The sequence below is a fragment of the Pseudomonas sp. ES1 genome (assembly GCF_050586605.1).
GTDB classification, from domain to species: domain Bacteria; phylum Pseudomonadota; class Gammaproteobacteria; order Pseudomonadales; family Pseudomonadaceae; genus Aquipseudomonas; species Aquipseudomonas sichuanensis.
In genome coordinates, this window is the sequence record NZ_JBOBDM010000013.1 from 1 (window position 1) to 97,945 (window position 97,945).

A 97,945-nucleotide genomic window follows, 5' to 3' on the forward strand; every position below is an offset into this window, starting at 1 on the left:
GCGCAGCAGCCCCAACTTCTCCAGGCTTACGCCAGGCTCTTGCTCACCACCTCATACACATCACTGGACAGCGCGCCCGAAGCCAGAATTCGCTCCAGCTCACCCTTCATCAGCGCCTGACGTTTATCGTCATACTTGCGCCAGCGGGTCAGCGGCGCCAATTGGCGCGAAGCGATCTGCGGGTTCAGTGCATTGAGCTCGATCACCAGGTCCGCCAGGAAGCGATAGCCCGAACCGTCAGCGGCATGGAAGTTGACCAGGTTCTGCCCGGCGAAAGCACCGACCAATGCCCGCACCTTGTTCGGGTTCTTCAAGGTGAAGGCCGGGTGCTGCATCAGTGCCTTGACCCGCGCCAGCCCGCCCGGCAAGGCACTTGCCGCCTGCACGCTGAACCACTGATCCATGACCAGCGGATTGTCCTTGAAGTGCTCGGCGAAGGTTTCCAGGGCCTTGGCCCGCTCAGCCTCGAACGGCGAGTTGACCAGCACTGCCAAGGCGGTGAGGCGCTCGGTCATGTTGTCGCACTGATCGAACTGCTCCAGGGTCGCTTCCACAACCTGCGGCTTGCCGCTCAACATCAGGTACGACAGCGCAATGTTCTGCAGGCTGCGGCGCGCGAAGTGCTCGGCAGAGGCGACGTAAGGGGTCTTGCGCGACACTTCGCGGTTGGCCTGGTAACGGGCCCACAGGGCGTCGAACAACTGCGCGGCGATCTGCTGGCGGGCAAACTCGCGGGCCGCGTGGATGGCGTCCACATCGGCCACCTGGCTGATCTCGGTGAGGTAGGCCTCGCCCGGCAGCGAGAGCATCTCGGCGACCATGGCAGGGTCCAGCGACTCATTGCCGACCACGGTACCCAGTGCGCTGATCAGGCGCTGGTCAAGCGTGAGCGCTTCGCCACGCTGTTGCTGGCCGATCAGTTCCTGCAGCACCTGTACCGCCAACTGCTGCCCCGCTTCCCAGCGGTTGAAGCCGTCGCTGTCGTGCTGCATGAGGAACATCAGCTGGTCGCGGTCGTAGGGGAAGCTCAGCTTGACCGGGGCGCTGAAGCCACGCAGCAACGAGGGCAGCGGCTGGCTGGCGATACCTTCGAAGGTGAAGGTCTGCTCGGCTTCGGTCACCGACAGCACGCGGCTGGTGCCGCAGGCGGCGCTTTCGCCGGCCAGGCGCAGCGGCAGGTCATTGCCTTCGGCGTCCAGCAGGCCCAGTGCCACCGGGATCACGAACGGCAGTTTCTCGACCTTGTCCGGGGTCGGCGGGCAGCTCTGGCGGAAGGTCAGACTGTAGCGCTGCGCAGCGGCATCGTAAGCCTCGCTGACTTCCAGGCGCGGGGTGCCGGCCTGGCTGTACCAGCGCTTGAACTGGCTCAGGTCGACGCCGTTGGCGTCTTCCATGGCCTTGATGAAGTCGTCGGTGGTCACCGCCTGGCCGTCATGGCGCTCGAAGTACAGGTCGCTGCCTTTGCGGAAGCCCTCGGCCCCCAGCAGGGTGTGGACCATGCCGACCACCTCGGCGCCCTTCTCGTACACCGTCAGGGTGTAGAAGTTGGAGATCTCGATGAAGCTGTCCGGGCGGATCGGGTGGGCCATGGGGCCGGCGTCTTCGGCGAACTGATGGGTGCGCAGGTAGGCGACGTCCTCGATGCGCTTGACCGTGCGCGAGTTCATGTCGGCGCTGAACTCGGCATCGCGGTACACCGTGAAGCCTTCCTTGAGCGACAGCTGGAACCAGTCGCGGCAGGTCACGCGGTTGCCCGACCAGTTGTGGAAGTACTCATGGGCGACCACGCCTTCGACGCGCTGGTGGGCGGCGTCGGTGGCGGTTTCGGCACGGGCCAGCACACAGCTGGAGTTGAAGATGTTCAGGCCCTTGTTTTCCATGGCGCCCATGTTGAAGTCGTTGACCGCGACGATCATGAAGATGTCCAGGTCGTATTCACGGCCGTAGACCTCTTCGTCCCAGCGCATGGACTTCTTCAGGCTGACCATGGCGTGGTCGCACTTGTCGAGGTTCTCTTCCTCGACATAGATACGCAGGGTCACGTCACGCCCGGACTGACGAGTGAATTCACTCTCGACACACCACAGGTCACCCGCCACCAGGGCGAACAGGTACGCCGGCTTCTTGAACGGGTCTTCCCAGGTGGCCCAGTGGCGGCCGTCTTCGGCCGGCCCGCTGCCGATCGGGTTGCCGTTGGACAGCAGCACCGGGTAGCGATGCTGTTCGGCGATCACCGTGGTGGTGAACACGCTCATCACGTCCGGGCGGTCGAGGTAGTAGGTGATCTTGCGGAAGCCCTCGGCCTCGCACTGGGTGCAGAACATCTTGCCGGACTTGTACAGGCCTTCCAGCGCGGTGTTGCTTTCCGGGTGGATCTTCACGCTGGTGTCGAGGGTGAAGCGCTCGGTTTTCGGCTGCAGGGTCAGGCTGCTGTCGTCGAGTTGGTAGTCGCCCGCTTGCAGTTCCTGGTCATCCAGCGAGGCGCGCAGCAACTCCAGCTGCTGGCCGTCGAGCACCAGTGGCGGCAAGCCCGCGCCACGCGCGGGGTTGCGCTGCATGACCAGTTGCGCGTGCACCAGCGTGTGGTCCTCGAACAGCTCGAAGGTCAGGTGCGTCTCGTCGATCAGGTACTCGGGGGCCTGATAGTCCTTGAGGTAGATCACTTGCGGTTGTTCGGTACGCATGGTGACGATCCTTTACTGGAGCACGGCCAGTTGATAGGCCGTGTACTTGCGAATGTTGATCACGCCGGTGTCGAAGATCAGGTACTGGCCCTTGATGCCCAGCAGCGTGCCTTCCACGACCGGGTCCTTGTCGAGGTTGAAGCTGACGATCTTTTTCGGGTAAGCCTCGACCGGGTAGCGCATCTGCACCACCTCGGCGTCGGGCAGCGGCTGGATGGCCTGCAGGCCAAAGCGCTCCTGCAGCCCACGGATACCGTCGGCGCAGGCGTCGAAAATCTGTTCGCGGATGGCCACCAGGTCGAGCACCTCGGCATCGCCCTTGAGCAATGCACGCCAGTTGGTGCGGTCCGGCACCTGGCTGCGCAGGATATCTTCGACCAGCCCGGACTGTTGCCGGGTGGCCACGCGCATGATCGGCAGCGCCTGGCTGGCGCCCTGGTCGAGCCAGCGGGTGGGCAGCTGGGTGGCACGGGTGATGCCGACCTTGATGCCCGACGAGTTGGCCAGGTACACCACGTGGTCGGTCATGCAGAACTGCTCGCCCCAAGACGGCTCACGGCAGGTGCCGGCGTCGTAGTGGCAGCGTTCCGGGGCCATGATGCACACGTCGCACTGGGCCAGCTTGGTCATGCAGGGGTAGCAGTAACCCTGGCTGAAGCTGGTCTTGGTGCGCTTGCCGCAGTGGGTGCAGTGGATGGCGCCGAGGTACTCCAGGCGGATCGACTGGCCGATCAGCGGGTTCACCGGCACCTGGGTGTCGTCCAGGCGGAAACTGTATTGAACGACCGGTGCTTCCAGACGCACCGCCATCTTGCTCAAAGAGCCACGAGCGAGTTCGATCAATGTACCGAGTCCGACTTGAACAGGATGTTGGCGATCGGCGCGGACTTCGATGCGCACTCTTGCGGGCCCATGTAGCCGGTGCGCTGGTCTTCGGGCAGGTTCTGGATTTCCCAGGCGATCACGGCCTGCAGCGACAGTTCTTTCTGCTCGGCGGTGAGCTTGCGGCCATCGGACCATTTGCCGATTTCGACGGCCGTTTTCAGGCTTTCGTAGATCTCGGGGGTGATGTTTTCGATCATTTGCGCGAACGTGGACATGGTGTCTCCTCAGTCAGGCGGACAGTTTACGCCGGGCGAGCCATCCACCCAAGAGCCCCGTCAGGCAACCGATGAGCAACCCGCCCACGTGGGCGGCGTTGGCGATCTGGCCAAAGCCGAGCTGCCCCACCACACCGCTCAGGCACACCAGCAGCCAGATCAGCATCATCGCCAGCACGCCCCGGGGCAGGCTGAATTGCGGGTTGGGCGCCAGCTTCTGGTACAGCCAGACATGCCCGAGCAAGCCGTACAGCACGCCGGACAAGCCGCCGAACAGGCTCGGCCCGCTGGTGAAGTGCTGGGCCAGGTTGGACACCAGGCTGAACAGCAGGGTCAAAGACAGCAGCATCCACGGGCCCTGGCGCAGTTCGATGCGCTTGCCCAGCTCCCAGTACCACATCCCGTTCATCGCCAGGTGCAGCACGCCGAAGTGCAGCAGCATGGGCGACACCAGGCGCCACCACTGGCCTTCGCCGAGCGCCTGCAGCAGCGGGGTGAAATACAGGTACTCGCCCTGCACCTGGAACGGCAGGAAGGTGAACCAGGCGATGGTGGTCAGGTTGTCGCCCAGGCCGGTCAGGCCGGCGACCACCAGGCACAGGAACAGCACGCTGGCGGTGACCTTGCAGGCGATGGCCTGTTCTTTCAAGGACGGCGCAGGCGCAGGCAAGCTACCTTGCGCTGGCTCCGGGATGGCTTGCAGATCGGCATTGCCGTCGGGGTAGCGCGTGTACAGCTCGCGAACATCCTCGGCAATCGCCGGCGGCACCCACAGCACCTGCTCCCCGCCCTCCTCGACCACCCGGTGCGGCACCTGCAGGCGCCGCAGCAGGGCGACGAAACCGCTGAGGTCGACCGCCAGCGGCAGGCGCAGCACTTCGATCACGTTCATTGATTGGCCTGTGGGCGTTCGACGTCGACCCAGACGAACTTGTGCGGGTCGATGCGGGTTTCGTCATCCAGCCGGTACGCGGCCAGCTTGCCGTACAGCACGGCACTGTAGTCCAGGCAGGCCAGGTTGCCGCGGATCGGCGCCGGGCGGCCGCTGCGCCAGTAGTGGCCAACGAACAGCAGCGGTTCGTCCTCGGTGTAGCGCAACAGGGCGTTCTTCTGGTGGTGGCTGAGCGGCGCACGCGCCACCTCGTCGGGCAACGCGTCGGGCTGGAAGACGATATCGCCGTAGGTCTGCGGGTCCTCTTCCCAGAACTTGGTGCGGAAGAAGGCGCGGGTCAGGCCATCGCCGCCGGTCAGCGTCAGGCCGTCCGGCAGGCGCATGTCGGTGCCGCGCAGCAGGCGATTGCACACGGTAGCGGCGAAGCTGCCGGACACTGCCGAGGCCTGTACGAAGTGCTCGTCGATGCAGCCGTTGGGGTATTGCTTGCGCAGCGGTTCGATCAACTGCGGATCCCAGCAGGCGTGCACCAGGCGGAAACGTCCGGCGTCGACGAACAGCGGCAGCTCGTAGAACCACTGGATGAAGTCGTGCCAGTCGCCGGGGTGCTGGGCGAACTGGGTGAGGGTTTCATCGATCAGCCGGGCATGCCGTGGCGTGTGCTCGCGCACGTAGGCCTTGCCACTGCCCGGCAGGGCCGGCGTGACCCAGCCCAGGGCGTTGTATTCGTGGTTGCCCATGATGCAGAAGGCCTGGCCGGCCTCGACCATGTCGTGGACGATGTGCAGCGCTTCGCGAATGCGCGGGCCGCGGTCGACGATATCGCCGAGGAACAGCGCCTGGCGCCGTGGGTGCCGCCAGACACCACCGATGCGTTTGTAACCGAGGGCGTCGAGCAGGCGCTCGAGGGTGAGCGCACAGCCGTGCACGTCACCGATGATGTCGAAACTGCGCGCCGGATCGAGCATCAGTCGTCCCTGCCCCCCAGGCGGCTGCCCCAGCCAAGCTTGGTGCGGCAGACCTCGTAGTAGTTGTGGTCGAGCGGATGGATCAGGCGCAGCTTCTGCGGCTTCTTGCTCACCGTGATGGTGTCGCCGGGGGCGCAGGTGAAGTGGTTCTGGCCATCACAGGAGACCTGCGGGTAGATCTGCAGGTCGTTGGACACCACGATCTTCAACTCGCTGTTGCCATCCACCACGATCGGCCGGCCCGACAGCGTGTGCGGGTACATCGGCACGATGACGATGGCGTCGAGCTTGGGGTGCATGATCGGCCCGCCGGCGGACAGCGCATAGGCCGTAGAACCGGTGGGGGTGGCGACGATCAGGCCGTCGGCCTTCTGGCTGCAGACGAACTGGCCGTCGATGTAGATCTCGAACTCGATCATCCGCGTCGATTTGCCCGGGTGCAGCACCACGTCGTTGAGCGCATCGCCCTGGCCGATGGCCTCGTGGTGGCGGCGCACCTCGGCCTGCAGCAGGAAGCGGTTCTCTACCAGGTAGTGGCCGTCGAGCACTTCGGCGACTTTCTGCTCCAGCTCATCGGGGCGGATATCGGTGAGGAAACCCAGGTTGCCGCGGTTGATGCCCAGCACCGGGATGTTGTGCCGGGCCAGGGCGCGGGCGGCGCCAAGCAGGCTGCCGTCGCCACCGACCACGATGACCAGGTCGCACACCTCGCCCAGCAGCTTGCGGGTGGAAGTTTGCAGGCCGTGGCCGGGCAGTACTTCGGCGATGGTGTCCTCGAGGATCACGTGCAGGTGGCGCTCGAGGAGGAATTTTTTCAGTCGGCGAATGGTGTCGAGCACCTGGGAGCTGCCAAGGCGTCCGATGATACCGATATTGCGAAATTGCTCCATGGTGCTCCTGCAAGGCTCTGCGGCGGGGTGACTATGCCGGGATTATGGGCGAAAGCACCGGGCAGCGGCAAACCGGCTATGCTCGCGGGATGATGCCCTTCGCCGACCTCGCCCCCCTGCCCCGCCAGTTGCGCCACCCCGCGGTGCGCGACCTGGCCTGGACGATCCTGTCGCCGCCCCTGCTGCAAGACACCCCGCAGCCACAGCGCCACCCGCTCCACGCCAGCGGCTGGGCCGACGACCCGGCGCGCCTGGCCGACTGGCTGCGCGCACTCGACCAGGCCCCGGCGCCGTTGCTCGAAGGGCTGGCACGCCTGAGCAGCCGTCGGCTGGGGCTGTATTACGAAGCGCTGTGGCAGTTCGCCTTGCGCCAGGCGCCGGGCATCGAGCTGCTGGCGGCCAACCTGGCGATCCGCGATGGCGGGCACACCCTGGGCGAGCTGGATATCCTGCTGCGCGACCGCGAAGGCGATCATCACCTGGAGCTGGCAATCAAGCTTTACCTGGGGCCCAGTACGGGTGAGGGCAGCGACCCGGCCGATTGGCTCGGGCCTGGCTGTCATGACCGGCTGGGACAGAAACTGGCGCACCTGGCGCACCACCAGTTGCCCATGTCGAGTGGCCCGCACAGTCGTCAGGTGCTCGACGCGCTGGGCGTGGATCAGGTGCAGGCACACCTGTGGCTGGCCGGTTATCTGTTCTATCCCTTGGCAGGCCCGCCAGCCCGACCGCCCGCCGGCAGCAACCCCGAACACCTGCGTGGCGGCTGGCTGCATCGGCGAGACTGGGCCAGCGACCCGGCGCAGCGCTGGCAGCCCCTGCCCCGCCATGCCTGGCTGGCACCGGCACACCTGGCGCCAGGGGACTGTTTGAGTGCAACGCAATTCCAGGCGTGGCTGGCGGGGCTGGACGCCCACGCCCCCGCGCAACTGCTGGCCAGAATGGCGCAGCAGGCAGACGGGGCCTGGGAAGAGGTCGAGCGGGTATTCCTGGTGGCCGACAGCTGGCCACACCTGCCTGGGTGATGAGCCCAGGCCCCTTCAGCGGCTGACCCGTGAAGAGGCTCGGCAGGCGCGAGGGAAGATCAGGAAGCCTCGGCCACAGGCTCAGGCGCCGGGCAATGTGCCTGGGCATCCTGCGGCCACAGCACCTTGCCCTTGCCATCCACTACCTGCTCCGCACCGCACGGCAGACGGTTGGTGTCGAACACCACGGTGCCGTCCAGGCGGTACAGGGCACGCAGGGTTCGCACGGCGTCGTCGCCATTGCCCTCGACCCGGTAGCCGAAGATCGCACCCCTTGCTTCGTCAACCTGCAGGTCTTGCCATTTGGCCGGCACCAGCAGCTTGCCGTCGAGGTCGTACAGCGCCCGCGAAGCGTCCGAAGTGCTGCCCTCGGAAGCCACCAGATGGTGCCCGTCCGCCGTCAGCTTGATCATCACGAACTGCTCAGGCTTGATCAGCACCTTGCCCTGCTCGTCCATCAGGCCCACGGTGGCGGCCTCGCTCGGCATGCCGAGGAACGTCACGGTCTTGCGCGGCGACTTCAGTTCGGTGAAGGCAAAGCGCTTGGGGGTGATCACGCCGATCTGCTGGTAGGTGGGCTGAACCAGCACTTTGCCCTGGTCCAGGTCGATGGTGCCGTAGGTCGCCAGGAAGGCATTCTGCAGCTTGCCGATATGGTTGAAGCCCGGGCGATGGCCGCTCATGCCCATCAGGCCGAGGCCTGCGTCACCGACCGAATCGTATTCGGGCTGGATCAGCCACTTGCCGTCGTGGCCGATCATGCCGGCCTTGCCACGATCTTCCTCGGTGCGTGGCACCTGCACCATGGCACCGATCTTGCCGAAGGTTTCGCAGCTCTGGTATTGCGCCTCGATGATCACCTTGCCTTGGTAGTCGAGGTAACCACAGGGTTTGTCGTAGCCATCACGGTATCCCACCAGGCCAGCGCCCGGGGTGCCCAGCCAGTATTTACCGAGCGGGATCACCAGATCGCCTGCGGCATTGGCCAGGCCGACCCCGGTTTGCCCTTCGCGGGAGACCACCAGGAAACCATCCGCCGCGCTGGTAATGGTGTCGAAATCAAGCTTGCGCAGCACCTTGGTCTGCAGGTTGTAGCCCCAGTTTTCACTGCCTTTCTGGGCGAGCACCCAGTTGCCGCGCTTGGCGAAATCGTCGCGCACGTACATCGAGTCGAACACCGCTTCGCTGACCTTCTCGCCCTTGGGCGTAAGGATGCCGCGCCGCTCATCCAGCTCAACGACGATGAAGTCATTCTCGCCACCGACATAGATGCTATCGAACGCGGCCGGCAGGACTTCCTTGCCCTGCTCGTCCATCACCCCGGACTTGCCATCGCGCACGAAACCGAACAGGCCCGGCGTCAAGGGGAAGACCTCATCGGTGAGCTCGGCGCGCAGCACCTGCTTGCCGTCGCCACTGGCCAGGTTCCAGTAGTCGCCTTTGCCAAAGATGAAGGCATTGGTGAAGGGCTGGGTGTAGATCAGGTCGTAGTCGTTGTCGGGGCCGACGCGAAAGGCGCCATTTTGATCCAGTACCGCGCACTGGTCGTTGACGCACAGCGGAATGGTCATCTGGGCAACCGGCGGCGTCTTGACGGCCGGGGCTTGCTCACAACCGGCAAGCAGCAGGGAAAGGGAAGCGAACAGCGCCGCCCGAGGGGCGGTAATCAGGGGTTTCATTGAACACATCATCCTTGTGCGATAGAAAACAGGCGCAGGCCCATGGCCACCACCTGGTTCGCTATGTCGGCTGCACTTGATAGATCTGAAGCAAGCCGTTTTTCACGCCAGCGATTAAAGTTGAGGGCAGGCGCCAATCAAGAGCGCCCTTCCAGACCTGATGACGAGGATCCACCATGGTTTCATCCACCCCCGCAGCCCATTACTCGCGGCTGTCGATCACCCTGCACTGGCTGATGCTGGTGCTGCTGGCCGCCGTCTACGCCTGCATCGAGCTGCGCGGCCTGTTCCCCAAGGGCAGCGCCGAACGCGATGTGATGAAGGATTTGCACTTCATGCTTGGCCTGAGCGTGTTCGTGCTGGTGTGGCTGCGCCTGGCCCTGCGCCTGTCGCGCCCCACCCCAGCGATCGTGCCCAAGCCACCGGCCTGGCAGACCGGGTTGTCGCACCTGGTGCACCTGCTGCTGTACCTGATGATGATCGGCCTGCCGCTGGCCGGCTGGGCGATCCTCAGCGCCGCCGACAAGCCGATCCCCTTCTATGGCCTGGAGCTGCCGGCCATCGTCGCGCCGGACCCGGACCTGGCCAAGTTCATCAAAGGCTGGCATGAACGCATCGGCAGCTGGGGCTACTGGCTGATCGGCCTGCACGCGCTGGCCGGGCTGTATCACCACTACGTGCGCCGCGACAACACCCTGCTGCGCATGCTGCCCTACAAGTAACCGCGTCGCCCCTGCAGGCCACCGCTGTGCAGGAACACCAGGCGGGTGCCGGGCCTGAAGCGCCCGGCCGCCACCTGGTCACGCAGGGCCAGCAGCGCCTTGCCGGTGTACAAGGCTTCCAGCGGTATGCCAGCCTGCTGTTCGCTATCGGCGACGAACGCCAGCAGCTCGTCGTCGATCCGGGCAAAGCCGCCTCGGCTGGCTTCATGCAGCGTGTATCCGTTCGGGCCCGCCAGGGCCGCCACGGTTTGCGGCACGCCATGATCCAGGGGCACGGCCAGGGCGCCATGCACCGCATGCCTGCCCTGCTCCGCCAGCACCAGCCCCGCCAGGGTGGTGCCGGTACCGGCGGCCAGCCACCAGGCGTCGTAATCCTGCCAACCCAGCGCGGCCAGTTGCGCCCGGCACTGCTCGACGATCAGCGCGCAGCCCTGGGCACCGGCGGGGCCGCCGCCGCCTTCGGGGATGCAGTGCCAGCCTGGATAACGGGCCTGCCAGGGCTGCCAGAAACCCGCCTGGTGCCGGTCTCGGTAACCGGCGTAACCCAGCCAGTGCAACTGCATGCCCAGCGCCCGAAGGTCGCGCACGGTCGGCGTGTCCTGCTCATGGCCACGCAGCAGCCCGGCGGTGGCGAAGCCGAAGCGCTTGCCGGCAGCGGCCAGGGCATGCAGGTGGTTGGAGTGGTTGCCGCCCAGGCTGATCAGGCCCGGTGATCCGGCCTGTCGGGCTTCGAGCAGGTGGTGGCGCAGCTTGAACCATTTGTTGCCGCTGATCAGTGGGTCGATCAGGTCAAGACGCAGGACGGCGGCCTCCAGACCGGCATGCTGGAGCCAGGGCAGGTCGAGGCGTTGCAGGGGGGCTTGGGGCAGGGAGAATTCGGGCATGGCGCGAGTTTATCAGTAGCCCGGACAAACGCATCGCGGGGCAAGCCCGCTCCCACGATAGCCCGTGGGAGCGGGCTTGCCCCGCGATTGCGATGGATCAGAGCTCGGCGGCCAACCTCGACCCCTGGTTGATCGCGCGCTTGGCATCCAGCTCTGCAGCCACGTCCGCGCCACCGATCAGGTGCACCGACTGCCCCGCTGCCAACAACCCTTCGTGCAACTCGCGCAGCGGGTCTTGCCCTGCGCAGACGACGATATTGTCCACCGCCAGCAACTGCGGCTCGCCTTCACCGACGCGCACATGCAAGCCGGCATCGTCCACGCTCAGGTACTCGACGCTGTTGAGCATCTGCACCTGCTTGTTCTTCAGCCCCGTGCGGTGGATCCAGCCGGTGGTCTTGCCCAGGCCGTCACCGACCTTGGTTTTCTTGCGCTGCAGCAGGTACACCTGGCGCGCCGGAGCATGCGGTTCGGCCTTGATACCGGCCACGCCGCCACGGGCCTGCAACTGGCCGTCGATGCCCCACTCCTTCCAGAACGCCTCGCGGTCCTGGCTGGTGGCCACGCCCTTGTGCACCAGGTACTCGGACACATCGAAACCGATACCGCCGGCGCCGATCACCGCCACCCGCTCGCCCACCGGCTTGCGCTCCAGCAGCACGTCCAGGTAACTGAGCACCTTGGCGTTGTCGATGCCGGGGATGGCCGGGGTGCGCGGTGCGATGCCGGTGGCCAGGATGATTTCGTCGAAACCGCCCTCGACCAGCGCTGCCACATCGACGCGCGTATCGAGCCGCAGGTCGACGCCGGTGCTCTTCACCTTGTTACGGAAGTAGCGCAGGGTCTCGAAGAACTCCTCCTTGCCCGGCACACGCTTGGCCACATTGAACTGCCCGCCGATTTCGCTGGCGGCATCGAACAGGGTCACCTGGTGGCCACGCTCGGCAGCCACGGTGGCGGCAGCCAGGCCGGCTGGGCCGGCGCCGACCACGGCGATGCGCTTGACGTTGAGCACTGGCAGGTAGTTGAGTTCGGTCTCGTGGCACGCACGCGGGTTGACCAGGCAGCTGGTCAGTTTGCCGCCGAAGGTGTGGTCCAGGCAGGCCTGGTTGCAGCCGATGCAGGTGTTGATCTCGTCGCCGCGGCCTTGGGCGGCCTTGTTGACGAAGTCCGGGTCGGCCAGGAACGGCCGGGCCATCGACACCATGTCGGCGTCGCCTTCGGCCAGCACGGCCTCGGCCACCTCAGGGGTGTTGATGCGGTTGGTGGTGATCAGCGGAATGCTCACCGCGCCGCGCAGCTTGGCGGTGACCTTGCTGAATGCCGCACGCGGCACTTTGGTGGCGATGGTCGGGATGCGCGCCTCGTGCCAGCCGATACCGGTGTTGATCAGGGTGGCGCCAGCCTGCTCGATGGCCTTGGCCAGCAGCACGATCTCTTCCCAGTTGCTGCCGCCCTCGACCAGGTCGAGCATCGACAGGCGGAAGATGATGATGAAGTTCGGCCCTACCGCCTCGCGGACCCGGCGCACGATCTCCACCGCCAGGCGCATGCGGTTCTCGTAGCTGCCGCCCCAGCGGTCAGTGCGGTGGTTGGTGTGGGCCGCCAGGAACTGGTTGATGAAGTAGCCTTCCGAACCCATGATTTCGACGCCGTCATAGCCGGCGCGCTGGGCCAGGCTTGCACAGGTGACGAAGTCGGCGATCTGCTTCTCGATGCCCTCCTCGTCCAGCTCCTTGGGCTTGAACGGGTTGATCGGCGCCTGGATGGCACTGGGCGCCACCTGCTTGGGGCTATAGGCATAGCGGCCGGCGTGAAGGATCTGCAGGCAGATCTTGCCACCGGCTGCATGCACGGCCTCGGTGACGATCCGGTGCTTGTCGGCCTCGGCTTCGGTGCTCAGCTTGGCCGCCCCGGAATACACCCCGCCCTCGTCGTTGGGGGCGATGCCGCCGGTGACCATCAGACCGACGCCACCGCGGGCACGCTCGGCGAAGTAGGCCGCCATGCGCTCGAAGCCGCCGGGGCGCTCTTCGAGGCCGGTGTGCATCGAGCCCATCAACGTGCGGTTGCGCAAGGTGGTGAAGCCCAGGTCGAGCGGGGCCAGCAGGTGCGGATAAGGGGTGTTGGCCATGGAAAAGCTCCACAGGTGGCGTGATCACGGAATGCGGGAACCTCGAAGGCGGGCCCCGTCGTTTGTCTGTGGCCGACATTAAACAGGCGTTTGAATGCGCTCAATGATCGAAACTGACAACTTATTGATCCTGCTGCACAGCAGGCTTACCCTAACCTCCTCTTTCCCCACTGCGCTGAACCGCTCCATGCGAAAACTGCTAGCCGGCGCCCTGGCGCTGGTCATCATCGCCGGCCTCTGCGGCTATGGCTTCTGGACCCTGCAACGCCCGGAAGGCCACTACCTGTCCGACCTGCGTATCGAGCTGGCCCTCAACCAGGGGGTGCCGGGCGAGCACGGCAACCTCCTGGGTGTGGAGCCGCTGCTGTACCCAGGCGATTACCAGAACCTTGCGCGCCTGCACCGCAAACTGTCGGCGTACCTGCAGCAGGCCCGCGACCAGGGCCTGGTGAATGCCCGTACCGTGGTGGTGCTGCCCGAGCATATCGGCACCTGGCTGTGGGCCCGTGGCGAGAAGAACGAGCTGTACCAGGCCACCCGCGACCGCGAGGCCTGGCAATGGCTGGAGTTGAGCAACCCGCTGCGCTACGGCCTGGCAATGCTGTCGGCCAGCGGCGACGACCGGCGCAGCGATGCGCGCCTGCGCATGAAGGCCGCGCAGATGGCCGCCGACTACCAGCAACTGTTCGGCGGCCTGGCGCGGGAGTTCGGGGTCACCCTGGTGGCCGGCTCGATCGTCCTGCCCGCCCCTTATGTGAAGAACGGCGTGCTGCATGCCGGCAGCGGCCCGCTGTTCAACAGCAGCCTGGTGTTCGCCGCTGACGGCAGCGTGCTGGGGCAACCGCAATACCAGCGCTACCCAGACAGCGAAACCCGCCGCTACATCCACCATGGCCGCCAGCAGCCGCTGCAGGTGCTGCAGACGCCCGCCGGGCGCCTGGGCGTGTTGGTCGGCAGTGACAGCTGGTACCCGGACAACTACCGGCTGCTGGCCGGGCAGTCGGTACAGTTGATCGCCAACCCGGCGTTTCTCAGTGGCAAGCAGCGCTGGCAACTGCCCTGGCGCGGCAACCGCCACCAGGCCGCGGCGGCCGAACTGCCGTTGCAGCGTGGCGAGGTCAGCGAGCAGGAGGCCTGGCAACGGCTGACCCAGGCGGCCAGCGACGGCGCCGCCAGCATGAGCGTGTTCATGCGCGGGCAGTTCTGGGAGCAGAGCGGTGGCGGCCAGGGCTTTGCCAGCGAGGCTGGCACCTTGTGGGCGGGCAGCGCCAGCCAGGGCGCCCGCCTGCTCAACCTGTGGCTGTAACGCCATGCCCCGTCAGCGCGTGCGCCTGGGTGAGTTGTCGGTAGGCTTCGTCCAGCCCCTGGCCGAAGCGCTCGGCCAGCTCGGCCACGATCCGCAGCCCCTGCTGCTGCGTTATGGGCTGGATAATCGGCGCCTGGCCGAACCCGGGGCGCGCCTGTCGATCCCGCGCTACATGCACCTGGGCCACGCCGCCATCGCCTTGAGCGCTGAGCCTGCCCTGGGTTTGCACATGGGCCAGCTCAGCCGCCTGGCCCAGGCCGGGTTGGCCGGCGTCACCGCTGCCCAGGCGCCGACCCTCGGCGAGGCCGCACGCACGCTGCTGCGCTTCGAACCGCTGTATGCCGCCAACTACCGTGGCCAGTCGAGCTTTCACGAAGACCCGCAAGGCGCCTGGCTGCGCTTCTACTCCATCAGCCCGTACAACGCCTACAACCGCTTCGTGGTCGACTCGCTGCTCGGCGGCTGGCTGGCGCAGCTGTCGAGCCTGGCCGGCAGGCCGATCCAGGCCGAGCGGCTGGAGATCGAGTTCGAAGCGCCGGCTTATGCCGATCAGTACCAGCGCCTGTGCAGCACCACCGTGCAGTTTGGCGCCGCGGCCAACCAGTTACGCCTGGGCCAGGCCACCCTGGCCCTGGCCAACCCGCAACACTGCCCGAGCACCTGGCAGCACCTGTTGCAGCTGTGCGAAACGGAACTGGCCCAGCGCACCCGGGTACGCAGCCTGGGCGAACGCATCACCCACTTGCTGGGGCCGCTGCTCAATGGTGGCCGCGAACCGGATCTGGAGGAAGTGGCGCAGCACCTGCAGATGCCCACCTGGACCCTGCGGCGCAAACTCGCCGAAGAAGGCACGCGCTATCGCAACCTGCTCAACGACACACGCCGCGACCTGGCCGAGACCTACATCCGCGACACCGAGCTAGCCTTCGGCGAAATCGCCTATCTGCTGGGGTTTGCATCGGCCGAAGCCTTCCAGCGCGCATTCAAGCGCTGGACGGGCGTAACGCCGGGGGAGTATCGCCGCCATCAGCGGCAGGTGGGTTAGAGCTCGGTGGCGTCGTCCGCCGGCTCAGGCACATCCAGTTCATAAGCCTGGAATTCGAGCAATTCTTCCTGGTAGTCGTCCATCTGCCTGCTTCCTCGTTCTTCATTCGTGGGATCCACCGCCACCCTAAGCGCTTCGGATGACGGAACTATTACAGCCCCATGAACGGTAAACGTAGCAGGCCTATAGGAAGTTAGCGACAGCTCACGGCGAAGCCGGTGCCGCCTCGCTCTGCGCAGGCTGATGCTGGACCTGGATCGGGGCCGCCTCGACAGGCGGTGCAACCGGTTGCGAACCGTGGCTGTCATCCACCACCGGGGCTGCTGGCGCTTCGTGAACGGGCACGGCGGGGGCTGGCTCAGGGGCAGCAGGCGCGCTGGCCTGGGCTGCGGCAGGCACGGCCACCGGGGCGCTTGCCGCCAGCGGCGCCGCATCTGGCTGGGTGGGTGCCAGCGGGGTTGGCGCAGGCTCGGGCAGCCCCAAGGCCGGCGCTGGTTGCTCCACTTTCGGCGGCTCGGCAGGGGTATCGGCCTTCTTCACCTTTTTCGGCTTTGGTAGGTAGCCCTCCACCAAGGCGAAATAACGTTCGTAGAACTGTGGCGCGGCCACTGTCTCGCTGGCCACCTTGACCATCGAGTCGTCGCTGGAGCCGATCGGCATCGACACCGAGCCCAGCACCCCGACCCCCAGGCTGGCAGAAGTGTTGGATTTTTTCAGGGTGTAGCGGTCCTGCAGGGCGTTGGCGAACATGGTCGAACGCTGCTTGTCGCTCATGTCCGGCACGCAGGTGATGTTGAAGCTGATCTGCATGTGGTTTTCGGCGTTCTGCTGAAAACTCTTGTTGCCGGCCACCTGGTTGGCATCGCTGCTGGTGATGATGTAGCCCTGGCTGAGCAGCGCACGCCGGGCAGCTTCGCAGGAGCCCGCTTCGCTGACCGGGAAACTGCGTGAGAAGGTGCCCGAGTCGTCGAAGTTCTCGTGCTCGTACACGGTAGCCTTCTTCGAGGAGCAACCGGATACGCCCGCCAGCACAAGGGCCAGCCCGAGCGCACCGTAGACGGATGATCTGGACATCGTGAATTCCGGGTAAATCGAACGGTGCCTATTGTGCAACACATCCACAAGCCACCGAAACCTTGAAAGGGCCAACATTGTGCAAGGTTCATGTAAAGGCGTGGATAACGCAGGCCAAAGCACCGGGAACCTTCTCGCGATCATTAGCGATTTTTCGCACGCCAGTCACAAGAACCTCCTAACCAGACAAGGAAATTCCCTCGCTAGACTCATTCGCCCGTTCGAATGCCCAAGGAAATCGCTGATGAAGAATCTGCCGGTCCGCCTGAAACTGTTGCTTAGCCTCTCCCCACTGGTCTTGCTGGCGGCCCTCCTCGTGCTGACCGCGATCTTCACCCTCGGCACCCTGACCCATCGGGCTGAACGCCTGGTCTCGGTCAACTACATTCTCGATAACCTCAACGACATCCGCGCGACACAGATGGCCTATGCGCTGAACGGTGAACACGCAGAGCTGGAAAACCTGCGCGAGGCCTACCGAAAAATGAACGGGCTGATCGACGAAAATCTGACGCAGATGCCCTACCCACAGGCGCAGGTCCATCTTGGCGCCACACGCAAGATCATGGGCAACTACATGGGCGACCTGCAACACAGCCTCGAAGCAGGTGCCGAGACATTGGCCGGCCCCACGGGCAAACAGCTCACCACACAAGTGCTGGCGGCCATCGAACACATCAACCAGCTCATCACCGAGCAGAATCAGGTCAGTGCCGCCGAACTCGGCCAACGCACGCGCCTCATGCTCGCCGTGTTCTGCGGCACACTGCTGCTGGCCTGCCTGGCAGCCTGGTTGCTGATCCGGCAGATCTGCGCCCCCCCTGCAACAGGCCCTGGACATGGCCCGACGCATTGGCGAAGGCGACCTGAGCACCAGTGACCTTGGCCCACGCCGCGATGAGTTCGGCCAACTGCTCCAGGCCCTTGAGCGCAGCAGCGCCAATTTGCGCGGTATCTTGTGCCGGATCGGCCAGGGCTCTGAGCAGCTTTCACAGGCCTCTGCGGCCCTGGCTTGCGTGATCGAACGCACCAGCAGCGGCGCCGCCAGCCAGCAGAACGAAACCCGCCAGGTGGCGGCGGCGATGAGCCAGATGGCCTGCGCCGTGCAGGAGGTGGCGCACAACAGTTCGCTGGCCAGCGAAGCTACCCGCCAGGCCACTGACAAGGCCGAACTCAGTCAGCAGGTGGTCAGCGATACCCAGCGTCAGGTTGCCCAACTGGCCAGTGACATCAGCAGCAGCACCGAGGCCGTGCAACAGCTGTACGCCTCTGCCGAGCAGATCAACTGCATCACGGCGGTTATCCGCTCGGTGGCCGAGCAAACCAACCTGCTGGCCCTGAACGCGGCCATCGAGGCCGCCCGCGCGGGCGAAGCCGGGCGCGGCTTCGCGGTGGTGGCCGACGAAGTGCGCGGTCTCGCCCTGCGTACCCAGCGCTCCACTGCCGAGATCGAAACACTGATCACTCGCCTGCAGGACGGTGCGCGCCAGGCGGTGGAATGTCTGCAAGGCAACCGCCGCGTGGCCAGCACCACCGTTGAGCTTGCCAATCAGGCGAGCGAGGCCCTGCAGGTCATCACGACCAGCGTTGATGATATCCAAGGCATGAACCAGCAGATTGCAGCCAGTACCGAGCAGCAAAGCACGGTGGTGGTGACCATTCGCCGTAATGTGGAACGGGTGCGCGATGTCGCCGGCCACTCACTCAATGCCAGCCGGCAAATCGAGGAGGCGTCTATCGAACTGGAGCGGGTGGGCGGTGAGCTGAAAGGGTTGATCGGCAATTTCAGGCTCTGAAACAGGCAACCTGCCGACCGCCAGAAATGAAAAAAGCGACCCGAAGGTCGCTTTTTTGTTGTTCCGAGCTCTTCAAGGGGCTCAGAACTTAAGATGGCGCAGCGGACGGGACTCGAACCCGCGACCCCCGGCGTGACAGGCCGGTATTCTAACCGACTGAACTACCGCTGCGTATCGCTCGGGCTTGCACCCGATTGAAACTGGGATCCAGGCTTTCAAGCGTCTAGGACGCGAAAGCCAGGCACAAAAAAAGCGATGCGAGATCGCCTTTTTTGTTTTGCTTCGAACTGTTCAAGGAGTTCAAAACACAAGATGGCGCAGCGGACGGGACTCGAACCCGCGACCCCCGGCGTGACAGGCCGGTATTCTAACCGACTGAACTACCGCTGCGTATCGTTCAGGTTTGCACCTGATTGAAACTGGGATCAGCCTCAGGCATATTTGCCTTCGACTTCAGACCGGTGCCAGGCACCCATCTGATACTGAAAAATGGCGCGGCGGACGGGACTCGAACCCGCGACCCCCGGCGTGACAGGCCGGTATTCTAACCGACTGAACTACCGCCGCGCAGTGTGGACTTGCGTCCTGTTCCTCTCTGACATTCGGCTTCGTTAGAAGCATCCTGTACCAGGAACGTTCTCAGGAAGTGGTGGGTGATGACGGGATCGAACCGCCGACCCTCTGCTTGTAAGGCAGATGCTCTCCCGGCTGAGCTAATCACCCCCGCGATGTTGCTTGTTGCGTTTGCTTCGCTGAGGCCGCGAAATTTACGCAGGTACCGATGCTAAGTCAATAGCCCCATTGAATTTTTTTTAAAAAAGATGAAAAAGCAGCTGCTAGCTTGAAGCTGCAAGCGGCAAGAAAAAAGCACGTCGCCTGCACACCCCTTTGAAACCCTGAAAACAACGAAAGGACCTCGCGGTCCCTTCTTGCAGCTTGAAGCTAATAGCTTGTCGCTCAGGTGTAGATCATCTTGCGGGTCATGCCGCCATCGACCACGAATTCCTGGCCGGTGACGAACCCCGCCTGGCGCGACAGCAACCATGCCACCAAGGCCGCCACGTCCTCCACCGTCCCTACCCTGCCCGCCGGATGCTGGGCATGGTCGGCCTCAGTCAGGGGCTCGGCTCGACGCTGCGACGGGTCACGGGCATCGATCCAGCCGGGGCTGACGGCATTGACGCGGATTTCCGGCCCCAGGCTCATCGCCAGGGCGTGGGTCAGTGCCATCAGCCCGCCTTTACTTGCCGCATAGGCTTCTGTATCCGGCTCGGACTGCCGGGCACGGGTAGAGGTCAGGTTGACGATGGCACCGCCATGGGCGCGCAGGTACGGTGCGCAATGCTTGGCCAGCAGCATCGGACCATTGAGGTTGACCGCCAGCACACGGTTCCACTGGCTGAGCGACAGGCTTTCCAGCGTCTGGTTGTGCGGATTGGCGATGGCCGCATTGCTCACCAGCGCATCCAGCCGGCCGAACTGCCCGAGCACTTCGGACACCCCGGCACTGACCTGGGCTTCGTCGGCAACATCCATGCTGATGAACCAGGCATTGTCGCCCAGCGCCTTGGCCACCCGGGCGCCACGCTGACGATCCAGGTCACTGAGGACGACTTGCCAACCTTCGCAGATCAGCCAGGCGGCGATGCCCAGGCCGATGCCGCGCGCGGCACCGGTAACCAGGGCCACCCGGCCGTTATGGCCAGGCTCGCCACCCTTCCAGTCGATCACAGCGCCGCCAGACCGCGGGCAAGATCGGCTTGCAGGTCAGCCACATCTTCCAGGCCGACGGCGACGCGGATCAGGCTGTCACGGATGCCCGCCGCTTCACGCTCCTGCGCCGACAAGCGGCCGTGGGAGGTGGTGGCCGGGTGGGCGATGGTGGTCTTGCTGTCGCCCAGGTTGGTGGTGATCGAGATCACCCGAGTAGCATCGATGAAGCGCCAGGCGCCCTCTTTGCCACCCTTGACCTCGAAGCTGACCACCGCGCCGAAACCGCTCATCTGGCGCTTGGCCAGCTCGTGCTGCGGATGGCTCGGCAGCCCGGCGTAGTGCACCTTCTCCACACCGTCCTGCTGTTCGAGCCACTCGGCCAGGCGCTGGGCGCTCTCGCAATGGGCACGCATGCGCAGCTTGAGCGTCTCCAGGCCCTTGGTGAAGATCCAGGCATTGAACGGGCTGAGGGTCGGCCCGGCGGTGCGCAGGAAGCCCACCACTTCTTTCATCTGCTCGCTGCGCCCAGCGACCACGCCGCCCATGCAACGGCCCTGGCCGTCGATGAACTTGGTGGCCGAATGGAACACGATGTCGGCGCCAAGCTTGAGCGGCTGCTGCAAGGCCGGGGTGCTGAAGCAGTTGTCCACCACCAGCATGGCACCACGGGCATGGGCGATCTCGGCCAGCGCGGTGATGTCCACCAGCTCGGCCAGCGGGTTGGACGGCGACTCGACGATCAACAGCTTGGTGTTGGCCTTGATGGCCTTCTCCCAACCGCTCAGATCGACCAGCGGCACATAGTCCACCTGCACGCCGAAGCGCTTGAAGTACTTTTCGAACAGGCTGATGGTCGAGCCGAACACGCTCTGCGACACCAGCATGTGGTCGCCGGCACTGCACAGCGACATCACCACGGCGAGAATCGCCGCCATGCCGGTGGAAGTACCCACGGCCTGTTCGGCACCTTCCATTGCCGCCAGGCGCTCTTCGAAGGCGCGCACGGACGGGTTGGTGTAGCGCGAATAGACGTTGCCCGGCGTCTCGCCGGCAAAACGCGCGGCGGCGTCGGCGGCCGTGCGGAAGACATAGCTGGAGGTCAGGAACAGCGCTTCGCTGTGCTCGCCCTCCGGTGTGCGGTGCTGACCGGCGCGAACCGCCAGGGTGTCGAAACCGACACCCTCGAGGTCACTGTCCAGTCGCCCGGCATCCCATTGATCCGTCATGCCGTCGCTCCCAAAGTCAGTTGTTGTACAGGTCGATGATCGCGCTGACTGCCTGGGTCTTCACCTTGGCCAGGTCGTTACGGGCCTGCTCGATGCGCTCGAGGTAGGCATCGTCGATGTCGCCGGTGACGTACTCACCGTTGAACACCGCGCAATCGAAGTGCTCGATCTTGATCTTGCCGCCACCGACCGATTCGATCAGGTCCGGCAGGTCCTGGTAAATCAGCCAGTCGGCGCCGATCAACTCGGCCACCTGTTCGGTGGTACGGTTGTGGGCGATCAGTTCGTGAGCGCTCGGCATATCGATGCCGTAGACGTTGGGGTAGCGCACCGCAGGGGCCGCGGAGCAGAAGTAGACGTTCTTGGCGCCGGCTTCGCGGGCCATCTGGATGATCTGCTTGCAGGTGGTGCCGCGCACGATCGAGTCGTCCACCAGCATCACGTTCTTGCCGCGGAATTCCAGCTCGATGGCGTTGAGCTTCTGGCGCACCGATTTCTTGCGCGCAGCCTGGCCGGGCATGATGAAGGTACGGCCGATGTAGCGGTTCTTGACGAAGCCTTCGCGGAACTTCACGCCCAGGTGGTTGGCCAGCTCCAGCGCGGCGGTGCGGCTGGTGTCCGGGATCGGGATGACCACGTCGATGTCATGGTCCGGGCGCTCGCGCTGGATCTTCTCGGCCAGTTTCTCGCCCATGCGCAGGCGCGCCTTGTACACCGAGACGCCGTCGATGATCGAGTCCGGGCGGGCCAGGTAGACGTGCTCGAAGATGCACGGCTGCAGCTTGGGGTTGTTCGCGCACTGCTGGGTGAACAGCTGGCCTTCTTCGGTGATGTACACCGCTTCGCCTGGCGCCAGGTCACGGATCAGGGTGAAGCCGAGCACGTCGAGGGCGACGCTTTCCGAGGCGATCATGTACTCGACGCCTTCGTCGGTGTGACGCTGGCCGAACACCACCGGACGGATGCCGTTGGGGTCACGGAAGCCGACGATGCCGTAGCCGGTGATCATCGCCACCACCGCGTAACCGCCGACGCAGCGGCTGTGCACGTGGGAAACCGCGGCGAACACGTCTTCCTGGGTAGGCTGCAGCTTGCCGCGCACCGCCAGTTCATGGGCGAACACGTTCAGCAGCACTTCGGAGTCGGAATTGGTGTTGACGTGGCGCAGGTCGGACTCGTAGATCTCCTTGGCCAGCTGCTCGACGTTGGTCAGGTTGCCGTTGTGCGCCAGGGTGATGCCGTACGGCGAGTTGACATAGAACGGCTGGGCCTCGGCCGAGGTGGAGCTGCCAGCGGTCGGGTAACGCACGTGACCGATACCGATGCTGCCGACCAGGCGCTGCATGTGGCGCTGCTGGAAGACGTCGCGCACCAGGCCATTATCCTTGCGCAGGAACAACCGGCCGTCATGGCTGGTCACGATACCGGCAGCGTCCTGGCCGCGGTGCTGGAGGACCGTAAGCGCGTCATACAGCGCCTGATTGACGTTCGACTTACCGACGATACCGACGATGCCACACATGCGACGCAACCCCTACTTTGATGAAACTTGAGTGAATAGCGCTCAGGGCTTTGCAGGCCCGAGCAGCTGTTCCTTGAACGGAAGGTCAACGGGTGCGCTGACCCCACTGGACATCCACTGGCCGGTGAACCCGAGAATCAGGTTTTTCGACCAGTCGGCTACCAATAGAAATTGTGGTATCAGGCGAGATTCCTGCCACCACGGATCCTGTTGTACCGGCCCCAGGCTGAGCAGCCCGACAGCCACCACCACCAGCAAGGCCCCACGCGCGGCGCCGAAGGCCGTGCCGAGGAAGCGATCGGTACCGGACAGCCCGGTCACGCGGATCAGCTCGCCGATGAGGAAATTGAGCATTGCCCCCACCAGCAAGGTGGCGACGAAAAGAATGGCGCAGCCGGCGATGGTGCGCATCGAGGGCGTCTGGATGTAGCTTTCGAGATAGACCGAAAGCGAGCCACCGAACATCCAGGCCAGCGCCCCGGCGACAATCCAGATGACCAGAGACAGAGCTTCCTTGACGAAGCCGCGCTTGAGACTGATCAGTGAGGAAATGGCGATGATCGCGATGATCGCCCAATCAACCCAGGTAAATGCCACGGTGCTGCCTGCCGACGTTTGAGGCGGCGCATTTTACCAGAGCGGAGGGCTTGGGGTAAGCGGAATGTCAGGTGTTTGAAGGGCTGCAGACTGACTCCAGGGACAGCTTTGCGCCTTGCCGTTCGGGCCGTAGCGCCTGCCGAGGCCCTATCGCCGGCAAGCCGGCTCCCACAGGGATCACATGACCTTCAGGACTAATGCCATACCTGTGGGAGCAGGCTTGCCAGCGATAAGGCCAGCACAGGCAACAGCAGACAGTTGCTCCCACAGGGATTGCACCCCGTGGGAGCGGCGGTACGCCGCTGCGACTTGCCCTGCGATGGTTTCAGCCGCGCTCGGGCTGGAAGCGCACCAGAATCCCCTTGAGATTCTGCTGGCGATTGATCACGTCACGCACGCGCTCGGCCTCGGCGCGCTCGATCAACGGCCCCACATACACCCGGTTCATGCCACCGGCTGAACGGATGTAGGCGTTGTAGCCCTGGCTACGCAGGGTGTTTTGCAGTTTTTCGGCACCGGCGCGGTTGGACAGGCTGGCCAGCTGGATCGACCAGCTCACCGGCAGGCCGTTGACGTCGATCTTGCCTGGCGCGGCCGGCTTGCTCGCCGCCGCCGTGGCTGCCGGAGCAGGTGCGGGCGCAGGCGCTGGACGGGTTTCAACCTTTGGCGTCGGCACCGGCGTCTGCGGCTTGGGCGCAACAGCCACCTGGGCCTGAGGCGCGGGCGCGATGGGCTGGCTTGGCGTGGTCACTGGCGCCGTCGATTCATCGATCACCACCGGCGCTGGATCAACCTGCTCCGGCAATGGTTGCGGCTCCGGCACCTGCACCGGCTCGACCTGCACCTGAGGCAGGCTCGGCATGGCTGGCGCCTGGGGCGCCTCGACGCGCACCTGACGCATCTCGTCCTCGCGGGTGAACAGCATCGGCAAGAAGATCACCGCCAGCGCCACCAGCACCAGCGCACCGACCATGCGCTGCTTCATCCCTTTATCCAGCACTGCCATCTACTCCATCCTCTGGGGCCTGCCGTTCAAGCCAGGCCAGGGCCTCGCCGACGCAGAAAAACGAACCGAACAGCAGGATCTGGTCATCCGCCGTCGCCTGGGCGCACTGCCCTTCCAGGGCAGCATCGACGCTGGGGTGAGACTTCACTGTCGCACCGAGGTTCGTCAAGGCCTTGGCCAGTTCCTCAGCCGGGCGGCTGCGCGGCGTATCCAGCGGCGCCACGGCCCAATGCCCGACCAAGCCCTGCAAGGGCTCGATCACACCCTGCAGATCCTTGTCGGCCAACAGCCCGAAAACAGCCAGGCGCCGGCCTTTCGGCGGGCGCGCCGCCAGGCGACGCGCCAAATACTCGGCCGCATGCGGGTTGTGGCCCACATCCAGCAGCAACTCAATGCGCTTGCCCTTGAATACCAGCGAGCGCCGATCCAGCCGACCGGTGATACGAGTGTCCAGCAGCGCCTGCTTCACCAGCGCCTCATCCCACGGCAGGTCCATCAGCGCAAAAGCCTGCAGGGCTAACGCTGCGTTCTCCATGGGCAGGTCGAGCAACGGCAGGTCGCGCAACTCAAGCTGCGTTCCGTCGGCCTTGCTGCCGCGCCAATGCCAGTGGTTGTCGGTACTGGCCAGGTCGAAGTCGCGCCCGCGCAGGAACAACGGGCAAGCCAGCTCGCTCGCCTTGTCCAGCAAGGGTTGCGGCGGATCCAGATCACCGCACAGGGCCGGTTTGCCCTGGCGGAAGATCCCGGCCTTCTCGAAGGCCACCAATTCGCGGGTGTCCCCCAGGTAGTCGACATGATCGACACCGATGCTGGTGACCAGCGAAATGTCGGCATCCACCACATTGACCGTATCCAGCCGGCCGCCCAGGCCCACCTCGAGCACAACGGCATCCAGTTGCGACTGGCTGAACAGCCAGAACGCCGCCAGGGTACCCATCTCGAAATAGGTCAGCGAGGTATCGCCGCGTGCCGCCTCGACGGCGACAAAAGCTTCGCACAGTTGCTCATCACTGGCTTCGACGCCATCGATGAGCACGCGTTCGTTGTAACGCAACAGGTGCGGCGAGCTGTAGACCCCGACCTTGAGCCCCAGGGCCCGCAGCAGCGAGGCCACGAAAGCACAGGTGGAGCCTTTGCCGTTGGTGCCGGTGACCGTCACCACGCGAGGCGCCAGCTTGCCCAACTGCAGGCGCGCCAGCACCCGCTGGGAACGCTCCAGGCCCATGTCGATGGCCGTAGGGTGCAACTGTTCGAGGTAGGCGAGCCACTCGCCCAGGTTGCGCTGGCTCATCACGCTACCGCAGCCGCCTCACGGGCTTCTGCCGGGGTAGCCTGGCCAGTCATCTGGGCCAGCAGGCGTGCCAGGCGCGGACGCAGTTCGTCACGGGAGATGATCAGGTCGATGGCGCCGTGCTCCAGCAGGAACTCGCTGCGCTGGAAGCCTTCTGGCAGTTTCTCGCGCACGGTCTGCTCGATGACTCGCGGGCCGGCGAAGCCGATCAGTGCCTTGGGCTCGCCGACGATCACGTCGCCGAGCATTGCCAGGCTGGCGGAAACACCGCCATAGACCGGGTCGGTCAGCACCGAGATGAACGGGATGCCTTCTTCACGCAGGCGCGCCAGCACCGCCGAGGTCTTGGCCATCTGCATCAGCGAGATCAGCGCTTCCTGCATGCGCGCACCACCGGAGGCGGAGAAGCACACCATCGGGCAGCGGTGCTCCAGGGCGTAGTTGGCAGCGCGCACGAAGCGTTCGCCGACGATGGCACCCATCGAACCACCCATGAAGGAGAATTCGAAGGCGCTGACCACGATCGGCATGCCCATCAGGGTACCGCTCATGGAGATCAGTGCGTCTTTCTCGCCGGTCTGCTTCTGGGCAGCGGTCAGGCGGTCCTTGTACTTCTTGCCGTCACGGAACTTCAGGCGGTCGACCGGCTCCAGGTCGGCGCCCAGTTCGGCACGGCCGTCCTGGTCGAGGAAGATGTCGATGCGCGCACGTGCGCCGATGCGCATGTGGTGGTTGCACTTGGGGCAGACATCGAGGGTCTTTTCCAGCTCCGGACGGTAAAGCACGGCCTCGCAGGACGGGCACTTGTGCCACAGCCCTTCGGGCACCGAGCTCTTCTTCACCTCGGAACGCATGATCGAAGGGATCAGTTTGTCTACCAACCAGTTGCTCATGCTTTCTTTCTCCAGTAATGGCGGGCGGGAGGCGTTGCCTGCCCCACCCTGCCCTTGAGCTCAAATTCTGCTTTGAAACGACGATGGGTCGGCCATGACTGCGCCATGTACCGCCCCACCTCCAATAATTACGCCGATGGCCTGAGCCGCTGCCTTGCAGGCGCGGCCTGGCAGCATCGGGCTGCGAAACCTATGGACGATGGCGCGCGGCCAGCCGTCACATCCGCCATCACGCCTGGCGCACTGCCTGCATGAAGGCCTCGATCTTCACGGCATCCTTGATGCCCTTGGCCTGCTCCACGCCACCACTGACATCCACCGCGTACGGGCGCACCTGGCGGATGGCCTGGGCGACATTGTCGGCCGACAGGCCGCCAGCCAGGATGATCGGTTTGCTCAGGTGTTGCGGTATCAAAGACCAGTCGAACGCTTCGCCGGTTCCCCCCGGGATGCCGGGCACATAAGCGTCCAGCAGGATGCCGCGGGCGCCGGCGTAGAGCTTGCAGGCCGCCTCGAGGTCATCGCCGGGGCGTACACGCAGGGCTTTGATCCAGGGGCGATGGTAACCCTCGCAATCAGCCGGGCTTTCATCGCCGTGGAACTGTAGCAGGTCCAGTTGAACGACTTCGAGGATCTCGTTCAGCTCGCAACGCGAGGCATTGACGAACAGGCCCACGGTCGTCACGAAGGGCGGCAAGGCCTCGACGATCGCCCGGGCCTTGCGCACGTCCACGGCCCGCGGGCTTTTTTCATAGAACACCAGGCCGATGGCATCGGCGCCGGCCTCGACAGCGGCGAGGGCGTCCTCGATGCGGGTAATCCCGCAAATCTTGCTGCGAACGTTGCTCATGGACAGCGAACCTTGAGTGATCGATGAAAGCGCCGATGGTAGCAAATGACCTTTGCTCCGTCAGTCCGACAACGCCTCGAAACCGGTGAGAAAGTGTGGGCCGATGTAACGCTGCGGCAGCTCGTACTCGGGCGGGTACTCTACCTTCACCAGGTACAACCCATAAGGGTGCGCGGTCACCCCCGCCGCGCGGCGATCACGCCCCTCGAGCACCTCGCGGGCCCACTCCACCGGGCGCTCGCCGGTACCGATGGCCATCAGCACGCCGGCGATGTTGCGCACCATGTGATGCAGGAAGGCGGTGGCACGCACATCGATCACGATCATCTGGCCATGGCGGGTAACGCGCAGGTGATGGATGTGCTTGACCGGCGACTTGGCCTGGCACTGGCTGGCGCGGAAGGCGCTGAAGTCATGGGTGCCGAGCAGGTACTGCGCGGCTTCGGCCATGCGCGTGACATCCAGCGGCCGATGGTTCCAGGTCACTTCCTCGGCGAGGTGGGCCGGACGGATCGGGTCGTTGTAGATGACATAGCGGTAGCGCCGCGCATTGGCTTTGAAGCGGGCATGGAAATCCGCAGGCATCGGCCTGGACCAGACCACGCTGATGTCGTGGGGCAGGTTGAAGTTGGTGCCCAGGGTCCAGGCGCGCTCATCGCGCACGGCCCGGGTATCGAAATGCACGATCTGCCCGCAACCATGCACCCCGGCGTCGGTACGCCCGGCACAGATCACGCTGATCGGTTCGTTGGCCACCTTCGACAGCGCCTGCTCGAGTGCTTGCTGGACGCTGGGCACACCACTGGCCTGGCGCTGCCAGCCGCGGTAGCGCGAACCTTTGTATTCCACGCCCAGGGCGATGCGGGTGAAACCTTCGGCCGCTGATTCGGCGGCGGCGTTGTCGATGATGTCCAAGAACGTGAAACCTGATGATGAAACGAAAAGGCGGGCAGTATAGCGGCAAACCGCATGGTGGCCGAAACGATCGCGGGGCAAGCCCGCCCCCACGACAGCCCTGCAATGAGGGGCACGTGGGAGCGGGATTGCCCCGCGATCGTTTCAGCGATCAAACCAGGCGCGAGAGCATCTCGTTGGCTTCCTGGCGCTGGTTCTCATCGCCATCCTTGGCCACTTCGTCGAGGATGTCGCGAGCGCCGTCATGGTCACCCATGTCGATGTAGGCACGCGCCAGGTCCAGCTTGGTGGCCACTTCGTCGGTACCCGAGAAGAAGTCGAAGTCCAGGTCATCCAGCGGTTCCGGCTCCTGGGCGGCGTCCTCGGCGGTGAAGCTTGGCGCGTTATCTGGCGCATCGAGGCTTTGCGACAGTTTGTCGAGCTCGGCGTTGACGTCGTCCAGTTCGGAAGCAAATTTCTGCGCCGCCGGCGAGTCGTCATCCAGCGACAGCGACAGGTCGAAGTCGTCCGGCAGCTCCAGTTCGGAAATCGGGTCGAACTCGGGCATGGCTTCGAAGGCCGCCAACTCGGCCGCCACATCCACCGCCGGCTCCTCGCTGCTGGCCGAGGCCTCTGGCTCAGCCACATCAAGGTCGAAATCGGCCAGGTCATCGAGGGCCTGCGGCTGCTCCGGGGCCTGAGCCTGGGCTTGGGCCAACAGGGCTTCAAAATCATCGTCGGCATCGGTTTCGCTGACGGCAGGCGCAGCATCGGCCTGTGGCAGCGCAGCAGCCGACACCGCCTCTTCCAGTGCAGTCAGATCGAGAGGGTCTTCTTCCGGCAGGTCATCACCCAGGCTCAAGTCGAAGGCACTGTCCAGGTCGTCTTCAGCAACCGGGGCCGGTTCAGGCTCAGGCTCAGGCTCAGGCTCCGGGAAGGCCTCGGCAACGGCCTCGGGCTCCACTGCCGGCTCAGGCTCGGCTTCGACGGCAGCCGGCGCCGGGTCCTGCAACAGATCCTGGACGTATTGTTCGTCCAGCTCGGCGGCCAGGGCTGCGGCACCGGCCGCCACCGCTGCGACGCCGAGCATGGCCGGGAAGCGCTCCTTGAGCGAGGCGACTTCGGCCTGGTTCTGCTCGCCTGGCGCCAGCTTGCGCTCCTGGCCAGCAAAGGCATCCTGGTCACCCTGACGGGCATACACTTCCATCAGCTTCAGGCGCAGGTCACTGCGCTGCGGCTCGGAAGCGACGGCGGCTTCCAGCAGGTCGGCGGCATGGTTCAGGCGACCACGGGCCAGGCTCTCATCAACCTCGGCGAACAGCGCGGCGCGCGGGTCCACTGCGGGGGCGGCAGGCGCTGGCGCAGGCGCAGGTATCTCGGCAGCCGTTGCCGCCGCCGCCGAGGCGGCGACTACTGCAGGCGACAGGGTGACGCTGGGCGCCGAGACGTCCAGGCCGGCGAAGCTGTCCGGCGGCAGGTCCAGGTCCGGGGCACGGTCACCCTCTTCCGACAGGGCGCGAGCCATGCGCAGGTGTTTTTCAGCTTCCTGCTGGGCTTTGCGCTTGCGCGCCAAAAGCAGCAGCAACAGCAACAGGGCGAGGAACGCCGAGCCGGCGATCAGCCCCAGCAGCAGCGGGTTGCCCATCAGTTGATCGAGCGCGCCCTGCTCTTGGGCAGCAGGGGCTTCGCTGGTCGCCGGTGTGGTTGGCGGCGCGGTATCGACCGCAGCAGGCGCTGGCGCCACCACGGGTTCGGCGGGCGTCAACTGGGCGTTGAGGGCTGGCTGCGCGGGGGCAGGTTCGCCTGGCTGTGCCTGCGGTGCCGCGCCTTGAGCTTCAAGGCGTGCCAGTTGGTCGTTTTTCAGTTCGATCAGCCGCTGCAGCTTGTCCAGCTGGCTCTGCAGATCGGCCATGCGGCTTTTGAGCTCGTCGTTGTCGCGACGGCTGGTATCCAGGCTTTCCTGGGCCACGGCAAGCTTGTCGTTCAGTGCCTTGGCCTGGCCAGCGGCGCCCTTGCCGCCGGGGGCAACCAGGCGCAGGTTGTCGCCCTGGGCGATACGCGCCGGAGCCTCGCCGGCCTGACCACGGCGGGTGGCGTCCAGCTGGCGGGCGCGCGGCCCCAGGCGTCGGCCTTCACGCCAGGCGGCGTACTGCTCGGCCACTTCACGGTTGGCTTCGCCCTGGGCAATGCTCTGTACCTGCTGCTGATCGGGCAGGCGCAGCACCTGCCCGGTCTTGAGCTGGTTGATGTTGTTGCCGATGAACGCATCCGGGTTCAACGCCTGGATCGCCAGCATGGTCTGCTGGACCGAACCGCCCTGGGTATTGCGCGCGGCGATCTGCCACAGCGTGTCACGGCGTTTGGTGGTGTAGCTGCCGGAGCTTTGCGCAGGGTTGATGTTGGCCTGGGACGGCTGGCTGCCCTGGGCCTTGGCCTGGTCGAGCAGCACGTTGTAGTCGCGCAGCAGACGCCCCTGCGGCCACATCACCTGGACCAGGAACTTGACCACCGGCTCCGGCAAGGCCTTGCTGGAGGTGACGCGCAGCACGCTGCGGCCATTGGGGTTGATCACGGGGGTGAAGGTCAGGTCTTCGAGGTAGGTCGGGTATGCCACCCCGGCCTTGGCGAACTCCTCCGGCGACGCCAGGCTTGGCGCCATCTCGGTTGCGGTGAGGTCACGCACGTCGAGCAGTTCGATCTCGGCATCCAGTGGCTGGTTCTGTGCCGACTTCAGGGTCAGCTCCCCCAACCCCAAGGCATTCGCCACGCCGGACGACAGCGCCGAGGCTGCCGCGATGGCCAGTACCAGTTTGCGAATTCGAAGCATGAACTCTTCCCTTGTAAGAACCGTCCCAAAAACCCTGTTGTGGTGCAGGACAAAATTGCTGGTCAGTATCTTTTACGCCATGTGTTTAATCAACAATTGCGCCACCTGCACGGCGTTGAGTGCCGCGCCTTTGCGCACATTGTCGGTGGTCAGCCAGAGGTTGAGCTGTTCATCCTCATCGATCCCGTGGCGTACACGACCAACATAGACCACGTCCTGGCCCACTGCGTCACCTACCGGCGTCGGATAATCGCCGGGTTCGACCAGTTCGATGCTCTCGGCCGCTTCGAGTGCGGTGTTCACAGCGCCCAGATCGACCGGGCGACGGCTCTGCACCGCCACACTGAAGCTATCGCCGAAAAACACCGGGACTTGAATGCAGGACACGGAAATCTTCAATTGAGGCAGGCCCAGCAGCTGGCGCAGCTCGCTGACCAGGCGCCGCTCCACGGCGGTGTGGCCGTGCTCGTCGGGTGCGCCGACCTGCGGTAACAGGTTGAAGGCCACCTGGCGGTCGAAGAAGCGCGGCTCCAGCGGGCGGGCGTTGAGCAGCTCGGCGGTTTGCCGGGCCAGCTCGCTGACCGCCTCCTTGCCTTGGGCCGAAACGGCCAGGCAAGCGTTGACCTGAACGCGCTCGATGTCGAGCAAGCCCTTGAGGGGCGCCAGCGCCACGGCCAGTGCCACCGCGCCTGCGCAGGGGCTGGTGATGAGGGCTGGCTGCGGCAGGTCGGCGATGCGCTCGGCGTTGGCTTCCGGCACCAGCGCCACGGCCCCGTCCAGCACGCCAGAGAGGTCGATCACGGTGCAGCCGGCTTGCTGTGCTTTGGGTGCGAAGCTGCGGCTGACGGCGGGGCTGGCGGCGAAGAACACCAGTTTCACTTGCTTGAAGTCGAAGCTGTCCACTTCACGGACTTTGAGCTTCTTGCCGGCGAACATGACGCTGCTGCCCGCCGATTCCATGCTGGCCAGCAGGTGCAGGGTGGCCACCGGGAAGGACAGTTCCTCGAGGATCTGCACGAGGGTTTCACCGACTGCGCCGGTGGCGCCTACTACGGCGATATCTACTGGGGTGGTCATGGCTGGGGTTCCTTCTTTGTTCAGCGGGTACGGCGGGGAGCGGCACTTTACTTGGATTGTGGGGTGGGAGATAGGTTTGGCTTCGGCTTCTGCTTTCAGAGTGTGGGTTTTGATAGATGTATGCGCATTCGTTGGCGATGGCGACGCTTAGTCACCTTTCCGCCCTTACGGCGGCCTACTTTTTTCTTGGAAAAAGTAGGCAAAACCGCTTGCTCCCATCATACGGCCCCTGCGCTGCGCTCCGGGGTCCCCTCGCTCCGGTGCCTTACGGGCCCGCGCGGCCTACGACTTGCTGCGCAAGTCTACATCTCGCGCCTTCGGCTAACGCCGAAGGGTGCTGCGCACCAGGGCCCTCCAGTCACCTCCACTCGGCCTCCTGAAGTCGCAATTTGTGTTGCCTGGACTATCGCGCGCTTAGAAGCAAGAGCAGATCAAGAGCAGATCAAGAGCAGATCAAGAGCAGATCAAGAGCAGATCAAGAGCAGATCAAGAGCAGTGATACGGCTATCTAGGTTTGGCTGTTGATTATGTGTTGTTTGTTCGGGCCCTATCGCCGGCAAGCCGGCTCCCACAGGTACAGCGCAAGTCTGAAAGTTTCGCTCTAACTTGTGGGAGCTGGCTTGCCAGCGATTGCAATCCTGAGTTCCCAACCCATCCAACTAGCGGCAGCTAACGCCAGCCCAGGCGCCGCCACTAACTTCGCGACTTCAGGAGGCTGAGCGTAGGCGTCTGGAGGGCCCTGGTGCGCAGCACCCTTCGGCGTTAGCCGAAGGCGCGAGATGTAGACTTGCGCAGCAAGTCGGAGGCCGCGCGGGCCCGGAAGACGCCGGAGCGAAGGGACCCGGAGCACAGCGGAGGGCCGTATGAATGGAGCGAGCGGTTTTTGGTTACTTTTTTCCAAGAAAAAAAGTAACCCGCCGTAAGGGCGGAAAGGTGACTACGCGTCGACATCACATATGAATGCGCATACAACTTTCAAAACCAACAAACCAACAAACTTACCCACAACTAACCCAGCCCCCATAAAAAAACCCGCACCACTCTCATGGCACGGGTTCTCTCAAACCACAAATCACCCCAGAACGATCAACGCTCCAGCAAAATCCGCAGCATGCGACGCAGCGGCTCGGCCGCGCCCCACAGCAGCTGGTCACCCACAGTGAAGGCCCCCAGATACTGCGACCCCATATTCAGCTTGCGCAGACGCCCAACCGGAATATTCAGCGTGCCAGTCACCTTGGTAGGGCTCAGCTCCTGCATGCTGATCTCACGCTGGTTCGGCACCAGCTTCACCCAAGGGTTGTGCTGGCTGATCATGCCTTCGATATCGGCCAGCGGCACATCCTTGTTCAGCTTGATGGTCAGCGCCTGGCTGTGGCAACGCATGGCGCCAATGCGCACGCAGATACCGTCGACCGGAATCGGGCTCTTGAAGCGGCCGAGGATCTTGTTGGTCTCGGCCTGGGCCTTCCACTCTTCGCGGCTCTGGCCGTTCGGCAGTTCCTTGTCGATCCACGGGATCAGGCTGCCAGCCAGCGGCACGCCAAAGTTCTCGGTCGGGTAGCCTTCGCCACGCATGGCTTCGGCAACCTTGCGATCGATGTCGAGGATGGCGCTGGCCGGGTTGGCCAGGTCATCGGCCACGGCCGCGTGGGTAGCGCCCATCTGCTTGATCAGCTCGCGCATGTTCTGCGCGCCGGCGCCCGAGGCCGCCTGGTAGGTCATGGCGCTCATCCACTCGACCAGGCCGGCTTCGAACAGGCCGCCCAGCCCCATCAGCATCAGGCTGACGGTGCAGTTGCCGCCGATGTAGTTCTTGGTACCGGCATCCAGCTGCTGGTCAATGACCTTGCGGTTGACCGGATCAAGGATGATCACGGCGTCGTCCTGCATGCGCAGCGACGAGGCGGCATCGATCCAGTAACCCTGCCAGCCCGCTTCACGCAGCTTGGGGAAGACTTCGTTGGTGTAGTCGCCGCCCTGGCAGGTCAGGATGACATCGAGGGTCTTGAGCTCTTCAATGTTGTAGGCGTCCTTCAGCGGGGCAGTTTCCTTGCCCACGTTAGGACCCTGGCCACCCACATTGGAGGTGGTGAAGAACACTGGCTCGATCAGGTCGAAGTCCTGCTCTTCGAGCATCCGCTGCATGAGCACGGAACCGACCATTCCACGCCAACCGATCAGACCTACACGTTTCATCGCAACTACACCTTTGCTAAAAGTGGGCCGCCACCAGGTTTTGGTGGCGGGCCAGAGAGATTACAGATTCCGCAGCGCTGCGACTACTGCGTCGCCCATTTCCTGCGTACCGACTTTGGTGCAACCGGCAGACCAGATGTCACCGGTGCGCAGGCCCTGGTCCAGGACCAGGCTGACCGCCTGCTCGATGGCCTCGGCCGCCGCCTGCTGGTTGAAGCTGTAGCGCAGCATCATCGACACCGAGAGGATGGTCGCCAGCGGGTTGGCGATGCCCTGGCCGGCGATGTCCGGCGCCGAACCGTGACACGGCTCGTACATGCCCTTGTTATTGGCATCCAGCGATGCCGAAGGCAGCATGCCGATAGAACCGGTGAGCATGGAAGCTTCATCCGACAGGATGTCGCCGAACATGTTGTCGGTGACCATCACGTCGAACTGCTTGGGCGCGCGCACCAGCTGCATGGCGGCGTTGTCGACGTACATGTGGCTCAGTTCGACGTCCGGGTAAGCCTTGGCCACGTCCTCGACCACTTCACGCCACAGCTGGCTGGAAGCCAGGACGTTGGCCTTGTCCACCGAGCACAGCTTCTTGCCACGCACACGGGCCATGTCGAAACCGACGCGGGCGATGCGGCGCACTTCGCTTTCGCTGTATGGCAGGGTGTCGTAGGCCTGGCGCTCGCCGCCCTCCAGTTCGCGCTGGCCGCGCGGAGCACCGAAGTAGATGCCGCCGGTCAGCTCGCGGACGATGAGGATGTCCAGGCCGGAGACGATTTCCGGCTTGAGCGACGAGGCATCGGCCAGTTGCGGGTAGAGGATCGCCGGGCGCAGGTTGGCGAACAGGCCCAGCTGCGAACGGATCTTCAGCAAGCCGCGTTCAGGGCGGATGTCACGCTCGATCTTGTCCCACTTCGGGCCACCCACGGCGCCCAGCAGCACGGCGTCGGCCTGGCGTGCACGCTCCAGGGTCTCGTCGGCCAGCGGCACACCGTGCTTGTCGATGGCGGCGCCGCCGATCACGTCGTGGGCGAGGCTGAAGCCGAGCTGGAACTTGTCGTTGGCCAGCTCCAGCACCTTGACCGCCTCGGCCATGATTTCCGGGCCGATGCCATCACCTGGGAGAATCAGAATCTGCTTGCTCATGCTTTCCTCTATCCATCAAAGCGACGCGGCCGCCTCGGCCCCGTCGTGAATAATCAGCGTTCGGCCCAGAGTACCAGCACATCGGTGCTGAACGAGCCATCGGCCTCAATCTGGTAATACTGCCGCACTTCCTCGCCCATGGCTTGCTGCAACTGGCGGATAGCCACGCGCAGTGGGTCGGGGGTACGCATGCGCTCGACCCAGGAGTGCCATTCCAGGCGCAGGCGCTGGCGAGTGTGGCTGCGCACATGCAGGCCGGCCTCGCTGACCTGACGCTGCCATTCGGCGGCGCTGTAGTCGCGTACGTGGCTGGTGTCGCGCAGCACTTCGACCGTCTGCAGGTAGGTATCGAGCAGCGGGCTGCCTGGCGACATGACATCGATGAAGGCCGCCACCCCGCCCGGCTTCAGCACCCGGCGCACTTCGCGCAGGGCCAGGCCCAGGTCGCTCCAGTGGTGCGCCGAATAACGGCTGAACACATGGTCGAAGCTGGCATCGGCGAACGGCAGGCGTTCGGCGGCGCCGCGCGCGGTGGTGATGTTGCCCAGGCCGCGTTCGGCTGCCGCAGCGGCCACCACGTCGAGCATCGACTGCGAGAGGTCGTAGGCAACCACTTCACCGACCAGCGGTGCGACGTGGAAACTGACATGACCGGCACCACAGCCCAGGTCCAGTACCCGGGCCGCACCCTGCCCGGCCAGCTCGGCCTGCAGCAGGGCAAATTCGCTGCCCTGGGCGTGCACGGCGCTGCTGAGGTAGGCGCTGGCCTGTTCGCCGAACTGGCGCTGGACTACGTCGGTGTGGGTGGTGCTGGTCATGGGCGCATTCCTTTTGATTTTGGGTTGACTCTGCGGCCGCTATCGCCGGCAAGCCGGCTCCCACAACGACCCCACATGTTCCAAGACCTGTGCAGTACCTGTGGGAGCCGGCTTGCCGGCGATGAGGCCAGCAAACCCGGTTACATCATTCAGGCATCACGGAACAGCCAAGGCTGGCTGGCGCGGTGCTTGCCTTCGAATGCCTTGATCGCGTCGCTGTCCTGCAGGGTCAGGCCGATGTCGTCGAGGCCGTTGAGCAGGCAGTGCTTGCGGAACGCGTCGATCTCGAACTTCAGCACCTTGCCATCCGGGCGGGTCACGGCCTGGGCATCGAGGTCGATGGTCAGCTGGTAGCCTGGGTTGGCTTCGACCTGCTTGAACAGCTCGTCGACTTCAGCGGCATCGAGAATGATCGGCAGCAGGCCGTTCTTGAAGCTGTTGTTGAAGAAGATGTCGGCAAAGCTCGGTGCGATCACGCTGCGGAAGCCGTACTCGTCCAGCGCCCATGGCGCGTGCTCGCGGCTGGAGCCGCAACCGAAGTTCTCACGCGCCAGCAGCACGCTGGCGCCTTGGTAACGGGCATGGTTGAGCACGAACTCTTGGTTGACCGGGCGCTTGCTGTTGTCCTGGTAGGGCTGGCCCACGTCCAGGTAGCGCCACTCGTCGAACAGGTTGGGGCCAAAGCCGGTGCGCTTGATCGACTTCAGGAACTGCTTGGGGATGATCTGGTCGGTGTCGACGTTGGCACGGTCCAACGGCGCGACGAGGCCAGTGTGCTGGGTAAAGGCTTTCATGCTGCGCTCCCTTGGATCAACTCGCGGACATCGATGAAGTGGCCGGTCACCGCGGCGGCGGCGGCCATGGCCGGGCTGACCAGGTGGGTACGACCACCGGCGCCCTGGCGGCCTTCGAAGTTGCGGTTGGAGGTGGACGCGCAGTGCTCGCCGCTCTCCAGGCGGTCCGGGTTCATCGCCAGGCACATCGAGCAGCCAGGCTCACGCCATTCAAAGCCGGCTTCGAGGAAGATCTTGTCCAGGCCTTCACGCTCGGCCTGGGCCTTGACCAGGCCCGAGCCCGGCACGACGATCGCCTGCTTGACGCTGGAGGCAACCTTGCGCCCCTTGGCGATTTCGGCCGCGGAGCGCAGGTCTTCGATGCGCGAGTTGGTGCACGAGCCGATGAACACGCGATCCAGCTGGATATCGGTGATCGCCTGGTTGGCACTGAGCCCCATGTACTTCAAGGCACGCTCGATCGAGCCACGCTTGATCAGGTCGGCCTCGGCGGCCGGGTCTGGCACGCGCTGATCGACGGCCAGGACCATCTCGGGCGAGGTGCCCCAGCTGACTTGCGGTTTGATCTGGCTGGCATCCAGCTCGACCACGGTGTCGAACACGGCGTCGTCATCCGATACCAGGTCTTTCCACGATTCGACCGCTTGCTTCCACTGCTCGCCTTTCGGTGCGTACGGGCGGCCTTCGACATAGGCGACGGTGGTCGCATCGGTGGCCACCAGGCCCACACGGGCGCCGGCTTCGATGGACATGTTGCAGATGGTCATGCGGCCTTCCATCGACAGCTCGCGGATGGCGCTGCCGGCGAACTCCATGGCATGGCCGTTGCCGCCGGCGGTGCCGATCTTGCCGATCACGGCCAGGACGATGTCCTTGGCGGTGACGCCGGCAGGCAATTGGCCCTCGACGCGCACCAGCATGTTCTTCATTTTCTTGGCGACCAGGCACTGGGTGGCGAGCACGTGCTCGACCTCGGAGGTACCGATGCCGTGGGCCAGGGCACCAAAGGCGCCGTGGGTGGAGGTGTGCGAGTCGCCGCAGACCACGGTCATGCCCGGCAAGGTCGCGCCCTGCTCGGGGCTGATGACGTGGACGATGCCCTGGCGTTCGTCGTTCATCTTGAATTCGACGATGCCATATTCGTCACAGTTCTCATCGAGGGTCTGCACCTGCAGGCGCGACACCTGGTCGACGATGGCCTCGATACCGCCCTTGCGCTCTGGCGTGGTCGGCACGTTGTGGTCGGGCGTAGCGATGTTGGCATCGATGCGCCACGGCTTGCGATTGGCCAGGCGCAGGCCTTCGAAGGCCTGGGGCGACGTCACTTCGTGGATGATGTGGCGGTCGATGTAGATCAAGGACGAGCCGTCATCGCGGCGCTTGACCTCATGGGCTTCCCAGAGTTTGTCGTAGAGCGTTTTGCCAGCCATCAGACTGTTCCTCATCAGCGTCTTTCTATGCCAAAGACCCCTTGGCTTGTACGGACGATGCTATGGCGATAGATTGAATAACTCAAATTCATAATTTTCATGCTTTGCATAACCATCAGGAATCTTAATCGTGGACCTGGCCAACCTCAGCGCTTTTATCGCGATTGCCGAAACCGGCAGCTTCTCTGGCGCGGGTGAACGCCTGTTCCTGACCCAGCCGGCCATCAGCAAACGCATCGCCGGGCTCGAGCAGCAACTGGACGTTCGCCTGTTCGACCGGCTGGGGCGGGAAGTGAGCCTGACCGAAGCCGGCCGCGCCCTGCTGCCCCGTGCCTATCAGATCCTCAACGTGCTCGATGATACTCGCCGCGCGCTGACCAACCTGACCGGGGAGGTGAGCGGTCGCCTGACCCTGGCCACCAGCCACCACATTGGCCTGCACCGCTTGCCACCGGTGCTGCGGGCGTTCACCCGGCAACACCCGGCAGTGGCGCTGGATATCCAGTTCATGGATTCGGAAGCCGCCTACGATGAAATTCTCCATGGCCGCGCCGAAATTGCCGTGATCACCCTGGCCCCCGAGCCGCATCACCTGGTCAAGGCAACCCCGGTCTGGGAGGACGCCCTGGACTTTGTCGCCGCGCCCGAACACCCGCTGGCCAGCAGCGGCCAGGTCAGCCTGGCCGACGTGGCCCGGCACCCGGCGGTTTTCCCCGGCGGCAACACCTTCACCCATCACATCGTCCAGCGCCTGTTCGAAAGCCAGGGCCTGACGCCGAATATCGCCATGAGCACCAACTACCTGGAAACCATCAAGATGATGGTTTCCATCGGCCTGGCGTGGAGTGTGCTGCCGCGTACTATGCTGGATGAGCAGGTGGCGTCCATCGCCCTGCCCGGCATACAGCTGTCGCGCCAGCTAGGCTACATTTTGCACACAGAACGCACGCTATCGAACGCGGCCAGGGCCTTCATGGCCCTGCTCGACAGCCACGCGGGGCCCGCCTGACCGGTCGTCAGTACGGCAGTACACTTCTCAAGGACGCGACATCCGCCAAAGGTCTGGTACCGATGCCCAAATCAGCAAACCGCTTTCCGCGCCTGCCGCGCATCCCTGCGGTCGATCCTCAGGAATCGGAGCAGGCCTGGCAGAATGCCCCGCAACTGCTGGCCGCACTCAACGGCGCGAACCTGGGCGCCTGGCTATGGGATATCGAGAGCGGCCGGGTCAGCTGGTCACGGGGCACCCAGGCGCTGTTCGGTTTCGACCCCCTGCGCCCACTGCCCAACGATGTCGACTACCTCGACCTGCTGCCCGATGAAGACCGTGCCCGCACGCGCCAGGCGTTCCAGGCCGTGGTCAATGGCGAACCCATCGAGCAGGCCATGCGCCACCGCATCCGCTGGCCGGACGGCAGCGTGCACTGGCTGGAGATCAACGGCAGCCTGACCCACGACGTCCACGGCCGGCGGCAGATGATCGGGGTGATCCGCGAAATCACCCGCCAGCGCGAGCGGGAAACCGCACTGATCAACTCGGAAAAGCGCTTCGCCACCCTCTTCCACCTCAGCCCCAACGCCATCCTGCTCACCCGCCGCCACGACGGCCTGATCATCGAGGTCAACCAGCACTTCGAAGACATGTTCGGCTGGCCCGGCGCCCACGTGGTCGGCAAGACCAGTGTCGAGCTGGGCCTGTGGGTCAACCCCGAGCAGCGCCACCAGGTGCTGGAGGCCACCCGCGCCGGCAGCGGCCCGCTGACCATGGAGGTGCAGTTCCGCGCCACCAGCGGCAAGATTCATGACGGCATCCTCTGCACCCAGGCCATCGAACTGGAAGGCATCACCTACCTGATCAGTACCTTTGTCGACACCACCGAGCGCAAACGCGCCGAGCAGGCGCTCAAGGACAGCCAGGAGCGCCTCGACCTGGCGCTGGACTCGGCCCAGCTGGGCACCTGGGACTGGCACATTCCCAGCGGCATGCTCTATGGCTCGGCCCGCGCCGCCCAGCTGCACGGGCTCGACCCGGTGCCGTTCCACGAGTCCTTCGATGCGTTCTTCGAAGGGGTGCCCGAACACGAACGCAACTCCATGCGCCAGGCTTACCGCAGCCTGCGCGAGGGGCCGGCCGGCAACTACCAGATCACCTACCAGGTGCAGCTGGATAACGGCGCCACACGCTTTATCGAAAGCCGCGCGCGGCTGTACCGTGACGAGCAGGGTAAACCGCTGCGCATGGCCGGCACCCTGCTGGACATCACCGACCAGGTAGAGCGCGAACAACGCCTCACGGCTTCGGAAGAAAAATTCGCCAGCCTGTTCCAGGTCAGCCCGGACCCGATCTGCGTGACCCGCCAGGACACCGGCCAGTTCATCGAGATCAACCCGGCCTTCAGCCAGACCTTCGGCTGGAGCGCCGAGCAGGTGCTGGGCCGTACCGCCGAGCAGCTGGGCCTGTGGGCCGAGTCGGCCGAGCGCGCCCAGCGCATCGAACGGGTGATCCGCGACCAGGCCCTGAGCAACGTGGCGATCGGGGTCAATCACCGCAACGGCGGGCCACTGACCTGCGTCATCTCCAGCCGCCTGATCAGCGTCGACGGCCAGGCCTGCAGCGTCACCACCCTGCGCGACATCACCCAGCAGCAGCGTGCCGAGGCGGCGCTCAAGGCCAGCGAGGAGAAATTCGCCAAGGCGTTCCATTCCAGCCCCGACGCCATCACCATCACCGAGCGGCGCAGCGGCCGCTACCTGGAAGTAAACGATGGGTTCTGCCGGCTGACCGGCTACAGCGCCAGCGAGGTGGTCGGCCGCACGGTCTATGAACTGGGCATCTGGGCCGACGACAAGCAACGCAGCGCCTTGCTCAACGAGCTCAAGGCACGCGGCCGGGTCCATCACCGCGAGATGCTCGGGCGCAACAAGCGCGGCGACATTCTCACCGTCGAAGTGTCGGTGGAGCCGATCAGCCTCAACGAAGTCGACTGCCTGTTGCTCACTGCACGGGATGTCAGCCTGCTGAAAAACGCCCAGGCGCAGATTCGCCACCTGGCCTACCACGACCCGCTGACCAACCTGCCCAACCGCGCCCTGCTGATGGACCGCCTGAGCCAGCAGATCGCCCTGCTCAAGCGCCACAACCTGCGCGGCGCATTGCTGTTCCTCGACCTCGACCATTTCAAGCACATCAACGATTCGCTCGGCCACCCGGTGGGCGACGCCGTGCTGAAGATCATTACGGCCCGCCTGGAAGCCAGTGTGCGCCTCGAGGACACCGTGGCACGCCTGGGCGGCGATGAGTTCGTGGTATTGATCAGCGGCCTGGAAGGCAGCCGCGAACTGGTGGAAAGCAAGGTCCGCGAGCTGGCCGACACCCTGCGCGAACTGCTGGCCGAACCCATGTCGCTGGATGGCCAGCGCCTGCAGGTGACACCCAGCATCGGCGTGGCGCTGATCCCGGACCACGGCGCCACCCCCGCCGACCTGCTCAAGCGCGCCGACATCGCCCTGTACCGGGCCAAGGATTCCGGGCGCAATACCACCCAGCTGTTCCACACCACCATGCAGAAGGCCGCCAGCGAGCGCCTGCGCATGGAGAACGACCTGCGCCTGGCGCTGGCCCGCGGCGAGCTGGCACTGCATTTCCAGCCCCAGGTCGATGCCCGTGACAACCACATCGTCGGCGCCGAAGTGCTGTTGCGCTGGCACCATCCGCAACTGGGCCAGCAACCGCCGGCACAGTTCATCCAGGTGCTCGAGGAAAGCGGGCTGATCCTGGAAGTGGGCAGCTGGATCCTCGACGAAGCCTGCGACGCCTGCGCGCGCATGCTCGAGGACGGCCTGATCGACGCCGACGACTTCAGCCTGTGCGTCAACATCAGCCCCCGGCAGTTCCGCCAGAACGACTTTGTCGCCCGGGTGCTGCGTAGCCTCGACGATTACCGCCTGCCGCGGCACATGCTCAAGCTGGAGATCACCGAAGGCATCGTCATCCAGAACCTGGAAGACACCATCAGCAAGATGCGCGAGCTCAAACGCTTTGGCGTCAGCTTCGCCATGGACGACTTCGGCACGGGCTACTCGTCACTCACCTACCTCAAGCGCCTGCCGGTGGATGCACTGAAGATCGACCAGACCTTCGTGCGCGACGCGCCGGTTGACCCGAATGACGCCGAGATCGTTCGCGCCATCGTCGCCATGGCGCGCAGCCTGGGTCTGGCGGTTATCGCCGAAGGTGTCGAGTTGACCGAGCAACTGGAGTTTCTGGAAAGGCTCGGTTGCCATCTTTACCAAGGCTACCTGCACAGCCGGCCGCTGCCGCTGCCGGAGTTCCGGCAGATGCTGCTGGAGGCGCCGGCGGATTATTGAGGGGTGCACCTGAGGTTTATCGAACGCTGTGGGAGCGGGTTTACCCGCGAATGCATCGGCGGCCTCAACACCGCATTCGCGGGTAAACCCGCTCCCACAGGGCCTGTTGATTGCGCTATGCAGGGCACAGCAAAAAGGGCACCCGAAGGTGCCCTTTCGTTCATCCCGTCCGAACTCAGTTCAGCGCAGGCTTGTCGCCATTGATCGGGATGCGCTTGGCCTTGGCTTCTTCCGGCACCACGCGCAGCAGTTCGATGCTGAGCAGGCCGTTGGCAAGGCCGGCGCCCTTGACCTCGATGTGGTCGGCCAGGCGGAACGACAGCTTGAAGGCGCGCTGGGCGATGCCCTGATGCAGGAAGGTGACGCCTTCGTTGCCGTTATCGCGCTTGCCACCGGACACGGTCAGGACGCCTTTTTCGACCTGCAGGTCGAGGTCCTGTTCCTGGAAACCGGCAGCGGCAACCACGATGCGATAGTGGTCTTCACCATGCTTTTCCACGTTGTAGGGCGGGTAGCTGCTACCGGCCTCGTTGCGTGCTGCAGCTTCGAACAGGTCGTTGAAACGGTCGAAACCGACGGAATTGCGGAAAAGGGGTGCGAGAGAGAAAGCGGTGGTCATGGTCATAAACTCCTGAGATTCAGCAAGTAAGTCACTACGCGACCCGACTTCGGCATCGCGTACTCAAAGAGATATGGCCGGGCAAAACGCTTTCAAGGGTTCGACTAAAAATTTGCTTGCCATTCATCGCCAGCAAGGATGACGCGGCCCCTGTGGGAGCCGGCTTGCCGGCGATAGGGCCAGATCAGGCAACGCATTCCTCGAACACCTGCGACTCCACGCCCAGCAATCTGCTGATCCGCTGGCAATCATCCTCACGCCGCAATTCGGCGAACAGCAGCACCGCCTCGGGATAGCCCCGGGTCAGCATCGCCAGCCACTGCTTCATGCGCCCCGGCGCATAGCGCGGCGACAGCTTGGCCTGCGCCTGACGCCAGAACTCGCGCAGCAACGGCAGCAGCTCGTCCCAGCTCATCGGCTGGTAATCACGGCCATCGCGGGCGGCCGCGATCTGCAGGGCCAGGTCCGGGCGCGACACCAGGCCGCGACCAAGCATGATGTCCTCGGCGCCGCTCACTTCGCGGCAGCGTCTCCAGTCGTCGACGGTCCAGATCTCGCCATTGGCGAACACCGGCACCTTGACCACATCCTGCACCCGCGCCACCCACTCCCAGTGGGCCGGCGGCTTGTAGCCCTCGACCTTGGTCCGTGCATGCACCACCAAGTGCGCCGAGCCGCCTTCGGCCAACGCCGTGGCGCACTCCAGCGCACCATCCGGGCTGTCGAAGCCCAGGCGCATCTTGGAGGTCACCGGGATATGCGCCGGCACGGCGCGGCGCACCTCACGCACGATGGCATGCAGCAGCTCCGGCTCCTTGAGCAGCACCGCCCCGCCACGCGATTTGTTGACGGTCTTGGCCGGGCAGCCGAAGTTCAGGTCGATCACCGGCGCCCCCAGCTCGCAGGCCAGCGCCGCGTTCTCGGCCAGGCACACCGGGTCCGAGCCGAGCAGTTGCACACGCATCGGCACGCCGGCCGCGGTGCGCGCCCCCTGGCGCAGTTCCGGGGCCAGTTTGTCGAACGAGGATTCCGGCAACAGGCGGTCGCAGACGCGGATGAACTCGGTGACGCACCAATCGATGCCACCCACCCGGGTCAGGACGTCGCGCAGGATGTTGTCGACCAGCCCCTCCATCGGGGCCAGGGCAATTTGCATGTGAGGGTCTCAGGGCGCAAAAGGCGGCAGTCTAGCAAAAATCCGCCGCTTTTCAGTTGCCGATCAGCGCCGCGCCGTAGCCGTCGAGGAACTCCGCCGGCATGCGCCTGGGTTTGCCAGTGGACAGCTCGATGCAGGCGAAGGTGGTGTGTGCGCGCAACAGGGTGACGCCGTCACTCGGGCGCTTGAGCTGGAAACGCCGGGTCATGCGCAGACGCTGGTCCCAGTCGACGATCCAGGTGGCCAGTTGCAGCTCGTCATCCTCGTAGGCGGCAGCGAGGTAGTCGATCTCGTGGCGCACCACGGCCATGGCCCGGTCCAGGCGACGGTATTCGGCCAGGTCCAGCCCCAGGCGCTGGGAATGGCGCCAGGCGCAGCGCTCCAGCCAGGTGACGTAGACCGCATTGTTGGCGTGGCCGAGGCCATCGATGTCCTCATTGCCGACGCGAAGGTCGATGGTGAATGGTGCCGCCAGATCCCAGCTCATGCCCGCTCCTGGTTGTTCGTGAACGGGCAGAGTGTAACGGATGCTCAGGCGCTTTGTCGGGCGCGCTCATTGGTGCGCGCCAGCAGCTCGAGTACCGCCTCACCCAGCCGCGGGTCAGCCAGCACGCGCACGTGGCCACCTTCTTCGAGCAAAAGCAGGCGGCTGTCGAACCAGGCCTTGTGAATGACCTGCGATTCACCAGCCGGCACCAGCACATCATCACTGGCATGCACCACCAGGCCCGGCAGGTCCAGTTGATAACCGGTGACATCCAGGCGCGCAATCTGCACGCCGATATCACGCTCGACCTGGCGAATGAAGGCGGCCCTGGCCCGCGCTGGCAACCCCAGATGCCGGGCGAAGCCGCGCATCACCCCCAGCAACCGGGCTGGCGCGGCAATACTCACCGCCGCTTCGGCACGCAACCCCCACTGCAGCGCCAGCAGCACACTGGCGCCCCCCATGGAATGACCAATCACCGCGCGCAGCGGCGGCAACTCGGCCGCGGCCTCCAGCAAGGCGCGGGCGAACAGCACCACATGGGCCTGATGCCCTGGCGAGCGCCCATGGCCCGGCCCCTCCAGCGACACCACGGTATGCCCGGCGGCGACCAGGGTTTCGATCAGTGCGGCGAACTGGGTTGGCCGCCCTTCCCAACCGTGCATCAGCAACACGGTCGGCCCTTGCCCCCAGCGCAGCGCCGACAGCCCGAAGCGCAGGGTGATGCGCTCGGCGCGAGCCAGCAGCGGCAGTTCCCAGTCCCTCGGTGGCAGGGTGCGTGGGCTCATGAAGGCGCGGCGCATCTTGCCGGCAACGTGCTCAGGGGCCAGGTGGCCGAGGGTGCCGTTGACACCACGAATCCAGCTCAGGGTCTTCATCGCCATGCTCCAGGAATGAACGTGCTCAGATCACCGCCGATTTGGCGGCACGCAGGATACGATCGGACAGCTCGCCAGTGCCCAGGGCCCGCGCCACTGCCAGGCCACCCACCATCAGGGCGAAGTCGGCCAGGGCCTTGTCCATGTCTTCGGGGCGGTCGACCATCTGCGCGGTCATCAGCTCGATGTGCTCCACCAGTACTTCACGGAAAGCCTCTGGCAGGCGCTGCATTTCGCTGAGTGCATTGGGTAGCGGGCAGGCCGCCACTTCTGCGTCACGGTGCTTGCGCGAAAGATAGAAAGCGGCAACCAGCGCACGACGGCCAGCGCCGTCCAGGCTCGGGTCGACCCCGGCGAGCAAGGCCCGGCGCTCGGCCAGCAACTGGCTGAAGGCCTCCAGCATGAGCTCATCCTTGCTGTCGAAATGGGCGTAGAAACCACCCACGGTCAGCCCGGCGGCGCCCATGACCTGGCTCACACTGGGCTCGGCCGGCCCGTGCTGGATCAACGCGCCACGCGCCGCTTCAAGAATGCGCTCGCGTGTCTTGCTCTTCTTGTCGCTCATGGCTCACCTCCAAATATTATGATCGACATATTATGCTTATCATATTTTAAGGCAAGCAAAATCTGCGGCGAGCGAGTGGCCGACAGCGAATTCTCAGGGAGCAGAAAAAACAAAAGGCCCATTCAATAATCGAATGAGCCTTATAAGCCCCGCAAAACGCGGGTAAAAAATGGCGTCCCCTAGGGGACTCGAACCCCTGTTACCGCCGTGAAAGGGCGGTGTCCTAGGCCACTAGACGAAGGGGACGTAACCTTCGTGCCGATCCGTTTTCACGAACCGCGGCGAATTGGTGGAGCTAAGCGGGATCGAACCGCTGACCTCCTGCATGCCATGCAGGCGCTCTCCCAGCTGAGCTATAGCCCCGAGGTAAAACAAAAGGCTCACACAAAGATGATGAGCCTTTCAACTCCCGCAAAACGCGGGTAAAAGTGGCGTCCCCTAGGGGACTCGAACCCCTGTTACCGCCGTGAAAGGGCGGTGTCCTAGGCCACTAGACGAAGGGGACGTAACCTTCGTGCCGATCCGTTTTCACGAACCGCGGCAAAATTGGTGGAGCTAAGCGGGATCGAACCGCTGACCTCCTGCATGCCATGCAGGCGCTCTCCCAGCTGAGCTATAGCCCCGGATTTCTAGCCTCTCGGCCCAGCGACATGGTTAAACATCGCTTGTGCAAAACTGGCGTCCCCTAGGGGACTCGAACCCCTGTTACCGCCGTGAAAGGGCGGTGTCCTAGGCCACTAGACGAAGGGGACGAACCTTCTTACCTTCAAGACCCGGTTGCTGGACCCGGTCTTGCTTACCGGCATTGCCGTTAAGCGGAATTTGGTGGAGCTAAGCGGGATCGAACCGCTGACCTCCTGCATGCCATGCAGGCGCTCTCCCAGCTGAGCTATAGCCCCACAATGTCGCTTTGAACCGAAGCGCTGGCTGGGTGCCTGGCATTTCGTTTTCGTTCATCGCTGTGTACGGGGCGCATATTAAGTTCCGATTGCAGGGCTGTCAAACGAATTTTTGAAATTATTCAAAAATTTTTTCACAGATAACAATCACTTACCGCCCTGCCCTGCTCTTCGGTGCAAACAAAGTCCCGTGGCAGCGGGCTTGCCCCGCGATCGCGATGGTCAATGGAACATCGCAATCGCGGGGCAAGCCCGCTCCCACGAAAGCAAAAGCCGCTATCAGGCGATATTCGCCAGCAGCTTTTCCCACTCTTTGTTTTCTTTCTTCGACACGCCGCCCAGCAGGTCAAGGGCCTGGCGCAGACGGTAACGGGTCAGGTCTGGGCCGAGGATTTCCATGGCGTCGAGCACCGACACCGAGCTGGCCTGGCCAGTGATGGCGGCGAACATCAGTGGCATGGCATCGCGCAACTTGAGCTCCAACGACTCGACCACCGCCTGGATGCAGGCGGTGATGCGGTCTTTCTCCCACTGGCGCAGGCTTTCCAGTTTCCACAGGATCAGCTGCATCACCTGGCGCACCTGGTCGGACGACAGTTTCTTGCTCTCGAACAGCTTAGCGTCAAGCTTCAACGCGCCTTCGAAGAAGAAACCACCCAGCGGGGCAACCTGGCTGAAGGTTTCAACCCGGCCCTGCACGTGCGGGGCGATCTTCATCATGTAGTCGCTGTTGAAGGCCCACTTCTGCAGGCGCGCGGCAAATTCTTCAACCGGCAGCTCACGCAGCCACTGGCCGTTGAGCCAGGACAGCTTCTCGATGTCGAAGATCGGGCCGCCCAGCGAGATGCGCGACAGGTCGAAGTGCTCGACCATCTCCGCCAGCGAGAACTTCTCGCGCTCGTCCGGCATCGACCAGCCCATGCGGCCCAGGTAGTTGAGCATCGCTTCGGGCATGAAGCCCATGCGCTCGTAGAAGGTGACCGAGGTCGGGTTCTTGCGCTTGGACAGCTTGCTCTTGTCCGGGTTGCGCAGCAACGGCATGTAGCACAGTTTGGGCTGCTCCCAGCCGAAGTACTCGTACAGCTTGATCAGCTTGGGCGCCGAGGGCAGCCACTCTTCACCACGCAGTACATGGGTGATGCCCATCAGGTGATCGTCGACCACGTTGGCCAGGAAGTACGTCGGCAGGCCGTCGTTCTTCATCAGTACCTGCATGTCCATGCGGTCCCACGGGATCTCGACATCGCCACGCAGCATGTCCGGCACCACGCAGATGCCTTCGCTCGGCACCTTCATGCGGATCACGTGCGGCTCGCCGGCCGCCAGGCGGCGCTGCACTTCCTCATCGCTCAGCAGCAGGGCGCGGCCGTCGTAGCGCGGGGTCTCGCCGCGGGCCATCTGCTCGGCACGCATCTGCTCCAGCTCTTCGGCGGTGCAGAAGCAGTAGAAGGCGTGGCCGGCATCGACCAGCTCCTTGGCGTACTTGGCGTAGATCTCGCCACGCTCGCTCTGCCGGTACGGGCCGTGCGGGCCGCCGACGTCCGGGCCTTCGTTCCATTCGATGCCGAGCCAGCGCAGGGCGTCGAAGATCTGCTGTTCCGACTCGCGGGTGGAGCGCAGCTGGTCGGTGTCTTCGATCCGCAGGATGAACTCACCGCCGTGCTGCTTGGCAAAGCAGTAGTTGAACAGGGCGATGTAGGCAGTGCCGACATGGGGGTCGCCAGTGGGCGATGGCGCGATACGCGTGCGAACGGTGGTCATGGAGAGTCTCGAACGAAGATTCAAACAAAGGCGGGATGTTAGCAGGGAGCGGGCACTGGGCTCCAGCAATGGCGCTTTCGTCACTTGTGACGGTGCCGGTTACGGCTGTTAAATTTGCTTACACTTCTGGAACCATAGTCCTCATGCCCGCCCAACTCAAACGTCGCCTGCTGATCTTCATCACCCTGGTCGCGCTGATCGCCCTCGCCTTCCTCGCCCACTGGTACTTCAAGGGGCGCTTCTTCGAGAGCACCGACAACGCCTATGTACAGGGCGAGATCACCCGCGTATCCAGCCAGCTCGGCGCGCGCATCGATGAAGTGAGGGTGGAAGACAACCAGCATGTCAGCAAGGGTGACCTGCTGGTGCGCCTGGAAGTCGCCGATTTCGAACTGGCCGTGGCCCGCGCCCGCGCTGCGCTGGCTACTCGCGAAGCGGAACTGGTGCAGGCGCAGAGCCGGCTCGCCCAGCAAGGTAGCCTGATTGCCGCCGGCCAGGCCCAGGTGGCCGCCAACCAGGCCACCCTCGACCGCTCGCAGCTCGACCTCAACCGCGCCCAGGCCCTGCGCAAGCCCGGCTTCGTTTCCGAAGAGCGGGTCACCACCCTTTCGGCGGAAAGCCATGTGGCCCGCTCCCAGGTGGACAAGGCCCAGGCCGATCTCAAAGGCCAGCGCCAGCAGGTCGATGCCCTGAGCGCCGAACTCAAGCGCCTCGATGCGCAGATTGCCAATGCCCGCGCCGACCTGGCGCAGGCCGAAATCAATCTGACCCGCTGCGAGATCCACGCGCCGATCAGCGGCACCATCGGCCAGCGCAGCGCGCGCAACGGCCAGGTGGTGCAGGCCGGCGCCTACCTGCTGTCGATCGTTCCGGACCAGGACATCTGGGTGCAGGCCAACTTCAAGGAAACCCAGATCGGCAAGATGCACTCCGGTCAGCGCGCCGAACTGCTGTTCGACAGCTACCCCGACACCCCGATCGAAGGCCGCGTCGACAGTCTGTTCGCCGCGTCTGGGGCACAGTTCAGCCTGCTGCCGCCAGACAACGCCACCGGCAACTTCACCAAGGTGGTGCAACGCATCCCGGTCAAGCTGACCTTCGCCGCCGACAACCCGCTGCATGGCCGCATCCGCCCGGGCATGTCGGTGACGGCCACCGTCGACCTGCGCAGCCAGGACGACAGCCGCGATGGCCGGTGACCAACTGCTGCGGCCCAGCGCAGAGCCCACCCGGCGCGACTGGATCGCGGTGATGAGCGTGATGCTCGGCGCCTTCATGGCAGTGCTGGACATCCAGATCACCAACTCTTCACTCAAGGACATCCAGGGCGCGCTGTCAGCCACCCTTGAGGAAGGTTCGTGGATTTCCACCTCCTACCTGGTGGCCGAGATCATCATGATCCCGCTGACCGCCTGGCTGGTGCAGCTGCTGTCGGCCCGGCGCCTGGCAGTGTGGGTGTCGCTGGGCTTCCTGGCTTCGTCGCTGCTGTGCTCGATGGCCTGGAACCTGGAAAGCATGATCGTGTTCCGTGCCCTGCAGGGCTTCACCGGCGGCGCACTGATCCCGCTGGCGTTCACCCTGACGTTGATCAAGCTGCCGGAGCACCACCGCGCCAAGGGCATGGCCATGTTCGCCATGACCGCCACCTTCGCCCCGTCGATCGGCCCGACCCTGGGTGGCTGGCTGACCGAAAACTGGGGCTGGGAATACATCTTCTACATCAACATCCCGCCAGGGCTGCTGATGATTGCCGGGCTGATGTACGGGCTGGAAAAGAAAGAAGCCCACTGGGAGCTGCTGAAAAGCACCGACTACGCCGGCATCGTGAGCCTCGGCCTGGGCCTGGGCTGCCTGCAGGTGTTCCTTGAAGAAGGCCACCGCAAGGACTGGCTGGAATCCAGCCTGATCGTCGGCCTGGGCAGTGTCGCCCTGGTCAGCCTGATCCTGTTCGTGATCCTGCAGCTGTCCCGCCCGCACCCGCTGATCAACCTGCGCATCCTCGGCAACCGCAACTTCGGTTTATCCAGCATCGCCAGCCTGGGCATGGGTGTGGGGCTGTACGGTTCGATCTACCTGCTGCCGCTGTATCTGGCCCAGATCCAGGGCTACAACGCCCTGCAGATCGGCGAGGTGATCATGTGGATGGGGGTGCCGCAGCTGTTCCTGATTCCACTGGTGCCGCTGCTGATGAAGGTGATCTCGCCCAAGCTGCTGTGCGCCTTGGGCTTTTGCCTGTTTGGCGTGGCCAGTTTCAGTTCGGGGGTGCTCAACCCGGACTTCGCCGGGCCGCAGTTCAACCAGATCCAGGTGATCCGCGCCCTTGGCCAGCCGATGATCATGGTGACCATCTCACTGATCGCCACGGCCTACATCCAACCCCAGGATGCGGGGTCGGCGTCGAGCCTGTTCAACATCCTGCGCAACCTCGGCGGCGCAATTGGCATCGCCTTGCTCGCGACCTTGCTGGATGCGCGGGCCAAGGTGTACTTCGACTACCTGCGTGAAGCACTGGTGCCGAGCAACCCGCAAGTGGCCGAGCGCCTGGCGCAACTCACCGAGCGGTTGGGCAGCGACACCGCGGCGCTGGGCAAGCTCAGTGAGATCACCCACCAGCAGGCGATGATCATGGCCTACAACGATGCGTTCCACTTCGTCGGGATCGGGCTGGCGGTGAGCATGCTGGCGGTGTTGTTGACGCGCAAGTTGCCGCAGGGGTTGAAGGCAGGGGAAGCGCACTGACGGACGCCAGACATGGGTAATGCGCTGGCTTCTTCGCGGGTAAACCCGCTCCCACACACCTTGCACATAACCTGTGGGAGCGGCGGTTCGGCGCCCCGATTTACCCGCGAAGAGGCCAACACCGATACCGGCTGCTCAACTGGCGATCAGGCGCTCGCGCAGCTTGCCTATCTCGTCGCGCAACTGCGCGGCGGCCTCGAACTCCAGGTCGCGGGCGAACTGGAACATCTTCTCTTCCAACTGCTTGATACGCTTGGTGATCTCGGCCGGAGTCTGCAACTCGACTTCGTAACGCCCGGCCTCCTCCGCCGCCTTGGCCATGCCCTTGCGCTTCTTGCTGCGCGCACCGGGCACGGTGGCACCTTCCATGATGTCGGTGATGTCCTTGACCACCCCCTTGGGCACGATGCCGTTGGCGGCGTTGAACGCCACCTGCTTGTCCCGGCGCCGCTCGGTCTCGTCGATGGCGCGCTGCATCGAGCCTGTGATGTTGTCGGCGTAGAGGATTGCCTTGCCGTTGAGGTTGCGCGCCGCACGGCCAATGGTCTGGATCAGCGAGCGCTCGGAACGCAGGAAACCTTCCTTGTCGGCATCGAGAATGGCCACCAGCGACACTTCCGGCATGTCCAGGCCTTCGCGCAGCAGGTTGATGCCCACCAATACGTCGAAGGTGCCCAGGCGCAGGTCGCGGATGATCTCCACCCGCTCGACGGTGTCGATGTCCGAGTGCAGGTAGCGCACCCGCACATCGTGATCGGCCAGGTAGTCGGTGAGGTCTTCGGCCATGCGCTTGGTCAGGGTGGTGGCCAGCACCCGCTCGCCCAGGGCGACGCGCTTGCCGATCTCCGACAGCAGGTCGTCGACCTGGGTTAGCGCAGGGCGCACTTCGACCTGCGGGTCGACCAGGCCGGTGGGGCGCACCACCTGCTCGACCACGCGCCCGGCGTGCTCGGCTTCGTAAGGGCCGGGCGTTGCGGACACGAAGATGGTCTGCGGGCTGACCGCCTCCCACTCGTCGAAGCGCATGGGGCGGTTGTCCAATGCCGATGGCATGCGGAAGCCGTACTCCACCAGCGTTTCCTTGCGCGACCGGTCGCCTTTGTACATGGCGCCGACCTGGGGTACGGAAACGTGGGATTCGTCGATCACCAGCAATGCATCCGCCGGCAGGTAGTCGTACAGCGTGGGTGGCGGCGCGCCGGCCGGGCGCCCGGAAAGATAGCGCGAGTAGTTTTCGATGCCGTTGCAGTAGCCCAGTTCGAGGATCATCTCCAGGTCGAAGCGGGTGCGCTGCTCCAGGCGCTGGGCCTCGACCAGCTTGTTGTGCTTGTGCAGGTACTCCAGGCGCTCCTTGAGCTCTTCCTTGATGCCCTCCACCGCTTCGAGCAGCGTTTCGCGCGGCGTGACGTAGTGCGACTTGGGGTAGAAGGTGAAGCGCGGCAGCTTGCGGATCACCTCGCCGGTCAGCGGGTCGAAGGCGGCGATGTTCTCCACCTCGTCATCGAACAGTTCGATGCGGATGGCCTCCAGGTCCGATTCGGCCGGGAACACGTCGATCACATCGCCGCGCACACGGAAGGTGGCGCGGGCGAAGTCCATCTCGTTGCGGGTGTACTGCAGCTCGGTCAGGCGGCGCAGCAACGCACGCTGGTCGAGCTGGTCGCCACGGTCGACGTGCAGGACCATCTTCAGGTACGCCTCGGGGCTGCCCAGGCCATAGATGCACGACACGGTGGTGACGATGATCGCGTCGCGCCGCTCGAGCAACGCCTTGGTCGCCGACAGGCGCATCTGCTCGATATGGTCGTTGATCGAGGCGTCCTTCTCGATGAAGGTGTCCGACGACGGCACGTAGGCTTCGGGCTGGTAGTAGTCGTAGTAGGAGACGAAGTACTCGACCGCGTTGTTCGGGAAGAACGCCTTGAACTCGCCGTAAAGCTGCGCCGCCAGGGTCTTGTTCGGCGCCAGCACCAAGGTCGGACGCTGCACCTGCTGGATCACGTTGGCGATGCTGAAAGTCTTGCCCGAGCCGGTCACGCCCAGCAGCGTCTGGTGCGAAAGCCCGGCCTCGATGCCCTCGACCATCTGGCGGATGGCCTCGGGCTGGTCGCCGGCCGGCTGGAATCGGGTGACGAGCTGGAACTCGGACATGACGGACCTCGTGAATGTCGCGGCAACTGTAAATTTAGCCAGTAGTCTATACGCAAATGCGCCCGCCGGGCGCGGCTTTCAAGCCTGGCCCGGCAGCACCTATGGCAATGGACCGGGCAATTCGACCAATGGTCGAAAAATATTTGCGCAAACAGCCGGAAAAGCTGCGCCAGACTGTCGCAGTGACCGGGCGGTATCACTATACTGACTCCCCGTTTGTGCACCGCTTCAGTGCATTCGGCTGGAGCGTGGCAACCCCTATCACTCTCCTATCCGAGCCAAGGTAACAATGAGCCTGTTTTCCGCTGTCGAGCTGGCACCCCGCGACCCTATCCTGGGCCTCAACGAAGCATTCAACGCCGACCCACGTACCGACAAGGTCAACCTGGGCGTAGGCGTCTACTGCAATGAGGAAGGCCGCATTCCGCTGCTGCGCGCAGTGATCGAAGCAGAGACCCAGCGTGCCGCCCAGCACGCTTCCCGCGGTTACCTGCCGATCGATGGCATCGCGCAGTACGACCAGGCCGTGCAAAAGCTGATTTTCGGTGCCCAATCGCCACTGCTGGCCGCCGGCCGTGTAGTGACCGTGCAGGCTGTCGGTGGTACCGGCGCGCTCAAGATCGGTGCCGACTTCCTCAAGCGCCTGGCGCCGGGCGCCGTGGTTGCCATCAGCGACCCGAGCTGGGAAAACCACCGCGCTCTGTTCGAAACCGCAGGTTTCCCGGTCAAGAACTACCGTTACTACGACGCCGCCAGCCATGACGTCAATCGTGCCGGCATGCTCGAAGACCTGAACAACCTGCCCTCCGGCTCGATCATCGTGCTGCACGCCTGCTGCCACAACCCGACCGGCGTCGACCTGTCGCTGGACGACTGGAAGAACGTGCTGGAAGTGGTCAAGGCCAAAGGCCACGTGCCGTTCCTCGACATGGCCTACCAGGGCTTTGGTGACGGCATCGCCGAAGACGCCTTCGCCGTGCGCCTGTTCGCCGAGTCGGGCCTGGAGTTCTTCGTGTCCAGCTCGTTCTCCAAGTCGTTCTCGCTGTACGGCGAGCGCGTCGGCGCGCTGTCGATCGTCACCGCCTCGAAAGACGAGAGCACCCGCGTGCTGTCGCAGGTCAAACGGGTGATCCGCACCACCTACTCCAACCCGCCGACCCACGGCGCGACCATCGTCGCCACCGTGCTGAACAGCCCCGAGCTGTGCCAGATGTGGGAAGCCGAACTGGCCGAGATGCGCACCCGCATCCATGGCATGCGCAAGCAGATGGTCGAGCTGCTGGCCGAATACGGTGCCAAGCGCGACTTCAGCTTCGTTGGTCGCCAGGCTGGCATGTTCTCCTACTCCGGCCTGACCGTGGAGCAAGTGGCACGCCTGAAGAACGAGTTCGGCATCTATGCCCTGGACACCGGCCGCATCGCTGTTGCTGCCCTGAACCAGAGCAACATCCACGTGGTCACCAAGGCCATCGTAGAAGTACTGTAACTCCTTGATTGCCAAGGGGAAGCTTGACTTCCCCCTGGCAGTCGGTAAGATACGCCGAAATTCCGCGATAGCTCAGTCGGTAGAGCAAATGACTGTTAATCATTGGGTCCCTGGTTCGAGTCCAGGTCGCGGAGCCAAACAGCGTTGCAGAGATTGCCTCCACAGTCTTTGAACACCCGAAGAACCCGCCTCCTGGCGGGTTTTTTCGTTTTGGCGTGTAGCTGCTTGCTACCGTGTGAATGCTCTCGATGGCCGGCCCAATTCAACTTGGCTGTGGCAACGCCTGCACTGCCTCGCCAGCCAGGCAGCCACTGCAGGTTCTTTTGCACACGCCCCTTGTTTTCCAATTGCCCTGAACTATCGTCTGCATGCGCATCCGGCGCCTCAACGACAGGGAGTCAAGATGGACACCAAGCAGACCGCCCAAAATGCCCAGCAAGCGGTGGAACTCGTTGCCAACCAGGCCATCCTGGCCAGCCAGCAAGGCACCTTCGCAGTTGGTGGCTGCATCATCGACAATGCCACCGGCAACGTGCTCGCCGCCCTGCACAACAATGTGCTGATGCCCTACCCCGGCAGTACCGTGCAACCGCCGTTCCTGCCCCACGACCCGACCGCCCACGGCGAACGACAGTTGGTGGACTGGTACTTCGCCAACCGCCAGCACCTGGGCCTGCCAGCGCCGGAAAAACTGACCGTGGTGACCACCCTCGACCCCTGCGCCATGTGCGCCGGCTCGCTGCTGACTGCCGGCTTCAACGTGGCGGTCAGCGCCATCGACACTTATGCGGGGATCAACTTCAACAGCCAGTTCGATTTCCCCAGCCTGCCACCCGCCGTGCGCCAGAAGGCGCAGGCCAGTTGGGGCTACTATGCGGTTGCCGCGCCGATCAACCGACCCTATCAGGGCGCAGGCAGCGGGCCGGTCTATGCCGGCTGCGGTATCGATGCCGCAGCCTTCAGCCTCACCGGTTCGATCTTCGACGCCAGCGTGTCCAGCGTGCGTGACGCCAGCAACAACAGTGGCCTGCCACCTGACCAACTGCGCAACCCAAGCTCGCTGCCCGCCGACAGCAAAGTCCGGCAAGCCCTGGCGGCCCTGAGCCCCTGGAGCCTCAGGGTCAGCAGCGCCAACCCGCGCATGCCAGGGCAGGAACTGGCCCGCCCACTGATCGAAACCGCCCGCCAGGCCGACACCATGAACGCCGTGGCCTTGCTCGACCCGTTCGGCAACCTGTTGGCCTGCCTGGGAGGCGTGGAGAAGCAGTCGCCAATCCGCACCGCGTTCATGGAGACCACGCGTGGCTATGCCGAACTGCGCTGGAAGCTGATGAACGACAACGACCCTGCGGTACGCGCCCAGGCGAAGCAATGCCTCACGCACCCCAAATACGGCACCTTCGTGTTCCTGTACATCCCTGACCCGGCGACCAGCCAGGCGGTGATGACCTTTGGCGCCTACGGTTCAACCATGGAAGGGCCGGTACCGCAGTCATTCCCTTCCAACTTGCAATATGTGCTACTGCCTGCCGGCGTCAGTGCCCAGGCCGTGGCGCAACTGGCGCAGAACCTGCCGCCCTTCTATACCCAGAGCGTCCAGGTGGCACCCAGCCAAGTGCTGGACACAACCCTGATCAGCGCCGTGCAACGCGAACTGTAGCCACGATGCCCTGACGGGCGGCTCATTGGGACAGGGGTTCGGTCACTGGCCGCCCCTCGTCCACCAGGCTCCACACCAGCAGCTTGGCCGGCGCGGTCTTGCTGGCGTTGCTCGATACGCTGTGCACGGTGCCCGGCGCTTCGTACCAGAACTCGCCGGCCTTGTAGGTTTTCTGCGGCTCGTCGTTGAGCTTCGAGACGACCGCACCTTCCAATACATAAGCCATGACCGCGCCTGGGTGCTGATGGGCGGGCGATGCCTGGCCCGGTGCGTAGCTGACGGTGAGCATCACCGCTTTCTTGCCCGGGGCATTGCTGGGCAGCTGCTCCTGGAGAACCTTCACCTGATCGGGATGCTGCGCGTCGCCATGCGCCCAGGCAGGCACGTTGGCGCCCAACACGCCGAAGGCGACAAACACGCTGAGGGAAAGACGGGGAATACTCATGACGGGGATCTCCTGATTGGCTGTGGCCCTCAGGTTATGCCCCGCCCGATATAGGGGAAACGGCCAATTCGCGGAAAAAGCGGGAGGCCGATCTTCGCTCAGGCGTCGCGCCCGATCGGATAGAACTGGCCATGGCTCCAAACCCCGAGCCACTGCTCACCCTCGATGATCTGCGGCACCGCCAACTCCACCAACTGGTAGAACACGTTGCGGTGAATCAGCGCCTCGAGGTTGCCACGCATGAGCACATAGGGCGCAGGCTCCTGGGTGACTGGGTCGATCACTACCCGCAGCGGGTTGGCCGGGCCGGCTTCGACCTGATCGTCGACGTTGCTGGTGAAGCGCAGCACTTGCTGCTCGCCACTCCCCTGCACATCCAGCAGCACCGCAACGAAGGGCGCGTCATCAACGCGAATACCGACTTTTTCCACCGGCGTGACCAGGAAGTAGTCGTCGCCATCGCGGCGGATAATGGTGGAAAACAGCCGGACCATCGGTTTGCGCCCGATCGGCGTACCCAGGTAGTACCAGGTGCCGTCACGGGCGATGCGCATGTCGATGTCGCCACAGAAATCCGGGTTCCACAGATGCACCGGTGGCAGGCCCTTGTGTGCGGGGATCTGCGCCAGCAGATCGTTGGCTTTGCCGGTGTCGGTCATATCACGCTCGCTTACTTGCTCATGCCCAAGAGGCTACGAGCGTACTCGCGCATGGGCGCGGCAAGCAAATCCTGGGGGCTGTTGTCATGGAACGTCAACAAACCGCCACGACTCTTGATGCGGGCGGTGTCGATCAGGTAGCGGGTGCTGGTCTCGATCAGCATCATCTGCACCACGCCAGTGTCCCAGCCCAGGCGGTCGACGGCCTGTTCGTCATACCATTCATCGCCATTGCCGATACGGTCGTCGGTGCGGGCGAAGCGGGTGTACAGCACGTAGTCGGCGCCGATCGAACGGGCTTCGGCGATCGCGTCTTCCAGGCCGAGCGGGCCCTGGGCGCGGCGCACCAGCGGGAAGTACTCGATGAAACTCTTGAAGGCTTCCTCGGCCACGGCGTTCTGGCGCGGCTGCGGCCCCTTGCCCGGCGGCATGAACGCGCCCTGACCAATGAAGATGAACGAATCGGGCTGCAAGCGGATGGACAGGGTACGGGTGGTGTTGCTGTGATCCAGCAGGCCCACGTCGCTCATCTGGTAACGGACCTCTTCCCCCATGTCGCTGACTTTCATGCAACCGCCCAACGCCATCAGCGCCAGCAGCAAGACCAGGCTACGCATCTTTCCTCCAAAGGCCGGTGACGAAAAACCGGCGAATAGCCGCCAGATGCAGCTTTTGCGCCAGAGTCAGCCGCCGATCACCTTCATCACCATCACATCGCCGGAGAACGCCAGGCCCTGCTTGTCCGCCAGCGCCTTCACCAGCAACCGCTGCAACGCCGGCAGCGCCTGGTGGCGCGGCTTGTCCAGCAGGTCGCCGACAAAGTGACGGTTGCCTGAAGAGAGGCAACCATGCAGCCAGCCAGTGGACGACAAGCGCAGCCGCGAGCAGGCGCGACAGAAGGGTACGCTCTCGTTGGCGATCACCCCGAAGTGCCCTTTGCCGGGTATGCGATAACGCAGCGCGGTAGCATCCACCGGGCGCTGCGCCTGCTCGAACTCATGGGCTTCGCCGATCAGCGCGAGCAATTGCTCCAGCCCCACGAACTGCTGCCCGAAGGCATTGCTGTCGCGGGCCAGGTGGCCCATGCGCATCAGCTCGATGAAGCGCAGCTCGTAACCCTTGTGCAGACAGTAGTCGAGCAGCGGCAGTACCTGATCGAGGTTTTGCCCACGCATGGGCACCATGTTGACTTTGATCGCCATGCCAGCAGCGCTGGCCTGGGCCATGCCGTCTAGCACGCTGGCCAGGTCGCCGCCACGGGCGATGCGGCGAAACGCCAGGGGGTCGAGGGTATCGAGCGAGACATTCAGCCTGCGGATGCCGGCAGCACGCAGCAGCGGCAGTTTGCGGGCAAGCAGTTGGCCATTAGTGGTGAGGCTGATGTCTTCCAGGCCGAGCCCGGCCACCGCCGTCAGGAAGCCCTCGAGCCGCGGGCTGATCAGCGGCTCGCCGCCGGTGATGCGCAAGCGCTCGACACCTGCGGCCTCGACCAGGTAGGCCACGCCGCGCCCCAGCGCCTCGGCCCCCAGTTCGTCCTGCGCCGCCACCAGGCGCTTGCCATCGGGCACGCAGTAGGTGCAGGCGTAGTTGCAGGCAGCAGTCAGGCTGACGCGCAGGTTGCGAAAGCGCCTGCCTTGACGATCGACGATCATGGGTGACTCCGGCATGGAAGAATCGGACCGGCGAAACCTGACTCATAAATCAGGTTTTTGCAAGTCTTCCTGTCGAAGGCTGAATCACGCGATGCTCACCGAGGGCCGGCAAGCACCGCCCGGGCCGCTTCAGTTCGCGGTTTCTGGGTCGCGCTTGCGCTTGTTGCCCATGCGCACGCCGATGTCCATGAGGAACTGGAAGAAGCCTTCCTGATCTTCCAGCACGTTGCTCCAGAACGGCGAGTGGTACAGCGCCACCGCACCGTGGACCAGCGCCCACGCCGCGCAATAGTGGAAGTACGGCGGCACATCCTCGAGCTTTCCTTCGCTGATGCGGCCCTTGATCAGCTGCGTCAGGCGGTCGAAGTTGGAGGCACGGATGCTGTGCAACTGCTCGACCATTTCCGGCACCTGGTTGCCCTTGACCACCTTTTCTTCCAGGCGGTCGAACAGCCGGTAGCGCTGCGGGTCACGCATGCGGAACTCGAAGTAGGCGCGCGACAGCGCCTCTTTGTCACGGTCGACGTCAGCGGAATGCAGCAGCTCGTTCAGGTCACGCTCATAGTCGAGCATCAGGCGCAGGTAGATCTCCGCCTTGGACTTGAAGTGCTTGTAGATCGTGCCTTTGCCGATGCCGACGGCGTCGGCGATCATCTCGACGGTGACACTGTCTTCACCCTGTTCGAGAAACAGCTTGAGCGCCGTATCGAGGATTTCCTGCTCGCGGCGGCGAAATTCACGGACCTTACGAGGTTCTTTGTGCATAGGTAGGACTAGGATGACAATCGAAGCGGATTATTATGCCTAACTGGCGGTAAATTGCACGGATCTTCCAAGCATGTCTGTGTTTCTTGATGAGTTCGAGCAGGCTCCGGGCCTGTGCTACCTGAACCATGCGGCCATCGCTCCGTGGCCGCGCCGGGCCACTGATGCCGTGGCGCGCTTCGCCCGTGACAACCTGCAGCGGGGCGCCAGCGACTACCCGGCCTGGCTGGCCACCGAGCGGCGCCTGCGCGAACGCCTGGCGCGCCTGCTCAACGCGCCGTCCACCGGCGACATCGCCTTGCTGGGCAATACCTCGCAAGCCTTGTCATTGGTGGCCTTCGGCCTCGACTGGCAACGCGGCGACAAGGTGATCATCAGCGACGAAGAGTTCCCCTCCAATCGCGTGGTCTGGCAGGCACTGGCGGATCAAGGCGTTGATGTGATCGAGACCAGCCTGGCCGGGGATGACCCAGAAGCCGCACTGCTTAAGGCCTGTGGCCCGCGCGCCCGGCTGCTGGCGATCAGTGCCGTGCAGTTCGCCAGCGGCCTGCGCCTGGACCTTGCCCGCCTGGGCCAGGGCTGTCGCGAACGGGGCGTGCTGTTCTGCGTCGATGCCATCCAGCAGATTGGCGCCCTGCCCTTCGACGTGCAGCACTACCAGTGCGATTTCGCCATGGCCGACGGCCACAAGTGGATGCTCGGCCCCGAGGGTCTGGGGGTGTTCTACTGCCGCGGCGCCCTGCGCAGCCAGTTGAAACTGCACGCCTACGGCTGGCACATGCTCGAACAGCTGGGCGATTTCGAGCGCCGCAGCTGGCAACCGGCACGCAGCGCCCGACGTTTCGAGCCGGGCAGCCCGAACATGCTCGGCGCCTACGCGCTGGAGGCCAGCCTGTCCTTGCTGGAAGATGTCGGCATACACGTGGTTGCAGAGCAACTCGGGCAGCGCGTCGAGCAACTGCATCAGGGGCTGATGGCGATCCCGGGCGTGCAGTTGCACAGCCCGGCAGACCCAAGGCGCCGCGCAGGCATCGTCAATTTCACTGTGGCGGGCCGCGCCAATGCCGACATTTATCGGTCGCTAAGCAGCCAGCAAGTGATCTGCGCCCTGCGCGGGCCCGGCGTGCGTTTTTCCCCACACTTCTATACCGATGAGCGCCTGATCGACGAAGCACTGCGGTTGGTCAGGCAAATCGCCATGCACTGATCGCCCAAGGGAGCGCCGACGTATTCCAAATCTGTTTAAAAAACGATCAGCGAGCGCTGGCAGGGCGCCAATCCTGGCCAATACTTGAAGTGTTGGCGCGGCGCATCCCCCCCAAGTGGCGCGCCGATAAAGGTGCCCAGGGACCGCGTACCTTTGTTTTACTCCTAATGGTCTTAACCCGGATTCCCCCCCCAGAACCCGGGTTTTTTTTGCCCGGGCGCCAGCGGCGAACTGCGGATCAGGCCACCCGTGCCAGCGGGAACAGGCGCTTGAAGTTGGCGGTGGTCTGCTCGGCCAGCTGCTCATAGCTGGCCCCGCGCAGCGAGGCGACATATTCGGCAACTTCGCGCACGTACTGCGGCAAGTTCGGCTTGCCGCGATGCGGGATCGGCGCCAGGTACGGCGAATCGGTCTCCACCAGCAGGCGATCGACCGGCACCTGCCGGGCCACCTCGCGCAGAGCGTCGGCGTTGCGGAATGTCACGATGCCGGACAACGAGATGTAATAACCCAGGTCCAGCGCAGCCTTGGCCATCGGCCAATCTTCGGTGAAGCAGTGCAGCACCCCAGCCTGGGGCAGGTTGGCTTCACGCAGCAGCGCCAGGGTGTCCTCGCGGGCCGCACGGGTGTGCACGATCACCGGCTTGCCGGTCTGCCGCGAGGCTTCCAGGTGCAGGCGGAAGGAGGCCTGCTGCAGCTCGGCGGCTTCGGGCTCGTAGTGGTAATCCAGGCCGGTCTCGCCAATGGCCACCACATGCGGATGGGCCAGCTCGCGCAGCAGCCACTCCAGGGCCGGGGTTTCACCCGGCGCCAGGTCCAGCGGGTGCACCCCCACCGAGCAATCGACGTCGGCGTACTGCTCGCTGAGCGCCTTGACCGCGCCGGCGTTCTCGGCGCTGACGCCGATGCACAGGAAATGCCCGACGCCGCGCTCACGCGCGGCCTGCAGGGCGGCATCGAGGGAACCCTGATGGGCGCTGAGGTCAAGACGGTCGAGGTGGCAATGGGAATCTACGAGCATGGGAACACACACATGAATGAACGATGGAGATCAGCGCATGCCCGGCAGCTGCACCCAATGGGCGAGCAAGGCTTCGAGCAGCAGCACACGGTTGAGGTTGGCCTTGCCCAGCACTTTCTGGCGCTGCTCGAGGATCCACTCCTGGACCTCCAGCACCTTGGCCTGGCGGCTCTTCTGCGCCAGGTACTGCAGCACCTTGCGCATGTCGGCCAGGCCTAGCCCGTCCTCATCCTGAGTCAGCTGATAGCGCAGGATCAGGTGCGACCAGTCGCAGAACCAGTCGAACAACAACAGCAATGGCACGTTGTTCCAGGCTTCGGCCAGCTGGCTGGGCGACTGCTGCTGCTTGAGCAGCTTCTTCACGCCCTCGGTGACCAGCGCGCGCTGCTCGCGCACACCCTTCGCCTGCAGGCTGACAGCCATCAGCGGCGAGCCGGCGGCCAGAGTCAGCAGCTCCTCGCGCTCCTCTTCGCCGCTATCGGCAAGGGCATCGGCCAGCCACGCACGGCTCTGGGCCAGGCTCGGCTGCGGGCAGGTGACCTGCTGGCAACGGCTCTTGATGGTGGGCAGCAAGCGGCTGGGCTGGTGGCTGACCAACAGCAGCACGGTATCGCCGGAAGGCTCCTCAAGGCTCTTGAGCAAGGCATTGGACGCGTTGACGTTCATCGCCTCCACCGGCTCGATCAGCACCACCTTGCGCCCGCCCTGCTGGGCCGTCTGCACGATGAACGACACCAGTTCGCGAACCTGGTCGACCTTGATCGGCTTGTCGGCCTCTTCTGGCTCCAGCACGAAGTTGTCCGGATGGCTGCCGGCCTTGAGCAGCAGGCACGCCTTGCACTGCCCGCAGGCATCCAGCCCCTGAGGCGCCTGGCACAGCAGCCGCGCCATCAGCCGCTCGGCCAGAGCACGCTTGCCGATACCCTGGGACCCATGCAGCAGGTAGGCGTGGGCATGCTGGCTGCGCCCGGCCAGTTGCTGCCAGAGCGCCTGCTGCCAGGGGTAGGCTTCAGCCACGGCAACGCTCCACAAGGCCCGGCAGCAGCGCATCGATCGCCCGTTGCACCGCATCCAGCGGCTGAGCGGCATCCAGCAGGCTGTAGCGTTGCGGCTGCTGGGCGGCGCGTTGCAGGTAGGCCTGGCGCACCGCCTCGAAGAAGGCCTGGCCCTCCTGCTCGAAGCGGTCCAGCCGGCCACGGGCAGCAGCACGGGCCAGGCCGACCTCGACGGGCAGGTCGAAGACCAGGGTCAGGTCCGGGCGCAGTTCGCCCTGGACGAAGGATTCAAGGATGGCGATGCGCTCCACCGACAGGCCACGGCCACCGCCCTGGTAGGCGTAGGTAGCATCGGTGAAGCGATCGCAGAGCACCACGGCGCCACGCGCCAGGGCCGGGCGGATCACTTCTGCCAGGTGCTGGGCACGGGCAGCGAACATCAGCAGCAACTCGGTATCGGCCGCCATGGGTTCGTCGCTGGGCGCCAGCAGCAGCTCGCGGATGCGCTCGGCCAGTGGCGTGCCACCGGGTTCGCGGGTCATCACCACATCGACACCCTGCTCACGCAGGCGCGCCGCCAGGTAGTCGCGGTTGGTGCTCTTGCCCGCGCCTTCGGGGCCTTCCAGGGTGATAAACAAACCGCTCACGGGTGTTCCTTACTGTTTTTCGGGTACCGGCGCCTCGGCCGGTACGGATTCATCGGTAGGCGCGCCAGCGTCACTTTCAGGCGGGGCTGCCTCGGCAGGCGTCTCCTGGTCGGGCATCGGCTGCTCGCCTGCTCCCGGCTGCGCCGCAGGTGCGGGGCTGGAGCGATAGTCTGCCCGCCGCTTGAGCTGGAACTCACGCACAGCGCTGTTGTGGTCATCCAGGTCATCGGAGAACACATGGCTGCCATCGCCACGGGCGACGAAATACAGGCTGCTGCCATCGCTGGGGTTGAGCGCGGCATGGATCGCTTCGCGGCCGACCATGGCGATTGGCGTCGGCGGCAGGCCGCTGATGGTGTAGGTGTTGTAGGGCGTCGGCTCACGCAGGTCGGCCCGGGTGATCTTGCCGTTGTAGCGCTCGCCCATGCCGTAGATCACGGTCGGATCGGTCTGCAGCATCATCCCCAGGCGCAGCCGGCGCACGAACACACCGGCGATCTGGTTGCGTTCCTGCGGGATGCCGGTTTCCTTCTCCACCAGCGAGGCCATGATCAGCGCCTGGTAAGGGTCGCGATACGGCAAGCCGGTGCTGCGCTCGGCCCACTCCTTGGCCAGCACTTCGTCCAGGCGCATGTAGGCCTGCTGCAACAGTTCGACATCGCTCATGCCGCGCACGAAGCGGTAGGTATCAGGGAAGAAACGGCCCTCGGGGAACACGCCGGTGTGACCGAGCTTGTCCATCACCTGCGCGTCGCTCAGGTCATCGAGGGTGTGCTTGATCTTGTCGTGCCTGGCCACTGCCGCACGCACCTGGCGGAAGGTCCAGCCCTCGACCAGGGTGAGGTTGTACTGCACCACATCGCCGCGCTGCCAGGCATCGAACAACTGCCCCACGGTCATGCCGGGGGTCAGGCGGTATTCACCGGTATGCAGCGGGGTGCCCGCCATGTTGAAGCGCCAGTAAAGGCGCAGCCACAGCGCATCGTCGAGCAGCCCCTCGCCTTCCATGCGGTAGAACATGCGATTGGGCGTGGTGCCGCCGGGCACATCGAGCAGGCGCTCCTGCGCCACTTGCAGGGGCTGCTCCAGGACCGAGTTGACCTTCCAGGCAGCCCAGCCCAATGCCAGGCCGGCGAGGATCAAACCCATTTCCAGCAGCAGCAGGAATTTGCGTCTCACGAATCAGGTATCCAGTAACGTACGGGCAACGGCCTGCAGTTTAAGGGTGAGCGGGCCTGCCGGCCAGTTCAGTGCAGCGAATTCACGTACGGGCCAGATACCGTAGACACTGTTGCAGACAAACACTTCGTCGGCCTGCTGCAGGTCCTCCAGTGTCAGGTCACGCACCTCGACGGCAAGACCCGACAACGACGCCTGCTCGAGCAATGCGCCACGCATCACGCCAGCCACGCCACAACGGCTCAGGTCGGCGGTCAGCAGCACCTCGCCACGCACCAGGAACAGGTTGCTGTACACCCCTTCGATCACTCGCCCTTGGCTGTCGCGCATCAAGCCTTCGGCATACGCACTGTCCTGCCATTCGGCACGGGCCAGCACCTGCTCCAGGCGGTTGAGGTGTTTGAGTCCGGCCAGCAGCGGTTGTTCCGCCAGCCGTGTCTGACAGGGGAACAGGCGCACCCCCAGCTCGGCGTGTTGTGCAGGATAGACGGGCAAGGGGCTGCCCTGAAGAATACGCCGCGCCTGGGCGCCGGGCGCCGGGGCATAACCGCGCTGGCTGTCGCCGCGGGTCAGGATCAGCTTGGCGACGCCCTCCCCCAGCAACTGAGCGAATTGCAACAGCTCATTGCGAACCAGCACCAGATCAACGTCGATCGCCAGGCGCTGGCAACCCAGTGCCAGGCGGTCGAGATGCCGGGTTAGCAGGCTGGGCTTGCCGCCACGCACGGCAATGGTCTCGAACAGACCATCACCGTAGGCCAGGCCGCGATTCTGCAAATTGACCGCAGTCGCGTCCTGGCCATCGATCCAGCAGTGCATCAGTCGGCGAACCGGCGGAACACCAGCGAACCATTGGTCCCGCCGAAGCCGAACGAGTTGGACAGCACCACGTCGATAGGCATGCTGCGCGCCTGGTGCGGTACGAAGTCCAGGTCGCAACCTTCGTCCGGCTCGTCCAGGTTGATGGTCGGCGGCGCCATCTGGCTGTTGATCGCCAGCACGCTGAAGATCGCTTCCACCGCGCCAGCGGCACCCAGCAGGTGGCCGGTCATCGACTTGGTCGAGCTGACTGCCAGCTTGTAAGCATGCTCGCCGAACACGCGCTTGATCGCCGCCACTTCGGCGATATCGCCAGCTGGGGTCGAAGTGCCGTGGGCATTGATGTAGCTGACCGCTTGCGGCTCGATACCGGCATCGCGCAGGGCGTTGGCCATGCAGCGCGCAGCACCTTCACCCGAGTCGGGTGGCGAGGTCATGTGGTAGGCGTCGCCGCTCATGCCAAAACCGACCAGCTCGGCATAAATGGTCGCGCCACGCGCCTTGGCGTGCTCCAGCTCTTCGAGCACCAGGGCACCGGCACCGTCGGACAGCACGAAACCATCACGGCCCTTGTCCCACGGACGGCTGGCGCGGGTCGGTTCGTCGTTGCGGGTCGACAGCGCGCGCGAGGCCCCGAAGCCACCCATGCCCAGGCCACAGGCGGCCATTTCGGCACCGCCGGCAATCATCACGTCCGCTTCACCGTAGGCGATATTGCGCGCGGCCATGCCGATGCAATGGGTACCCGTGGTGCAGGCGGTGGCGATCGCGTAGTTCGGCCCCTGCAGGCCCAGGTGGATCGACAGGAAGCCCGAGATCATGTTGATGATCGAGCCCGGCACGAAGAACGGCGAAATGCGGCGCGGGCCCTGCTCGTGCAGGGTCCGGCTGGTTTCTTCGATGTTGGTCAGGCCGCCGATCCCCGAGCCCATGGCCACGCCAATGCGCTCACGGTTGGCGTCGGTGACTTCCAAACCGGCATTGCGTACCGCCTGGAAACCGGCTGCCAGGCCGTATTGAATGAACAGGTCGAGTTTGCGAGCTTCCTTGGCCGACAGGTACTGCTCGACCTCGAAGCCCTTCACCGAGCCGCCAAAACGGGTGGAGTAGGCAGACAGATCCGTGTGTTCGATCGGACCAATGCCACTGCGGCCAGCCAGAATGCCCTGCCAGGTGCTCGGTACATCAGTACCCAGTGGCGACAGCATACCCATACCAGTGACCACGACGCGTCTACGCGACACAGTACTCTCCTTTTCCAATAACAGAGTTTCTTGCCATTGCATTCAAGGCAATGGAATGAAATGGCAACAAGCTCTAAAGGCTCGCAACACGACGCTGGTGCCTCGCAAAGAAAAAACCGCACGCCGGCGAAGGCAGTGCGGTTTTCCCCGACAAGAAGCGTCGACTACAGCGTCTTAGGCCTGGTGGCTGTTGACGTAGTCGATGGCAGCTTGAACGGTAGTGATCTTCTCGGCTTCTTCGTCAGGGATTTCGGTCTCGAATTCCTCTTCCAGAGCCATCACCAGCTCAACGGTGTCAAGCGAGTCGGCACCCAGGTCTTCAACGAAGGAAGATTCGTTTTTGACTTCTTCTTCCTTGACGCCCAGTTGCTCGGCGACGATTTTCTTGACGCGTTCTTCGATGGTGCTCATACCTAGTTTTCACTCCTAATGGACATATGTCAGGCAGCTGGCCGGTGACCAAGTTTATAGAAAGACGCCTGCTTTTCAAGCGGAACACGTCTTCAGCTAAGTCGCCCAACCCCCTGCCCGGAATCTGGTTGCAGCTTTATAACGGATTTTAAGCTCGGAGTATGACTCTTTTTTGAAGCAATCCGTCACATCGCATTGCGGTTTTTACATGTACATCCCGCCGTTCACCGGCACGGTGGCGCCAGTGACATAGGCGGCGCCATCGGAGGCCAGGAACGAAACCACTTTGGCGATTTCGTCGGCCTGGCCCAGGCGGCCCAGCGGAATCTCTTTCTGCAGGGCTTCGCGCTGCGCTTCCGGCAGCTCACGGGTCATATCGGTGTCGATGAAGCCCGGGGTGACCGAGTTGACGGTGATGCCACGCGAACCCACTTCACGGGCCAGCGCGCGGCTGAAGCCTTCCAGGCCAGCCTTGGCGGCCGCGTAGTTGGCCTGCCCTGCGTTACCCATGGCACCGACGACCGAGCCGATGCTGATGATACGACCCCAGCGGGCCTTGGTCATGCCGCGCAGCACGCCCTTGGACAGACGGTAGAGGCTGTTGAGGTTGGTGTCGATTACATCGAACCACTCGTCATCCTTCATGCGCAGCATGAGGTTGTCGCGGGTGATGCCAGCGTTGTTGACCAGGATGGTCGGGGCGCCGAACTGCTCACCGATGGCGCTCAGTACCGCATTCACGGACTCTGCGCTGGTCACGTTCAATTCCATGCCGGTACCGGCGACGCCGTGCTCTTTGAGCGTGGCGGCGATGCGCTCGGCACCGGAGGCCGAAGTGGCGGTGCCGATGACGATGGCGCCCTGGCGGCCAAGCTCAAGGGCGATGGCCTGGCCAATGCCACGGCTGGCGCCGGTAACCAGTGCAACTTTACCTTGCAGGCTCATGCAAGCGTCTCCAGATTCAGGCCAGCGCCGCACGGGTGGCGGCGACGGCGTCAGGGGTATTGAGGTTGTAAGTGGTTACGCCGTCGGCGCAACGCTTGTTCAGGCCAGCCAGCACCTTGCCCGGGCCGCACTCGACCAGGTTCACCGCGCCGCGCTCGGCCAGGGCCTGCACGCATTCGACCCAGCGCACAGGCTGGTACAGCTGTGCCAGCAGATCCTGCTTGAGCGCATCGAGGTCGGCAGCGATGGCGGCGGTGACGTTCTGCACCACCGGAATCTGCGGGGCCTTCCACTCGATGGCATTGACGAATTCGGCAAAGCGCTCGGCAGCGGGCTTCATCAGCGCGCAGTGCGACGGCACGCTGACCGCCAGCGGCAGGGCACGTTTGGCGCCGGCCTCTTTGCACAGCGCCATGGCGCGATCGACCGCAGCCTTGTTACCGGCAATCACCACCTGGCCCGGCGAGTTGAAGTTCACCGCACTGACCACTTCATCTTCAGCGGCCTTGGCGCAGAGCTCGACCACGACAGCATCGTCCAGGCCCAGGATGGCAGCCATGGCGCCATGGCCGGCCGGCACGGCTTCCTGCATCAGCTGGCCACGGCGCTCGACCAGGCGGACGGCGTCCTTGAGCGACAGGCTGCCGGCTGCGACCAGGGCACTGTACTCACCCAGGCTGTGACCGGAAACGAAGGCCGGGTGCGCGCCACCCTCTTCCAGCCACAGGCGCCACAGGGCGATGGAGGCGGTCAGAATGGCCGGCTGCGTCTTGTCGGTTTGATTGAGTTGTTCTTCCGGACCTTCCTGGACCAGTTTCCACAGGTCGTAGCCCAGAGCCTCGGAAGCTTCCTTGAAGGTTTCGACGATTACCGGCTTTTCAGCGCCGAGCTCGGCGAGCATGCCCAGCGATTGGGAACCTTGACCGGGAAAGACGAATGCGAGGGATGCAGACATTGAACAAGCCCTTATGATCTTGTCGTCGGATAGGGTGCGCCGGGCCACAGGCCGAGCGCGAAATCTGAAAGCTTGGATGGAACGGCGGACCAAGCGGTCACATTTAAGCACTTCATGGGCGATATGCCCAAAGTCTTTGTTTTTCCAGCACCCGCCTCATCGCAGAGCAAGCCCGCCCCACGACTCTCAGGGCAACAGGTCCTCGAGGCGCCCGTGCAGGCGCTGCGGCAGGTTCTCCTGAATCTCGATCAGCGCACGCTGGATGGCGCTCTGGAAACCCTGCACGCCCGCCGAGCCATGGCTCTTGATGACGATACCCTGGAGCCCGAGGAAGCTTGCGCCATTGTGTCGCGCCGGTGCCAGGTCGGCCTGCAGGCGCTTGAGCAATGGCATGGCCATGGCCCCGGCAGCCCGCGCCAGCACACCACCACGGAACAACGCCTCGATGCGCGCGGCGATCATGGTCGCCAGGCCTTCGCTGGACTTGAGCAGGATGTTGCCGACAAAACCGTCGCACACCACCACGTCCGCCTCGCCGCGGTACAGGCCGTCGCCCTCGACAAAACCGATGTAGTTCAGGCCACGCGCGTTCTGCAACAAGCTGGCGGCCAGCTTGACCTGCTGATTACCCTTGATGTCTTCGGTGCCGATATTGAGCAGCGCCACCCGCGGGCGATGAACCCCAAGCGCCTGGGCCGCCACCGAACCCATCACCGCAAACTGGTAGAGGTTTTCGGCACTGCAGTCGACATTGGCGCCCAGGTCGAGTAACTGGCAGTAGCCTGCCTGGGTCGGGATCGCCGCCACCATCGCCGGGCGATCGATACCGGGCAAGGTCTTGAGCACGAAACGCGACAACGCCATGAGCGCGCCGGTATTGCCGGCACTGACGCAGGCCTGAGCCTTGCCGTCCCGCACCAGTTCGAGGGCGATGCGCATCGACGAGTCGGGCTTGCCGCGCAACGCCTGCGACGGCCGCTCGTCCATGCCCACCACTTCACTGGCCGCAACAATCTGCAGGCGCGCGCGATCCGCAGCCGATTGGCCGCTGACAAGCTCTTCAAGAAGGGAGGGTTGACCGACGAGGGTCAGGTGCAGCGAGGGAGTAGCCGAAAGGCAGGCTAGGCTAGCCTGGACAATGCTGCGGGGACCGAAGTCCCCGCCCATTGCGTCGATCGCGATGATCTGAGCGGACAAGGATTACTCGTCAGCGCCCTTGTCGATCACTTTGCGACCACGGTATACGCCTTCTGGCGAAACGTGGTGACGCAGGTGTACTTCACCGGTGCTCTTCTCTACCGACAGGGCGTTTTCCGACAGGGCGTCGTGCGAACGGCGCATGTCACGGGCAGAGCGGGATTTTTTGTTCTGCTGAACAGCCATAATTGATTAACTCCTAAACGTTTGGGTCACGCTTTAACTGCGCCAATACACTGAACGGGTTGGACCGCGTTACCTCGTCCTTGCTCGGTTCGGGCTCATCTGCGCCCGCCGGCTGCTGGCATTCTTCCGGATGATGAGCAGGCACGATCGGCAGGGCAAGCAGCAGCTCTTCCTCGACCAGGGCCTGCAGATCCAAAGGATCTTCGCCCAGTTCCAGCACGTCATAGCCTTTCGGCAACGACTGGGTATTCGCACCCTCCTTCACCACGGCGTAAGTAGATTCGCTGTGGATTGGAAGGGTGACCAGCTCAAGACAACGCTGGCAAACCATTTTGACTTCGACATCCAGCTCGCTGTGGATAACCACAACTTTCTGTTCGTCTCGTTCAAAATCGAACTTCGCCTGCACCATACCGACAGTGTCGGAAAGCGGGTCGCAGAGTCTTTCCAAATCAGCGAGTTGCAGCGAACCACTAAGGGTTACGCCTCGATCGGCTAATTTGCGCGGGTCAACGTGAGGTGGAATCGGGTCATTCAACATAGGCGCAGCATTCTAGGGATGCACCCCCTCCCTGTCAAAGGAAATTCGGCACATCTCGCATGTTAGAATTCGGGGCAATTGACCAGGAGTCTATCATGCTTCCTCTGTTACTGGCTTCGAGCTCCCCCTACCGGCGCGAACTGCTCGCCCGCCTGCGCCTGCCCTTCAGCTGGGCAAGCCCCGATCTAGACGAGCAGCGGCTGACCGATGAGCCCGCCGTCGAACTGGTTCGCCGCCTGGCCCGACAAAAAGCCGAAGCGCTCGCGGGCCGCCACCCGGGACACCTGATCATCGGCTCCGACCAGGTGGCGGTGCTCGGCGAGCAGATTCTCGGCAAGCCTCACACCTTCGAACGCGCCTGCGAGCAACTGCTGGAAGCGAGCGGCCAGCCGGTCACCTTCCTCACCGGCCTGGCACTGCTCAACAGCGCCAGCGGCCAGTGCCAGGTCGATTGCGTGCCATTCACGGTGACCATGCGCGAACTGGATCGGGAGCGCGTGGAGCGTTACGTGCAGGCCGAGCAGCCGCTGGATTGCGCAGGCAGCTTCAAAGCGGAGGGGCTGGGGGTGAGCCTGTTCCAGAGCACCCATGGCTGCGATGCCACGAGCCTGATCGGGCTGCCGCTGATTCGCCTGGTGGATATGTTGCACAAGGAAGGCGTGCAAGTGCCCTGAAAACGCATCGCGGGGCAAGCCCGCTCCCACGAGCCAATTCGTGGGAGCGGGCTTGCCCCGCGATTAATGCCACGCCGACTTCAGATCAACGCAACGAAGGCCCCTGGAAGCCCATGTACATGGCCAACCGCTCGGCCACACTGGCACCGATACGCTTGGAGAAACGATCAAACGGCGACTCCTGCACGGTGAAATCCACCAGCTCCTTCTCACCGATGATCTCGCGAGCCACATAGCTGGCACTGCCCAACCCATCCACCAGCCCCAGCTCCTTTGCCTGCTCGCCGGACCAGATCAAACCACTGAACAACTCAGGATGATCCTTGTCCTTCAAGCGCTCGCCCCTTCCCTGCTTGACCATGGCGATGAACTGGCGATGCGTGGTATCCAGCACCCCCTGCCAGAACGCGGTCTCTTCCGGCTTCTGCGGCGAGAACGGGTCGAGGAAGGCCTTGTGCTCACCCGCGGTGTAGGTGCGACGCTCGACGCCCAGCTTGTCCATGGTGCCGACGAAGCCATAACCGGCGGCCGTCACGCCAATGGAGCCGACCAGGCTGGCCTTGTCGGCATAGATCTCATCGGCGGCACTGGCGATGTAATAAGCGCCGGAGGCACCCAGATCGGTAATCACCGCATACAGCTTGATGGCTGGGTATTCGGCGCGCAGGCGGCGAATTTCGTCATAGATATAGCCCGACTGCACCGGGCTGCCGCCCGGACTGTTGATACGCAGCACCACACCCTTGGTTTTCGAGTCCTTGAATGCTTCACGCAAGCTCTTGACGATATTGTCGGCGCCAGCCGGCTCCTGATCGGCGATCACCCCGCGCACTTCGACCAGCGCCGTGTGGCTGGCACTGCGTGACGCAGCCTTGTCCACGTCCATCAGCGGCGTGAACAGGACCAGCATGCCGAACAGGTAGACGAAGGTCAGCAACTTGAAAAAGATGCCCCAACGCCGCGCCCGACGCTGCTCCTGGACGCCCGCCAGCAGCGTCTTCTCCAGTAGTTTCCAGCTCTTGCGCTCTTCGTTGTCTTCGGACTCGGGTGCTTTCCACTCGTCAGCCATGCTCACCTACCCTGGAAATTGAGTTGCGCGCCACTCGCCAGCCATTCGCGCAATTGAGAGAAATGCTCGATGCACACTTGCGGCCCGAACTCGGCCAGGGCCTGCAGCGGCATCGCGCCATAACCGACCGCCACCGAGTGCATGCCCGCATTGCTAGCCATCTGCAGGTCGAATGCCGAATCGCCGACCATCAGCGCCCGCCCGCGTTCGACCCGGCAATGGGCAAGGATTTCTTCGAGCATCAACGGGTGCGGCTTGCCACGGGTCTCGTCGGCGCCGCGAGTGATATCGAAGTAGCCTTCCCAGCCATTGGCCTTGAGCACCCGATCCAGCCCGCGACGTGCCTTGCCGGTGGCCACCGCCAGGCGATAGCCCTCGGCACGGAAAGCCTCGAGGGATTCGACCACCCCCTCGAACAGCGGCGAAGGCTGCTGATCCAGCGCCGTGTAGACATCGGCGTAATGCTGACGGAAAGCCTGCACCTGCACGTTATCCAGGTGCGGGTACAGCGTGGCGATCGCCTCGTCCAATGCCAGGCCAATGATGCCCTTGATGGCCTCATCGCTGCTTGACGCCTCACCGGCGCGCCCGGCCGCCACATTCATGGCCTCGACGATACGCCCGATGGAGTCGGCCAAGGTGCCGTCCCAGTCGAAGATCAGCAGCTCGTAACGCTTGTTCATAGGTCAGGTCGCGCTCAGGCGCTCCACGGTCTTGGCCCACACTTCATCCACCGGCGCCTCGAGCTTGAGCTCGCCGCCATCAGGCAGCGGCACCGTGAGTTGATAGGCATGCAGGAACAAGCGCTTGCCGCCCAGCTCACGAATCTCGCGGCTGAAATCTTCATCACCGTATTTGCTGTCACCGGCGATCATGTGCCCGGCATGCAGGGCGTGCACACGAATCTGGTGGGTGCGCCCGGTAATCGGCCGGGCCTCGACGATGGTGGCGAACTCGCCGAAACGGCGCAGCACGCGGAACATCGTCAACGCCTCCTTGCCTTCGTCATTCACCTCGACCATGCGCTCGCCCGAGCGCAGATTGCTCTTGAGCAACGGCGCGTTGACCTGCTTCTTCGCGGTCGGCCAATGGCCGCGCACCAGCGCCATGTAGCGCTTGTCCACGCCATCGCCGCGCAGGGCGGCATGCAGGTGGCGCAGCATGCTGCGCTTCTTGGCGATCATCAGCAGGCCGGAAGTGTCGCGATCCAGGCGATGCACCAGCTCCAGCTCCTTGGCATCAGGGCGCAACTGACGCAGCGCCTCGATCACCCCGAAACTCAAACCACTGCCGCCATGCACAGCGATGCCGGATGGCTTGTTCATCACGATCAGCGCCTTGTCTTCGTAGACGATGGCGGCTTCCAGGCGCTGCAGCAGCCCTTGGGCCACAGGCGCTGGCTCATCACGCTCAGGCAGGCGCACAGGCGGCACGCGGACGATATCGCCAGCCTGCAGCTTGTATTCAGGTTTGATCCGCCCTTTGTTGACCCGCACCTCACCCTTGCGCAGGATGCGGTAGACCAAGGTTTTGGGCACGCCCTTGAGGGCCGTGATGAGGAAGTTGTCGATGCGTTGGCCGGCAAGCTCCGGCGCGACTTCGATCAGCTGTACGCCGGAAGTCGGAGGGGTATTGGTCGTCATGGCGGGATCATAACAATTTTTTATGGAATTGAAGCACTTAATCATAACTGCTATAGTCGCGAACGCCGCCAAAAGCGGCAGGCCAGTGATACCAGGCTCTACGCCGGTTCCTGACCTTCGCAATTCTCCAGGACGCGAGGCCGTCCTACGGGGTTTTCGCCAGTTTAAACAAATGCCTGGAATCGCCACCAGCGCTGTGTAGAGAAGACCGAAGAAAAACGACAAGCGCGGTGTTCCACCTGCTTACCGAACCTTTTTTCGCCGCACCTCTGCCCGCCAGTCGCTTCCACGTAACGCCCGGCGAATGCTTCGGAAATACCTGCCTTGGACATAAATGGCGCCAGCGCGGTACCCGCGCTGACGAAAAATGCAACCCGTTGCGGATTCAGCGCGCGGCAGCACCCGAATTATCAGGGATACGTGCAGGGTGGAGATGCACAGCCCTCGGACCGTGTAGCACCGCGTCCGGCCACCGCCCCACTGAACGGGCGATGAGCGGATAAGGTCCTGAACAGACGCTCTAGCGGCGTCCACGGCTGACGGTTGATTCCTCCTCCTGTCATGAGTGCACGAGGCCTGTCTGGCTGATTCGGCTATCGATGAACGTCGATTCGAACACCTAAGGGGCTCGTTGACACCACAGCGAACAGGACGCGTCGTCGCGACAACGGCAGGCTGGGCAACCGGCTGGTGCCGAACGTTGCTCGACACGGGGGTGGCCCGCCACCCTTTGCGCACCTTGGCACCGACCCCGATACGTCGTGTGTGCCGAACGCCGTTTCCGGCAGCCCGGAAACCGACGGTACAACATGAAAAGAATGCTGATTAACGCAACTCAACCCGAAGAGTTGCGTGTAGCCCTGGTAGACGGCCAACGCCTCTACGACCTGGACATCGAGTCCGGCGCGCGCGAGCAGAAAAAGGCCAACATCTACAAAGGCAAGATCACCCGCATCGAGCCAAGCCTCGAAGCCGCCTTCGTCGACTTCGGCTCCGAACGTCACGGCTTCCTGCCACTCAAGGAAATTTCCCGCGAATACTTCAAGAAGGCCCCCGAAGGCCGGGTCAACATCAAGGAAGTACTGAGCGAAGGCCAGGAAGTCATCGTCCAGGTCGAGAAGGAAGAGCGCGGCAACAAAGGCGCCGCCCTGACCACCTTCATCAGCCTGGCTGGCCGTTACCTGGTGCTGATGCCCAACAACCCGCGTGCCGGCGGCATCTCCCGCCGCATCGAAGGCGAAGAGCGCAACGAACTGCGTGAAGCCCTCAACGGCCTGACCGTTCCAGGCGACATGGGCCTGATCGTGCGCACCGCCGGCCTTGGCCGCAGCAGCGAAGAAATGCAGTGGGACCTCGACTACCTGCTGCAGCTGTGGACCGCCATCAAGGAAGCCTCGCTGGACCGCTCCGCGCCGTTCCTGATCTACCAGGAAAGCAACGTCATCATCCGCGCGATCCGCGACTACCTGCGCCAGGACATCGGCGAAGTGCTGATCGACAGCATCGACGCCCAGGAAGAAGCCCTGACCTTCATCCGCCAGGTGATGCCGCAGTACGCCAGCAAGGTCAAGCTGTACGAAGACAGCGTCCCGCTGTTCAACCGCTTCCAGATCGAAAGCCAGATCGAAACCGCCTTCCAGCGCGTTGTCGACCTGCCGTCCGGCGGCTCGATCGTCATCGACCCGACCGAAGCCCTGGTGTCCATCGACATCAACTCGGCGCGTGCCACCAAAGGCAGCGACATCGAAGAAACCGCCCTGCAGACCAACCTGGAAGCGGCCGAAGAAATCGCCCGCCAGCTGCGCCTGCGTGACATCGGCGGCCTGATCGTCATCGACTTCATCGACATGACCCCGGCCAAGAACCAGCGCGCCGTCGAAGAGCGCGTGCGTGAATGCCTGGAAGCCGACCGTGCCCGCGTACAGGTTGGCCGCATCTCGCGTTTCGGCCTGCTGGAAATGTCCCGTCAGCGCCTGCGCCCATCGCTGGGCGAAAGCAGCGGCATCGTCTGCCCACGCTGCTCCGGCACCGGCATCATCCGTGACGTCGAGTCGCTGTCGCTGGCCATCCTGCGCCTAATCGAAGAAGAAGCACTGAAAGACCGTACCGCCGAGGTACGCGCCCAGGTCCCGATCCCGGTCGCCGCCTTCCTGCTCAACGAGAAACGCAACTCGATCACCAAGATCGAACTGCGCACTCGCGCACGCATCATCATCCTGCCGAACGATCACCTGGAAACGCCGCACTTCGAAGTCCAGCGCCTGCGCGACGACAACCCGGAAGTGCTGAACAACCAGTCCAGCTACGAGATCGCAGCTTCCGAAACCGAAGAAGCGCCGCAGCCGACCGCCACCCGCACCCTGGTTCGCCAGGAGGCCGCGGTCAAGACCGCTCCAGCCCGCGCCAACGCTCCAGTGCCTAGCACAGAAGAAGCGCAGCCTGCCGCAGCACCGGTAGCCGCAGCCGCCCCTAGCGTGCCAGAGCCAAGCCTGTTCAAAGGCCTGGTGAAGTCGCTGGTGAGCCTGTTCGCCGGCAAGGAAGAGCCTGTCGCCGCCCCGGTCGCCACCACCGAGAAGCCGGCCGCCGAGCGCACTCCGCGCAACGAGGAGCGCCGCAACGGTCGCCAGCAGAGCCGCAACCGCAATGGCCGTCGCGACGAGGAGCGCAAGCCGCGTGAAGAACGCGCCGAGCGTGCCCCGCGCGAAGAGCGCCAGCCACGCGAAGAGCGTGCCCCTCGTGAGGAGCGCGCCCCACGTGAAGAGCGTGCGCCGCGCGAAGAACGCGCACCACGCCAGCCGCGTGAAGACCGCCGTGGCAACCGTGAAGAACGTGTACGCGAACTGCGCGACCCACTGGACGCCGCACCGGCTGCCCGCGAAGAGCGCCAGCCGCGTGAAGAGCGTGCACCGCGTGAGGAACGCGTAGCCCGTGAAGAGCGCGCTCCACGCGAAGAACGTGCACCACGTGAAGAGCGTGCTCCGCGTGAAGAACGCGCACCACGTGAAGAACGTGCGCCACGTGAAGAACGCGCACCACGCGAAGAACGTGCGCCACGCGAAGAACGCCAACCACGCCCACCGCGTGAAGAGCGCCAGCCGCGCCCTGACGAGCAGGTTGCTGAACAAGCTGCCGAGCTCAACGAGGAGCAACTGCCGAACGAAGAGCTGCTGCAGGACGAGCAGGAAGGCGCCGATGGCGAGCGTCCGCGCCGTCGCTCCCGCGGCCAGCGCCGTCGCAGCAACCGTCGTGAACGTCAGCGCAATGCCGATGGCGAGCTGATCGAAGGCGGCGAAGACGAAGCCGGCGAAGAGCAGCAGCCACAACAGCACCAGGCCACCGCCTTGGGCGCCGAACTGGCCGCCGGCATCGCTGTCACCGCCGCCGTCGCCACCAGCAACATCAGCGCCGACGCCGAAGCCGAGGCCAACCAGCAGGCCGAACGCGCCAGCGCCGTTGTCGCCGAAGCTCAGGTTGAAAGCAGCGAAGTGGTCCAGGTTGCCGAGCAAGCCGAGGCCATCGCGATCGCTCCAGTGGTCGAGCAGCCGGTCAGCGAGCCCGCTGTTGCTGCCGAGCCGAGCTTCGAGCCCGCTGTTGAAGTGGCACCACAGCCAGTGATCGAAGAATCGGTTGCCGAGCAGGTGGCTGTCGTGATCGAAGCTGAACCGGTCGTGGAGGCTCCAGCAGTGGCAGCCGCCGAAATCGAACCAGCGCCGGTCGCCGAAGTGACTGAAGTTCAGGCTCCGGTTGCCTTCGAAGCGGCTCCGGCCGTCGAGGCCCAGGCTGTTGAAGCACAGGCTGAAGTGGTCGAAGCACCAGCTGCCGAACCGGCTCCAGTGGTTGCCGAGCAGGCACCTGCCGAAGAAGCCGTGGTCGAGCCAGCCCCTGTCATGCTGGCGAACGGCCGCGCGCCGAACGACCCGCGTGAAGTGCGCCGCCGCAAGCGCGAAGCCGAAGCAGCCGCTGCTGCCCTGGCTGCCGCCCAGGCCGCCCCAGCCCTGGAAACCACCGAAGACGAGCACAAGCCTCATCACGGTTGATTCCGGTCGCTGAATGAAAAAGCCCCGCCAGTGCGAACTGGCGGGGCTTTTTCTTTGCATCATGTATCGCCTGATCTGGCCTCATCGCCGGCAAGCCGGCTCCCACATGATTGCGAATCGCTTGAGGCCAGCGCGGTCAATGTGGGAGCTGGCTTGCCAGCAATCAGGCCAGCACATACCTGCACAATCAGTACAGGTTCGGCTCCATCTCCAGTTCCACGCCGAACCGTTCGAGGATATCCGCCTGGATCTTCTGCGCCAGCGCATGCAACTGCGCCCCGCTAGCCTGGCCATAGTTCACCAGTACCAACGACTGCAAGCGATGCACACCAGCGTCGCCATCACGATGGCCCTTCCACCCGGCCTGCTCGATCAACCAACCCGCCGCCAGCTTCACCTGGCCACCGGCCTGCGGATAAGCCACCACGGACGGGTAAGCGCTACGAATCTTGTCCGCCAGCTCCACCGTCACCACTGGATTCTTGAAGAAGCTCCCGGCATTGCCCAATTCAACAGGGTCCGGCAGTTTCTCCCGGCGAATGCTGCAGATCGCATCACTGATGGCCTGCGCGGTCGGCTGCCCGACACCCTGCTCGGTCAACCGCTGGCGCACCGGGCCGTAATCCAGGTGAGCCCGCAACGTCCGGCCAAGGGCAAAACGTACGCGCAGGATCAACCAACGCCCGGGGTTACGCTTGAACAGGCTGTCCCGGTAGCCGAACGCGCACTCCTGCAGCGTGAAATCGCGCAGCTCACCAGTCTCTCGGTCGAGCGCGGTCAGGCCGGCGAACACATCCTTGATCTCGACCCCATAGGCGCCGACGTTCTGCATCGGCGCGGCCCCCACGGTGCCAGGGATCAGGCTGAGATTCTCCAGCCCGCTCAGGCCTTGTGCCAGGGTCCACTGCACGAAGGGATGCCAGGGCTCACCAGCCTCGGCCTCCACCACCACCCGCTCGCCGTCATCGCTGAGCAGGCGCCGACCACGGCTGGCCATGTGCAGCACCAAGGCGTCGATGTCGCGAGTCAGCAGCAGGTTGCTGCCACCGCCGATCACCAGCACCGGCACCTGCCGCTCGGCGGCCTCGGCCAGGGCCTGACGGGCTTCGTCATCGTCATGGGCCTGGGTGAAGTAACGCGCACGCACATCGATGCCGAAGGTGTTGTAGGGCTTGAGCGATACCTGTTGCTGCCACGCCACCGTCATAACCGCCCCTTGATTTCCACCACCAGCTCGCGGCAGGCCGCCTCGATCAGGTCCAGGACCTGCTCGAAACCTTCGGCACCGCCGTAATAAGGGTCGGGCACTTCATCCAGCGCCGCGCCGTAGCGGCGCAGGAACAGGTCCAACTCGCCCTTGGCGTTGTGCGGGCGCAGTGCCTTGAGGTTGGCCAGGTTGCTATTGTCCATGGCCAGGATCAGGTCGTATTCAGCGAAATGCGCCGCCTTGACCTGTTGGGCGCGCTGGCGCGACAGGTCATAGCCACGCGCCAGCGCGGCCTTGCAGGTCCGGCTGTCGGGGGCCTTGCCCACATGCCAGTCACCGGTGCCGGCAGACGCCACCTGCACCTGTTCAGCCAGGCCTGCGGCCTCCAGCTGGTGGCGCAACACGCCTTCGGCAGTGGGCGAACGGCAGATATTGCCGAGGCAGACGAACAGAACGCGCATCAGGCCTCCAGCAAGCGCCGCACGCGCTCCAGGTCTTCAGGGGTGTCGACGCCCACGGCCGGGGCTTCGATGGCATCGGCCACGTGAATACGCACGCCATGCCACAGTGCACGCAGCTGCTCCAAAGCCTCGGTCTGCTCGAGCCAGCATGGGCCCCAGCCAACGAAGTCCTGAAGGAATCCGACGCGGTAGGCGTACATGCCGATATGGCGACGGTACGGCACACCCTCGGGCAGCACGTCACGCGCCTTGGCAAAGGCATCGCGGGCCCAGGGCAAAGGTGCACGGCTGAAGGTCAGCGCCAGGCCGTGCTTGTCGCTGGTGACCTTGACTGCGTTGGGGTTGAACACGGTTTCCGGTTCGTGGATCGGCTCGGCCAGCGTTGCGATGCCGGCTTCGGGGTGCGCGGCGAGGTTGGCCGCCACCTGGTCGATGATCACCGGCGGGATCAGCGGCTCGTCGCCTTGCACGTTGACCACGATGGCATCGGCCGCCAGCCCGAGCTGGGCGGCAACTTCGGCCAGGCGATCGGTGCCCGACTCGTGGTCGGCGCGGGTCAGCAGCACCTCGGCGCCGAACGCCTGGCAGGCCTCGACGATGCTGGCATCGTCGGTGGCGATGACCACGCGCTTGGCGCCGCTTTTGCGCGCCTGCTCCCACACATGCTGGACCATCGGCTTGCCGGCAATCGCCAGCAGCGGCTTGCCCGGCAGGCGCGTGGAGCGCAGCCGGGCGGGGATCACCACGGTGAAATCCAGGCTCATTTGTCCAGACGCTCTTCATCGGTCAGGGTCCGCGCCTCGGTTTCCAGCATCACCGGGATGCCGTCGCGGATCGGGTAGGCCAGGCCCGCGCCCTTGCTGATCAGCTCGGTCTTGTCGGCGCTGAGCTTGAGCGGGCCCTTGGTGATCGGGCAGGCCAGGATATCGAGCAGTTTGGTGTCCATGGGGTTTCCTTGAGGCCAGTGGCCGGAAAATGAAAAAGGCTCAGGGGCGGCCGGGCAGCAGGCGGTCCAGCTGTGCGTCGAACCAGGCAGCGAAGGCCGCCGAAGGCAGCGCATCGACCGCCAGGTACCACCAGTCGTCGGCAGCGAAGGGCCGGCACTTCACCGCATCCTTCTCGGTCATCACCAGCGGCAGCGGCGGGCTGAACGACAGCAGCTCACGGCTGTACGGCGCATGGTCGGCGAACGGGTGCGGCAACGGCTGCCAGTTTAGCCCCTGCAGGGTATTGAAGAAACGTTGCGGGTTGCCGATGCCGGCCACGGCATGCAGCGCCTGGCCCGCAGGAAACAGGTCAAGGCCACGGCGCTCGCCGCTGCGCAGGTTGATCAGCGCGGTGGGCTGCAGGCGAAAAGCGAAGCCTTGCTCACGGTCGGCCGCGGCGCCATTGAACAGCACCGCGTCGGCCTCGTGCAGGCGCTCGGCCGGCTCGCGCAGCGGCCCGGCGGGCAGGCAGCGGCGGTTGCCCAGGCCACGGGCGGCGTCGATCAGCACCAGCTCCAGGTCACGGGCCAGGCGATAGTGCTGCATGCCGTCATCGCAGAGGATCAGGTCGGGCGCATCGCTGGCCAGCAGCGCCTGCACGGCGCGGGAACGGTCGGGGTCGATCACCAGCGGCACGCCGGTACGCTGGACGATCAGCAACGGCTCGTCGCCGGCCTGTTCGGCGCTCTGCTCGGCGGCGACACGCCAGGGGTATTCAGGCGGCTTGGCGCCATAACCACGGCTGACCACGCCAACCTTGAGCCCACGCTTTCGGCAGTGCTCGATCAGCCAGAGGATCATCGGCGTCTTGCCGGTGCCGCCAACGGTGATGTTGCCCACCACTATCACTGGCACCGGAGCCCGGTAGCTGGCGCTCTCGCCACTGAGGAAACGCGCGCGCTTGCGCATCACCACCCGGCGGTACAGCGCCTCCAGCGGGCGTAGCAGGGCCAGGGCTGGATGACCGTTGTACCAGGCGGCGAGCAGGCGATCAGCGAAGGCCATCAGGGTTTACCCTGCGCAGCCTCGACGGTGGTCATGCGCAACTTGCTGAAGCCGAGCTTGCCGGCCGCATCCATTGCGGTGATCACAGCCTGGTGCGGGGTCTTGCCGTCGGCGCTGATCGCCAGCGGCAGGGTGATGTCACCGCCGGATTCCTTCTCGATCGCCTCGGTCAGGGTGTCCAGGTCGCTCTTGGGCAACAGGTGGTTGTTCACCGAATACACACCTTCGGCGCTGATGGAGATTTCCACCAGCTTGCCCTGGTCGGCCGGCGCCTGCTCGGCACTGGCGGCCTCGGGCAGCTCGACGCGCAGTTGCGTCTCACGGGTGAAGGTGGTGGTGACCACGAAGAACAGCAGCAGCACGAACACCACGTCGATCAACGACGCCAGGTTGATGTCGACGTTCTCGCGCTGACGGTTGCGCCGGAACTTCACGCCTTGCCTCCGGCCACTTCCACTTCACGGTCGCCCTGCAACACTTCCACCAGTTTGATCGCTTCCTGCTCCATGCCCACCACCAGCTCATCGATGCGGCGCAGCAGGAAACGGTGGAAGAACACCGCCGGGATACCGACCATCAGGCCGGCGGCCGTGGTCACCAGCGCCTTGGAAATACCACCGGCGAGTACTGCGGCGTTGGCGGTCATCTGCGAGCCCATGAAGGCGCTGAAGATGTCGATCATGCCCAGCACCGTACCCAGCAGGCCGAGCAGCGGGGCCATGGCGGCGATGGTGCCGAGGGTGCTGATATAGCGTTCCAGCTCGTGGATGACCCGCGAGGCGGCTTCCTCGATGCACTCTTTCATGATCTCGCGGCCATGGCGCGAGTTGGCCAGGCCGGCGGCGAGGATCTCGCCCAGCGGCGAATCGGCGCGCAGGGCCTTGAGCTTGTCACTGGTGAGTTGCTTGTCCTTGATCCACATCCACACCTGGCCCAGCAGGTGCGGCGGGGTGACACGGCTGGCGCGCAGGGTCCACAGGCGCTCGACGACGATTGCCATGGCAACGATGGAACTCAGGATGATCGGCACCATCATCCAGCCACCGGACTTGACCAATTCCCACACAGTTAGCATCCCCTCGGAAAAAGGCCGCCACTCTACCATACGCACGCGGGGGGCTCATCTGCCGGAGGTCAGGGAAATCGCAGGGTTCGACTTGGGAGTTGCGGGGTGGCGCAAATCGAGCGCCGCCCGCGCGGCGCATCGCGGGGCAAGCCCGCTCCCACATTTGTTTCGGGCCAGTCTCTTCTGTGCCATTACCTGGTCCGCCTTGTTGGCACGGCGCGGTTCTGGCGTGGTCGCTAACGCTGCTTCACATGACTCAAGACATGCGCCAAGGCGGGCAGCGGTACTTTCACAGGACTCATTGGCCCGAAACAGATGTGGGAGCGGGCTTGCCCCGCGATGCGCCGCGCGGGCGGCGCTCGATTTGTGCCCCACCACAACACCCAAGGCATGCACTCCAAACATCCAGCAAATATTCATTCCTGATCGCGCCAGAACCGCCGCCGTCCCCGCGCGCCCTCCACCCTACCATGGTCCCCTAACAGCAACTGCAGTGCCCCCTCCAGGGCCGTGTCATGAATGCTCATACCCTGCCGCCGATAGCGCTCGATCACCTGCGGATGAGGATGCCCGAACCCATTGTGCCGCCCGCGCGATATCAACACCCCGCGCGGGGCCATGGCCCTGATCAGCGCCTCGCTGGACGACGTGCGGCTGCCATGATGCGGCGACTGCAGCCAGTCGATGCGCGGATCCTCCATCGCGGCCAGCCAGGCCCGCTCGGCCCCGGCCTCCATGTCGCCTGCCAGCAGCAGCCGCTCGCCATTGGCCTCGACCCGCAGCACACAGGACCGCTCGTTGCTATTGGGCCCGGCCGGCCATTGCCAGAGCTCGAAATCGACACCATCCCATTGCCAGCGCTCGCCACTCTTGCAGGGCTGGCCGTGCAAGCCTGCCGCCAACGCCGTCGCTTCGCCGGCCAGCACCCGTTTCACCGGCAGCCCGCGATGAACGGCCCCGGCGCCCCCGGCATGGTCGGCATGGGCATGGCTGATCAGCATCAGGTCCAGCTGCCGCACCCCGAGCTTGCGCAAGGTCGGCAGCACCACGCTTTCGCCAAGGTCACTTGCCCCCATCGCGGGGCCGGCGTCATACAACAGGCTGTGCTGGCGGGTGCGCAGCAACACCGCCAGCCCTTGGCCAACGTCCAGTTGCCAGACTTCGACCTGGCCATGCGGCACCTGCTCGCGTGGCGCCCACAGGGCCAGCATCAGGACCGCACCCGGCGCACGCAAGGGCACGCCCCGAGGCAACAGCACCAGCAACGCGCCAAGCCCCACCAGCAGCCCGGCCCACAGCGGCAGCGGCTCGGCGATCCACGCCGGCACAAGCCCTGCCACCAGGGCAAGCCAGCCAAACAGGCCGTGCAGCGAAGCGCCCGCCAGCCACAATAGCCCCTCCCCCAGCCAGGGCAGCGGCAACAACGCGGTACCGAGCAAGGCCAAGGGCAGCACCGCCAGGCTCAGCCACGGCACCGCCAGCAGGTTGGCCAGCGGCGCCGTAAGGCTGATCGGCAGGCCCAGCGCCAGCAGCACCGGCAGCAGGCCCACGGCGATCACCCATTGCGCCCGCGCCCAGGCCTGCCAAGGCCGCCAGGCGCCCAGCCGGGCGGAAAAACACAGCGCCAGCACCGCCACGGCGGCGAACGACAGCCAGAAGCCCGGCAACAAGCTGGCCAGCGGCTCGACCAGCAACACCCCCAACAGCGCCAGCAACAAGGGCAGCCCCACGCCCAACTGGCGAAAGCGCAGGCGCCACAGCAGCACCACCGCCAGCATCAGGCAGGCACGCTGTACCGGCACGCCAAAACCCGCCAGCCAGCCATACAGCAGCGCCGCCCCCATGGCCAGGCCGCAAGCCCAGGGCAGCCAAGGCAGGCGTCGCGGCCAGCCGCCCAAGCGGGCCAGCCCGGCCACCCCGCCATAGACCAACCCGGCCAGCAGCCCGATATGCTGCCCCGAGATCACCAGCAGATGGACCGTGCCGGTGGCTTGCAGGGCCTGCCAGTCCTGGCGCGCCAGCCCCGCGCCATCGCCCAGCACCAGCGCTGCCAGGGCCGCCTCGCGCCCATGGGCATCGACTGCCATCAAGCGTTGGCGGATGCCGTCGCGCCAGTCGTGGGCGGGGGCGCCCAGCCGCTCACCCGCCTTGACCGTGCCGGTCGCGCCGATCCGCCGTGCCAGCAGGGTAGCCTCGCGGTCCGGGCCATGGGGGTTGAGCAACCCATGCGGGCGCCGCAAGTTGACCGCCAGCCGCCAGCGCTCCCCGGCGCGCAACTCCGGGCCATCGAACCAGCTCAGTTGTAAACGCTGCGGCAACTCGGCCCGACGCGAACTGGCCTGTTCCACCTCGAAGCGCACACCGTGCTCGGTGCGCGCCGGCAGGCCGACCACCCGCCCCTCCAGCCACAAGGTGCGCCCGTCCAGTGCCACGGCCAGCCGATCATCCAGTGCCTGCTGCGCCGACCAGCACGCCCAGCAAAGCCCCAACAGGTAACAGCCAAGCGGCCAGCCCCGCGTACGCAGGCAGGCCAGCCCCAGCAATAGCAGTGCAAGCAACCACCCGACCGGTGGCAGAGCAGGCAGAAAGCGCAGGCTCAACAGCCCGAGCGCGAGCGCAAGCATCCCTGTGCGCATGAGATAGAGCTCCAGAAGCGAAAAACGCCCCTGAGGCTTAGCTGATAAAGAGGGAAATCTTGCTAAACAATTGTCACAAACTCTGAACGAGGCTGCGATTCAATCAAGGCATACTGACGCCCTTCAACCCCGCCGGGAGCCCACATGCCGCGCCGTCTGTTCAAACGCTACATGCCGGACCCGACCAGCATCCGGGAGCACAAGTCGTTACGCTTTTTCGGCAAGCTGCTCCACGACCCCAACCTCTGGCACCTCAACCGTCACTCGGTGGCGCGGGCCATGGGCGTCGGGCTGTTCGCGGCGTTGATCCCCATCCCCATGCAGATGCTGCTGGCCGCCGCCCTGGCGATCCCGGTGCGCGGCAACCTGCCCATCGCGGTGAGCCTGGTGTGGCTGACCAACCCGCTGACCATGCCGCCGGTGTTCTTCGTCACCTACATGACCGGCGCCTGGCTGATGCAGGTACCGCCGCGCACGCTGCCCGAAGAAATCACCGTCGACTGGGTCACCGACCAGCTGGCAACGCTCTGGCAACCCTTCCTGCTGGGTTCGGTGGTGTGCGGGGTGGTGCTTGGCGTGCTCGCCTACTTCACCACCCAGTTCTACTGGCGCTGGTGGGTGGGCCGGCAGTGGCGCCGGCGCCAGTGCCGCTGCCTACGCCCGCATGCCGCGGCCGCTGACCAGCAGGCGGATGCACAGCAGGTAGAGCAGCGCGGTAGCCACCAGCATGAAGGTGATCGCGGTGCCAATGCTGATGTCCGACACCCCTAGGATGCCGTAGCGGAACGAGTTGACCATGTGCAGCACCGGGTTGGCCAACGACACGGTCTGCCAGAACGGCGGCAACAGGGTAATCGAGTAGAACACCCCGCCCAGGTAGGTCAGCGGCGTCAACACGAAGGTCGGGATGATCGAGATATCGTCGAAATTGCGCGCGAACACCGCGTTGACGAAGCCCAGCAGCGAGAAGATGGTCGCGGTCAGCAGCACCACCACCACGGTCACGCCCAGGTGATGCACCTGCAAGTGGGTGAAGAACAGCGACAGGATTGTGACGATTACCCCCACCGCCAAGCCACGCAGCACACCGCCCAATACGTAGCCGACCAGGATGATGTGCGGCGAGACCGGCGACACCATCAGCTCTTCGATGGAGCGCTGGAACTTGCTGCCGAAGAAGCTCGACACCACGTTGCCGTATGAGTTGGTGATCACCGACATCATGATCAGCCCCGGCACGATGTACTCCATGTAGGTGAAGCCACCCATGTCGCCGATCTGCCGGCCAATCAGGTTGCCGAAGATCACGAAGTACAGAACCATGGTGATCGCCGGCGGCAGCAGGGTCTGCGGCCAGATGCGCAAGAAACGCCGCACTTCGCGGTAGACGATGGTGTTCAGGGCCACCCAGTTGGTGCGCAGCTCCACACTCATACGGCCACCTTCGACAGATTTTTTTCCACCAGGGACACGAACAGCTCCTCGAGTCGGTTGGTCTTGTTGCGCAGGCTCTGCACCTCGATGTTCTTCAGCGCCAGCTGGCCGAACAGCGCGGTGATGCCGATCTCCTTCTCCACCTGCACTTCCAGGGTGTGCGGGGTGATCAGCCGGCACGGGTAGCCCTGCAGCTCAGGCGCAGCGGGCAGGTCGTGCTTGAGGTCGAGCACGAAGGTCTCGACATGCAGCTTGCCCAGCAGTTGGCGCATGCTGGTGTTCTCGACGATGGTGCCGTGGTCGATGATGCCGATGTTGCGGCACAGCTGCTCGGCCTCTTCGAGGTAGTGAGTGGTGAGGATGATGGTGATGCCCTTCTGGTTGAGCTCGGTGAGGAAGCTCCACATCGAACGGCGCAGCTCGATGTCCACCCCCGCGGTCGGCTCGTCGAGGATCAGCAGGCGCGGTTCGTGGATCAGCGCCCGGGCGATCATCAGGCGGCGCTTCATGCCCCCGGACAGCGAGCGCGACTGCACGTCACGCTTTTCCCACAGCCCCAGCTGGGTCAGATACTGCTCGGCACGCTCCTTGGCCAGCTTCGGCGGGATGCCGTAGTAGCCCGCCTGCGTGACGACGATGTCGAAGGTCTTCTCGAACTGGTTGAAGTTGAACTCCTGGGGTACAACGCCCAGGCAGCGCTTGAGCGCAGCCGGCTCGCGGTCCAGGTCGTGGCCGAACACGTTCACCGTGCCGCTGGTCTTGTTCACCAGGGTGGAGAGGATGCCGATGGTGGTGGACTTGCCGGCGCCGTTGGGGCCCAGCAAGGCGAAGAAATCGCCTTCGGCGACGTCCAGATCGATGCCCTTGAGGGCCTGGAAGCCGTTGCCGTAGGTCTTGGTCAGCTGTCGGATGGACAGGGCGGAACTCATAGCGGGTCACGTACCGGATAAAGAATGGTTCAGGACACGCCAGGCAAAGTCACTGGCGCAGTGAGTGCGGCCATGGTGCAAGGGCCGGCCGCACAAGTACAGTCACATCTATTGATAATGACTATCGAAGTGGCGTCACGTCAGGGCGGTCATCACCGCGGCCTGGTAGGCCGGGCGCTGTTTCAGGCGCTCGTACCAGGCTTCGAGGTGGTACATGGCCGGGCGTTCGATGGGCATTTCGAACCAGGCGTAGATGAAGCTGCCCAGGGGGATGTCGCCCATGCCGATCTGCTCACCGGACAGGTATGGCTGCTTGCTCAGGGTTTCGTCGGCGATGGCCAGCAACTGGGCGCACTGCTTGTGCGCGGCATTGATCGCCACCCAGTCGCGCTGGTCTTCGGGGGTGCGCAGCAGGCCCCAGAACAATGGGCGGAACGGGGTGGCGAAGGACGAGGTGGTCCAGTCCATCCACTTGTCCGCCAGGGCACGCTGGCGTGGATCGTCGAGGTACCAGCCCTGCTCTTCGCCGTACTCGGCGCACAAGTAGCGGACGATGGCGTTGGACTCCCACAGCACCAGGTCGCCGTCTTCGAGCATCGGCACCAGGCCGTTGGGGTTGAGAGCCCGGTAGTGCGGTTCGTTGACCACGCCGAAGGCGCCGCCGGCGTCGATGGATTCAAAGTCCAGGCCCAGTTCGTGGGCGATCCACAGTGCCTTGCGCACATTGCTCGAATTCTTGCGGCCCCAGATCTTCAGCATGGCGATGTCCTTATGAATGCGGGAGGGGGACAGTCTACTCCAGGCTTGGGAGTTGTGTGGGGGTGTGAGGGCTGACAGGTGCTTGCCGATGTTTTTGCAGCGCCTATCAGATCGAGCGCCGCCCGCGCGGCGCATCGCTGGCAAGCCAGCTCCCACATTTTTTTCGGGCCAATTATGCCTGTGAAGGTACCGCTGCCCGCCTTGGTGCATGTCTTGAGCCCGGCGAGACGCCAGTGGTGCCCACCTCAATATCGAGTCGAACCAACAAGGCGTACAGCGATGAAACAACAGGAGTAACTGGCCCGAAACAAATGTGGGAGCTGGCTTGCCAGCGATGCGCCGCGCGGGCGGCGCTCGATCTCATAAGCGCTGCAAAGCTGTCGCCTGGCACCTGGCCGCCCTCACGCGGTAGCCTGCCAGGACCACCAAGGACATACCTCCCAACCCGTAAGACATTTCCGAACCTGAAACCAAATGCTTCAGCCTGCAGCGCTTGGGAACTATCCTACGCACCTGCCGGAAGCTGCTGCGTTGTCGGGGAAACACCACAGGGATAACTTCACCCGGTCGCCACAATTGGTGACCGGGTGTGAGAACCCGAGCCCACATCGATTGCCGCTCCGCTATGGCGGCCGTGCGTGGGCAGGTTCGTCCTGACCGGTTTTCCTTTGTGGCCGGGTTCTCACCCCTCGCACGGTTGCCACCCAATCCTGTGAGAACGATCAGGTAGCAACTCCAGCTATTAACAAAGGAGTTCCACCATGAAAAAACTTGTCCCCGACCCACCCCGCTTCTTCCCCTACCTGACGGTCTCCCCCGACCTCACCCCCGAAGCCGCCCGAGCCGAAGCCACCCGTCTGATGGCCTGCCTGCGCGAAGTCCTCGACCTGTACTTCGACAACGACCGCGAAGAACAACGCCAGACCCTGCTGAACACCTGCGTCTACCTGAACCAGCTGCTCTACCCCCTGATCCGCCACGAAACGGGAGCACGGCCATGACCGCCCCGACCGACCATGGCAGCACCTCAGGCACCACCCCCTGCCTGGAGCTGTTCCGCATCCAGCCCGGCATCCCCTTCCAGCACGCCTTCGACGAGTTGTCGGTACTGCTCGGCTGCATCCGTCACCTCACCTGCGAAGCCGAAATGGAGAACGACATGCTCGCCGGCAGTTCGGCGCGCATCCTCAGCGCCATGGCCAAGGCGCTGATCGATGACATGGAGCTGGGGATGAATCGCTCCGATTGATCCAATGGCCTCATCGCGGGGCAAGCCCGCTCCCACGATTGGAATGCAGTTCACATGCGTGGGAGCGGGCTTGCCCCGCGATGGCCAAACGAACTCTTGGCGCCACGCCGTGTCAGTCCTCCTAGCCCGTCTAAGCTCTGTGGGTCGGCTGAATGCCCCCTGGTTTCAAGGAGGAAGGATCATGTTGCTGTTGTGGTTGCTGGTACTGGTATTGGGCGCTGCGTACCTCACGCACCGTCGCTTGCCGCCTTTGCAGATCCTCGCGGCGATGGCCGCCTATACCTTGCTGATGGGCCTGTTCAGCCATGCCCCCGGCTGGCTGCTGACGCTGATCTGGGCAGTGATCGCCATAAAGGTCGCCTTCATCGCCCTGCCCGAAATACGCCGCAAGCTGTTCACCGAGCCCGTATTCAAATGGTTCCAGCGCACCCTGCCGCCCATGTCGCAAACCGAACGCGAAGCCATCGACGCCGGCACCGTGTGGTGGGACGGCCACCTGTTCAGTGGCCGCCCGGACTGGAACACCCTGCTCGACTACCCGGCTCCGAAACTCAGCGATGAAGAACAGGCCTTCATCGACGGCCCCACCGAACAGCTATGCGCCATGGTCAGCGACTGGCAGATCGGCCAGGACCTGGACCTACCGCCCGAAGCCTGGGCGCATATCAAGCAGCATGGCTTCTTCGCCCTGATCATCCCGAAAGAGTACGGCGGCAAAGGTTTCTCGGCCTATGCCCACTCGCAGGTGGCGATGAAACTGGCCACCCGCAGCGGCGACCTGGCCTCGACGGTGATGGTGCCCAACTCCCTGGGCCCGGCCGAACTGCTGCTGCACTACGGCACCGATGAACAACGCAACCACTACCTGCCGCGCCTGGCCCGTGGCGACGAGATCCCCTGCTTCGCCCTCACCGGCCCGCTGGCCGGCTCCGACGCCGGCGCCATGCCCGATACCGGCATCGTCTGCAAAGGCCAATGGCATGGCGAAGAAGTCATTGGCCTGCGCCTGAACTGGGAAAAGCGCTACATCACCCTGGGCCCGGTAGCCACCCTGCTGGGCTTGGCGTTCAAGGCCTACGACCCGGACCACCTGCTGGGTGATCAGGAAGAACTGGGCATAAGCCTGGCCCTGATCCCCACCGACACCCCAGGGGTGGAAATCGGCAAGCGCCACCTGCCGATGGGCGCCGCCTTCATGAACGGCCCCAACAGTGGCAAGGATGTGTTCGTGCCGCTGGAGCAGCTCATCGGCGGGCAGCAGATGCTCGGCAAGGGTTGGATGATGCTGATGAACTGCCTGTCGGTGGGCCGTTCCATCTCGCTGCCCGCAGTCGGCACCGGCGCGGCCAAGTACACCAGCCTGGTCACCGGCCAGTACGCGCGTGTTCGCGAGCAGTTCAACGTGCCGCTGAACGCCTTCGAGGGCATCCAGGAGTGCCTGGCGCGCATCGGCGGCAATGCCTGGCTGATGGACAGCGCCCGCCTGCTCACCGCCAAGGCGGTGGATCTCGGCGAAAAGCCCTCGGTGCTATCGGCGATCCTCAAGTACCACCTGACCGAGCGCGGTCGCGAGTGCATCCAGCACGCCATGGACGTGCACGGCGGCAAGGGCATCATCATGGGGCCGAACAACTACCTGGGGCGCAACTGGCAGGGCGCGCCGATCTTCATCACCGTCGAGGGCGCCAATATCCTCTCGCGCAACCTGATGATTTTCGGCCAGGGCGCGATCCGCTGCCACCCGTTCGTGCTCAGGGAAATGGCCTTGGTCGGGCGCGAAGACCAGGACCACGCGCTGAAAGAGTTCGACGACCTGCTGATGCAGCACATCCTGTTCGCCGCCGGTAATGCTGCCAGCACCCTGGTACTGGGCCTTGGCCTGGGGCATTTCGAGAAGGTGCCGGGCGACGCCCTGAGCCAGGGCTACTTCCGCGCCCTCAACCGCCAGGCCGCGGCCTTCGCCCTGCTGGCCGACCTGTCGATGATGCTGCTCGGCGGCGCGCTCAAACGCCGCGAACGGCTCAGCGCCCGGCTGGGCGATGTGCTCAGTTACCTGTACCTGGCCAGCGCCGCGCTCAAGCGCTACCACGACCTGGGCTCGCCCGAGCACCTGCGCCCTCTGCTGCGCTGGGCGCTGGAGGAAAGCCTGGGCAAGGCCGAGCAGGCCCTGGATGCGTTACTGGACAACTTCCCCAACGCCCTCATCGGCTGCGCCCTGCGCCTGCTGGTGTTCCCGTTTGGCCGCCGCCACACCGGGCCCAGTGACGAACTGGATGCCGAAGTGGCCGCACTGATCGGCCGCAGCAAAGGCGATGAAGCACTGGAACACGTGCTGGCCGGCTGCTTCCGGCCACAGGCCGAGGGTGACCCGGTGGCGGCGCTGCAACGGGCCTGCGATCTGCTGGATGAGGTGGCACCCTTGCAGGCGGTACTGCACAAAGCACTCAAAGCGGGCACGGTGCAACTGCAACCAGGCCAATCGGCGATCGATGCGGCGGTGCAGGCTGGTGTGTTGCAGGCGGCCGACGGGCAACGCCTGCAGGCCGCCGAGCAGGCCAGGCGGGCGGTGATCGATGTGGATGCGTTCGACAAGGAGCAACTGTTGCCGGTACCCGGCAAGGTGCGCTGAGGAGCATCGCGGCGCACAGCCGCTCCCACGGTGTGTAGCGTGGGAGCGGGCTTGCCCCGCGATTGGCGTATACTGCGCCCCTGTTTAGAACCACCGAGGACCACCCCATGGCCAACCCCCAGCTGGACTATCACCTGCAACTGCTGCATCACCTGCGCACCATCCTGGCCGCGCTGGGCGAGGCCGAGCAGGTGCCCGAGGAGAGCCACGCCCTGTTCCTCGAACGCTACGACGAACTGCTGACCCTGCTCCCGCAAGACCCGCTCGAAAGCCAGTACCTGGGCCAGGACCTGCTGTGCCAGGTGATCCAGCGCTACCCGCAGATCGCCCACCTGGTGCCCCGCGACCTGCTGTGGTTCTTCGGCGGTGACTGCCTGCACTTCATGCCGGACGACGAGCTGGCGCTGTATCAGCAACTGGAGGAGCGCCGCTACGAAGCCGAACAGAACGACGAACCGTTCGACTGGCACCAGGAAAAACAACTGTTGACCCACAGCGGCCAAGGCAACACGCACTGATTCGCAAAACGCCCCACCCTAGCGCGTGGGGCGTGTTTTCCTGATACGGCTGTATATCTTTTCGAAACTTCGAACGCCCGCCCTTACAAAGCCATCAGATCGAACCGCTTCAACAATGACTTGTCAGGCTCGTGCGTCGCGTCGATGGAAGTCTCGTTCGACAACAAGGCCTGTGTTCCCGAGCATCGAGGCCGTGCTGGTGGGTCGCGCGCCCTGTTACAGGCAAAAAAAAACGCCACTCCGAAGAGTGGCGTTTTTCATGTTTGGAGCGGGAAACGAGACTCGAACTCGCGACCCCGACCTTGGCAAGGTCGTGCTCTACCAACTGAGCTATTCCCGCAAAGTGAAGCTTTACCGCATCTGGCGTGAAGCGCCATGAAGACCTTCACCACCTGCACCGTACAAGACGACGCCGTTGAAACTGGAGCGGGAAACGAGACTCGAACTCGCGACCCCGACCTTGGCAAGGTCGTGCTCTACCAACTGAGCTATTCCCGCAATATGGCGTCCCCTAGGGGACTCGAACCCCTGTTACCGCCGTGAAAGGGCGGTGTCCTAGGCCACTAGACGAAGGGGACTAAGCCGACGCTTTGCAGCGCACCAGAACATGAACCTCGCGATTCAGCCTGGATTTTCTTTTCCTGCCCTGCCGCAGCAGTGCCGGAGAAACTGGAGCGGGAAACGAGACTCGAACTCGCGACCCCGACCTTGGCAAGGTCGTGCTCTACCAACTGAGCTATTCCCGCATTGGCGTCCCCTAGGGGACTCGAACCCCTGTTACCGCCGTGAAAGGGCGGTGTCCTAGGCCACTAGACGAAGGGGACACAGCTACATCTTCACTCCCTGCCGCGTTCCGCTGTGTGCTTTACGCTGCAAGTGGCGCGCATTCTATGGATGCCATGGAAAGCCGTCAACCCCTTTGTAGAAATTTATTTAAATCAATGACTTCCCGCTTTCCTATAAGGTGCTGACAGGTGCGTCCAGGGATTGGCGTTGATTTTCTGACGGTAGCCCGGCAAGCTCATGGCAATGCGCCAGCATCTGGAGAAATCCAGACTGCGGCCGACATATACCAGTACATGAGGCCGACGGCGAACGGCACGCCCCAAAGCTGTCCGCCAGGCTGCACTGTTCGCTTTTCGGCGAACTCACTACACTCTCGTACAGATGCAAAACTTCTTCATGAGGCGTTTACGGTGACACCACTTCTGATCACCCTGCTTATCGTTGCGGGTATCGCATTGCTGATCGTGATCGGCTACCTCAACAACGTGGTCGAGAACAACAAGCTCGAACGCGTCCGGCTCAAGGTAGAACTGGCCGACCGCCTGCGCCGCTGCGGTGAAATCACCGAAACCTTCCCCGGCCAGTTCATGACCCCGGCGCTCAAGCTGCTTCTGACCCGCCTGGAACTCAACCTCAACCAGCGCCAGCTGGCCCTGGACAAGCACAGTGCCGAGCTCAAGGCGCGCATCGCCGAACTTGAAGGCCTGATCGCCCAGGGCGACAAGATCCCGGTCAGCAACCCGCCCTCGCCTATCCACACCGAGGTCAAGGCCAAGGACGTGCGCTTCTTGCTGGAGCTGCTGCACAATCAGATCGTGCGCGCCACCCAGGAAGGCTTCCTGGCCACCAACGAGGGCAAGTACTGGGTCAAGGAAATCCGCCACATCCTGGTGCTGCTGCACATCGAGTTCTTCAACAACCTGGGCCAGCAGGCGCTGCAGCAGAACCAGCCGGGCCAGGCGCGGTTGGCCTTCGAGCGTGGCGTGCAGTACCTGCGCAAGCAGCCAGAACCTAAACAGTATGAAGAGCAGCTTACCTATATGGAGAAGCTGCTGAACCGGGCCAACGCCCAGGTACTGGACCAGATGGAGCCGGCAGCGGACGACCAGAACGCACTGACCGAAGGCCTCAAGACCGACGAAGACGAAACCTGGAAAAAGCGGGTCATCTACGACTGATCGGATTCATGTGAAAGCCTCATCGCCGGCAAGCCGGCTCCCACAGGTACAGCGCCTGCCTTGAGAACGGCATGACCCATGTGGGAGCCGGCTTGCCGGCGATGAGGCCAACACAGGTGACACAAGAAAGGGGCCTTCGCAGGCCCCTTTGTTCATTTCAGCAATCAGTCAATTCCAGAAAGATCGCTGCCAGGTGCTCCAGCCCAGCCTGATCGGCCTCACTGAAACGCCCAACCTTCGGGCTGTCTAGGTCAAGCACCCCGATCAACCGCCCATCCTTGAGCAACGGGATCACCAACTCGCTGTTCGACGCACTGTCACAGGCGATATGCCCGGGAAACGCGTGCACGTCTTCCACCCGCTGGGTCTGCCGGGTGGCCGCCGCCGCGCCGCACACGCCCTTGCCGAACGGAATGCGCACGCAGGCCACCTGGCCCTGGAACGGGCCGAGCACCAGCTCTTCGTTGCGGTTGAGGTAGAACCCCGCCCAGTTCAAGTCATCCACCTGGTTATAGAGGAACGCCGAAAACTGCGCGGCATTGGCGATGAAGTCACGCTCGTCGGCGAACAGCGCCTGCACTTGCGCGGCCAGCAGGGCGTAGCCGTCGAGGCCTTGGCCACTGGCGTTGAGGTCGATCATTTATTTCTGCTCCAGCAATTGCAGCCCGACCCAGTAGCGGGCGAACTGATAGGCACAACGGCCATTACGGTTGCCGCGGCCGGTGGCCCAGCGCACGGCGAGAATATCGAGTGCTTCGGTGCGCTGCCAGGCAAGCCCGGCCTGGCGCGCCAGCTGGCCGATCCAGTGTTCGACCACATTGAGGAAGTGTTCCTGGCTGAAGGGGTAGAACGACAGCCACAGGCCGAAACGGTCGGACAAGGCGATCTTGTCTTCCACCGCTTCGTTGGGGTGCAGCTCGCCGTCGACCATCTTCCAGTTTTCGTTGTCGCTCTGTTTTTCCGGCACCAGATGGCGGCGGTTGGAGGTGGCGTACAGCAGCACGTTGTCCGGGGCCTGCTCCAGCGAGCCATCGAGCACGCTCTTGAGCACCCGGTAGTCCCCCTCCCCGGCTTCGAACGAGAGGTCGTCGCAGAACAGGATGAAGCGCTGTTCGAGCTTTTGCAGTTGCTCCACCACACGCGGCAGGTCGGCCAGATGGTCGCGCTCGATTTCGATCAGGCGCAGGCCATTGCCGGCGTGTTCGGCCAGCAGCGCACGCACCAGCGACGACTTGCCGGTGCCGCGCGAACCCCACAGCAAGGCGTGGTTGGCCGGCATGCCGTTGATGAACTGGTGGGTGTTGCGCCCCAGTTGGTCACGCTGCTGGTCGACGCCAATCAGGTCGGACAGGCGGATGTCGAGGCTGACCTCAAGCGGCATCAGGTAGCCGCTGCGGCCATCGCGCTGCCAGCGGGCGGCGAGGGTTTGCGACCAGTCGATGTCCGGGCGTGGGGCGGGCAACAAGGGTTCGAGGCGCGCGAGGACGGATTCGGCGCGGTCGAGAAAAGCGGTAAGGCGGGCGTCCATGGCGACTCCTATTGATTTCAGTTTTTTCGGGCCGC

The 97,945-nt window shown here is 64.3% G+C and carries 87 protein-coding genes, 16 tRNA genes and 1 pseudogene; 22 read left to right on the forward strand and 82 right to left on the reverse strand.

Features of this window, described 5'->3' with window-relative positions; genetic code table 11:
• Positions 1-26 precede the first annotated feature (26 nt).
• From pepN to ACQ4N9_RS07615, 6 genes are read right to left on the reverse strand one after another with little or no spacing between them, the layout of a single operon-like run.
• Entirely contained in the window at positions 27-2,684 is a 2,658-nt protein-coding gene (pepN, locus tag ACQ4N9_RS07590; RefSeq protein ID WP_390967350.1) for an aminopeptidase N, read from the reverse strand.
• Positions 2,685-2,696: 12 nt separating this feature from the next.
• Entirely contained in the window at positions 2,697-3,527 is an 831-nt protein-coding gene (locus ACQ4N9_RS07595; protein ID WP_110995860.1) for a DUF2797 domain-containing protein, read from the reverse strand.
• Positions 3,524-3,784, reverse strand: coding sequence for a YeaC family protein (locus tag ACQ4N9_RS07600; RefSeq protein ID WP_110995859.1), 261 nt, complete (start codon positions 3,782-3,784; stop codon positions 3,524-3,526). Before ACQ4N9_RS07600 ends, ACQ4N9_RS07595 begins: the two co-directional genes overlap by 4 nt.
• A gap of 13 nt (positions 3,785-3,797) precedes the next feature.
• Positions 3,798-4,676, reverse strand: coding sequence for a rhomboid family intramembrane serine protease (locus ACQ4N9_RS07605; RefSeq protein WP_322359291.1), 879 nt, complete (start codon positions 4,674-4,676; stop codon positions 3,798-3,800).
• Positions 4,673-5,644 (reverse strand): metallophosphoesterase, encoded by a 972-nt coding sequence (locus ACQ4N9_RS07610; RefSeq protein ID WP_125463276.1) that lies wholly within the window; start codon positions 5,642-5,644, stop codon positions 4,673-4,675. The genes ACQ4N9_RS07605 and ACQ4N9_RS07610 overlap by 4 nt, the downstream gene beginning before the upstream one ends.
• Positions 5,644-6,534 carry an NAD(+) kinase gene (locus ACQ4N9_RS07615; protein ID WP_110995856.1) on the reverse strand — a complete coding sequence of 297 codons (891 nt, stop codon included), beginning with the start codon at positions 6,532-6,534 and terminating at the stop codon, positions 5,644-5,646. Before ACQ4N9_RS07615 ends, ACQ4N9_RS07610 begins: the two co-directional genes overlap by 1 nt.
• A 44-nt stretch (positions 6,535-6,578) precedes the next feature.
• On the opposite strand from ACQ4N9_RS07615, the gene ACQ4N9_RS07620 reads away from it, so the two are divergent.
• Complete coding sequence (locus ACQ4N9_RS07620; RefSeq protein ID WP_390967349.1) at positions 6,579-7,559, forward strand: DUF1853 family protein; 981 nt, start codon at positions 6,579-6,581, stop codon at positions 7,557-7,559.
• Between the two features lie 59 nt (positions 7,560-7,618).
• Here the strand turns inward: ACQ4N9_RS07620 and ACQ4N9_RS07625 are convergent, their stop codons facing one another.
• Positions 7,619-9,238 (reverse strand): WG repeat-containing protein, encoded by a 1,620-nt coding sequence (locus ACQ4N9_RS07625; protein WP_390967348.1) that lies wholly within the window; start codon positions 9,236-9,238, stop codon positions 7,619-7,621.
• Positions 9,239-9,414: 176 nt separating this feature from the next.
• On the opposite strand from ACQ4N9_RS07625, the gene ACQ4N9_RS07630 reads away from it, so the two are divergent.
• Complete coding sequence (locus ACQ4N9_RS07630) at positions 9,415-9,960, forward strand: cytochrome b (RefSeq protein ID WP_110995853.1); 546 nt, start codon at positions 9,415-9,417, stop codon at positions 9,958-9,960.
• On the opposite strand, the gene ACQ4N9_RS07635 is transcribed toward ACQ4N9_RS07630, so the two are convergent.
• Both ACQ4N9_RS07635 and ACQ4N9_RS07640 read right to left on the reverse strand, forming a co-directional pair.
• Positions 9,951-10,844, reverse strand: coding sequence for a 1-aminocyclopropane-1-carboxylate deaminase/D-cysteine desulfhydrase (locus ACQ4N9_RS07635; RefSeq protein WP_390967347.1), 894 nt, complete (start codon positions 10,842-10,844; stop codon positions 9,951-9,953). The two genes, ACQ4N9_RS07630 and ACQ4N9_RS07635, sit on opposite strands and share 10 nt — an antisense overlap.
• Before the next feature lie 97 nt (positions 10,845-10,941).
• Positions 10,942-12,978 (reverse strand): FAD-dependent oxidoreductase, encoded by a 2,037-nt coding sequence (locus ACQ4N9_RS07640; RefSeq protein WP_390967346.1) that lies wholly within the window; start codon positions 12,976-12,978, stop codon positions 10,942-10,944.
• Positions 12,979-13,165: 187 nt separating this feature from the next.
• Between ACQ4N9_RS07640 and ACQ4N9_RS07645 the strand changes: the two genes are divergently transcribed.
• On the forward strand, positions 13,166-14,284 hold the full coding sequence (locus tag ACQ4N9_RS07645; RefSeq protein WP_390967345.1) for a nitrilase-related carbon-nitrogen hydrolase: 1,119 nt from the start codon (positions 13,166-13,168) through the stop codon (positions 14,282-14,284).
• A gap of 4 nt (positions 14,285-14,288) precedes the next feature.
• On the forward strand, positions 14,289-15,329 hold the full coding sequence (locus tag ACQ4N9_RS07650; RefSeq protein WP_390967344.1) for an AraC family transcriptional regulator: 1,041 nt from the start codon (positions 14,289-14,291) through the stop codon (positions 15,327-15,329).
• Here ACQ4N9_RS07650 and ACQ4N9_RS07655 read toward each other — a convergent pair.
• Together ACQ4N9_RS07655 and ACQ4N9_RS07660 are read right to left on the reverse strand one after the other, a co-directional pair.
• Positions 15,326-15,448 carry a hypothetical protein gene (locus tag ACQ4N9_RS07655; RefSeq protein WP_390967343.1) on the reverse strand — a complete coding sequence of 41 codons (123 nt, stop codon included), beginning with the start codon at positions 15,446-15,448 and terminating at the stop codon, positions 15,326-15,328. The two genes, ACQ4N9_RS07650 and ACQ4N9_RS07655, sit on opposite strands and share 4 nt — an antisense overlap.
• Positions 15,449-15,533: 85 nt before the next feature.
• Entirely contained in the window at positions 15,534-16,403 is an 870-nt protein-coding gene (locus ACQ4N9_RS07660) for a DUF2242 domain-containing protein (protein WP_390967342.1), read from the reverse strand.
• An 839-nt stretch (positions 16,404-17,242) separates the two neighbouring features.
• Here ACQ4N9_RS07660 and ACQ4N9_RS07665 point away from each other — a divergent pair.
• Both ACQ4N9_RS07665 and ACQ4N9_RS07670 read left to right on the forward strand, forming a co-directional pair.
• Positions 17,243-17,293 (forward strand): annotated as a pseudogene (locus tag ACQ4N9_RS07665) (hypothetical protein); the annotation flags it as partial.
• Between the two features lie 201 nt (positions 17,294-17,494).
• Complete coding sequence (locus ACQ4N9_RS07670; RefSeq protein ID WP_430932606.1) at positions 17,495-18,199, forward strand: methyl-accepting chemotaxis protein; 705 nt, start codon at positions 17,495-17,497, stop codon at positions 18,197-18,199.
• A gap of 94 nt (positions 18,200-18,293) precedes the next feature.
• Here the strand turns inward: ACQ4N9_RS07670 and ACQ4N9_RS07675 are convergent.
• The 20 genes from ACQ4N9_RS07675 to leuC all read right to left on the reverse strand — a co-directional run bounded on the left by ACQ4N9_RS07675 (position 18,294) and on the right by leuC (position 38,479).
• Positions 18,294-18,370 (reverse strand) — tRNA-Asp (locus ACQ4N9_RS07675).
• A 142-nt stretch (positions 18,371-18,512) separates the two neighbouring features.
• Positions 18,513-18,589 (reverse strand) — tRNA-Asp (locus ACQ4N9_RS07680).
• Positions 18,590-18,689: 100 nt separating this feature from the next.
• Positions 18,690-18,766: transfer RNA gene (locus tag ACQ4N9_RS07685), tRNA-Asp, on the reverse strand.
• A gap of 80 nt (positions 18,767-18,846) precedes the next feature.
• Positions 18,847-18,922, reverse strand: a tRNA-Val gene (locus ACQ4N9_RS07690).
• A gap of 234 nt (positions 18,923-19,156) precedes the next feature.
• The gene (locus ACQ4N9_RS07695) at positions 19,157-19,930 is read right to left on the reverse strand and encodes an SDR family oxidoreductase (protein ID WP_110995846.1); all 774 of its coding nucleotides are present in this window, start codon (positions 19,928-19,930) and stop codon (positions 19,157-19,159) included.
• On the reverse strand, positions 19,927-21,138 hold the full coding sequence (locus ACQ4N9_RS07700; protein ID WP_390967341.1) for an O-succinylhomoserine sulfhydrylase: 1,212 nt from the start codon (positions 21,136-21,138) through the stop codon (positions 19,927-19,929). Before ACQ4N9_RS07700 ends, ACQ4N9_RS07695 begins: the two co-directional genes overlap by 4 nt.
• Positions 21,139-21,154: 16 nt before the next feature.
• The gene (purF, locus tag ACQ4N9_RS07705) at positions 21,155-22,660 is read right to left on the reverse strand and encodes an amidophosphoribosyltransferase (protein WP_110995844.1); all 1,506 of its coding nucleotides are present in this window, start codon (positions 22,658-22,660) and stop codon (positions 21,155-21,157) included.
• A 42-nt stretch (positions 22,661-22,702) separates the two neighbouring features.
• A complete protein-coding gene (locus ACQ4N9_RS07710; protein WP_110995843.1) occupies positions 22,703-23,257 on the reverse strand; it encodes a CvpA family protein in 555 nt (184 codons plus the stop codon).
• A 325-nt stretch (positions 23,258-23,582) separates the two neighbouring features.
• Positions 23,583-24,263, reverse strand: a complete 681-nt coding sequence (locus ACQ4N9_RS07715) for an SPOR domain-containing protein (RefSeq protein WP_390967340.1) — start codon at positions 24,261-24,263, stop codon at positions 23,583-23,585.
• Positions 24,247-25,554, reverse strand: a complete 1,308-nt coding sequence (gene folC / locus ACQ4N9_RS07720) for a bifunctional tetrahydrofolate synthase/dihydrofolate synthase (RefSeq protein WP_390967339.1) — start codon at positions 25,552-25,554, stop codon at positions 24,247-24,249. The genes ACQ4N9_RS07715 and folC overlap by 17 nt, the downstream gene beginning before the upstream one ends.
• Positions 25,554-26,447, reverse strand: coding sequence for an acetyl-CoA carboxylase, carboxyltransferase subunit beta (gene accD / locus ACQ4N9_RS07725; protein WP_153789274.1), 894 nt, complete (start codon positions 26,445-26,447; stop codon positions 25,554-25,556). Before accD ends, folC begins: the two co-directional genes overlap by 1 nt.
• A gap of 229 nt (positions 26,448-26,676) precedes the next feature.
• Positions 26,677-27,297 (reverse strand): phosphoribosylanthranilate isomerase, encoded by a 621-nt coding sequence (locus ACQ4N9_RS07730; protein WP_390967338.1) that lies wholly within the window; start codon positions 27,295-27,297, stop codon positions 26,677-26,679.
• A 60-nt stretch (positions 27,298-27,357) separates the two neighbouring features.
• Positions 27,358-28,212: a tRNA pseudouridine(38-40) synthase TruA gene (gene truA, locus ACQ4N9_RS07735; protein ID WP_390967337.1), complete on the reverse strand. Its 855-nt coding sequence runs from the start codon at positions 28,210-28,212 to the stop codon at positions 27,358-27,360.
• Positions 28,213-28,363: 151 nt separating this feature from the next.
• On the reverse strand, positions 28,364-31,018 hold the full coding sequence (locus tag ACQ4N9_RS07740) for a FimV/HubP family polar landmark protein (RefSeq protein ID WP_390967336.1): 2,655 nt from the start codon (positions 31,016-31,018) through the stop codon (positions 28,364-28,366).
• Between the two features lie 72 nt (positions 31,019-31,090).
• Entirely contained in the window at positions 31,091-32,095 is a 1,005-nt protein-coding gene (locus ACQ4N9_RS07745) for an aspartate-semialdehyde dehydrogenase (RefSeq protein WP_390967335.1), read from the reverse strand.
• Between the two features lie 1,086 nt (positions 32,096-33,181).
• On the reverse strand, positions 33,182-34,294 hold the full coding sequence (asd, locus tag ACQ4N9_RS07750; RefSeq protein WP_110996459.1) for an aspartate-semialdehyde dehydrogenase: 1,113 nt from the start codon (positions 34,292-34,294) through the stop codon (positions 33,182-33,184).
• 60 nt (positions 34,295-34,354) lie between these two features.
• The gene (leuB, locus tag ACQ4N9_RS07755; protein WP_390967779.1) at positions 34,355-35,437 is read right to left on the reverse strand and encodes a 3-isopropylmalate dehydrogenase; all 1,083 of its coding nucleotides are present in this window, start codon (positions 35,435-35,437) and stop codon (positions 34,355-34,357) included.
• A gap of 53 nt (positions 35,438-35,490) precedes the next feature.
• Positions 35,491-36,255, reverse strand: a complete 765-nt coding sequence (locus ACQ4N9_RS07760) for a class I SAM-dependent methyltransferase (RefSeq protein ID WP_125463256.1) — start codon at positions 36,253-36,255, stop codon at positions 35,491-35,493.
• Between the two features lie 149 nt (positions 36,256-36,404).
• A complete protein-coding gene (gene leuD / locus ACQ4N9_RS07765) occupies positions 36,405-37,049 on the reverse strand; it encodes a 3-isopropylmalate dehydratase small subunit (RefSeq protein WP_390967778.1) in 645 nt (214 codons plus the stop codon).
• Positions 37,046-38,479: a 3-isopropylmalate dehydratase large subunit gene (leuC, locus tag ACQ4N9_RS07770; RefSeq protein ID WP_390967777.1), complete on the reverse strand. Its 1,434-nt coding sequence runs from the start codon at positions 38,477-38,479 to the stop codon at positions 37,046-37,048. The genes leuD and leuC overlap by 4 nt, the downstream gene beginning before the upstream one ends.
• A 130-nt stretch (positions 38,480-38,609) precedes the next feature.
• Between leuC and ACQ4N9_RS07775 the strand changes: the two genes are divergently transcribed.
• Together ACQ4N9_RS07775 and ACQ4N9_RS07780 are read left to right on the forward strand one after the other, a co-directional pair.
• Positions 38,610-39,488, forward strand: a complete 879-nt coding sequence (locus tag ACQ4N9_RS07775) for a LysR family transcriptional regulator (protein WP_390967776.1) — start codon at positions 38,610-38,612, stop codon at positions 39,486-39,488.
• Positions 39,489-39,550: 62 nt separating this feature from the next.
• Complete coding sequence (locus ACQ4N9_RS07780; RefSeq protein WP_390967775.1) at positions 39,551-42,847, forward strand: PAS domain S-box protein; 3,297 nt, start codon at positions 39,551-39,553, stop codon at positions 42,845-42,847.
• Positions 42,848-43,022: 175 nt separating this feature from the next.
• On the opposite strand, the gene ACQ4N9_RS07785 is transcribed toward ACQ4N9_RS07780, so the two are convergent.
• The 12 genes from ACQ4N9_RS07785 to gltX all read right to left on the reverse strand — a co-directional run bounded on the left by ACQ4N9_RS07785 (position 43,023) and on the right by gltX (position 49,212).
• A complete protein-coding gene (locus tag ACQ4N9_RS07785) occupies positions 43,023-43,466 on the reverse strand; it encodes an Hsp20 family protein (protein WP_110996452.1) in 444 nt (147 codons plus the stop codon).
• Between the two features lie 184 nt (positions 43,467-43,650).
• The gene (locus ACQ4N9_RS07790) at positions 43,651-44,622 is read right to left on the reverse strand and encodes a tRNA dihydrouridine synthase (RefSeq protein ID WP_323833311.1); all 972 of its coding nucleotides are present in this window, start codon (positions 44,620-44,622) and stop codon (positions 43,651-43,653) included.
• A 52-nt stretch (positions 44,623-44,674) separates the two neighbouring features.
• Positions 44,675-45,109 (reverse strand): acyl-CoA thioesterase, encoded by a 435-nt coding sequence (locus ACQ4N9_RS07795; RefSeq protein ID WP_125463250.1) that lies wholly within the window; start codon positions 45,107-45,109, stop codon positions 44,675-44,677.
• A 44-nt stretch (positions 45,110-45,153) separates the two neighbouring features.
• A complete protein-coding gene (locus ACQ4N9_RS07800) occupies positions 45,154-45,987 on the reverse strand; it encodes an alpha/beta fold hydrolase (protein ID WP_390967774.1) in 834 nt (277 codons plus the stop codon).
• 25 nt (positions 45,988-46,012) lie between these two features.
• Positions 46,013-46,552 (reverse strand): TetR/AcrR family transcriptional regulator, encoded by a 540-nt coding sequence (locus ACQ4N9_RS07805; RefSeq protein WP_110996448.1) that lies wholly within the window; start codon positions 46,550-46,552, stop codon positions 46,013-46,015.
• 170 nt (positions 46,553-46,722) lie between these two features.
• Positions 46,723-46,798 (reverse strand) — tRNA-Glu (locus tag ACQ4N9_RS07810).
• A 41-nt stretch (positions 46,799-46,839) separates the two neighbouring features.
• Positions 46,840-46,915, reverse strand: a tRNA-Ala gene (locus ACQ4N9_RS07815).
• A gap of 66 nt (positions 46,916-46,981) precedes the next feature.
• Positions 46,982-47,057: transfer RNA gene (locus tag ACQ4N9_RS07820), tRNA-Glu, on the reverse strand.
• Between the two features lie 42 nt (positions 47,058-47,099).
• Positions 47,100-47,175: transfer RNA gene (locus tag ACQ4N9_RS07825), tRNA-Ala, on the reverse strand.
• Between the two features lie 53 nt (positions 47,176-47,228).
• Positions 47,229-47,304, reverse strand: a tRNA-Glu gene (locus ACQ4N9_RS07830).
• A 71-nt stretch (positions 47,305-47,375) separates the two neighbouring features.
• Positions 47,376-47,451, reverse strand: a tRNA-Ala gene (locus ACQ4N9_RS07835).
• A 279-nt stretch (positions 47,452-47,730) separates the two neighbouring features.
• Positions 47,731-49,212, reverse strand: coding sequence for a glutamate--tRNA ligase (gene gltX, locus ACQ4N9_RS07840; protein WP_125857910.1), 1,482 nt, complete (start codon positions 49,210-49,212; stop codon positions 47,731-47,733).
• Positions 49,213-49,355: 143 nt separating this feature from the next.
• On the opposite strand from gltX, the gene ACQ4N9_RS07845 reads away from it, so the two are divergent.
• Both ACQ4N9_RS07845 and ACQ4N9_RS07850 read left to right on the forward strand, forming a co-directional pair.
• A complete protein-coding gene (locus ACQ4N9_RS07845; RefSeq protein ID WP_390967772.1) occupies positions 49,356-50,411 on the forward strand; it encodes an HlyD family secretion protein in 1,056 nt (351 codons plus the stop codon).
• Between the two features lie 49 nt (positions 50,412-50,460).
• A complete protein-coding gene (locus ACQ4N9_RS07850) occupies positions 50,461-51,951 on the forward strand; it encodes an MDR family MFS transporter (RefSeq protein ID WP_390967783.1) in 1,491 nt (496 codons plus the stop codon).
• A gap of 135 nt (positions 51,952-52,086) precedes the next feature.
• Here ACQ4N9_RS07850 and uvrB read toward each other — a convergent pair whose 3' ends face one another.
• Complete coding sequence (gene uvrB, locus ACQ4N9_RS07855; protein WP_390967771.1) at positions 52,087-54,102, reverse strand: excinuclease ABC subunit UvrB; 2,016 nt, start codon at positions 54,100-54,102, stop codon at positions 52,087-52,089.
• Positions 54,103-54,391: 289 nt separating this feature from the next.
• Here uvrB and ACQ4N9_RS07860 point away from each other — a divergent pair, with 289 nt between their 5' ends.
• The 3 genes from ACQ4N9_RS07860 (at position 54,392) to ACQ4N9_RS07870 (ending at position 57,248) form a co-directional block, all read left to right on the forward strand.
• Complete coding sequence (locus ACQ4N9_RS07860; protein WP_390967770.1) at positions 54,392-55,588, forward strand: amino acid aminotransferase; 1,197 nt, start codon at positions 54,392-54,394, stop codon at positions 55,586-55,588.
• Positions 55,589-55,649: 61 nt separating this feature from the next.
• A tRNA-Asn gene (locus ACQ4N9_RS07865) sits at positions 55,650-55,725 on the forward strand.
• A gap of 266 nt (positions 55,726-55,991) precedes the next feature.
• Complete coding sequence (locus ACQ4N9_RS07870) at positions 55,992-57,248, forward strand: nucleoside deaminase (RefSeq protein ID WP_390967769.1); 1,257 nt, start codon at positions 55,992-55,994, stop codon at positions 57,246-57,248.
• 22 nt (positions 57,249-57,270) lie between these two features.
• On the opposite strand, the gene ACQ4N9_RS07875 is transcribed toward ACQ4N9_RS07870, so the two are convergent.
• The 5 genes from ACQ4N9_RS07875 to ACQ4N9_RS07895 all read right to left on the reverse strand — a co-directional run bounded on the left by ACQ4N9_RS07875 (position 57,271) and on the right by ACQ4N9_RS07895 (position 60,769).
• Complete coding sequence (locus tag ACQ4N9_RS07875) at positions 57,271-57,693, reverse strand: cupin domain-containing protein (protein ID WP_390967768.1); 423 nt, start codon at positions 57,691-57,693, stop codon at positions 57,271-57,273.
• A 98-nt stretch (positions 57,694-57,791) separates the two neighbouring features.
• The gene (locus tag ACQ4N9_RS07880) at positions 57,792-58,352 is read right to left on the reverse strand and encodes a DUF1285 domain-containing protein (protein WP_390967767.1); all 561 of its coding nucleotides are present in this window, start codon (positions 58,350-58,352) and stop codon (positions 57,792-57,794) included.
• Between the two features lie 11 nt (positions 58,353-58,363).
• Positions 58,364-58,969: a DUF4823 domain-containing protein gene (locus ACQ4N9_RS07885; protein ID WP_390967766.1), complete on the reverse strand. Its 606-nt coding sequence runs from the start codon at positions 58,967-58,969 to the stop codon at positions 58,364-58,366.
• Positions 58,970-59,035: 66 nt separating this feature from the next.
• The gene (locus ACQ4N9_RS07890; RefSeq protein ID WP_390967765.1) at positions 59,036-60,004 is read right to left on the reverse strand and encodes a GTP 3',8-cyclase MoaA; all 969 of its coding nucleotides are present in this window, start codon (positions 60,002-60,004) and stop codon (positions 59,036-59,038) included.
• 129 nt (positions 60,005-60,133) lie between these two features.
• Positions 60,134-60,769 (reverse strand): TetR/AcrR family transcriptional regulator, encoded by a 636-nt coding sequence (locus ACQ4N9_RS07895; protein WP_110995672.1) that lies wholly within the window; start codon positions 60,767-60,769, stop codon positions 60,134-60,136.
• Between the two features lie 73 nt (positions 60,770-60,842).
• Here ACQ4N9_RS07895 and ACQ4N9_RS07900 point away from each other — a divergent pair, with 73 nt between their 5' ends.
• Positions 60,843-61,976, forward strand: coding sequence for an aminotransferase class V-fold PLP-dependent enzyme (locus ACQ4N9_RS07900; protein WP_390967764.1), 1,134 nt, complete (start codon positions 60,843-60,845; stop codon positions 61,974-61,976).
• Between the two features lie 238 nt (positions 61,977-62,214).
• On the opposite strand, the gene ACQ4N9_RS07905 is transcribed toward ACQ4N9_RS07900, so the two are convergent.
• From ACQ4N9_RS07905 to ACQ4N9_RS07960, 12 genes are all read right to left on the reverse strand, one after another.
• Entirely contained in the window at positions 62,215-62,997 is a 783-nt protein-coding gene (locus ACQ4N9_RS07905) for a TatD family hydrolase (RefSeq protein WP_110995674.1), read from the reverse strand.
• A gap of 30 nt (positions 62,998-63,027) precedes the next feature.
• Positions 63,028-64,014: a DNA polymerase III subunit delta' gene (locus ACQ4N9_RS07910; protein WP_390967763.1), complete on the reverse strand. Its 987-nt coding sequence runs from the start codon at positions 64,012-64,014 to the stop codon at positions 63,028-63,030.
• Positions 64,007-64,639, reverse strand: a complete 633-nt coding sequence (gene tmk / locus ACQ4N9_RS07915) for a dTMP kinase (RefSeq protein ID WP_125857902.1) — start codon at positions 64,637-64,639, stop codon at positions 64,007-64,009. The genes ACQ4N9_RS07910 and tmk overlap by 8 nt, the downstream gene beginning before the upstream one ends.
• A 9-nt stretch (positions 64,640-64,648) precedes the next feature.
• Positions 64,649-65,818, reverse strand: a complete 1,170-nt coding sequence (gene mltG / locus ACQ4N9_RS07920; RefSeq protein ID WP_390967762.1) for an endolytic transglycosylase MltG — start codon at positions 65,816-65,818, stop codon at positions 64,649-64,651.
• 3 nt (positions 65,819-65,821) lie between these two features.
• The gene (gene pabC / locus ACQ4N9_RS07925) at positions 65,822-66,637 is read right to left on the reverse strand and encodes an aminodeoxychorismate lyase (RefSeq protein WP_390967761.1); all 816 of its coding nucleotides are present in this window, start codon (positions 66,635-66,637) and stop codon (positions 65,822-65,824) included.
• Positions 66,637-67,881 carry a beta-ketoacyl-ACP synthase II gene (gene fabF / locus ACQ4N9_RS07930; protein WP_110995679.1) on the reverse strand — a complete coding sequence of 415 codons (1,245 nt, stop codon included), beginning with the start codon at positions 67,879-67,881 and terminating at the stop codon, positions 66,637-66,639. Before fabF ends, pabC begins: the two co-directional genes overlap by 1 nt.
• Positions 67,882-68,055: 174 nt before the next feature.
• Positions 68,056-68,292 carry an acyl carrier protein gene (gene acpP, locus ACQ4N9_RS07935; RefSeq protein WP_010223225.1) on the reverse strand — a complete coding sequence of 79 codons (237 nt, stop codon included), beginning with the start codon at positions 68,290-68,292 and terminating at the stop codon, positions 68,056-68,058.
• A gap of 204 nt (positions 68,293-68,496) precedes the next feature.
• A complete protein-coding gene (gene fabG / locus ACQ4N9_RS07940; protein ID WP_390967760.1) occupies positions 68,497-69,237 on the reverse strand; it encodes a 3-oxoacyl-ACP reductase FabG in 741 nt (246 codons plus the stop codon).
• Between the two features lie 16 nt (positions 69,238-69,253).
• Positions 69,254-70,192, reverse strand: a complete 939-nt coding sequence (gene fabD, locus ACQ4N9_RS07945; protein ID WP_125857897.1) for an ACP S-malonyltransferase — start codon at positions 70,190-70,192, stop codon at positions 69,254-69,256.
• A gap of 186 nt (positions 70,193-70,378) precedes the next feature.
• Positions 70,379-71,389 carry a phosphate acyltransferase PlsX gene (plsX, locus tag ACQ4N9_RS07950; protein ID WP_125463228.1) on the reverse strand — a complete coding sequence of 337 codons (1,011 nt, stop codon included), beginning with the start codon at positions 71,387-71,389 and terminating at the stop codon, positions 70,379-70,381.
• A gap of 3 nt (positions 71,390-71,392) precedes the next feature.
• The gene (gene rpmF, locus ACQ4N9_RS07955; RefSeq protein ID WP_008096416.1) at positions 71,393-71,575 is read right to left on the reverse strand and encodes a 50S ribosomal protein L32; all 183 of its coding nucleotides are present in this window, start codon (positions 71,573-71,575) and stop codon (positions 71,393-71,395) included.
• 13 nt (positions 71,576-71,588) lie between these two features.
• Complete coding sequence (locus tag ACQ4N9_RS07960) at positions 71,589-72,116, reverse strand: YceD family protein (protein WP_110995683.1); 528 nt, start codon at positions 72,114-72,116, stop codon at positions 71,589-71,591.
• Positions 72,117-72,211: 95 nt separating this feature from the next.
• Here ACQ4N9_RS07960 and ACQ4N9_RS07965 point away from each other — a divergent pair, with 95 nt between their 5' ends.
• Positions 72,212-72,790, forward strand: a complete 579-nt coding sequence (locus tag ACQ4N9_RS07965; protein WP_390967759.1) for a Maf family protein — start codon at positions 72,212-72,214, stop codon at positions 72,788-72,790.
• An 85-nt stretch (positions 72,791-72,875) separates the two neighbouring features.
• Here the strand turns inward: ACQ4N9_RS07965 and sppA are convergent, their stop codons facing one another.
• Genes sppA through rluC form a run of 3 tightly spaced genes read right to left on the reverse strand, consistent with a single transcriptional unit; the run spans position 72,876 to position 75,502 of the window.
• Positions 72,876-73,859, reverse strand: coding sequence for a signal peptide peptidase SppA (gene sppA, locus ACQ4N9_RS07970; protein ID WP_125857894.1), 984 nt, complete (start codon positions 73,857-73,859; stop codon positions 72,876-72,878).
• 2 nt (positions 73,860-73,861) lie between these two features.
• Positions 73,862-74,542: an HAD family hydrolase gene (locus ACQ4N9_RS07975; RefSeq protein ID WP_390967758.1), complete on the reverse strand. Its 681-nt coding sequence runs from the start codon at positions 74,540-74,542 to the stop codon at positions 73,862-73,864.
• A 3-nt stretch (positions 74,543-74,545) separates the two neighbouring features.
• Positions 74,546-75,502: a 23S rRNA pseudouridine(955/2504/2580) synthase RluC gene (gene rluC / locus ACQ4N9_RS07980; RefSeq protein ID WP_390967757.1), complete on the reverse strand. Its 957-nt coding sequence runs from the start codon at positions 75,500-75,502 to the stop codon at positions 74,546-74,548.
• Positions 75,503-76,311: 809 nt separating this feature from the next.
• Between rluC and rne the strand changes: the two genes are divergently transcribed.
• Positions 76,312-79,539 carry a ribonuclease E gene (gene rne, locus ACQ4N9_RS07985; RefSeq protein WP_390967756.1) on the forward strand — a complete coding sequence of 1,076 codons (3,228 nt, stop codon included), beginning with the start codon at positions 76,312-76,314 and terminating at the stop codon, positions 79,537-79,539.
• 187 nt (positions 79,540-79,726) lie between these two features.
• Here rne and murB read toward each other — a convergent pair whose 3' ends face one another.
• The 8 genes from murB to ACQ4N9_RS08025 form a co-directional block, all read right to left on the reverse strand.
• Positions 79,727-80,746 (reverse strand): UDP-N-acetylmuramate dehydrogenase, encoded by a 1,020-nt coding sequence (murB, locus tag ACQ4N9_RS07990; RefSeq protein ID WP_390967755.1) that lies wholly within the window; start codon positions 80,744-80,746, stop codon positions 79,727-79,729.
• Entirely contained in the window at positions 80,743-81,207 is a 465-nt protein-coding gene (locus tag ACQ4N9_RS07995; RefSeq protein WP_125857889.1) for a low molecular weight protein-tyrosine-phosphatase, read from the reverse strand. Before ACQ4N9_RS07995 ends, murB begins: the two co-directional genes overlap by 4 nt.
• On the reverse strand, positions 81,207-81,971 hold the full coding sequence (kdsB, locus tag ACQ4N9_RS08000) for a 3-deoxy-manno-octulosonate cytidylyltransferase (protein ID WP_125857888.1): 765 nt from the start codon (positions 81,969-81,971) through the stop codon (positions 81,207-81,209). The genes ACQ4N9_RS07995 and kdsB overlap by 1 nt, the downstream gene beginning before the upstream one ends.
• Positions 81,968-82,153, reverse strand: a complete 186-nt coding sequence (locus ACQ4N9_RS08005; protein ID WP_125463219.1) for a Trm112 family protein — start codon at positions 82,151-82,153, stop codon at positions 81,968-81,970. Before ACQ4N9_RS08005 ends, kdsB begins: the two co-directional genes overlap by 4 nt.
• A gap of 40 nt (positions 82,154-82,193) precedes the next feature.
• On the reverse strand, positions 82,194-83,198 hold the full coding sequence (lpxK, locus tag ACQ4N9_RS08010; RefSeq protein WP_390967754.1) for a tetraacyldisaccharide 4'-kinase: 1,005 nt from the start codon (positions 83,196-83,198) through the stop codon (positions 82,194-82,196).
• Entirely contained in the window at positions 83,198-83,632 is a 435-nt protein-coding gene (locus ACQ4N9_RS08015; protein ID WP_125463217.1) for an ExbD/TolR family protein, read from the reverse strand. The genes lpxK and ACQ4N9_RS08015 overlap by 1 nt, the downstream gene beginning before the upstream one ends.
• Positions 83,629-84,264: a MotA/TolQ/ExbB proton channel family protein gene (locus ACQ4N9_RS08020; RefSeq protein WP_390967753.1), complete on the reverse strand. Its 636-nt coding sequence runs from the start codon at positions 84,262-84,264 to the stop codon at positions 83,629-83,631. The genes ACQ4N9_RS08015 and ACQ4N9_RS08020 overlap by 4 nt, the downstream gene beginning before the upstream one ends.
• 416 nt (positions 84,265-84,680) lie before the next feature.
• Entirely contained in the window at positions 84,681-86,900 is a 2,220-nt protein-coding gene (locus ACQ4N9_RS08025) for a DNA internalization-related competence protein ComEC/Rec2 (protein ID WP_390967752.1), read from the reverse strand.
• 144 nt (positions 86,901-87,044) lie between these two features.
• Between ACQ4N9_RS08025 and ACQ4N9_RS08030 the strand changes: the two genes are divergently transcribed.
• On the forward strand, positions 87,045-87,671 hold the full coding sequence (locus ACQ4N9_RS08030) for a DUF2062 domain-containing protein (protein ID WP_157966878.1): 627 nt from the start codon (positions 87,045-87,047) through the stop codon (positions 87,669-87,671).
• On the opposite strand, the gene ACQ4N9_RS08035 is transcribed toward ACQ4N9_RS08030, so the two are convergent.
• The 3 genes from ACQ4N9_RS08035 to ACQ4N9_RS08045 all read right to left on the reverse strand — a co-directional run bounded on the left by ACQ4N9_RS08035 (position 87,555) and on the right by ACQ4N9_RS08045 (position 90,022).
• Positions 87,555-88,334 carry an ABC transporter permease gene (locus ACQ4N9_RS08035; RefSeq protein WP_125463214.1) on the reverse strand — a complete coding sequence of 260 codons (780 nt, stop codon included), beginning with the start codon at positions 88,332-88,334 and terminating at the stop codon, positions 87,555-87,557. The genes ACQ4N9_RS08030 and ACQ4N9_RS08035 overlap by 117 nt on opposite strands.
• Positions 88,331-89,263, reverse strand: a complete 933-nt coding sequence (locus ACQ4N9_RS08040; protein WP_390967751.1) for an ABC transporter ATP-binding protein — start codon at positions 89,261-89,263, stop codon at positions 88,331-88,333. The genes ACQ4N9_RS08035 and ACQ4N9_RS08040 overlap by 4 nt, the downstream gene beginning before the upstream one ends.
• A 135-nt stretch (positions 89,264-89,398) precedes the next feature.
• Positions 89,399-90,022, reverse strand: coding sequence for a glutathione S-transferase (locus tag ACQ4N9_RS08045; protein WP_390967750.1), 624 nt, complete (start codon positions 90,020-90,022; stop codon positions 89,399-89,401).
• Positions 90,023-90,783: 761 nt separating this feature from the next.
• Between ACQ4N9_RS08045 and ACQ4N9_RS08050 the strand changes: the two genes are divergently transcribed.
• From ACQ4N9_RS08050 to ACQ4N9_RS08065, 4 genes are all read left to right on the forward strand, one after another.
• Positions 90,784-91,023 carry a hypothetical protein gene (locus ACQ4N9_RS08050; RefSeq protein WP_390967749.1) on the forward strand — a complete coding sequence of 80 codons (240 nt, stop codon included), beginning with the start codon at positions 90,784-90,786 and terminating at the stop codon, positions 91,021-91,023.
• Positions 91,020-91,271, forward strand: a complete 252-nt coding sequence (locus ACQ4N9_RS08055) for a DUF3077 domain-containing protein (RefSeq protein ID WP_258645589.1) — start codon at positions 91,020-91,022, stop codon at positions 91,269-91,271. The genes ACQ4N9_RS08050 and ACQ4N9_RS08055 overlap by 4 nt, the downstream gene beginning before the upstream one ends.
• Before the next feature lie 181 nt (positions 91,272-91,452).
• Positions 91,453-93,900 carry an acyl-CoA dehydrogenase gene (locus ACQ4N9_RS08060; RefSeq protein WP_390967748.1) on the forward strand — a complete coding sequence of 816 codons (2,448 nt, stop codon included), beginning with the start codon at positions 91,453-91,455 and terminating at the stop codon, positions 93,898-93,900.
• Positions 93,901-94,007: 107 nt separating this feature from the next.
• Complete coding sequence (locus tag ACQ4N9_RS08065; protein ID WP_125857878.1) at positions 94,008-94,418, forward strand: PA2817 family protein; 411 nt, start codon at positions 94,008-94,010, stop codon at positions 94,416-94,418.
• 264 nt (positions 94,419-94,682) lie between these two features.
• Here the strand turns inward: ACQ4N9_RS08065 and ACQ4N9_RS08070 are convergent.
• The 5 genes from ACQ4N9_RS08070 to ACQ4N9_RS08090 form a co-directional block, all read right to left on the reverse strand.
• Positions 94,683-94,758: transfer RNA gene (locus tag ACQ4N9_RS08070), tRNA-Gly, on the reverse strand.
• Between the two features lie 82 nt (positions 94,759-94,840).
• Positions 94,841-94,916: transfer RNA gene (locus tag ACQ4N9_RS08075), tRNA-Gly, on the reverse strand.
• A 4-nt stretch (positions 94,917-94,920) separates the two neighbouring features.
• Positions 94,921-94,996, reverse strand: a tRNA-Glu gene (locus ACQ4N9_RS08080).
• 92 nt (positions 94,997-95,088) lie between these two features.
• Positions 95,089-95,164: transfer RNA gene (locus ACQ4N9_RS08085), tRNA-Gly, on the reverse strand.
• Between the two features lie 2 nt (positions 95,165-95,166).
• A tRNA-Glu gene (locus ACQ4N9_RS08090) sits at positions 95,167-95,242 on the reverse strand.
• A gap of 372 nt (positions 95,243-95,614) precedes the next feature.
• Between ACQ4N9_RS08090 and ACQ4N9_RS08095 the strand changes: the two genes are divergently transcribed.
• Positions 95,615-96,382 (forward strand): hypothetical protein, encoded by a 768-nt coding sequence (locus ACQ4N9_RS08095; protein WP_125463203.1) that lies wholly within the window; start codon positions 95,615-95,617, stop codon positions 96,380-96,382.
• 157 nt (positions 96,383-96,539) lie between these two features.
• Here ACQ4N9_RS08095 and ACQ4N9_RS08100 read toward each other — a convergent pair whose 3' ends face one another.
• Positions 96,540-97,022, reverse strand: coding sequence for a GAF domain-containing protein (locus ACQ4N9_RS08100; RefSeq protein ID WP_390967747.1), 483 nt, complete (start codon positions 97,020-97,022; stop codon positions 96,540-96,542).
• On the reverse strand, positions 97,023-97,910 hold the full coding sequence (locus ACQ4N9_RS08105) for an ATP-binding protein (RefSeq protein ID WP_347149163.1): 888 nt from the start codon (positions 97,908-97,910) through the stop codon (positions 97,023-97,025).
• Between the last annotated feature and the right edge of the window lie 35 nt (positions 97,911-97,945).

Coding starts and splice junctions, on each gene's coding strand:
- pepN (WP_390967350.1), bottom strand. CDS start 2,684: ATGCGTACCGAACAACCGCAAGTGATCTACCTCAAGGACTATCAGGCC.
- ACQ4N9_RS07600 (WP_110995859.1), bottom strand. CDS start 3,784: ATGTCCACGTTCGCGCAAATGATCGAAAACATCACCCCCGAGATCTAC.
- ACQ4N9_RS07605 (WP_322359291.1), bottom strand. CDS start 4,676: ATGAACGTGATCGAAGTGCTGCGCCTGCCGCTGGCGGTCGACCTCAGC.
- ACQ4N9_RS07610 (WP_125463276.1), bottom strand. CDS start 5,644: ATGCTCGATCCGGCGCGCAGTTTCGACATCATCGGTGACGTGCACGGC.
- ACQ4N9_RS07615 (WP_110995856.1), bottom strand. CDS start 6,534: ATGGAGCAATTTCGCAATATCGGTATCATCGGACGCCTTGGCAGCTCC.
- ACQ4N9_RS07620 (WP_390967349.1), top strand. CDS start 6,579: ATGGGCGAAAGCACCGGGCAGCGGCAAACCGGCTATGCTCGCGGGATG.
- ACQ4N9_RS07625 (WP_390967348.1), bottom strand. CDS start 9,238: ATGAAACCCCTGATTACCGCCCCTCGGGCGGCGCTGTTCGCTTCCCTT.
- ACQ4N9_RS07630 (WP_110995853.1), top strand. CDS start 9,415: ATGGTTTCATCCACCCCCGCAGCCCATTACTCGCGGCTGTCGATCACC.
- ACQ4N9_RS07635 (WP_390967347.1), bottom strand. CDS start 10,844: ATGCCCGAATTCTCCCTGCCCCAAGCCCCCCTGCAACGCCTCGACCTG.
- ACQ4N9_RS07640 (WP_390967346.1), bottom strand. CDS start 12,978: ATGGCCAACACCCCTTATCCGCACCTGCTGGCCCCGCTCGACCTGGGC.
- ACQ4N9_RS07645 (WP_390967345.1), top strand. CDS start 13,166: ATGCGAAAACTGCTAGCCGGCGCCCTGGCGCTGGTCATCATCGCCGGC.
- ACQ4N9_RS07650 (WP_390967344.1), top strand. CDS start 14,289: ATGCCCCGTCAGCGCGTGCGCCTGGGTGAGTTGTCGGTAGGCTTCGTC.
- ACQ4N9_RS07660 (WP_390967342.1), bottom strand. CDS start 16,403: ATGTCCAGATCATCCGTCTACGGTGCGCTCGGGCTGGCCCTTGTGCTG.
- ACQ4N9_RS07670 (WP_430932606.1), top strand. CDS start 17,495: ATGGCCTGCGCCGTGCAGGAGGTGGCGCACAACAGTTCGCTGGCCAGC.
- ACQ4N9_RS07700 (WP_390967341.1), bottom strand. CDS start 21,138: ATGACGGATCAATGGGATGCCGGGCGACTGGACAGTGACCTCGAGGGT.
- purF (WP_110995844.1), bottom strand. CDS start 22,660: ATGTGTGGCATCGTCGGTATCGTCGGTAAGTCGAACGTCAATCAGGCG.
- ACQ4N9_RS07715 (WP_390967340.1), bottom strand. CDS start 24,263: ATGGCAGTGCTGGATAAAGGGATGAAGCAGCGCATGGTCGGTGCGCTG.
- folC (WP_390967339.1), bottom strand. CDS start 25,554: ATGAGCCAGCGCAACCTGGGCGAGTGGCTCGCCTACCTCGAACAGTTG.
- accD (WP_153789274.1), bottom strand. CDS start 26,447: ATGAGCAACTGGTTGGTAGACAAACTGATCCCTTCGATCATGCGTTCC.
- ACQ4N9_RS07730 (WP_390967338.1), bottom strand. CDS start 27,297: ATGAGCAACGTTCGCAGCAAGATTTGCGGGATTACCCGCATCGAGGAC.
- ACQ4N9_RS07740 (WP_390967336.1), bottom strand. CDS start 31,018: ATGCTTCGAATTCGCAAACTGGTACTGGCCATCGCGGCAGCCTCGGCG.
- ACQ4N9_RS07745 (WP_390967335.1), bottom strand. CDS start 32,095: ATGACCACCCCAGTAGATATCGCCGTAGTAGGCGCCACCGGCGCAGTC.
- asd (WP_110996459.1), bottom strand. CDS start 34,294: ATGAAACGTGTAGGTCTGATCGGTTGGCGTGGAATGGTCGGTTCCGTG.
- leuB (WP_390967779.1), bottom strand. CDS start 35,437: ATGAGCAAGCAGATTCTGATTCTCCCAGGTGATGGCATCGGCCCGGAA.
- ACQ4N9_RS07760 (WP_125463256.1), bottom strand. CDS start 36,255: ATGACCAGCACCACCCACACCGACGTAGTCCAGCGCCAGTTCGGCGAA.
- leuD (WP_390967778.1), bottom strand. CDS start 37,049: ATGAAAGCCTTTACCCAGCACACTGGCCTCGTCGCGCCGTTGGACCGT.
- leuC (WP_390967777.1), bottom strand. CDS start 38,479: ATGGCTGGCAAAACGCTCTACGACAAACTCTGGGAAGCCCATGAGGTC.
- ACQ4N9_RS07780 (WP_390967775.1), top strand. CDS start 39,551: ATGCCCAAATCAGCAAACCGCTTTCCGCGCCTGCCGCGCATCCCTGCG.
- ACQ4N9_RS07785 (WP_110996452.1), bottom strand. CDS start 43,466: ATGACCACCGCTTTCTCTCTCGCACCCCTTTTCCGCAATTCCGTCGGT.
- ACQ4N9_RS07790 (WP_323833311.1), bottom strand. CDS start 44,622: ATGCAAATTGCCCTGGCCCCGATGGAGGGGCTGGTCGACAACATCCTG.
- ACQ4N9_RS07795 (WP_125463250.1), bottom strand. CDS start 45,109: ATGAGCTGGGATCTGGCGGCACCATTCACCATCGACCTTCGCGTCGGC.
- ACQ4N9_RS07800 (WP_390967774.1), bottom strand. CDS start 45,987: ATGAAGACCCTGAGCTGGATTCGTGGTGTCAACGGCACCCTCGGCCAC.
- ACQ4N9_RS07805 (WP_110996448.1), bottom strand. CDS start 46,552: ATGAGCGACAAGAAGAGCAAGACACGCGAGCGCATTCTTGAAGCGGCG.
- gltX (WP_125857910.1), bottom strand. CDS start 49,212: ATGACCACCGTTCGCACGCGTATCGCGCCATCGCCCACTGGCGACCCC.
- ACQ4N9_RS07845 (WP_390967772.1), top strand. CDS start 49,356: ATGCCCGCCCAACTCAAACGTCGCCTGCTGATCTTCATCACCCTGGTC.
- uvrB (WP_390967771.1), bottom strand. CDS start 54,102: ATGTCCGAGTTCCAGCTCGTCACCCGATTCCAGCCGGCCGGCGACCAG.
- ACQ4N9_RS07860 (WP_390967770.1), top strand. CDS start 54,392: ATGAGCCTGTTTTCCGCTGTCGAGCTGGCACCCCGCGACCCTATCCTG.
- ACQ4N9_RS07870 (WP_390967769.1), top strand. CDS start 55,992: ATGGACACCAAGCAGACCGCCCAAAATGCCCAGCAAGCGGTGGAACTC.
- ACQ4N9_RS07875 (WP_390967768.1), bottom strand. CDS start 57,693: ATGAGTATTCCCCGTCTTTCCCTCAGCGTGTTTGTCGCCTTCGGCGTG.
- ACQ4N9_RS07880 (WP_390967767.1), bottom strand. CDS start 58,352: ATGACCGACACCGGCAAAGCCAACGATCTGCTGGCGCAGATCCCCGCA.
- ACQ4N9_RS07885 (WP_390967766.1), bottom strand. CDS start 58,969: ATGCGTAGCCTGGTCTTGCTGCTGGCGCTGATGGCGTTGGGCGGTTGC.
- ACQ4N9_RS07890 (WP_390967765.1), bottom strand. CDS start 60,004: ATGATCGTCGATCGTCAAGGCAGGCGCTTTCGCAACCTGCGCGTCAGC.
- ACQ4N9_RS07895 (WP_110995672.1), bottom strand. CDS start 60,769: ATGCACAAAGAACCTCGTAAGGTCCGTGAATTTCGCCGCCGCGAGCAG.
- ACQ4N9_RS07900 (WP_390967764.1), top strand. CDS start 60,843: ATGTCTGTGTTTCTTGATGAGTTCGAGCAGGCTCCGGGCCTGTGCTAC.
- ACQ4N9_RS07905 (WP_110995674.1), bottom strand. CDS start 62,997: ATGCTCGTAGATTCCCATTGCCACCTCGACCGTCTTGACCTCAGCGCC.
- pabC (WP_390967761.1), bottom strand. CDS start 66,637: ATGCACTGCTGGATCGATGGCCAGGACGCGACTGCGGTCAATTTGCAG.
- acpP (WP_010223225.1), bottom strand. CDS start 68,292: ATGAGCACCATCGAAGAACGCGTCAAGAAAATCGTCGCCGAGCAACTG.
- fabG (WP_390967760.1), bottom strand. CDS start 69,237: ATGAGCCTGCAAGGTAAAGTTGCACTGGTTACCGGCGCCAGCCGTGGC.
- fabD (WP_125857897.1), bottom strand. CDS start 70,192: ATGTCTGCATCCCTCGCATTCGTCTTTCCCGGTCAAGGTTCCCAATCG.
- rpmF (WP_008096416.1), bottom strand. CDS start 71,575: ATGGCTGTTCAGCAGAACAAAAAATCCCGCTCTGCCCGTGACATGCGC.
- ACQ4N9_RS07960 (WP_110995683.1), bottom strand. CDS start 72,116: ATGTTGAATGACCCGATTCCACCTCACGTTGACCCGCGCAAATTAGCC.
- ACQ4N9_RS07965 (WP_390967759.1), top strand. CDS start 72,212: ATGCTTCCTCTGTTACTGGCTTCGAGCTCCCCCTACCGGCGCGAACTG.
- sppA (WP_125857894.1), bottom strand. CDS start 73,859: ATGGCTGACGAGTGGAAAGCACCCGAGTCCGAAGACAACGAAGAGCGC.
- ACQ4N9_RS07975 (WP_390967758.1), bottom strand. CDS start 74,542: ATGAACAAGCGTTACGAGCTGCTGATCTTCGACTGGGACGGCACCTTG.
- rluC (WP_390967757.1), bottom strand. CDS start 75,502: ATGACGACCAATACCCCTCCGACTTCCGGCGTACAGCTGATCGAAGTC.
- rne (WP_390967756.1), top strand. CDS start 76,312: ATGAAAAGAATGCTGATTAACGCAACTCAACCCGAAGAGTTGCGTGTA.
- murB (WP_390967755.1), bottom strand. CDS start 80,746: ATGACGGTGGCGTGGCAGCAACAGGTATCGCTCAAGCCCTACAACACC.
- ACQ4N9_RS07995 (WP_125857889.1), bottom strand. CDS start 81,207: ATGCGCGTTCTGTTCGTCTGCCTCGGCAATATCTGCCGTTCGCCCACT.
- kdsB (WP_125857888.1), bottom strand. CDS start 81,971: ATGAGCCTGGATTTCACCGTGGTGATCCCCGCCCGGCTGCGCTCCACG.
- ACQ4N9_RS08005 (WP_125463219.1), bottom strand. CDS start 82,153: ATGGACACCAAACTGCTCGATATCCTGGCCTGCCCGATCACCAAGGGC.
- lpxK (WP_390967754.1), bottom strand. CDS start 83,198: ATGGCCTTCGCTGATCGCCTGCTCGCCGCCTGGTACAACGGTCATCCA.
- ACQ4N9_RS08025 (WP_390967752.1), bottom strand. CDS start 86,900: ATGCGCACAGGGATGCTTGCGCTCGCGCTCGGGCTGTTGAGCCTGCGC.
- ACQ4N9_RS08030 (WP_157966878.1), top strand. CDS start 87,045: ATGCCGCGCCGTCTGTTCAAACGCTACATGCCGGACCCGACCAGCATC.
- ACQ4N9_RS08035 (WP_125463214.1), bottom strand. CDS start 88,334: ATGAGTGTGGAGCTGCGCACCAACTGGGTGGCCCTGAACACCATCGTC.
- ACQ4N9_RS08040 (WP_390967751.1), bottom strand. CDS start 89,263: ATGAGTTCCGCCCTGTCCATCCGACAGCTGACCAAGACCTACGGCAAC.
- ACQ4N9_RS08045 (WP_390967750.1), bottom strand. CDS start 90,022: ATGCTGAAGATCTGGGGCCGCAAGAATTCGAGCAATGTGCGCAAGGCA.
- ACQ4N9_RS08050 (WP_390967749.1), top strand. CDS start 90,784: ATGAAAAAACTTGTCCCCGACCCACCCCGCTTCTTCCCCTACCTGACG.
- ACQ4N9_RS08055 (WP_258645589.1), top strand. CDS start 91,020: ATGACCGCCCCGACCGACCATGGCAGCACCTCAGGCACCACCCCCTGC.
- ACQ4N9_RS08060 (WP_390967748.1), top strand. CDS start 91,453: ATGTTGCTGTTGTGGTTGCTGGTACTGGTATTGGGCGCTGCGTACCTC.
- ACQ4N9_RS08065 (WP_125857878.1), top strand. CDS start 94,008: ATGGCCAACCCCCAGCTGGACTATCACCTGCAACTGCTGCATCACCTG.
- ACQ4N9_RS08100 (WP_390967747.1), bottom strand. CDS start 97,022: ATGATCGACCTCAACGCCAGTGGCCAAGGCCTCGACGGCTACGCCCTG.
- ACQ4N9_RS08105 (WP_347149163.1), bottom strand. CDS start 97,910: ATGGACGCCCGCCTTACCGCTTTTCTCGACCGCGCCGAATCCGTCCTC.